Annotated in this window: 107 protein-coding genes, 3 tRNA genes and 1 pseudogene (1 of these 111 cut by a window edge); 59 read left to right on the top strand and 52 right to left on the bottom strand. The window is 72.3% G+C overall.

Annotated elements, in window-relative coordinates; translation table 11 throughout:
- From AWH51_RS04695 to AWH51_RS04675, 5 genes are all read right to left on the bottom strand, one after another.
- Positions 1–365, bottom strand: the 5' end (the start) of a protein-coding gene (locus AWH51_RS04695) for a metal ABC transporter solute-binding protein, Zn/Mn family (RefSeq protein ID WP_063070948.1). Its footprint begins 586 nt before the window's first position; 365 of the gene's 951 nt are visible here — the first part of the coding sequence; the start codon lies at positions 363–365; its stop codon lies beyond the left edge, outside the window.
- 82 nt (positions 366–447) lie between these two features.
- Positions 448–1,839 carry a dihydrolipoamide acetyltransferase family protein gene (locus AWH51_RS04690; RefSeq protein ID WP_063070947.1) on the bottom strand — a complete coding sequence of 464 codons (1,392 nt, stop codon included), beginning with the start codon at positions 1,837–1,839 and terminating at the stop codon, positions 448–450.
- A 42-nt stretch (positions 1,840–1,881) separates the two neighbouring features.
- On the bottom strand, positions 1,882–2,847 hold the full coding sequence (locus AWH51_RS04685) for an alpha-ketoacid dehydrogenase subunit beta (protein ID WP_063071037.1): 966 nt from the start codon (positions 2,845–2,847) through the stop codon (positions 1,882–1,884).
- A gap of 83 nt (positions 2,848–2,930) precedes the next feature.
- Positions 2,931–4,043 (bottom strand): thiamine pyrophosphate-dependent dehydrogenase E1 component subunit alpha, encoded by a 1,113-nt coding sequence (locus AWH51_RS04680; RefSeq protein ID WP_063070946.1) that lies wholly within the window; start codon positions 4,041–4,043, stop codon positions 2,931–2,933.
- A gap of 9 nt (positions 4,044–4,052) precedes the next feature.
- Positions 4,053–5,180: a pyridoxal phosphate-dependent aminotransferase gene (locus tag AWH51_RS04675; RefSeq protein WP_081234861.1), complete on the bottom strand. Its 1,128-nt coding sequence runs from the start codon at positions 5,178–5,180 to the stop codon at positions 4,053–4,055.
- Positions 5,181–5,250: 70 nt separating this feature from the next.
- Between AWH51_RS04675 and AWH51_RS04670 the strand changes: the two genes are divergently transcribed.
- Positions 5,251–5,643 (top strand): phage holin family protein, encoded by a 393-nt coding sequence (locus tag AWH51_RS04670; protein WP_063071035.1) that lies wholly within the window; start codon positions 5,251–5,253, stop codon positions 5,641–5,643.
- Between the two features lie 8 nt (positions 5,644–5,651).
- Here the strand turns inward: AWH51_RS04670 and AWH51_RS04665 are convergent, their stop codons facing one another.
- Both AWH51_RS04665 and AWH51_RS04660 read right to left on the bottom strand, forming a co-directional pair.
- Positions 5,652–7,025: a hypothetical protein gene (locus AWH51_RS04665; RefSeq protein ID WP_063070945.1), complete on the bottom strand. Its 1,374-nt coding sequence runs from the start codon at positions 7,023–7,025 to the stop codon at positions 5,652–5,654.
- The gene (locus AWH51_RS04660) at positions 7,022–7,354 is read right to left on the bottom strand and encodes a hypothetical protein (protein ID WP_063070944.1); all 333 of its coding nucleotides are present in this window, start codon (positions 7,352–7,354) and stop codon (positions 7,022–7,024) included. The genes AWH51_RS04665 and AWH51_RS04660 overlap by 4 nt, the downstream gene beginning before the upstream one ends.
- A gap of 130 nt (positions 7,355–7,484) precedes the next feature.
- On the opposite strand from AWH51_RS04660, the gene AWH51_RS04655 reads away from it, so the two are divergent.
- Both AWH51_RS04655 and purB read left to right on the top strand, forming a co-directional pair.
- Positions 7,485–8,012, top strand: coding sequence for a low molecular weight protein-tyrosine-phosphatase (locus AWH51_RS04655; RefSeq protein WP_063070943.1), 528 nt, complete (start codon positions 7,485–7,487; stop codon positions 8,010–8,012).
- 12 nt (positions 8,013–8,024) lie between these two features.
- The gene (purB, locus tag AWH51_RS04650) at positions 8,025–9,407 is read left to right on the top strand and encodes an adenylosuccinate lyase (protein ID WP_063070942.1); all 1,383 of its coding nucleotides are present in this window, start codon (positions 8,025–8,027) and stop codon (positions 9,405–9,407) included.
- 157 nt (positions 9,408–9,564) lie between these two features.
- Here the strand turns inward: purB and AWH51_RS04645 are convergent, their stop codons facing one another.
- On the bottom strand, positions 9,565–9,834 hold the full coding sequence (locus AWH51_RS04645) for a hypothetical protein (RefSeq protein ID WP_063070941.1): 270 nt from the start codon (positions 9,832–9,834) through the stop codon (positions 9,565–9,567).
- 2 nt (positions 9,835–9,836) lie between these two features.
- The gene (locus AWH51_RS04640; protein WP_254654474.1) at positions 9,837–10,511 is read right to left on the bottom strand and encodes a DUF308 domain-containing protein; all 675 of its coding nucleotides are present in this window, start codon (positions 10,509–10,511) and stop codon (positions 9,837–9,839) included.
- A 380-nt stretch (positions 10,512–10,891) separates the two neighbouring features.
- Here AWH51_RS04640 and ppgK point away from each other — a divergent pair, with 380 nt between their 5' ends.
- Positions 10,892–11,776, top strand: a complete 885-nt coding sequence (gene ppgK / locus AWH51_RS04635) for a polyphosphate--glucose phosphotransferase (protein WP_081234859.1) — start codon at positions 10,892–10,894, stop codon at positions 11,774–11,776.
- Positions 11,777–11,881: 105 nt separating this feature from the next.
- Positions 11,882–13,012, top strand: a complete 1,131-nt coding sequence (locus tag AWH51_RS04630; RefSeq protein ID WP_063070939.1) for a glycerate kinase — start codon at positions 11,882–11,884, stop codon at positions 13,010–13,012.
- Between the two features lie 49 nt (positions 13,013–13,061).
- On the opposite strand, the gene AWH51_RS04625 is transcribed toward AWH51_RS04630, so the two are convergent.
- Complete coding sequence (locus tag AWH51_RS04625) at positions 13,062–14,255, bottom strand: glycosyltransferase (protein ID WP_063070938.1); 1,194 nt, start codon at positions 14,253–14,255, stop codon at positions 13,062–13,064.
- A gap of 229 nt (positions 14,256–14,484) precedes the next feature.
- Here AWH51_RS04625 and AWH51_RS04620 point away from each other — a divergent pair, with 229 nt between their 5' ends.
- The 3 genes from AWH51_RS04620 to AWH51_RS04610 all read left to right on the top strand — a co-directional run bounded on the left by AWH51_RS04620 (position 14,485) and on the right by AWH51_RS04610 (position 17,030).
- Positions 14,485–14,874 (top strand): MerR family transcriptional regulator, encoded by a 390-nt coding sequence (locus AWH51_RS04620; RefSeq protein ID WP_063070937.1) that lies wholly within the window; start codon positions 14,485–14,487, stop codon positions 14,872–14,874.
- Between the two features lie 61 nt (positions 14,875–14,935).
- Complete coding sequence (locus AWH51_RS04615) at positions 14,936–16,561, top strand: peptide chain release factor 3 (RefSeq protein ID WP_063070936.1); 1,626 nt, start codon at positions 14,936–14,938, stop codon at positions 16,559–16,561.
- A 118-nt stretch (positions 16,562–16,679) separates the two neighbouring features.
- Positions 16,680–17,030 (top strand): CHY zinc finger protein, encoded by a 351-nt coding sequence (locus AWH51_RS04610; RefSeq protein WP_254654473.1) that lies wholly within the window; start codon positions 16,680–16,682, stop codon positions 17,028–17,030.
- Positions 17,031–17,117: 87 nt separating this feature from the next.
- Here AWH51_RS04610 and dnaB read toward each other — a convergent pair whose 3' ends face one another.
- From dnaB to AWH51_RS04580, 6 genes and pseudogenes are all read right to left on the bottom strand, one after another.
- Entirely contained in the window at positions 17,118–18,497 is a 1,380-nt protein-coding gene (gene dnaB / locus AWH51_RS04605; RefSeq protein WP_012039646.1) for a replicative DNA helicase, read from the bottom strand.
- Positions 18,498–18,951: 454 nt separating this feature from the next.
- On the bottom strand, positions 18,952–19,404 hold the full coding sequence (gene rplI, locus AWH51_RS04600) for a 50S ribosomal protein L9 (protein WP_063070935.1): 453 nt from the start codon (positions 19,402–19,404) through the stop codon (positions 18,952–18,954).
- An 11-nt stretch (positions 19,405–19,415) separates the two neighbouring features.
- Positions 19,416–19,679: a 30S ribosomal protein S18 gene (gene rpsR / locus AWH51_RS04595; RefSeq protein WP_012039648.1), complete on the bottom strand. Its 264-nt coding sequence runs from the start codon at positions 19,677–19,679 to the stop codon at positions 19,416–19,418.
- 36 nt (positions 19,680–19,715) lie between these two features.
- Positions 19,716–20,264 (bottom strand): single-stranded DNA-binding protein, encoded by a 549-nt coding sequence (locus tag AWH51_RS04590; protein ID WP_063070934.1) that lies wholly within the window; start codon positions 20,262–20,264, stop codon positions 19,716–19,718.
- 102 nt (positions 20,265–20,366) lie between these two features.
- Positions 20,367–20,711: pseudogene (rpsF, locus tag AWH51_RS04585) on the bottom strand (30S ribosomal protein S6); the annotation flags it as partial.
- A gap of 193 nt (positions 20,712–20,904) precedes the next feature.
- Positions 20,905–22,335 carry a CCA tRNA nucleotidyltransferase gene (locus tag AWH51_RS04580; RefSeq protein WP_063070932.1) on the bottom strand — a complete coding sequence of 477 codons (1,431 nt, stop codon included), beginning with the start codon at positions 22,333–22,335 and terminating at the stop codon, positions 20,905–20,907.
- 91 nt (positions 22,336–22,426) lie between these two features.
- Between AWH51_RS04580 and AWH51_RS04575 the strand changes: the two genes are divergently transcribed.
- From AWH51_RS04575 to AWH51_RS04550, 6 genes are all read left to right on the top strand, one after another.
- Positions 22,427–24,712: a DUF6049 family protein gene (locus tag AWH51_RS04575; protein ID WP_063070931.1), complete on the top strand. Its 2,286-nt coding sequence runs from the start codon at positions 22,427–22,429 to the stop codon at positions 24,710–24,712.
- A 33-nt stretch (positions 24,713–24,745) separates the two neighbouring features.
- On the top strand, positions 24,746–26,374 hold the full coding sequence (gene murJ, locus AWH51_RS04570) for a murein biosynthesis integral membrane protein MurJ (protein ID WP_063070930.1): 1,629 nt from the start codon (positions 24,746–24,748) through the stop codon (positions 26,372–26,374).
- A 156-nt stretch (positions 26,375–26,530) separates the two neighbouring features.
- A complete protein-coding gene (gene trxB, locus AWH51_RS04565; protein WP_063070929.1) occupies positions 26,531–27,568 on the top strand; it encodes a thioredoxin-disulfide reductase in 1,038 nt (345 codons plus the stop codon).
- Positions 27,569–27,647: 79 nt separating this feature from the next.
- Positions 27,648–27,971, top strand: a complete 324-nt coding sequence (gene trxA, locus AWH51_RS04560; RefSeq protein ID WP_063070928.1) for a thioredoxin — start codon at positions 27,648–27,650, stop codon at positions 27,969–27,971.
- A 171-nt stretch (positions 27,972–28,142) separates the two neighbouring features.
- Entirely contained in the window at positions 28,143–29,465 is a 1,323-nt protein-coding gene (locus tag AWH51_RS04555) for a PLP-dependent aminotransferase family protein (RefSeq protein WP_063070927.1), read from the top strand.
- 50 nt (positions 29,466–29,515) lie between these two features.
- Positions 29,516–30,469 (top strand): D-alanine--D-alanine ligase family protein, encoded by a 954-nt coding sequence (locus AWH51_RS04550; RefSeq protein ID WP_063070926.1) that lies wholly within the window; start codon positions 29,516–29,518, stop codon positions 30,467–30,469.
- 92 nt (positions 30,470–30,561) lie between these two features.
- Here the strand turns inward: AWH51_RS04550 and AWH51_RS04545 are convergent, their stop codons facing one another.
- From AWH51_RS04545 to rpmH, 8 genes are all read right to left on the bottom strand, one after another.
- Positions 30,562–31,563 carry a ParB/RepB/Spo0J family partition protein gene (locus AWH51_RS04545; RefSeq protein WP_063070925.1) on the bottom strand — a complete coding sequence of 334 codons (1,002 nt, stop codon included), beginning with the start codon at positions 31,561–31,563 and terminating at the stop codon, positions 30,562–30,564.
- Positions 31,563–32,444, bottom strand: coding sequence for a ParA family protein (locus tag AWH51_RS04540; protein ID WP_063070924.1), 882 nt, complete (start codon positions 32,442–32,444; stop codon positions 31,563–31,565). The genes AWH51_RS04545 and AWH51_RS04540 overlap by 1 nt, the downstream gene beginning before the upstream one ends.
- Before the next feature lie 124 nt (positions 32,445–32,568).
- On the bottom strand, positions 32,569–33,204 hold the full coding sequence (rsmG, locus tag AWH51_RS04535; protein WP_063070923.1) for a 16S rRNA (guanine(527)-N(7))-methyltransferase RsmG: 636 nt from the start codon (positions 33,202–33,204) through the stop codon (positions 32,569–32,571).
- A 536-nt stretch (positions 33,205–33,740) separates the two neighbouring features.
- On the bottom strand, positions 33,741–34,202 hold the full coding sequence (locus AWH51_RS04530; RefSeq protein WP_254654482.1) for a protein jag: 462 nt from the start codon (positions 34,200–34,202) through the stop codon (positions 33,741–33,743).
- A gap of 89 nt (positions 34,203–34,291) precedes the next feature.
- Positions 34,292–35,254 carry a membrane protein insertase YidC gene (gene yidC, locus AWH51_RS04525; RefSeq protein ID WP_063070922.1) on the bottom strand — a complete coding sequence of 321 codons (963 nt, stop codon included), beginning with the start codon at positions 35,252–35,254 and terminating at the stop codon, positions 34,292–34,294.
- A gap of 9 nt (positions 35,255–35,263) precedes the next feature.
- Positions 35,264–35,575 (bottom strand): membrane protein insertion efficiency factor YidD, encoded by a 312-nt coding sequence (yidD, locus tag AWH51_RS04520; RefSeq protein ID WP_063070921.1) that lies wholly within the window; start codon positions 35,573–35,575, stop codon positions 35,264–35,266.
- Positions 35,572–35,913 carry a ribonuclease P protein component gene (gene rnpA / locus AWH51_RS04515; protein WP_063070920.1) on the bottom strand — a complete coding sequence of 114 codons (342 nt, stop codon included), beginning with the start codon at positions 35,911–35,913 and terminating at the stop codon, positions 35,572–35,574. Before rnpA ends, yidD begins: the two co-directional genes overlap by 4 nt.
- A 3-nt stretch (positions 35,914–35,916) precedes the next feature.
- A complete protein-coding gene (gene rpmH, locus AWH51_RS04510) occupies positions 35,917–36,054 on the bottom strand; it encodes a 50S ribosomal protein L34 (RefSeq protein ID WP_012039665.1) in 138 nt (45 codons plus the stop codon).
- Positions 36,055–36,530: 476 nt separating this feature from the next.
- On the opposite strand from rpmH, the gene dnaA reads away from it, so the two are divergent.
- From dnaA to AWH51_RS04460, 10 genes are all read left to right on the top strand, one after another.
- A complete protein-coding gene (gene dnaA, locus AWH51_RS04505) occupies positions 36,531–37,964 on the top strand; it encodes a chromosomal replication initiator protein DnaA (RefSeq protein ID WP_063070919.1) in 1,434 nt (477 codons plus the stop codon).
- A 568-nt stretch (positions 37,965–38,532) separates the two neighbouring features.
- Positions 38,533–39,684, top strand: coding sequence for a DNA polymerase III subunit beta (gene dnaN / locus AWH51_RS04500; RefSeq protein WP_063070918.1), 1,152 nt, complete (start codon positions 38,533–38,535; stop codon positions 39,682–39,684).
- 20 nt (positions 39,685–39,704) lie between these two features.
- Positions 39,705–40,592 carry a phosphogluconate dehydrogenase (NAD(+)-dependent, decarboxylating) gene (gnd, locus tag AWH51_RS04495; protein ID WP_063070917.1) on the top strand — a complete coding sequence of 296 codons (888 nt, stop codon included), beginning with the start codon at positions 39,705–39,707 and terminating at the stop codon, positions 40,590–40,592.
- 7 nt (positions 40,593–40,599) lie between these two features.
- Complete coding sequence (recF, locus tag AWH51_RS04490; protein ID WP_063070916.1) at positions 40,600–41,814, top strand: DNA replication/repair protein RecF; 1,215 nt, start codon at positions 40,600–40,602, stop codon at positions 41,812–41,814.
- Positions 41,811–42,323 carry a DUF721 domain-containing protein gene (locus tag AWH51_RS04485; protein ID WP_063070915.1) on the top strand — a complete coding sequence of 171 codons (513 nt, stop codon included), beginning with the start codon at positions 41,811–41,813 and terminating at the stop codon, positions 42,321–42,323. The genes recF and AWH51_RS04485 overlap by 4 nt, the downstream gene beginning before the upstream one ends.
- A gap of 188 nt (positions 42,324–42,511) precedes the next feature.
- Complete coding sequence (gene gyrB / locus AWH51_RS04480) at positions 42,512–44,557, top strand: DNA topoisomerase (ATP-hydrolyzing) subunit B (protein WP_254654472.1); 2,046 nt, start codon at positions 42,512–42,514, stop codon at positions 44,555–44,557.
- 82 nt (positions 44,558–44,639) lie between these two features.
- Positions 44,640–47,327 carry a DNA gyrase subunit A gene (gene gyrA / locus AWH51_RS04475; protein ID WP_254654471.1) on the top strand — a complete coding sequence of 896 codons (2,688 nt, stop codon included), beginning with the start codon at positions 44,640–44,642 and terminating at the stop codon, positions 47,325–47,327.
- A complete protein-coding gene (locus tag AWH51_RS04470; protein ID WP_063070914.1) occupies positions 47,320–47,727 on the top strand; it encodes a DUF3566 domain-containing protein in 408 nt (135 codons plus the stop codon). The genes gyrA and AWH51_RS04470 overlap by 8 nt, the downstream gene beginning before the upstream one ends.
- Positions 47,728–47,775: 48 nt before the next feature.
- Positions 47,776–47,852: transfer RNA gene (locus tag AWH51_RS04465), tRNA-Ile, on the top strand.
- 80 nt (positions 47,853–47,932) lie between these two features.
- Positions 47,933–48,005, top strand: a tRNA-Ala gene (locus AWH51_RS04460).
- 162 nt (positions 48,006–48,167) lie between these two features.
- On the opposite strand, the gene AWH51_RS04455 is transcribed toward AWH51_RS04460, so the two are convergent.
- Positions 48,168–48,794, bottom strand: coding sequence for a hypothetical protein (locus AWH51_RS04455; protein ID WP_254654470.1), 627 nt, complete (start codon positions 48,792–48,794; stop codon positions 48,168–48,170).
- 122 nt (positions 48,795–48,916) lie between these two features.
- On the opposite strand from AWH51_RS04455, the gene AWH51_RS04450 reads away from it, so the two are divergent.
- Both AWH51_RS04450 and AWH51_RS04445 read left to right on the top strand, forming a co-directional pair.
- On the top strand, positions 48,917–49,456 hold the full coding sequence (locus AWH51_RS04450) for a peptidylprolyl isomerase (RefSeq protein WP_063070912.1): 540 nt from the start codon (positions 48,917–48,919) through the stop codon (positions 49,454–49,456).
- Positions 49,456–50,319, top strand: a complete 864-nt coding sequence (locus AWH51_RS04445; protein WP_063070911.1) for a rhomboid family intramembrane serine protease — start codon at positions 49,456–49,458, stop codon at positions 50,317–50,319. The genes AWH51_RS04450 and AWH51_RS04445 overlap by 1 nt, the downstream gene beginning before the upstream one ends.
- 407 nt (positions 50,320–50,726) lie before the next feature.
- On the opposite strand, the gene AWH51_RS04440 is transcribed toward AWH51_RS04445, so the two are convergent.
- Positions 50,727–50,966 (bottom strand): cell division protein CrgA, encoded by a 240-nt coding sequence (locus AWH51_RS04440; RefSeq protein ID WP_015488825.1) that lies wholly within the window; start codon positions 50,964–50,966, stop codon positions 50,727–50,729.
- Positions 50,967–51,072: 106 nt separating this feature from the next.
- On the opposite strand from AWH51_RS04440, the gene AWH51_RS04435 reads away from it, so the two are divergent.
- From AWH51_RS04435 to AWH51_RS04430, 3 genes are read left to right on the top strand one after another with little or no spacing between them, the layout of a single operon-like run.
- Positions 51,073–51,873 (top strand): class E sortase, encoded by an 801-nt coding sequence (locus AWH51_RS04435; protein WP_063070910.1) that lies wholly within the window; start codon positions 51,073–51,075, stop codon positions 51,871–51,873.
- A 38-nt stretch (positions 51,874–51,911) separates the two neighbouring features.
- Positions 51,912–52,034, top strand: coding sequence for a hypothetical protein (locus tag AWH51_RS16555; RefSeq protein WP_302621240.1), 123 nt, complete (start codon positions 51,912–51,914; stop codon positions 52,032–52,034).
- A complete protein-coding gene (locus tag AWH51_RS04430; protein ID WP_063070909.1) occupies positions 52,031–52,669 on the top strand; it encodes an anthranilate synthase component II in 639 nt (212 codons plus the stop codon). Before AWH51_RS16555 ends, AWH51_RS04430 begins: the two co-directional genes overlap by 4 nt.
- 42 nt (positions 52,670–52,711) lie before the next feature.
- Here the strand turns inward: AWH51_RS04430 and pknB are convergent, their stop codons facing one another.
- The 7 genes from pknB to AWH51_RS04395 all read right to left on the bottom strand — a co-directional run bounded on the left by pknB (position 52,712) and on the right by AWH51_RS04395 (position 61,898).
- The gene (gene pknB / locus AWH51_RS04425) at positions 52,712–54,466 is read right to left on the bottom strand and encodes a Stk1 family PASTA domain-containing Ser/Thr kinase (RefSeq protein WP_063070908.1); all 1,755 of its coding nucleotides are present in this window, start codon (positions 54,464–54,466) and stop codon (positions 52,712–52,714) included.
- Positions 54,467–54,579: 113 nt separating this feature from the next.
- Positions 54,580–56,493 carry a serine/threonine-protein kinase gene (locus AWH51_RS04420; protein WP_063070907.1) on the bottom strand — a complete coding sequence of 638 codons (1,914 nt, stop codon included), beginning with the start codon at positions 56,491–56,493 and terminating at the stop codon, positions 54,580–54,582.
- Positions 56,490–57,941 carry a peptidoglycan D,D-transpeptidase FtsI family protein gene (locus AWH51_RS04415; RefSeq protein ID WP_063070906.1) on the bottom strand — a complete coding sequence of 484 codons (1,452 nt, stop codon included), beginning with the start codon at positions 57,939–57,941 and terminating at the stop codon, positions 56,490–56,492. The genes AWH51_RS04420 and AWH51_RS04415 overlap by 4 nt, the downstream gene beginning before the upstream one ends.
- Positions 57,938–59,335 carry an FtsW/RodA/SpoVE family cell cycle protein gene (locus AWH51_RS04410; RefSeq protein ID WP_063070905.1) on the bottom strand — a complete coding sequence of 466 codons (1,398 nt, stop codon included), beginning with the start codon at positions 59,333–59,335 and terminating at the stop codon, positions 57,938–57,940. Before AWH51_RS04410 ends, AWH51_RS04415 begins: the two co-directional genes overlap by 4 nt.
- Positions 59,328–60,590: a PP2C family protein-serine/threonine phosphatase gene (locus AWH51_RS04405; protein WP_063070904.1), complete on the bottom strand. Its 1,263-nt coding sequence runs from the start codon at positions 60,588–60,590 to the stop codon at positions 59,328–59,330. Before AWH51_RS04405 ends, AWH51_RS04410 begins: the two co-directional genes overlap by 8 nt.
- Before the next feature lie 4 nt (positions 60,591–60,594).
- Positions 60,595–61,170 (bottom strand): FHA domain-containing protein FhaB/FipA, encoded by a 576-nt coding sequence (locus AWH51_RS04400; RefSeq protein WP_063070903.1) that lies wholly within the window; start codon positions 61,168–61,170, stop codon positions 60,595–60,597.
- Entirely contained in the window at positions 61,167–61,898 is a 732-nt protein-coding gene (locus AWH51_RS04395; protein ID WP_063070902.1) for an FhaA domain-containing protein, read from the bottom strand. Before AWH51_RS04395 ends, AWH51_RS04400 begins: the two co-directional genes overlap by 4 nt.
- 209 nt (positions 61,899–62,107) lie before the next feature.
- Between AWH51_RS04395 and AWH51_RS04390 the strand changes: the two genes are divergently transcribed.
- The 4 genes from AWH51_RS04390 (at position 62,108) to AWH51_RS04375 (ending at position 66,530) form a co-directional block, all read left to right on the top strand.
- Positions 62,108–62,194 (top strand) — tRNA-Leu (locus tag AWH51_RS04390).
- Positions 62,195–62,390: 196 nt separating this feature from the next.
- A complete protein-coding gene (locus AWH51_RS04385; protein WP_063070901.1) occupies positions 62,391–64,649 on the top strand; it encodes a bifunctional lysylphosphatidylglycerol flippase/synthetase MprF in 2,259 nt (752 codons plus the stop codon).
- The gene (locus AWH51_RS04380) at positions 64,646–65,344 is read left to right on the top strand and encodes a response regulator (RefSeq protein WP_063070900.1); all 699 of its coding nucleotides are present in this window, start codon (positions 64,646–64,648) and stop codon (positions 65,342–65,344) included. Before AWH51_RS04385 ends, AWH51_RS04380 begins: the two co-directional genes overlap by 4 nt.
- A gap of 7 nt (positions 65,345–65,351) precedes the next feature.
- Entirely contained in the window at positions 65,352–66,530 is a 1,179-nt protein-coding gene (locus tag AWH51_RS04375; protein WP_063070899.1) for a sensor histidine kinase, read from the top strand.
- Between the two features lie 31 nt (positions 66,531–66,561).
- On the opposite strand, the gene AWH51_RS04370 is transcribed toward AWH51_RS04375, so the two are convergent.
- Both AWH51_RS04370 and ykgO read right to left on the bottom strand, forming a co-directional pair.
- Entirely contained in the window at positions 66,562–67,143 is a 582-nt protein-coding gene (locus AWH51_RS04370; protein WP_063070898.1) for a hypothetical protein, read from the bottom strand.
- Between the two features lie 91 nt (positions 67,144–67,234).
- On the bottom strand, positions 67,235–67,357 hold the full coding sequence (ykgO, locus tag AWH51_RS04365) for a type B 50S ribosomal protein L36 (protein ID WP_063070897.1): 123 nt from the start codon (positions 67,355–67,357) through the stop codon (positions 67,235–67,237).
- A 41-nt stretch (positions 67,358–67,398) separates the two neighbouring features.
- On the opposite strand from ykgO, the gene AWH51_RS04360 reads away from it, so the two are divergent.
- The 3 genes from AWH51_RS04360 (at position 67,399) to glsA (ending at position 71,739) form a co-directional block, all read left to right on the top strand.
- The gene (locus AWH51_RS04360) at positions 67,399–68,475 is read left to right on the top strand and encodes a GTP-binding protein (RefSeq protein ID WP_063070896.1); all 1,077 of its coding nucleotides are present in this window, start codon (positions 67,399–67,401) and stop codon (positions 68,473–68,475) included.
- Positions 68,476–68,603: 128 nt separating this feature from the next.
- On the top strand, positions 68,604–70,412 hold the full coding sequence (locus tag AWH51_RS04355; RefSeq protein ID WP_063070895.1) for a RecQ family ATP-dependent DNA helicase: 1,809 nt from the start codon (positions 68,604–68,606) through the stop codon (positions 70,410–70,412).
- 310 nt (positions 70,413–70,722) lie between these two features.
- Complete coding sequence (gene glsA / locus AWH51_RS04350; protein ID WP_063070894.1) at positions 70,723–71,739, top strand: glutaminase A; 1,017 nt, start codon at positions 70,723–70,725, stop codon at positions 71,737–71,739.
- Here glsA and AWH51_RS04345 read toward each other — a convergent pair.
- Positions 71,736–72,788: an alpha/beta fold hydrolase gene (locus AWH51_RS04345; RefSeq protein WP_063070893.1), complete on the bottom strand. Its 1,053-nt coding sequence runs from the start codon at positions 72,786–72,788 to the stop codon at positions 71,736–71,738. The two genes, glsA and AWH51_RS04345, sit on opposite strands and share 4 nt — an antisense overlap.
- A gap of 122 nt (positions 72,789–72,910) precedes the next feature.
- Here AWH51_RS04345 and AWH51_RS04340 point away from each other — a divergent pair, with 122 nt between their 5' ends.
- The 9 genes from AWH51_RS04340 (at position 72,911) to AWH51_RS04300 (ending at position 82,342) form a co-directional block, all read left to right on the top strand.
- Entirely contained in the window at positions 72,911–73,279 is a 369-nt protein-coding gene (locus AWH51_RS04340; RefSeq protein WP_063070892.1) for a PadR family transcriptional regulator, read from the top strand.
- 68 nt (positions 73,280–73,347) lie between these two features.
- Complete coding sequence (locus AWH51_RS04335; RefSeq protein ID WP_063070891.1) at positions 73,348–74,781, top strand: hypothetical protein; 1,434 nt, start codon at positions 73,348–73,350, stop codon at positions 74,779–74,781.
- 526 nt (positions 74,782–75,307) lie between these two features.
- Entirely contained in the window at positions 75,308–76,207 is a 900-nt protein-coding gene (locus AWH51_RS04330; protein WP_063070890.1) for a diiron oxygenase, read from the top strand.
- Positions 76,204–77,445, top strand: a complete 1,242-nt coding sequence (locus AWH51_RS04325) for an ATP-grasp domain-containing protein (protein ID WP_063070889.1) — start codon at positions 76,204–76,206, stop codon at positions 77,443–77,445. The genes AWH51_RS04330 and AWH51_RS04325 overlap by 4 nt, the downstream gene beginning before the upstream one ends.
- Positions 77,442–78,665: an ATP-grasp domain-containing protein gene (locus AWH51_RS04320; RefSeq protein ID WP_063070888.1), complete on the top strand. Its 1,224-nt coding sequence runs from the start codon at positions 77,442–77,444 to the stop codon at positions 78,663–78,665. Before AWH51_RS04325 ends, AWH51_RS04320 begins: the two co-directional genes overlap by 4 nt.
- Complete coding sequence (locus tag AWH51_RS04315; RefSeq protein ID WP_063070887.1) at positions 78,662–79,852, top strand: MFS transporter; 1,191 nt, start codon at positions 78,662–78,664, stop codon at positions 79,850–79,852. Before AWH51_RS04320 ends, AWH51_RS04315 begins: the two co-directional genes overlap by 4 nt.
- Entirely contained in the window at positions 79,849–80,643 is a 795-nt protein-coding gene (locus tag AWH51_RS04310) for a methyltransferase domain-containing protein (RefSeq protein ID WP_063070886.1), read from the top strand. Before AWH51_RS04315 ends, AWH51_RS04310 begins: the two co-directional genes overlap by 4 nt.
- Positions 80,643–81,602: an FkbM family methyltransferase gene (locus AWH51_RS04305; RefSeq protein WP_063070885.1), complete on the top strand. Its 960-nt coding sequence runs from the start codon at positions 80,643–80,645 to the stop codon at positions 81,600–81,602. The genes AWH51_RS04310 and AWH51_RS04305 overlap by 1 nt, the downstream gene beginning before the upstream one ends.
- Complete coding sequence (locus AWH51_RS04300) at positions 81,599–82,342, top strand: gamma-glutamyl-gamma-aminobutyrate hydrolase family protein (protein WP_063070884.1); 744 nt, start codon at positions 81,599–81,601, stop codon at positions 82,340–82,342. The genes AWH51_RS04305 and AWH51_RS04300 overlap by 4 nt, the downstream gene beginning before the upstream one ends.
- Here AWH51_RS04300 and AWH51_RS04295 read toward each other — a convergent pair.
- Entirely contained in the window at positions 82,339–82,728 is a 390-nt protein-coding gene (locus AWH51_RS04295) for a VOC family protein (protein ID WP_063070883.1), read from the bottom strand. The genes AWH51_RS04300 and AWH51_RS04295 overlap by 4 nt on opposite strands.
- Before the next feature lie 237 nt (positions 82,729–82,965).
- Here AWH51_RS04295 and AWH51_RS04290 point away from each other — a divergent pair, with 237 nt between their 5' ends.
- From AWH51_RS04290 to AWH51_RS16430, 7 genes are all read left to right on the top strand, one after another.
- Positions 82,966–83,772, top strand: coding sequence for a sugar phosphate isomerase/epimerase family protein (locus tag AWH51_RS04290; protein WP_063070882.1), 807 nt, complete (start codon positions 82,966–82,968; stop codon positions 83,770–83,772).
- A complete protein-coding gene (locus AWH51_RS04285) occupies positions 83,769–84,878 on the top strand; it encodes a Gfo/Idh/MocA family protein (protein WP_063070881.1) in 1,110 nt (369 codons plus the stop codon). Before AWH51_RS04290 ends, AWH51_RS04285 begins: the two co-directional genes overlap by 4 nt.
- Before the next feature lie 932 nt (positions 84,879–85,810).
- Positions 85,811–86,536, top strand: a complete 726-nt coding sequence (locus AWH51_RS04280; protein WP_063070880.1) for an alpha/beta fold hydrolase — start codon at positions 85,811–85,813, stop codon at positions 86,534–86,536.
- Positions 86,533–87,252, top strand: coding sequence for a HEAT repeat domain-containing protein (locus AWH51_RS04275; RefSeq protein WP_254654469.1), 720 nt, complete (start codon positions 86,533–86,535; stop codon positions 87,250–87,252). The genes AWH51_RS04280 and AWH51_RS04275 overlap by 4 nt, the downstream gene beginning before the upstream one ends.
- 89 nt (positions 87,253–87,341) lie before the next feature.
- Positions 87,342–88,445: a helix-turn-helix domain-containing protein gene (locus AWH51_RS04270; protein WP_063071028.1), complete on the top strand. Its 1,104-nt coding sequence runs from the start codon at positions 87,342–87,344 to the stop codon at positions 88,443–88,445.
- Positions 88,442–88,762, top strand: a complete 321-nt coding sequence (locus tag AWH51_RS16435) for a hypothetical protein (protein WP_254654468.1) — start codon at positions 88,442–88,444, stop codon at positions 88,760–88,762. The genes AWH51_RS04270 and AWH51_RS16435 overlap by 4 nt, the downstream gene beginning before the upstream one ends.
- Positions 88,763–88,819: 57 nt before the next feature.
- Complete coding sequence (locus tag AWH51_RS16430) at positions 88,820–88,987, top strand: hypothetical protein (RefSeq protein WP_254654467.1); 168 nt, start codon at positions 88,820–88,822, stop codon at positions 88,985–88,987.
- Positions 88,988–89,119: 132 nt separating this feature from the next.
- Here AWH51_RS16430 and AWH51_RS04260 read toward each other — a convergent pair whose 3' ends face one another.
- The 7 genes from AWH51_RS04260 to AWH51_RS04230 form a co-directional block, all read right to left on the bottom strand.
- Entirely contained in the window at positions 89,120–89,809 is a 690-nt protein-coding gene (locus AWH51_RS04260) for a TetR/AcrR family transcriptional regulator (protein WP_063070879.1), read from the bottom strand.
- A gap of 83 nt (positions 89,810–89,892) precedes the next feature.
- The gene (uca, locus tag AWH51_RS04255) at positions 89,893–93,558 is read right to left on the bottom strand and encodes an urea carboxylase (protein WP_063070878.1); all 3,666 of its coding nucleotides are present in this window, start codon (positions 93,556–93,558) and stop codon (positions 89,893–89,895) included.
- Entirely contained in the window at positions 93,555–94,247 is a 693-nt protein-coding gene (locus tag AWH51_RS04250; RefSeq protein ID WP_063070877.1) for an urea amidolyase associated protein UAAP2, read from the bottom strand. Before AWH51_RS04250 ends, uca begins: the two co-directional genes overlap by 4 nt.
- Positions 94,244–95,086, bottom strand: a complete 843-nt coding sequence (locus tag AWH51_RS04245; protein ID WP_063070876.1) for an urea amidolyase associated protein UAAP1 — start codon at positions 95,084–95,086, stop codon at positions 94,244–94,246. Before AWH51_RS04245 ends, AWH51_RS04250 begins: the two co-directional genes overlap by 4 nt.
- The gene (locus AWH51_RS04240) at positions 95,083–96,681 is read right to left on the bottom strand and encodes an APC family permease (protein ID WP_063070875.1); all 1,599 of its coding nucleotides are present in this window, start codon (positions 96,679–96,681) and stop codon (positions 95,083–95,085) included. Before AWH51_RS04240 ends, AWH51_RS04245 begins: the two co-directional genes overlap by 4 nt.
- Before the next feature lie 326 nt (positions 96,682–97,007).
- Positions 97,008–100,388: a carboxylic acid reductase gene (car, locus tag AWH51_RS04235; protein ID WP_063070874.1), complete on the bottom strand. Its 3,381-nt coding sequence runs from the start codon at positions 100,386–100,388 to the stop codon at positions 97,008–97,010.
- Between the two features lie 49 nt (positions 100,389–100,437).
- Complete coding sequence (locus AWH51_RS04230; RefSeq protein ID WP_254654466.1) at positions 100,438–101,097, bottom strand: 4'-phosphopantetheinyl transferase family protein; 660 nt, start codon at positions 101,095–101,097, stop codon at positions 100,438–100,440.
- Between the two features lie 256 nt (positions 101,098–101,353).
- Here AWH51_RS04230 and AWH51_RS04225 point away from each other — a divergent pair, with 256 nt between their 5' ends.
- Entirely contained in the window at positions 101,354–102,121 is a 768-nt protein-coding gene (locus tag AWH51_RS04225; RefSeq protein WP_063070872.1) for an SDR family NAD(P)-dependent oxidoreductase, read from the top strand.
- 17 nt (positions 102,122–102,138) lie between these two features.
- On the opposite strand, the gene AWH51_RS04220 is transcribed toward AWH51_RS04225, so the two are convergent.
- Complete coding sequence (locus tag AWH51_RS04220; RefSeq protein ID WP_063071027.1) at positions 102,139–102,378, bottom strand: hypothetical protein; 240 nt, start codon at positions 102,376–102,378, stop codon at positions 102,139–102,141.
- A gap of 23 nt (positions 102,379–102,401) precedes the next feature.
- Positions 102,402–102,674, bottom strand: coding sequence for a hypothetical protein (locus AWH51_RS04215; protein WP_175345463.1), 273 nt, complete (start codon positions 102,672–102,674; stop codon positions 102,402–102,404).
- A 109-nt stretch (positions 102,675–102,783) separates the two neighbouring features.
- On the opposite strand from AWH51_RS04215, the gene pcp reads away from it, so the two are divergent.
- Complete coding sequence (pcp, locus tag AWH51_RS04210; RefSeq protein WP_063070871.1) at positions 102,784–103,425, top strand: pyroglutamyl-peptidase I; 642 nt, start codon at positions 102,784–102,786, stop codon at positions 103,423–103,425.
- Positions 103,426–104,103: 678 nt separating this feature from the next.
- A complete protein-coding gene (locus AWH51_RS04205) occupies positions 104,104–104,655 on the top strand; it encodes a hypothetical protein (protein ID WP_063070870.1) in 552 nt (183 codons plus the stop codon).
- On the opposite strand, the gene AWH51_RS16010 is transcribed toward AWH51_RS04205, so the two are convergent.
- Positions 104,652–105,098, bottom strand: a complete 447-nt coding sequence (locus AWH51_RS16010; protein WP_131798099.1) for a hypothetical protein — start codon at positions 105,096–105,098, stop codon at positions 104,652–104,654. The genes AWH51_RS04205 and AWH51_RS16010 overlap by 4 nt on opposite strands.
- Before the next feature lie 280 nt (positions 105,099–105,378).
- Positions 105,379–106,773 (bottom strand): MFS transporter, encoded by a 1,395-nt coding sequence (locus tag AWH51_RS04200; protein ID WP_063070869.1) that lies wholly within the window; start codon positions 106,771–106,773, stop codon positions 105,379–105,381.
- Between the two features lie 71 nt (positions 106,774–106,844).
- Between AWH51_RS04200 and AWH51_RS04195 the strand changes: the two genes are divergently transcribed.
- The gene (locus tag AWH51_RS04195; protein ID WP_063070868.1) at positions 106,845–107,591 is read left to right on the top strand and encodes a phosphotransferase; all 747 of its coding nucleotides are present in this window, start codon (positions 106,845–106,847) and stop codon (positions 107,589–107,591) included.
- A gap of 26 nt (positions 107,592–107,617) precedes the next feature.
- Here the strand turns inward: AWH51_RS04195 and AWH51_RS04190 are convergent, their stop codons facing one another.
- Both AWH51_RS04190 and AWH51_RS04185 read right to left on the bottom strand, forming a co-directional pair.
- Positions 107,618–108,067 (bottom strand): NUDIX hydrolase, encoded by a 450-nt coding sequence (locus AWH51_RS04190; RefSeq protein ID WP_081234851.1) that lies wholly within the window; start codon positions 108,065–108,067, stop codon positions 107,618–107,620.
- On the bottom strand, positions 108,064–108,558 hold the full coding sequence (locus AWH51_RS04185) for a MarR family winged helix-turn-helix transcriptional regulator (RefSeq protein WP_063070867.1): 495 nt from the start codon (positions 108,556–108,558) through the stop codon (positions 108,064–108,066). Before AWH51_RS04185 ends, AWH51_RS04190 begins: the two co-directional genes overlap by 4 nt.
- A 225-nt stretch (positions 108,559–108,783) precedes the next feature.
- Here AWH51_RS04185 and AWH51_RS04180 point away from each other — a divergent pair, with 225 nt between their 5' ends.
- The 3 genes from AWH51_RS04180 to AWH51_RS04170 all read left to right on the top strand — a co-directional run bounded on the left by AWH51_RS04180 (position 108,784) and on the right by AWH51_RS04170 (position 111,553).
- Positions 108,784–109,452: a hypothetical protein gene (locus tag AWH51_RS04180; RefSeq protein ID WP_063070866.1), complete on the top strand. Its 669-nt coding sequence runs from the start codon at positions 108,784–108,786 to the stop codon at positions 109,450–109,452.
- 98 nt (positions 109,453–109,550) lie between these two features.
- Positions 109,551–110,651 carry a S26 family signal peptidase gene (locus tag AWH51_RS04175; RefSeq protein WP_063070865.1) on the top strand — a complete coding sequence of 367 codons (1,101 nt, stop codon included), beginning with the start codon at positions 109,551–109,553 and terminating at the stop codon, positions 110,649–110,651.
- On the top strand, positions 110,648–111,553 hold the full coding sequence (locus AWH51_RS04170; protein WP_081234849.1) for a LamG domain-containing protein: 906 nt from the start codon (positions 110,648–110,650) through the stop codon (positions 111,551–111,553). The genes AWH51_RS04175 and AWH51_RS04170 overlap by 4 nt, the downstream gene beginning before the upstream one ends.
- 62 nt (positions 111,554–111,615) lie before the next feature.
- On the opposite strand, the gene AWH51_RS04165 is transcribed toward AWH51_RS04170, so the two are convergent.
- Both AWH51_RS04165 and AWH51_RS04160 read right to left on the bottom strand, forming a co-directional pair.
- Positions 111,616–112,584 carry a nuclear transport factor 2 family protein gene (locus AWH51_RS04165; protein ID WP_063070864.1) on the bottom strand — a complete coding sequence of 323 codons (969 nt, stop codon included), beginning with the start codon at positions 112,582–112,584 and terminating at the stop codon, positions 111,616–111,618.
- 334 nt (positions 112,585–112,918) lie between these two features.
- The coding region (locus AWH51_RS04160) for a hypothetical protein (protein WP_063070863.1) at positions 112,919–113,509 on the bottom strand (591 nt) is incomplete at its 5' end.

The following is a 113,509-nucleotide window of genomic DNA, read 5'->3' as shown; positions in this document are numbered from 1 at the left end:
AGGAGGACGGGGCTCTTGCCGCCGGGGAGGGCCTTGATCATCGTGTCGACGAAGTCGTCGTAGCCGCCGCCGTTCTGGATCACGACGTCGGCGGTGGAGAGCGCGAGCTGGTCGCGCGAGGTGGCCTGGTACTCGTGCGGGTCCTTGTCCGGGCTGTCGATGATGGACGTCACCTTCACGGCGTCGCCGCCGATCTGCTTCGCGATGTCGCCGTAGACGTCGGTCGAGGCCACGACCTCGAGCGAGCCGCCGGACGCGGACGCCGTCGCGTCTCCGGACGGGGAGGCGGATCCGGATGCGCAGCCCGCGAGCGGGACGGCGAGCAGCGAGGCGGCGAGCAGGGCGGTGATGGGGCGTCGGTTCATGGATCCGAGATTACGGTATTGATAACCGGTATCACGACCACGGCGCCCCCGCTGTGGAGTCGCGGGAGGCGCCTCGCCCGCCTCACTCCAGGAGCAGCGCCGGCTCCTCGATGATGCTCGCGACGTCCGCCAGGAAGCGGCTCGCCACGTCGCCGTCGACCACGCGGTGGTCGAAGCTCGCGCCGATGGTGGTGACGAAGCGGGGACGCACCTCGCCGTCGACCACCCACGGCTTCTGCTTGATGGTGCCGAGCGCGACGATCGCGACCTCGCCCGGGTTGAGGATCGGCGTGCCCGTGTCCATCCCGAAGACGCCGATGTTCGTCAGCGTGATGGTCCCCTGGCTCATGTCCGCCGGGCTGGTCTTCCCGTCGCGGGCCGTGAGCGTGAGCTGCTCGAGCGCGCGGGCGAGCTCCAGCAGCGACATCGACTGCGCCTCCTTGACGTTCGGCACCACGAGCCCGCGCGGCGTCGCGGCGGCGACCCCGAGGTTCACGTAGTGGCGGACGATGATCTCCTGGTCGGTCCACGAGGAGTTGACGGTGGGGTTCCGGCGGACGGCCCAGATCATCGCCTTCGCCATGATGAGCAGCGGCGAGACCTTGACGCCGGCGAAGTCGGTGGACGCCTTGAGGCGCTTGACGAACTCCATGGTGCGGGTGGCGTCGACGTCGACGAAGAGGCTCACGTGCGGCGCCTGGAACGCGCTCTGCACCATGGCCGCGGCGATGACCTTGCGGACGCCCTTGACCGGGATGCGGTCCTCGCGCGCATCCGGCCACTCGGGCGTCTCGATGTTCTTGAAGACGCTGGCCTGCTGCGCGGTGCGGATGACGTCCTCGCGCGTGATCTCGCCGACGAGGCCGGTGGCCTCGACCTCGGCCAGGTCGACCTCGAGGTCCTTGGCGAGCTTGCGGATGGGGGGCTTCGCGATGATCGGCACGGCCGACGCGGCGGGGACGGACGCCGGGCGCGGGGCTCGCGCCGCGGGGGCGGCGATCGAGGAGGCGGCGGGGCGCGCGGGGGCGTCGCCCGGCTCGGCCCGGCGACGCCGGCTCGCGACCTTGCCGACCGTGCCGTAGCCCACGAGCACGGCGCCCGAGGTCTCCTCGGCGGCGGGTGCGGGAGGCGCGACGGGCTCGCGGTCCTCGATGGCGGTGTCGTCCTCGATCACCGTCTCGCCCGGGAGCGCCATCTGCGCGGGCGTCTCGGCCGGGCCGGAGACGCCGGGCGAGCCCTGCGCGATCGCGATGATGGGCGTGCCCACCTCGACCGTCTGCCCCTCCTGCACGAGGAGCCCTGAGACCGTGCCCTCGAACGGGCTCGGCAGCTCCACGAGCGACTTCGCGGTCTCGATCTCGACGATCACCTGGTTGAGAGCCACCCGGTCGCCCGGCTGCACGCGCCACGAGACGATCTCGGCGTCGATGAGGCCCTCGCCCACGTCGGGCAGGGTGAACTGGGAATCAGCCATCGTGCGGGTCCTCTTCTCCGTGCCGCGGGGCGGCGGGGCGTCTTAGTAGGCGAGCGAGCGGTCGACGGCCTCGAGGATGCGATCGGCATCCGGGAGGTACAGCGTCTCGAGCTTCGCGGGCGGGAACGGGGCGTCGAAGCCGGAGACGCGGATCACGGGCGCCTCCAGCGAGTAGAACGCCCGCTCGGTGACCGTGGCCGCGATCTCCGAGCCGACCGACACGTGGCCGGGCGCCTCCTGCGCGACGACGAGGCGGCCCGTGCGCTGCACGGACTCGAGGATGGGGCCGTAGTCGACGGGCGACAGCGAGCGCAGGTCGACGACCTCGACGCTCGTGCCCTCCTCGGCGGCGAGCTCGGCCGCCTGCAGCAGCATCGAGACCATGGCGCCGTGGCCGACGAGCGTGACGTCGGTGCCGGAGCGGACCACGCGGCTCTCGTGCAGGCCGATGCCGGGAGCGGAGAAGTCGACCTCGCCCTTCGGCCGGTAGCGCGCCTTCGGCTCGAAGAACATGACCGGGTCGTCGCTCCGGATGGCCTCCTGGATCATCCAGTAGGCGTCGTGCGGCGTGCTCGGGCTCACGACGCGGAGGCCGGGGGTGTGCGCGAAGTACGCCTCCGGGCTCTCCTGGTGGTGCTCGATGGCGCCGATGTGGCCGCCGTAGGGAACGCGGATCACGACGGGCATGCGCATGGCGCCCTCGTGCCGGTTGGTGATCTTGGCGAGCTGGCTCGTGATCTGGTCGAAGGCCGGGTAGATGAAGCCGTCGAACTGGATCTCGCACACCGGCCGGTAGCCGCGCATCGCGAGGCCGATGGCCGTGCCGACGATGCCGGACTCCGCGAGCGGGGTGTCGATGACGCGGCGGGCGCCGAAGTCGCGCTGCAGGTGCTCGGTGATGCGGAAGACGCCGCCGAGCGGACCGATGTCCTCGCCCATGAGCAGGACCTTGTCGTCCTCCTCGAGCGCGCGGCGGAGGCCGGCGTTCAGGGCCTTGGCCATCGGCATGCTCTCGATGCCGGCGGGGGCGCCGTCGGGGCCGGCAGCTCCCGCGGCCCCCGCGGTCGCCTCGGCGCGGTCGATGGTGTCTGTCATCGGGTCCCTCCCAGCGAGGCCTCGTAGCGCTCGAGCCACTCGCGCTGCTCCGCGGTGACGGGGTGCGGATCCGAGTAGACGTGGTCGAAGATGCCCGCGAGCGGCGGGCCGGTGAGCTCGATGGTGCGGCGGCGGACGTCGGCGGCGAGGTCCTTGGCCTCCTCGTCGATCCCGTCGAACAGCGACTGCGGCGCGCCCTGGTTCCGCAGGTAGGCCTCGAGGCGCGCGATCGGGTCCTTGGCGACCCAGCCCTGCAGCTCCTCGTCGGTGCGGTACTTCGTGGGGTCGTCGCTGGAGGTGTGCGCGCCCACGCGGTAGGTGAGCGCCTCGATGAAGGAGGGGCCGCCGCCGGTGCGCGCGTCGTCGAGGTGCTTGGCCGTGACGGCGTAGCTCGCGAAGACGTCGTTGCCGTCGACCTGCGTGCTCGGCACGCCGAAGCCGCGCGAGCGGAGGTAGAGGGGCGTGCGCGACTGCGTGGTGACCGGCACCGAGATCGCCCAGTGGTTGTTCTGCAGGAAGAAGACCTGCGGGGTCTGGAAGCTGGCGGCGAAGACGAACGCCTCGCTCACGTCGCCCTGGCTGGTGGCGCCGTCGCCGTAGTAGGCGATGACGGCCGTGTCGCGATCCGGGTCGCCGGTCGCCACGTCGCCGTCGAACGCGACGCCCATCGCGTAGCCCGTGGCGTGCAGCGCCTGCGAGCCGATGACCAGCGTGTAGAGGTGGAAGTTGCCCGCAGCCGGGTCCCATCCGCCGTGCGTGACCCCGCGCATGAGGCGGACGATGTCGACCGGGTCGATGCCGCGGATGAGGGCCACGCCGTGCTCGCGGTAGGCGGGGAACACGTGGTCCTGCGGGCGGGTGGCGCGGCCGGATCCGACCTGCGCCGCCTCCTGGCCCGTGCTCGGCGCCCAGAGGCCGAGGTGGCCCTGGCGCTGCAGGTTGGTGGCCTCGAGGTCGAACGCCCGCGTGAGGCGCATGTCGCGGAGGAAGCCGCGATGGTCGTCCTCCGTGAGTCGCTCGAAGTACGGGAGGAACTCCTCGGCGGAGTCGCTCGGTGCGAGCTCGCCCGCGGGGGTCAGGAGCTGGACCGTCACATCGCTTTCCGGCATCGTCCCAACCTACCGGCGCGCCGGGTGGCCCTCCGGCAGCCCCCGGACAATTCCCGCCGACGCGTTCAGTAGCTTCCGGACAGAGGCGGGCTCGCCGATCGTGACGCGGATGCCCTCGTCGGCGAAGGCGCGCACCACGAGCCCCGCGGCGGCGAGCTGCGCCTCGACCTCCGCGGTCTCGGCGCCGGTCGCCAGCCAGACGAAGTTGCCGTGCGGCCGCGGGACCTCCCAGCCCTGCTCGACGAGCGCGCGCCAGGCCTCGTCGCGGTCGCGGGCGAGCACGGCGACGCGCTCCAGGAGCTCGTCCTCGTGCTCGAGCGACGCGAGCGCCGCGTGCTGCGCGTGGCCCGTGACCGACAGCGGGATGGCGGCCGAGCGCGCCGCGTCGAGGATCCGCGGGTGCCCCACCGCGTAGCCGATGCGCAGGCCCGCGAGGCCGTACGCCTTGGAGAAGGTGCGGAGGACGACGAGGTTCGGGTGCTCGGCGAGGAGGGACATGCCGTCGAGGGCATGCTCCGCCGCGACGAACTCCCCGTAGGCCTCGTCGAGGAGCACGAGCACGTCGCGCGGGACGGCGGCCAGCAGGCGCTCCAGGTCCGCGCGCGTCACCAGCGTGCCCGTGGGATTGTTCGGCGTGCAGACGATGACGACGCGCGTGCGGTCGGTGAGGGCGGCGATCATGCCGTCGACGTCGTGCGAGTGGTCGGGCAGGTTCGGCACCGGCACGCCCGTGGCGCCGGCGACCGTGATGAGCGTGGGGTACGCCTCGAAGGAGCGCCAGGCGTGCACGACCTCGTCGCCCGGGCCCGCGGCCGCCGTGATGAGCTGCGAGAGGATGGCCACCGAGCCCGCGCCCGCGTGCACGTGGTCGACCGTGACGCCGAAGCGCTCGGCGAGCGCCGTGCGCAGCAGGGTCGCGCCCGCATCCGGGTAGCGGTTCACGTCCCGGACCCCGTCGATGCGCGCGAGCACCGAGGGCAGCGGGTCGAACGGGTTCTCGTTGCTCGAGAGCTTGAAGTCGTCCTCGCCGGCGGGCTTGCCCTGGCGGTAGGCGACCATGGCGGCGATGGCCGGACGGAGCCGGACGGGCGCCGCCTCGCCGTCGGGCGGGGCGGGGGCTGCGGGGTCGGAGGTCACCGGACGATCCTACGGTCGCCTCGTGCGCCCGATCATGGCCCGTCCCGCGGCCGTCTGCGAGGATCGGGGCATGTCCCGATTCCTCGTGCGCGTGGTCGTCAACGCGGTCGCGCTCTGGCTCACCACGCTCCTCGTCTCCGGCACGACCGTGACGGCCTACGAGCCGGGCGACGCGACGGCCACCGTGCTGACGTACCTGCTGCTCGGCGCGATCTTCGGCGTCGTGAACGGCGTGATCGGCACGGCCATCCGGATCGTCGCGTTCCCGCTGTACATCCTGACGCTCGGGCTCATCGCGCTCGTCGTGAACGGCCTGCTCTTCCTCCTCGTGGGGGCGATCTCGGGCGGGCTCGGCTTCGGCCTGACCGTCGACGGCTTCTGGTGGGGCGTGCTCGGAGCGCTGCTGATGGCGTTCTTCAGCTGGCTGGTGGGCCTCGTGCTGCGTCCCGTGACCCGGGTCTGACCCGCGGCTCATCGCGCCCGCTCCGGGCGGACGGCTCCCGCGGCCGACGACGACGCCTCCGGAACCCGCTCGGCGCGGTAGAGGTGGGCGGAGATCGGCGTGGCGCCGTCGAGGAAGCGCCGGAGCTCGCCACGCTCCCGGACGAGCTGCGGCGAGCGCGAGGCGTCCATCTCCGCGGCCGTGGCGCGGTACGTCGGCAGCTGATGCGCCGAGAGCGGATCCGCCCGCTCGGCACCGAGCGCCGCCGGGGCCCGCACCACGACGTCGTCGCCGCCCGCGCCCGCGGACAAGCGCGCGCCGCCGAGCGGCGGCACGGGATCGTCGGTGTGCTCGACCGCCACGCCGCCGATGCCCTGCCGGAGCGGCAGCTGGCCCACCGGGGAGCCGAGGGTGAGCTCGTGCGTGACGTGGAACGCGGGGTCGTCGCCGACCGACCGGGCGAGGATCCCACCCTGCGAGTAGCCGACGACGTAGACCTCGTCGGTCGCGGACGCGCCTGCGTCGCGGAGCGCCTCCTCCGCCGCGCGGACCGCGGAGCCGCGCTCGGTGGCGAGCGCCGCGACGGCGGAGGACGGACCGAAGTCGTCCGGCACGGACCCGGGGAGGAGCGTCTGCATGCCGCCCAGGTACGCGACGAAGCGGCGGCCCCCGTCGGGTGCGCGATACGCCTCGATGCGCATCTGCGCGGCACCGGGCACGGGATCCGGGATGCGGTCGGTCAGCTCCTGGAAGGTCGTCGGGGCGGGCCGCGGCGCGACGGGCCGGGCGCGGACGACCGCCGGACCGTCGTGCAGGATGCCCACGGCGCCGAGCAGCAGCATCAGTGCCGACGTCGCCTCCCGCGTGCCGTCGTCGCCGGGAGGTCGGTCGGGCAGGGACCGGGCGGCCGCGGCCGCCACGTCCGACACCGCCCCGCGGAGGATGGAGGGGAGGAGCAGACGGCCGGGCCCGTCGGGGTGCGAGACGAGCGGGGCGACGATGCCCACCAGCCGGAGGAGGTCGCCCCACGACCGGCCCGTCTCGGCGGCCAGCTCCCCGAGCCCGCCCCCGTCGTCCGCGGCTCCCCCGGTGCTCTCGGGCGACGCGGATCGCACGCAGCGGTCGGCGTCCCGCTCCCCGTCCGCGTACTCGGCTGCCGCGCGGCGCAGGTCGCCGGCCAGCCCGTGCGCATCCTGCGCCGCCGAGGACAGGAGCCGGCGCGGGAGGTCGAGCGCCGCGTCGTGGACGCCCGTGACGTCGGAGACGAGCGGAGGGAGCGCGAGGGCCTGCGTGTGCTCCTGCAGGCGACGCGCGGCGCCGGCGAGGAGGGCCGCCATGTGCAGGAGGTCGTCGGTGGCGACGACCGTGGTGGTGCCGCCGGTCGTGACGGTGAGGTCCGTCATCGCGGGGTCACCGGGCAGCCGGGGGCGGATCCCGGCGCGGGGTGCGCATCGTGCAGGAGCCCGGCCGCCAGGCGGACCTCGCCGGCGAGCCGGTCGAGGGAGACGACGAACGCGTCGTGCGCCATCCCGGACCAGGAGGGGTCGTCCCGGCAGACGGCGATGTCGCGGCTCGTGCGCTCCACCTCCTCCGCCAGCGCCCGCAGGGCGTGCGCACGCCCGAGCGCCTCGGCGCGCAGCTGACCCGGCGTGCCGCCAGCCGGCCCGCTCGGGCTCCCGCCGAGCGCAGCCGGCTGCTCGTGCGCACCCCCTCCGACCGCGTCCTGTCGCACCTCGTCTCCTCTCTCCGTGAGGCGCGCATCCTCCCGCGATCGGCGCGCGGGACCGCACGCGTGCCTGCCACCCGGGGACGAACGGGCCCCGGGGGATGTGGGGAGGGGGCGCAGCCGACAGAATGGCCGCATGGGAGCCCCCGCCTCTCCGGATCCGACGGCTCCACCCGTCTTCCGGATCGCCTTCGTCTGCACCGGCAACATCTGCCGCTCCCCGATGGCGGAGGTCGTGTTCCGCGACCTCGCCCAGCGGGCCGGGTACGCCGACCTCGTCTCCGTCACCAGCGCGGGCACGGGCGACTGGCACGTGGGCGAGCAGGCGGACGCCCGCACCCTCGCCGCGCTGGAGCGGAAGGGGCTGTCGGGATCGGCCCACCGGGCCAAGCAGTTCGACCCCGGGTCGCTGCCGGAGCTCGACCTCGTGGTGGTGTTCGATCGCGGCCAGGAGCGGATCCTGCGCCAGTGGGCCCGCACGGAGGCGGACCGCGCGAAGGTGCACCTGCTGCTGTCGTTCGATCCTCCACAGGCCCACCTGCGGGACGTCCCCGACCCGTACTACTCCGACGCCGCGAGGTTCGACCAGGTCCTTGACATGATAGGTCGTGCCTCCCGGGCCCTCCTCGCGCAGGTGGAGCCCGGCATCCGTCCCCCCAGCTAGGAGATCGTCCGCATGAGCCCGTTGCCCCCGCAGGTGCTGAGCCCCCTCGACGGCCGCTACGCCCCCGTCGTCACCGAGCTCGGCGAGCACCTCTCGGAGGCGGGCCTCAACCGGGCGCGCATCCACGTCGAGATCGAGTGGCTCATCCACCTCACCGACCGGTCGCTCCTCTCCTCCTCCCCGTTCTCGGACGAGCAGAAGGCAGCGCTGCGCCGGGTCGTCGCGGAGTTCGGCCAGGAGCAGATCGACGCGCTCGCCCGCGTCGAGGCGGTCACCCGTCACGATGTGAAGGCCGTCGAGTACTTCGTGCGCGACCGCCTCGCGGAGCTCGGCCTCGGCCACGTGGCGGAGCTCACCCACTTCGCGTGCACGAGCGAGGACATCAACAACCTCTCCTACGCGCTCGTCATCGACCGCGCCGTGCGCGAGGTGTGGCTGCCGAAGCTCGTCGCCGTCATCGGCGCGCTGCGCGAGCGGGCCCTCCTCTTCCGCGACGACGCGATGCTCTCCCGCACGCACGGCCAGCCCGCCACGCCCACCACGCTCGGCAAGGAGCTCGCGGTGTTCGTGCACCGGCTCGAGCGCCTCCGGGCCGACGTGGAGGACGTCGAGGTGCTGGGCAAGTTCAGCGGCGCCACCGGCACGTTCGCGGCGCACCTCGCCGCCGACGCCCACGTCGACTGGCCCGCCGAGTCGCGGGCCTTCGTCACGGGTCTGGGCCTCGTGTGGAACCCGCTCACCACGCAGATCGAGTCGCACGACTGGCAGGCGGAGCTCTACACGCGCATCGCCCACGTGAACCGGGTGCTGCACAACCTCTGCACCGACGTGTGGACCTACATCTCCATGGGCTACTTCCGGCAGATCCCGCAGGCGGGGGCCACCGGCTCGTCCACCATGCCGCACAAGATCAACCCCATCCGGTTCGAGAACGCCGAGGCCAACCTCGAGCTGTCGGACGCGCTGCTCGACTCGCTCGCGTCGACCCTCGTCACCTCGCGGCTGCAGCGCGACCTCACCGACTCCACGACGCAGCGCAACGTGGGCGTGGCGCTCGGGCACTCGCTGCTCGCGCTCGACAACATCGGGCGCGGGCTCCTCGAGATCGACGTCGACCGGGCGCTGCTCGCGGCCGACCTCGACGCGAACTGGGAGATCCTCGGCGAGGCGATCCAGACGGTCATCCGGGCGGAGATCGTCGCCGGCCGCAGCTCCATCAGCGACCCGTACGCGGTGCTCAAGGAGCTCACGCGCGGCAAGCGGGTCGGGCGCGACGAGATGCGGGCGTTCGTGTCCGGCCTCGACATCGGCGACGCCGCCAAGGCGCGTCTGCTCGAGCTGACCCCGGGCGGCTACGCGGGGCTGGCGTCGCAGCTGGTCGACCACATCCTCTGATTAGGGACGCCGGGACCCGCGTCGCGGCACGGGTCCCGATGCACGTCGGCGGAGCGGATCGAGCCGGCGCGGAGCGCTCCAGAGCGGAGCGCTCCAGAGCGGAGCGTGCCGGAGCGGAGCGTGCCGGAGCGGATCGACCGGGATGCGATCCGGGCGATCAGTGGCGCGTCGGCCGGTCCGGGTGGTCCTGGTCGTCCATGTCCTGCAGCTCGTCGCGGTTGGGCTTGAACGACAGGGCGAGCATGGCGAGCATCACGAGGGCGCCGATGAACGCGACGCCGGTGAAGACGACCACGACCGTCCACGACTGCGCGTCGCCCGGCCGGGTGCTCAGCGCGACGATGAGCCCGACGAACGCGGCGAGCGCCGCCGCGATGCCCAGCAGCTCGGCGGGGCGCATGCGGTCCTTGCGGATGTTGGAAGTCACGGTCAGCTCGCGCTCTCGATGGTCCGGGGGGCGTCCGCCGCGGAGGTCGCGGCGGGCGTGGAGGTGCCCCATTTCATGCTCAGGGCGGCGATGACCAGGAAGACCCCGACGATCGCCGCGTAGGCGCCCAGCAGGCCGACGGCCACGACCGGGGCGGTGAGCTGGCCCTCGCGCTGCTCCACGCCGCCGTACGGGACGACGAGGTCCGGCGGGACGAGCAGGAAGGCGACGGCGAGGACGACGGTGAGCGCGCCGATGGTGATGGCGTCGGTGGCGCCCGGTACGCGACCGCGCGAGCGCAGGCCGGCGACGAGCTCGAGGAAGCCTGTGACGACGGCCCAGACGCTCACGACGTAGAGGAGGACGAGCACGCCGCCGTCGCGCGCGAGCAGCGCGGCGACGCCGGCCACGACCGTGAGCGCGCCCTGGGCGATGGCGTTGGTGCGCAGGCGCGCGGCGGGACCGCGGAGGGCGCGGGCACCGAGGCCCGCGGTGATCAGGCCGGAGAGGATCGCGAAGATGCCGAACGCCACGAGGCCGAGGGCCGGCGAGTGGTCGCTGGAGAAGGTGATGAACGCGGCGAGCGCGAGGGCGGGCAGTGCTCGGAGGAGCAGCACGGGCCAGTACGCCGCCCGGAACGTCAGCTCGTCCTGGGACACGGCACCCTCTCTCTCCATCCGGGCCAGCCTACCCGGTGGCTTCCTGGGCGGATGCTCGGCCGCGGGCCAGCGGCGACGCTCCCGTCGGGCTGGCCTAGGCTCGGTGGGTGACGAGTCCCCTGCCCCGTCTGGCCGCCGTGGCGGTCGGCGCGGTCGTCGGGCTCGCGGTCGTGTGCGCCGTGGGCGTGGCCAGCGGGATCGTCTACGCGAACCGCGCGTTCTGAGCGTCGCCGGCCCGTCTGCCGGTGGCCCGGATCCGCGGAGCGGGTCCGCGGAGCGGGTCCGCACGGACACCGCTCCGGGACGGCGGATCCGCACCACGGGCCGGAACCGCGGCTCGACAGGCACCACGCACCACGCACCACGCAGAAAGCACCACGCAACCGAGAGGCCCCGCCGTGCCCCAGCCCGAGACCGCGCCGCGGCCCGCCTCCGACGGCGGCCGCCCGACCGCCGGCTTCATCCCCGTCGACCGCGCCCTCGTCGCCGCGCCCGAGGGGGCGGCCGCCGCGCTCGCTCGACGCGACCGGCTGGCGCTCGGCATCGACATCGGCGGGACCACGCTCAAGGCCGGCATCGTCGACGTCACCACGGGGATCCGCCTCACCGAGCGCATGACGGTCGGCAAGCCCGTGGGGGGCGAGCCGGAGGACATCGCGGACGTGATCGCCGAGATCGTGCTCGAGCTCACGCCCGACGAGGACCTGCCCGTGGGGGTCGGCGTGCCCGGCATCGTGCGGGACGGGATCGTCCGCTCCTCGGCCCACATCTCCGACCGCTGGCTCGGCATGGACGCGCGCACCGCGATCCGCGAGCGCAGCGGCATCGACGTCCTCACGGTGAACGACGCGGACGCGGCCGGCGTCGCCGAGCTCGAGTACGGCGTTCTGCAGGGGCGCGGCGGGCTCGTGATCCTCACGACGCTCGGCACCGGGATCGGCACCGCGCTTCTGCACGACGGGAAGCTGATCCCGAACAGCGAGCTCGGCCACGTGCACATCGACGGCGGCGACTACGAGATGCAGGCCGCGTTCTCCGCCGTTCGCCGCGAGGGCATCACGTTCGAGGCGTGGGCGGCGCGGCTCGAGCGGTACTACCGCCACATCGAGTCGATCATGTCGCCCGACCTCATCGTGGTGGGCGGGGCGGCCGCGCACGAGTTCGCGCGCTTCGAGGGGTTCCTGCATCTCGACACCGAGGTCATCGCCGCGAGCCGCGGCAACGACGCGGGTCTCGTGGGGGCCGCGCTGCTCGCGCACCGGGCGGGCGTCGCGCCGAGCTGATCCCCGCCCGGCGGCGGCCGCCCGGCAGTCGCCTCGCGCGAGGAGCCGAGCCGTCCCGCCACCCGGCGGCCGCCCGGGAGCCGCGCCGCCCGGCAGACTGGCCCCATGAGCACCGCCGCTCCCCGCCCGCTGCGCGTCGTCATGGCGCCCGACTCGCTCACCGGATCCGCCACCGCCGTCGAGGCCGCCGAGGCGCTCCGCCGCGGCTGGCTCCGCGCGCGGCCGGGCGACGACGTGGCCCTCGCGCCCATGGCCGACGGCGGACAGGGCACGCTCGACGTGCTCGCGGCCGCCGTGCCCGGCGCCCGCCGCGTGCCGGTGCGGGTCACGGGTCCCGACGACCGTCCCGTCGACGCGCACTGGCTGCGGCTGCCCGACGGCACGGGGGTGGTGGAGGTCGCGTCGACGAGCGGCATCACGCTGCTGGATCCGCGCCGCCCGCTGACCGCCCACACCCGCGGCTTCGGCCAGGCGATCCGCGCGGCCCTCGACGCGGGCGTCCCCCGCCTCCTCCTCGCGCTCGGCGGCAGCTCGTCGACCGACGGCGGGGTGGGCGCGCTCCGGGAGCTGGGAGCCCGGTTCCCGCGGGCCGACGGCTCGGCGGCGGGCGACGGCGGCGGAGCCCTCGCCGGGATCGCCGCGGCGGACCTCGCGGGGCTCCGGGCGCTCCCGTCCGGCGGGGCGCGGATCCTCGGCGACGTGCGCGCGCCGCTGACGGGGCCATCGGGCGCCGCCGCGGTCTACGGCCCGCAGAAGGGCGCGACCCCGGACAACGTGCGCCTCCTCGACGCCGGGCTCGCCCACCTCGCCCTGCTGCTCGGCGTGGATCCCGCGACGCCGGGATCCGGAGCGGCCGGGGGCACCGCGGCCGGCCTCCTGGCCTGGGGTGCGGACGCGGCGTCGGGATCCGCGGGCGTGGCCGACGCGATCGGGCTGGCCCCGCGCATCGCCGGAGCCGACGTGGTGGTCACGGGCGAGGGCCGCTTCGACGCGCAGTCCCGCACCGGCAAGGTGCCGTCCCGGGTGCTCGACCTCGCGGTCGCGCACGGCACGGCCGCGGTCCTCGTCGCCGGAGCGGTCGCCGCCCCGACCGACGGGTTCCGCGCCGTCCGGTCGCTCACCGACCTGGCCGGATCCGGCGCCGACGCCCGGGCGCATGTCGTCCGCTGGCTCGAGCGCGCCGCGGAGGACCTGGCGCGGGACGCGGAGGCCCTGCTCCCACGACCCGACCGCTGAGCACGTGGCGACGGGGCGGCAGCCTCCGCCTCAGCCCGCGCGCACCGCCTCAGCCCGCGCGCACCGCCCGACCCGCGACGAGCGCCCGGTACTCCCCCGCCACATCCGCCGCGGCGACATCCCAGGTGCGCCCGGCCGCGTGTGCGCGCGCCGAGGCCGAGAGCCGGGCGAGGCCCGCCCGGTCCGCCAGGAGGCCCTCGATGGCGCGGGCCCAGTCGGCCGGATCCCGCGTCTCCACGAACACGCCGCTCACGCCCTCGCGCACGGAGTCGACGAGCCCCTCGGTGCGCGATGCGACCACGGGCGTGCCGCAGGCGGCCGCCTCGAGCGCGACCAGCCCGAAGGTCTCGGCGGCCGACGGCATCAGCGCGAGATGCGCGCCCGCGAGCGTCCGGGCGGTCGCGGCGCGGTCGAGCGGCCCCGCGAACACCACGTCGCCGTCGAGCCCCAGCGAGCGCACGAGGGCGTGCAGGCTCGCCGCGTACGCGTCCCGTCCGGGCGAGACGCCGCCGGCGAGCACGAGGAGCGGACGCGTCGCCGGGTCCGTCAGCGCGAGCGCCCGCAGCGCCACGTCCTGCCCCTTGAGCGGCTGGATCCGCCCGAGCAGCACGATGCGCGCCCGCCCGTCGTCGTCGCGCCCCGACGGCTCGCGCAGGAACGCCTCCTCCACACCCGGCGCGACGACGTGCACGGCAGCGGGATCCGCGCCGTACGCCTCCACGAGCAGCCGCTTCTCCGACTCCGCCGACGCGACCACCAGGTCCGATGCGCGCACCAGCCGCGCCTCCGCCGCGAGTCGCGAGGCCGGCTCGGGGGTGTCGCCGGCCACCAGGCGCCGGTTCTTGCCGGCGGAGACCGAGTGCAGCGTGAGCGCGTGCGGGACGCCCCACGCCCGCGCGACCGGCAGCGCCGCGACGGCCGACAGCCAGTAGTGGGAGTGCACGACGTCGGCGCGCGGCAGCGCGGCCAGCTCGTCCGCGAAGGCCGCCGTGATCCCGGGCAGGTCCTCCTTCGCGAGCGGGCCCGCGGGTCCGGCCACGAGCGACAGCAGCTCGACGCCCGGCGCGACGGGGACGGGCGCGGAGGGTCCGGGGCCGGTCGCGCGCGTGATCAGCCGCACCTCGTGCCCCTGCCGCCCGAGGCTGCGCGCGAGCTCGAGGAGGTAGACGTTGAGCCCGCCCGCGTCGCCGGTGCTGGGGGTCTGGATCGGCGACGTGTGCAGCGAGACGAACGCGATCCTCATGCGCTCGATCCTACGAGCGGCGACCGGCGCCATCCCGCGCGCGGGCGCGCCGCCGGTGCGAGCGCGACGGGCGCTGCGCCGGCCGCCGACCCCGGACAGCAGCCGGACAGCAGCCCCGGACGGGGGCGTCTGCCCGCCCCCGCGATCGGGGAGAATGGAGCGATGCGGTCACCCGGCCGCACCACGTCCCATCCGTCCCGCCGAGGGCGGAGCCCGTCTGGAGGCCCGCATGGCGCGCACCGCAGGTCCCGCGACCATGCAGATCGGCGAGCTCGCCGAGCGCACCGGCCTGTCGCACCGCACGCTCCGCCACTACGACGAGACCGGGCTGCTGCGTCCGTCCGGCCGCTCCGACGGCGGCTTCCGCCTCTACACGGCCGACGACCTCGAGCGCCTCCTCCTCATCCGCCGGATGAAGCCGCTCGGCTTCTCGCTCGAGGAGATGATGCGCCTGCTCGAGGTCACCGATGCCCTCGACGCCGCCGGCCCCGACGACGACACCGCGACCCTCCGCGCCGACCTCGCGGCCTTCATCGCCGACGCCGAGGAGCGCCGACGCCGCCTCGCCGAGCACCTCGCGATGGCCGACGAGTTCCTCGACCGCCTCCGCGCGCGCTGATCACCGGGGCCCTGGCGCTCGGGGCGACGACCCTCACGCGACGGCCTCGTACCATGGGGAGGTGTCGACCATCACCCCTCCCCGCGCGCCCGCCTCGGCCTCCGCCTCCCCCGTGCTGCGCGAGGCGTCCCGCCGTCGCACCTTCGCCGTCATCTCCCACCCCGACGCGGGCAAGTCCACGCTCACCGAGGCGCTGCTGCTGCACGCGCACGCCATCGGATCCGCGGGCGCCGTGCACGGCAAGCAGGGCCGGAGGTCCACGGTCTCCGACTGGATGGACATGGAGAAGGAGCGCGGGATCTCGGTGAGCTCCGCGGCGATCCAGTTCACCCACCGCGACACCGTCATGAACGTCGTCGACACCCCCGGCCACGCCGACTTCTCCGAGGACACCTACCGCGTGCTCTCCGCTGTGGACGCCGCGATCATGCTCGTCGACGCCTCCCGCGGCCTCGAGACGCAGACCATGAAGCTCTTCGAGGTGTGCCGCCAGCGCCGTATCCCGATCATCACGGTCATCAACAAGTGGGACCGCCCGGGCCGCGAGCCGCTCGACCTCATGGACGAGATCAAGGAGCGCACCGGCCTCCTCCCCACCCCCCTCACCTGGCCGGTCGGCGAGTCCGGCGCGTTCTTCGGCGTCGTCGACCGTTCCACCGGCGAGTGCGTGCACTTCACCCGCACGGCCGGCGGCGCGAGCATCGCCCCCGAGACGCGCATGTCGCCGGAGGAGGCGCTGGCCGCGGCCGGATCCGCCTGGACCGACGCCGTCGAGGAGAGCGAGCTCCTGCACGAGGAGGGCCAGGACCACGACGAGGAGTCGTTCCTCGCCCGCCGCACCACGCCCGTGCTCTTCGCGGCCGCGGTGCTCAACTTCGGGGTGACCCACATCCTCGACGCGCTCGACGCCATCGCGCCCGCCGCCCAGCCGCGGCCCGACGAGAAGGACCGCACCCGTCCCGTCGAGGAGGACTTCTCCGGCTTCGTGTTCAAGGTGCAGTCGGGCATGAACACCGCGCACCGCGACCGCCTCGCCTTCATGCGGATCTGCTCGGGCGTCTTCCACCGCGGCATGACGGTGACGCACGCCCAGACCGGCCGCCCGTTCGTCACCAAGTACGCGCAGCAGCTGTTCGGCCGCGAGCGTTCCACGGTCGACGACGCGTACCCGGGCGATGTGGTCGGCCTCGTGAACGCCTCGAACATCCGCGTGGGCGACACGCTCTTCGACGGCGCCCCCGTCACGTTCCCGCGCCTGCCGCAGTTCGCCCCCGAGCTCTTCCGCGTGGTCCGCTCGAAGGACACCAGCACGCACAAGCAGTTCCGCAAGGGCATCGAGCAGCTCGACCACGAGGGCGTCATCCAGGTGATGCGCTCCGACCTCCGCGGCGACCAGGCCCCCGTCCTCGGCGCGGTCGGCCCCATGCAGTTCGAGGTCGTCGTCGAGCGCATGACGAACGAGTTCCGCGCGCCCCTGCGCATGGAGCCGCTCGAGTACCAGGTGGCCCGGATCACCGACGCCGCCTCCGCGCCGGCCCTCGCGAAGACGATCGGCGTCGAGGTGCTCGTGCGCTCCGACGGCACGCACATCGCCCTGATCACGACGCCGTGGCGCCTCAAGGCGATCGAGCGCGACAGCCCCGAGCTCACCCTCGTCGACGCCGCGACGGCGCTGCCGGACGCGTGACGCCGAGTCCGGCATGACCGGTTCCGATGCGGCTGGCGCCGCTCCCCTGCCCGTCGCCGGACGTGTGACCCCCTCGGCCGGTCACACCCCGATCCGGCCATCCGGCGGGGATGCGCACGTGACCGGCCCGACCGGTCACGCCCCCGCGCCGGCCGCCATCGTCGTGCGCGGCCCGGCGATCGACGCCGAGACCCGCTGCATCCACTACGGCTCGGAGCTCGACGTCGTCGCCCTCCGTGCCCCCTGCTGCGACGCCTGGTACTCGTGCCACCTCTGCCACGCGGCGGTCGCGGACCACCCGCTCGCGGTGATCCCCCGGGCCGAGCAGCATCTACCGGCGGCCCTCTGCGGCGTCTGCCGCGCGACCATGACCGTGCCCGAGTACCTCGCGGCGGACTCCTGCCCGACCTGCCGGGCCGCCTTCAACCCCGGCTGCGCCGCCCACGCGCACCTCTACTTCGCGCCCTGAGCCGCGGTCGCGACGCCGCGAGGCATGGCGGCGTCGATGCGGTCTCGGCGCAGCTGAGGGCCTCGGCGCGGGTGGCGGAGCCGCCCGCTACCCGCCCGCGGGCATGTCCGCGAAGCGCGAGAAGTGCCCGTGGAAGCCGACCGTGATGGTGCCCGTCGGCCCGTTGCGGTGCTTGGCCACGATGAAGTCGGCCTCGCCCGCGCGCGGGTTGTCCTTCTCGTAGGCGCTCTCGCGGTGCAGCAGGATGACCATGTCGGCGTCCTGCTCGAGCGAACCCGACTCGCGGAGGTCGGAGATGGCCGGCATCTTGTCGGCACGCTGCTCGGGACCGCGATTCAGCTGCGACAGCGCGATGACCGGCACCTGCAGCTCCTTCGCCATGAGCTTCAACGCGCGCGAGAACTCCGAGACCTCCTGCTGTCGCGATTCGACCTTCTTGCCGCTCGTCATGAGCTGCAGGTAGTCGATGACGACGAGCTTGAGCCCGACCTTCTGCTTGAGCCGCCGGCACTTGGCGCGGATCTCGACGAGCGTCATGTTGGGGCTGTCGTCGATGTAGAGCGGGGCGTCGTTGATGCGGCCGCGGGTCTGCGCGATGGTGGTCCAGTCGCGCGCGTCCACGGTGCCCTTGCGCATGCTCTGGAGCGGCACGGACGCCTCGGCGGACAGCAGGCGCATCGCGATCTCGCTGCGCCCCATCTCGAGGCTGAAGAAGATGGAGGGCATGTCGTACTTGATGCTCGCGGCGCGCGCGAAGTCGAGCGCGAGCGTGGACTTGCCGAGCGCGGGGCGCGCGGCGACGATGATGAGCTGGCCCGGGTGCAGGCCGTTGGTGAGCGCGTCCAGGTCGGCGAAGCCCGTGGGCACGCCGGTCATCTGGCCGTCCTTGCCCTTCGCGGCCTCGATCTCGTCGATGGCGACCGTGACCGCGTCCGTGAGCGGGACGTAGTCCTCCGCCTCGACGCCGCCCGTGACGCCGTAGATCTCCGCTTGCGCGTTGTTCACGAGGTCGACGACCTCGCCCTCGCTGGCGTAGCCCATCTGCACGATGCGGGTGCCCGCCTCGACCAGGCGCCGCAGCACCGCCTTCTCCGCGACGATGGACGCGTAGAAGCCCGCGTTGGCCGCCGTGGGCACGACGCTCGTGAGCGTGTGCAGGTAGTCGGCACCGCCGGCGCGGCTCAGCTCGCCGAGCTTCGTGAGCTCGTCGGTGACGGCGATGACGTCCGTCGGCTCGCCGTGGGAGTACAGCGACAGGATGGCGTCGAAGATGATCTCGTGCTTGGGGATGTAGAAGTCGATCGCCCGCACCTGCTCGACCGCGTCGGCCACGGCGTCCTTGCTGAGGAGCATGCCGCCGATGGCGCTCTGCTCGGCGAGGAGGTCGTGCGGCGGCGTGCGCTCGTGGCCGGCGCGCTTGTCGCGCTCGTCCCGTTCGCCGGCGAGACCCAGATGGGCGATGGACACGTGCGGCTCCCCTCGGTCGGCTGGGCGGATGCGCCCGCACGACCGTTCTAGCTCGGACCACCGACACGGCTCGAGAGGGTGTCGGCCGGGCTCCTGACGGGCCCGTGGCGGCCCGTTCGACGGGCGCTGCCCCACGATATGGATCGACGCACCGCGGCACCAAATGCGCCTGTGGATGGGGGTGTGGACAAAGTGGGCGAAACGCCGGGCATCGTGTGGACTACCTGGGGACAAGCCTGTGCACTTCGGACGAATATCCGGGCCGAATCTGCTTCTGACCAGGCTCTGCGAGTTCCACACCCGATGTGGGAAAAGTAGTCTGCACCAGGGCTTGAGAGTTCTTCTGCTACGGCTTGGCCTGTGGATGGGGCTGGGGATCGAGGGCCCTCTGACCGGCCGGTTAACCGCCGATGGCGGTGGGCATCATGCCCACCGCCATCGAACTCGTGCTGCGTTACTTCGCGGCGACGACCTGCAGGCTGATCGTGGCGACGATGTCGTCACGGAGCCGGATCGTGGCCTCGTGGTTCCCCGTGGCCTTGATGGCGTTGGGGATCTCGATCTTGCGCTTGTCGACCTGGCCGATGCCGGACTCCTCGACCGCCTTGGCGATGTCGGACGTCTTGACGGAGCCGAAGAGGCGCCCGCCCTGGCCGGCCTTGACGGTCAGCTTGACGACCTTGGCCTCGAGGCGGCTCTTGAGGTCCTGCGCCTCCTCGATGGTCGCGTGCTCGCGAGCGGCACGCGCGGCCTTGATCTGCTCGATCTGCTTCTCGCCGCCACGGCTCCAGATGACCGCGAAGCCCTGGGGGACGAGGTAGTTGCGGGAGAACCCGTTCTTGACCTCGACGACGTCGCCGGGGGAACCGAGGCCGGAGACCTCGGTCGTGAGGATCACTTTCGACATTCCATTACCCCTTAACGGCCGGAGCCGGCGTAGGGGAGAAGTGCCATCTCACGCGCGTTCTTGACTGCGCGCGCGATGAGGCGCTGCTCCTGCACCGAGACACCGGTGATGCGACGAGCGCGGATCTTTCCCCGCTCGGAGATGAACTTGCGGAGGGTGGCGACATCCTTGTAGTCGATGACGCCGACGCGGATGGACTTCGCCGGGGCGGCGTTCTTGCCGCCCTTGGCTCCGCGGAGAGGCTTGCGGCGGTCGCCGCTGCTCTTTCCAGCCATGATTCTTCCTGTCTTTCGTACGTAGTGCGACGAGCCCTAGAAGGGCGTCTCGTCGTTGAAGTTGCCGGGGTTGGACCAGCCGCCGTCGCCGCCGGAGTTGCCTCCGCCGGAGCTCGCGGGGGTGCCCCACGGCTCCTCGGCCACCTGCTGCTGGGGCTGCCCGCCGCCGAACTGGCCGCGACCGCCACCGCCGGAGTTGCCTCCGCCGTTGCCGCCGCCGCCCGATGCGCGGGTGACCTGCGCCGTGGCGTACCGGAGCGAGGGGCCGATCTCGTCGACCTCGAGCTCGATGGAGGTGCGCTTCTCGCCCTCCTTCGTCTCGTACGACCGCTGCTTGAGGCGGCCGGTCGCGACGACACGCGAGCCCTTGGTGAGCGAGGACGCCACGTGCTCGGCGAACTCGCGCCACACGCTCGCACGGAGGAAGAGGGCGTCGCCGTCCTTCCAGTCGTTGCTCGCGCGGTCGAAGGACCTCGGCGTGGAGGCGATGGTGAAGTTGGCTACCGCCAGCCCGTTCTGCGTGTACCGCAGCTCCGGATCACTGGTGAGGTTGCCCACGACCGTGATGATGGTTTCGCCGGCCATCGACTACTCCCCGGTCTTCTCGCTGGAAGCGGCCTGCGCCGCCGGCTTGCCGGGCGTCGCCGGAGCGGCGTCCGTGGCGGGCGCCTGGGGCGCGGCGTCTGCGGCCTTGGACGTGGCGGCGGCCTTGCGGGCGGCCTTCTCGTCGGCGAGCTTCGCAGCGGTGGCGACCATGGCCATGGCCTCCTCGGCACGCAGCACCTTGGTGCGCATGACGGCCTCGGACAGACCCAGCTGGCGGTCGAGCTCCTGCGTGGCCTCGCTCGTGGCGGTGAGCTGGACGACGGCGTAGATGCCCTCGTTCTTCTTGTTGATCTCGTACGCCAGTCGACGACGGCCCCAGACGTCGACGTTGTCGACGGTGCCACCGCTGGTGCGGATGACGTTGAGGAACTTGTCGAGACTGGGAGCGACGGTGCGCTCATCGATCTCGGGATCCAGGATCACCATGAGTTCGTACTGATGCGTCACTAACCCACCTCCTTCGGACTTGAACGGTCGCAGACGATCTGCGACAGGAGGGTATGTGCATCTGTCCGCGCGGAGGAGGGGAATCCCGCCGCCGGGCGGACAACCTCGCAAGACTACCGGATGGGGAGGAGGCGCACCAGCCGGATCCGCGTCGGCATGCGGGAGCGGCGGATCAGCCCTGCTGGGCCGCCCACCACGCGACGAGGCGGCGCGTGGCCTCGTCCTCGTCGAGCGGGCCCTCGTCGAGCCGCAGCTCCAGGAGGAAGCGGTACGCGCGGCCGACGACCGGGCCGGGCGGCACGTCGAGGATCCGCATGATGGCCTCGCCGTCGAGGTCCGGCCGCACGGCCGCCATCTCCTCCTGCTCGGCGAGCTCGGCGATGCGGGTCTCGAGGTCGTCGTACGCGAATCCGAGGCGGTCGGCCTTGCGGCGGTTCTGCGTGGTGACGTCGGCGCGGGTCAGGATGTGCAGGCGCTCGAGGTCGGGGCCGGCGTCGCGGACGTACCGGCGGACGGCGGAGTCGGTCCAGCCGCCCTCCGTGTAGCCGAAGAAGCGGAGGTGCAGCTCGACGAGGCGGGAGACCGACGCGATGGTGTCGTTGTCGAAGCGGAGCGCGCGCAGGCGGCGCTTCGCCATCTTCGCGCCGACCACGTCGTGGTGGTGGAAGGTGACGACCCCGCCCGGCTCCAGCCGCCGCGTCGACGGCTTGCCGATGTCGTGGAGGAGCGCCGCCAGACGGAGCACCAGGTCCGGCGCCTCGCCCGGGTGGCGGCTGCGCTCGTGGTCGATGGCCTGGTCGAGCACCTGGAGGGAGTGCTGGTAGACGTCCTTGTGACGGTGGTGCTCGTCGGCCTCGAGCTTCATCGCCGGCAGCTCCGGCAGCACGTGCTCCGCGAGGCCGCCCTCCACGAGGAGGTCGAGGCCGGCGCGCGGCTCGGGCGTGCGCAGCAGTTTGCTGAGCTCGTCGCTCACGCGCTCGACGGAGATGTCGAGGATCCGCGGGGCCATGTCGCGGATGGCGGCGAGCGCCGCGTCATCGAGCCGGAAGCCGAGCTGGGAGGCGAAGCGGACGGCGCGCATCATGCGGAGCGGGTCGTCGCCGAAGGAGACCTCGGGGGCCACGGGCGTGCGGAGCACCTGCGCGAGGAGGTCGTCGATGCCGCCGGACGGATCCACCAGCACGACCTGCGGCAGGCGCACGGCGAGCGCGTTCACCGTGAAGTCGCGGCGCACGAGGTCCTCCTCGAGCGAGGAGCCGAACTCGACCTCGGGCTTGCGGGACACGCCGTCGTACTGGTCGGTGCGGTAGGTCGTGATCTCGACCTGCTCCCCCTTCACGCGCGCGCCGATCGTGCCGAACGCGCGGCCGATGTCCCAGTGGGCGTCGGCGACGGGCTTCACGATCTCGAGGATGCGGTCGGGGCGGGCATCCGTGGTGAGGTCGAGGTCGGTGGCGGCACGGCCGAGGAACGCGTCGCGCACCGGTCCGCCGACGAGGGCGAGCTCGTGGCCCGCCTCGTGGAAGGCGCGCGCGAGCACGGCGACCGGGGGCGATGCGGCCAGCTCGCGGAGACGCTCGAGGGCCTGTGCGACGCTGTGCATGGTCGGACAGTCTACGGCGGCGGCGCGACGGGCTTCCGAGACCACGGCGAGCGCTCACGGGCGCCCGGGGCCAGCGCTTTAGAATCGCCAGATGCACGCCGCGCCTCGACACGACGCCGGCCCCACCCGCACGGACAGAGCCCTCCGGCTGATCCGGCGATCCGCCAGACGCACGATCTCCACCCTCGTGTGCGTCACGGTCGCCGCCGGGACCCTCGCCGCCGGGACGGTCGCCGGTCCGGCGACCCCGGCGCACGCCGCGACCGAGGGCGTCACCTTGTCGGTGACCCCGGCCGCTGCGGGCATCCTGCGCCCGGGCGAGGACCTGCAGGTCACGGTAACGGTCGTCAACGCGACAGACGTGGCGGTGCCGGCCGGGCAGATCGACCTCGACCTCAACCGCACCGTGCTCGACACGCGCACGAAGATCGACGGCTGGCTCGACGTATCGGGCACCGAGGCGAACGCGCGCACGGGTCCGCGCATCGGCCGGACCGGATCGCCGGAGGTCGCCGCGGGCGGCACCGTCGACGTGCCCGTCACCGTGCCGGCCGCCACCGTGGGCCTGCAGGGCACCCGCGGCGGGTTCGGCCCCCGGGGCCTCACGGCGGTGCTCGCGTCCGGTGGGACCACCGTCAGCACCGGCCGCGGAGCCGTCGTCTGGAGCCCCGGAACGGATCCCGCGGCCACGCCGGTCGCCGCGGTGATGCCGCTGACCGTGCCGCCCAGCGCATCCGACCTGATCGACGCCGAGGCGCTGGCCACCTACACGGGCACGACCGGCACGCTCACCCGCCAGCTGGATGCCGTCGTGGGCCGCCCGGTCGCGGTGGGCATCGATCCGCGCATCCTCGCCTCCATCCGCATACTCGGCACCGACGCGCCCGCGTCCGCCCTCGGGTGGCTGGAGCGCCTGAAGACCATCCCCAACGAGACCTTCGCCCTCGCGTGGGCCGACGCCGACGTCGCCGTGCAGGCGCAGGCCGGGGCCGCCACCCTCCTCGCCCCGACGGACGCCACCTACGCGCTGCGCCCGGGCCGCTTCGCCGCTCCCGGAGCGAGCCCGTCGCCCTCGCCCACCCGGACGCCCGAGGAGTCCCCGGCGCCCACCGCGAGCCCCGCCGCCGCCGGGGCCGGTCGTGGATCCGCGACCGCGGGTCTCGCGACGCCCTCCCCCGGGGAGAGCGGCAGCCCCCAGCCCACCCCCACGCCGGGCGCTCCCGCCGCGTCCCCCGTGCCGAGCCTCGCGGACCTCACGGCGTGGGACTACACCATGTCCGGCTTCGCCTGGCCGCTCGCCGGCACCGCCGTCACGTCCGACCTCGGGGTCTTCGCCGCGAGCGGCACGACGACCACGATCCTCTCGAGCGACGACGTCCGATCCGCGAGCTCGGCCCGCGTGGGCGCCGTCGGGAACGCGGGCGACACCACGGTGCTCGTCACGGACGCGGACGTCTCGGCCCTCGTCGACCAGGCGCTCTCCGCCGAGACCGACCAGGGCTTCGGCATCGCGCTCGCCCGGCTCTCGGCCACCCTCGCCGCCGATGCCCGCGAGGCCGACGGCCACGTCGTCGTCGCGGCCCTGGAGCGCGGCTGGGCCGCATCGAACGGGCGCCTCGGCCAGCTGCTCGACGCCATCGGCGCGCTGCCCTACAGCGACACGGCACCCCTCAGCGCGGCTCTCGGCAGCCCGGCCGTCGAGGTCCAGGTCGTCGACCACCCGGAGGACGCGGCCCGCGTCCGTCGCGTCGCCGACTCCCTGTCCCTGGAGGCGCAGGTCGCCGCGTTCGCCAAGGCCGTCGAGCGGCCGGAGCTGATCACCGGCCAGCAGCGCCTGCTCCTCCTCGCCACCCTCTCGACGCGCTGGCGCGAGACCGCGGATGGCGCCGCGACCACCCAGGACGGTTACGTGGCCCAGGCCGACGAGCTGCTGTCCTCGGTCGCCATCACCACGCGGCAGAACACCGTCATCAGCGACACGACGAGCCTGCTCATCAACGTCAGCAACGCCCTCGACCAGCCCGTCACCGTGCGCCTCTCCATCACCGCGGGCAGCGGCCGGATCCGCGTGGACGACTCCGCGGTCGTCACGGTCCCCGCGCACGGCAGCGCCTCCGCCCGGCCGCCCATCACCTCCATCTCCAACGGCGACGTCGTGGTCACCGCCCGCCTCACCACCGAGGACGGCAGCGTGCAGGTCGGCGACAGCGCACCCGTGGAGCTCTTCATCCGCGCCGGGTTCGAGGCCGTGGTGACGACGCTCTTCGTCGCCGCCGTGGCCCTCCTGTTCGGCTTCGGCCTCTATCGCAGCATCCGCAAGCGCCGCCGCGCCCGAGCCCGGCAGCTCGCCGGCCTGCCCGAGGAGACCGATGACTGACCGGACCGCGTCGACCGCCGCCGGGGCCACCCCGTGACCGCGCCCACCTCCCGGGGCGGCGGCATCGGCCGCGCGTCGGCCCTGCTCGCGTCGGGCACGTTCGTCTCCCGCATCCTCGGCTTCATCAAGGCGATCGTGCTGCTGCAGACCATCGGCGCGACCCTCGGCAGCTCCAACGCCTTCTCCAACGCGAACCAGCTGCCGAACAACATCTACGTGATCATCGCCGGCGGCGTCCTCAACGCCGTCCTCGTGCCGCAGGTCGTGCGCGCCGCCAAGCACGCGGACGGCGGCGCCGGCTACATCAACAAGCTGGTGACCATCGCGATCGTCGTGCTCGGCGGCGTCACGGTCCTCGCCACCGTGGGCGCCCCGGTCGTCTCCGGCATCTACGCGGCCACGCTGCCGCCCGACGTGTTCGCCCTCGTGGTCGCGTTCGCCTACTGGTGCCTCCCGCAGATCTTCTTCTACGGCCTCTACGCGGTGCTCGGGGAGGTCCTCAACGCCCGCGGGTCCTTCGGGCCCTTCACCTGGGCGCCGGTCCTCAACAACGTCGTCGCCATCGCCGGGCTGCTCCTCTTCCAGGCGATGTTCGGATCCGGCAGCCGCCCGGTGGACGACTGGAGCCTCGACAAGATCCTCGTGCTGGCCGGATCCGCGACCCTGGGCGTCGTCGCGCAGGCGCTCATCCTCTTCGTCTTCTGGCGCCGCGTGGGCCTCCGCTTCCGCTTCGACTTCGCCTGGCGCGGCGTGGGCCTCGGCACCGCCGGACGGCTCGCGGGCTGGACCTTCGGCATGCTCGTCGTGACGCAGCTCGCCGGCGTCGCGCAGTCGAACGTGGCCAACATCGCGGCCACCTCGGACAGCCCCTCGAGCACGATCCTGCTCAACGCGTGGCTGTTCTTCATGCTCCCGCACTCGATCTTCGCGGTCTCCATCGCCACCGCCTACTTCACGCGTATGAGCACCCACGCGGGCGAGGGGGACCACGACAGCATGCGTCTCGACCTCTCCTCCGCGATCCGCACCGTCGCGCTGATGACCGTCCTGTCGACCGCGCTCATCGCGGTCCTCGCCGGTCCGGTCGCACGCGTGATGGTCTCGGGCGACATCGGCGAGGTCCGCGGCTACGGGATGGTGCTCATCGCCTTCATCCTCGGGCTCCCGGCGTTCAGCACCCTCTTCGTGCTGCAGCGCGCCTTCTACGCCCTGTCGGACACGCGGACGCCGTTCGTGATCCAGAGCGTCCAGGTCGTCGTGTTCATCGCCGGCGCCCTCGTCATCGCGCAGCAGCCGGTGGAGCTGATCGGCGTGGGCCTCGCGGTGCTGCAGACCGTCACCGTCACCGGGCAGGCGGTGCTCGCGGCCGTGCTCCTCCGGCGCCGCATCGGGCGCATCGACGGGCGGCGGATCCTCCGCAGCACCGTCCGCTTCGTCGTCGCGGCCGTTCCGACCGCGCTCGTCGGTCTCGGCCTCCTCGTGCTCGTCTCCGGCGGCGCGTTCGCCGGCGTGGGCGTCGCGTCGAAGGGCCAGGCGCTCCTCGTGGGCATCCCGCTCGCCGCGGTCATGACGGCCGTCTACCTCGCGGCCCTGGCCGCCATGCGCTCGTCGGAGCTGCAGCAGCTCGCGGGGCCCGTGATGCGCCGCATCCGTCGCCGCTGACCCGTCGTCCGCCCCGCCCGCCGCATGCGCCACGGCTCCCCCACGGCCGGCCTGTCCGCCCGGGGGAGGCGGAGGAATAGCCGCTACCGTGGGTCTGTTGCAGAGGTGAGCGGGCGCCGGGACGGTGCCCCGCCGAGCAGTGGAGGAGAGGCCGTCGTGCGTCAGATCATCATCATCGGTTCGGGACCGGCCGGGTACACGGCCGCCATCTACGCCGCGCGCGCCAACCTCACCCCCCTCCTCATCGCGAGCTCGGTCGAGGCCGGCGGCGAGCTGATGAACACGACCGAGGTCGAGAACTACCCGGGCTTCCCCGAGGGCATCCAGGGCCCCGACCTCATGATGGCGATGCAGGCGCAGGCCGAGCGCTTCGGCACGGAGGTCGTCCTCGACGACGTCACCTCCGTGGAGCTGGAGGGGGACGTCAAGCGCGTCACGCTCGGCAACGGCGACGTGCACGAGGGCCTCGCGATCATCGCCGCCACCGGATCCGCGTACCGCAAGCTCGGCCTCCCCGCCGAGGACCGCCTGAGCGGCCACGGCGTCTCCTGGTGCGCCACCTGCGACGGCTTCTTCTTCCGCCAGAAGACCATCGCGGTCGTCGGCGGCGGAGACAGCGCCATGGAGGAGGCCACCTTCCTCACGCGCTTCGCGGAGAAGGTCTACGTCATCCACCGCAAGGACTCGCTCCGCGCCTCGAAGATCATGCAGGAGCGGGCGTTCGAGAACCCGAAGATCGAGTTCGTCTGGAACGCGCAGGTGGTCGACATCACGGGCGACGAGAAGGTCGACGGCGTGGTCCTCGAGGACACGATCACCGGCGAGCAGCGCCCTCTGGCGCTCGACGGCCTCTTCATCGCGATCGGCAACGACCCACGCACGCACCTCTTCCACCAGCAGCTCGAGCTCACCACCGAGGGCACCATCGCCGTCGACGGCCGCTCCTCCCGCACGAACCTGCCGGGCGTCTTCGCCGCCGGCGACGTCATCGACCCCACCTACCGCCAGGCCATCACGGCCGCCGCCTCCGGCACCATCGCCGCGCTCGACGCGGAGCACTTCCTCGCGTCCCTGCCCGACGCGCTGCTCGACGCGGCGTCCGACGGCCCGGACGGAGCCGCCGGCCACGGCGCCCCCGCAGCCGGCAGCGCGGTGGATCCCGACGGCGAGCTCGTCGGCGCCGAGCACGCGTAGTCCCGGGGCCGTAGGCCCCGTCCCCGCCTCGGGATCCGGGAGACGCCCGGATCCGCACGAACCGCACGAAGGAGCACACATGTCCCACGCACGCGACGTCACCGACGCCAGCTTCCAGGCCGACGTCCTCGATGCCGAGAAGACCGTCATCGTCGACTTCTGGGCCCCCTGGTGCGGCCCGTGCAAGGCCGTCTCCCCGATCCTCGACCAGATCGCCGCCGAGAACCCCGGCATCGAGCTCGTGAAGATCGACGTGGACGACAACCCCGAGGTCGCCATGAAGTACAAGATCACGTCGATCCCCGCCATGAAGGTCTTCCAGGCCGGCGAGGTCGTCAAGACGGTCATCGGCGCCAAGCCGAAGCCCGCCCTCGAGCAGGAGTTCGCCGACTTCCTCAAGTGATCCCGCGTCGCGTTCCCGCAGGATCGCGACTCCCCGCTCGGAGGGCCCGGCACCGGACAGGTGCCGGGCCCTCCGTCGTCCCGGCGTCGTGGACCGTGCCCGGCCAGGCCGAGCCTCCCCTCCGCGACCGCCCGTTAGGCTGATCGGCAATCGGACAGTGAGAGACGTGACGTGACTTCTGCAGGCAGCCCCCGCGATCCCGCGGGCACCAACCTCGACCCCTGGTTCCCCCACTACGCGGAGAGGACCTCGGGACTCAGCGCCTCCGAGGTGCGCGCCCTCTTCGCCGTGGCCTCCCGACCTGAGGTCGTCTCGCTCGCCGGTGGCATGCCGTTCGTCTCCGCCCTCCCGCAGGAGCTCATCGTCACGGCGATGGAGAAGGTCATGCGCGAGCGGGGCCCGGTCGCCCTCCAGTACGGCGGTGGCCAGGGCACGCCGGAGCTCCGCGAGGACATCCTCGAGATCATGGCGCTCGAGGGCATCCGCGGCAGCGTCGACGACATCGTCACCACCACGGGCTCGCAGCAGGCGCTCGACCTCGTCACCAAGCTCTTCATCGACCCGGGGGACGTGATCCTCGCCGAGGCCCCCAGCTACGTCGGCGCGATCGGCGTCTTCCGCAGCTACCAGGCGGTCGTCGAGCACGTGGTCATGGACGACGACGGGCTCGTCCCCGAGGCGCTCCGCGAGGCGATCACGCGGATCCGCGGCGAGGGCCGCACCATCAAGTTCCTCTACACGGTCCCCAACTTCCACAACCCCGCCGGCGTCACGATGTCGGCCGCACGCCGCCCGGAGATCCTCGAGATCTGCCGGTCGAACGACATCCTCGTGCTGGAGGACAACCCCTACGGCCTCCTCTGGTTCGACCGTCCGGCTCCCGACGCCCTGCGCAGCCTCGACGACGAGGGCGTCATCTACCTCGGCTCGTTCTCCAAGACGCTCGCCCCCGGGTTCCGCGTCGGCTGGGCGCTCGCGCCGCACGCCATCCGAGAGAAGCTGATCCTCGCGCAGGAGTCCGCCGTCCTCTCCCCCAGCTCCTTCAGCCAGCTCATCATCTCGGAGTACCTGCACGCGTCCGACTGGAAGGGCCAGATCGACACCTTCCGCGACGTGTACCGCGAGCGGCGCGACGCGACGCTGTCCGCGCTGCAGGAGCACCTCCCGAGCCTCAGCTGGACCGTCCCGAACGGCGGCTTCTACGTCTGGCTGAAGCTCCCGGAGCAGCTCGACTCGAAGCAGATGCTGCCCCGCGCCGTCACCGCGCTCGTCGCGTACACGCCCGGCACGGCCTTCTACGCCGACGGCCGCGGTCGCGACGCCATCCGGTTGTCGTTCTGCTACCCCACGCCGGAGCGGATCCGCGAGGGCATCCGGCGCATGGCGGGCGTGATCGACGATGAGCTCGACCTGCTCACGACCTTCTCGGGCACGGGCGCGCTGTCCTCGCGCACAACGACGAGCGTCTCAGCGCCGCCGCCGGACCTGGACTGACCCGCTCCCCTGCACCTCCTCGGACTCCGAACACGACTGGATCGAGCATCATGACCGCACACGAGCCCCTCTCCGTCGTCGTCCTGGCCGGCGGGATCTCCCACGAGCGAGACGTCTCCCTCCGCAGCGGCCGTCGCGTGGCGGATGCGCTGCGGAGCGCGGGCGTGCAGGCCACGCTGCGCGATCCGGACGCGACCCTGCTCGACTTCCTCCGCGACACTCCTCCCGCGGTCGTCTGGCCGGTCCTGCACGGTGCCAGCGGCGAGGACGGCGCCCTTCTCGGGCTCCTGGAGCTGGCCGGCGTGCCGTACGTCGGATCCTCCGCTCGGGCGGCGCGCCTCGCGTGGGACAAGCCGACCGCGAAGGCCATGGCGGAGGCCGCCGGGATCCGCACCCCGCGTTCGGTCACGCTCCCGAAGGACACCTTCCGCGAGCTGGGCGCCGCCGCGGTCCTGCGCCTGGTGGGCGAGTCGATGCCGGCACCGTACGCGGTGAAGCCGGCGCGGGGCGGATCCGCCCAGGGCGTCACGATCGTGCGCGACGCGGATGCCCTCCCCCGCGCAATGGTCGACGCGTACACGTACGGCGACGTCGCCGTGATCGAGCAGTTCGTGGACGGCACGGAGATCGCCATCGGCGTCCTCGACACCGGCGCCGGACCGGAGGCGCTCCCCGCCACCGAGATCGTGCCCACGTCCGGCGTGTACGGCTACGAGGCGCGGTACAACGCGGGCCTCACCCGCTTCTACACCCCGGCCCGGCTGGGCGACGCCGCGAGCGACGCGGTGGCCGACGCAGCGGTGCGCATCCACCGCGCCCTGGGCATCGGCCAGATGTCCCGGGTGGATCTCATCGTGGACGCGGCGGGCACTCCGTGGTTCCTCGAGGTCAACGTCATCCCCGGCCTCACGGAGACGTCGCTGCTGCCCCAGGGTCTCGCGGCTGCGGGCATCGAGGTCGGATCCCTCTACCGTCGACTCGCCGAGGTCGTCGCCGGCCGCTGACGCATCACAGGGGGCGAGAGCCCACGCTGGCTGCGTCGGCCCTCCTCTGGTCGCCCTCGGAGCGCACGCGCCTCACGCGGCCGGAGCCCGACTCACGCCTCCGTGGACTCGGCAGGGACACCCATCTCGTCCGCGATGCGGGCGAGATCACCGACGGTCGCGAAGTCGATGACGATCTGCCCCTTCTGGGCCGACATCGTGACCCGGACGCTCGTGTTGAGGTGATCGCCGATTCGCTGAGCCGTGTCGTCGAGGTGCGCCGTGCGCGCGGACGCCGTCGACCTGCGCGGCTTCGTCGTCTTCTGCCCACGCTGCGCCGCCGCCTCGGCGGCCCGTACGGAGAGGTCCTCGTTGACGATCTTGTCGGCCAGCAGTCGCATCGCGTCGTCATCGCCCGACGAGAGGATCGCACGGGCATGCCCGGCGGAGAGCACGCCCGCGGCGACGCGGTGCTGCACGTCTTCGGGCAGACGGAGCAGGCGGATGGTGTTGGTGATCTGCGGCCGCGATCGTCCCAGCCGCGTCGCGAGCTCGTCCTGGGTGATGGCGAAGTCCGCCAGCAGCTGCTGGTAGGCGCTGGCCTCTTCGAGGGGATTGAGCTCCGACCGGTGCAGGTTCTCGAGGAGCGCGTCGCGCAGCATCGACTCGTCGGCCGTGTCCTTGATGACCGCCGGGATCGTGTCGAGCCCGAGCTCCTTGGTGGCACGGAGACGCCGCTCCCCCATCACGAGCTCATAGCGCGCACGTCCTGTGCCGTCCACTCCGAGGGGACGGACCACGATCGGCTGCAAGACGCCGTACTCACGGATGGAGACCACCAGCTCCTGCAACTCGTCCGGACGGAAGTCCGTCCGCGGCTGCTGGGCATTCGGCGTGATGTCCGCGGGATCCAGATTCGCGAGTCGCGCGCCGGGGACGGCGACGAGCTCCGGCTCGCGGGATGCGTCTGCGTCGCGGCTGCCCTTGGCGACCCCGGACGGAGCCCCCGCTGCAGCCGAGTCGGGGAAGAACACATCGACCGGGCGGCTGCGCTCGTCGGACGTGGGGATGAGGGCGCCGATGCCGCGCCCTAGGCCGGTTCTCTTGGTTGCCATTATCTCGAAGCTCCTCGATGTGCGATCTCGGCTGCGGCCTCCAGGTAGGAGAGCGCGCCGGGCGAATTGGGGTCGTAGCTGATGACGCTCTGTCCATAGCTCGGGGCCTCGCTGATGCGCACCGAGCGCGGGATCAGCGTGGCCAGCGTCTGCTCGGGGAAGTGCTCACGGACCTCGGCGGCCACTTGCTGAGCCAGGTTCGTCCTGCCGTCGTACATCGTGAGCAGGATCGTGGACAGCGCGAGCTCCGGGTTGAGGTGCTGCGAGATGAGCTGGATGTTGGACAGCAGTTGGCTCAGCCCCTCCAACGCGTAGTACTCGCACTGGATGGGGATGAGCACCTCACGCGCCGCAGCGAACGCGTTGATGGTGAGCAGCCCCAGGGATGGTGGGCAGTCGATCAAGACGTAGTCGTAGCCCCTCCCCTCCGCCGATCCCAGGAAGGCATCCAAGGCGATCCGCAGGCGCCGCTCGCGATGGGGCAGAGCGACCAGTTCGATCTCGGCGCCCGCCAGGTGGATCGTCGCCGGGACACACGCGAGCATGTCGAACTCGGGGCTGCTCTGGATGGCATCGACGATGGGGGCCTCGTCCACGAGCACGTCATACACGCTCGTGATGTCCCCCTGCCGGTCGACTCCCAGCGCGGTGGATGCGTTGCCCTGCGGGTCGAGGTCGATGACCAGCGTGCGGGCTCCGGACTTGGCAAGAGCCGCGGCGAGGTTGACCGTCGAGGTCGTCTTGCCGACACCGCCCTTCTGATTCGCGATCGTGAACACCCGGGTCGACTGCGGCCGCGGGAGCACCTGGCCGGCGAGTGCCTTCCGCCGCCGATTGGTCTCCGAGAGCTCCCGCATGATGGGACTCAGGTCGTCGTCCATGGGGATCCTTCGCATCGGTGGTGGATGAGCGGTGACATGTGCGTCAGAGCGTGGTGCGTTTCACGTGAAACATCTGCCGCGCAACGGTGAATCTCGCGCTGGTCAGCATAAAAGACCGGGAAAGTCACTCCACGCGGGCGCGGATGACGCGGGTCGTCTCCGTCACCACACCTTCGCCCAGTGTGATGACCTCCACGTCCTCGAGATGGTACTTCCGGATCGCCTTGCTCGCCGCCTCCACTTCCCGCTCGGCATTGGTGCCCTTCATCAAGACCAATTCGCCGCCGGTTCGGACCATCGGCACAGTCAGCGGAATCAGCTTGGCGAAGGCGCTCACCGCCCGAGCGGTCACCTGATCGAGGACGTACTTCGTCGCCACCTCTTCCGCGCGGGCACGGTGCACGCGCACGTTGGTCAGTCCGAGGAGACCGACCTGTTCTTCGAGCCACGCCACACGGCGCTCCATGGGCTCGATCAGGACGAAGTCGACGTCGGGACGAGCGATGGCCAACACCAGACCAGGAAGCCCAGCGCCAGTGCCGACGTCCCCGACGAGCCCCGGTCGCAGCAGGGGTGCCACCAGTACCGAATTGAGGATGTGGCGACTCCACAAGCGAGCCGGTTCCAGCGGACCGATGAGCCCGAGCTCCTCGCCCCGTTTCCCCAGGTCGTCGGCGAAGAGACGGGCGGTACCTATCTGGTCGCCGAAGAGCTGAGCCGCGGCGGCGGGCTCCGCCTCTATGGTCAGTGCGTCATTCATCCTGACCTCGATTCTCGTCCTTCATGTGATTCACGGCATCGACGCTCCGATTGTTGCTGGAAACACGAACTCAGCGGCACTCGTCGTCGTGCGTCGAGTTTAGCTGATGGGTCTGGCGCATCAGCGCGGAGCACGTGTATCGGTGTTTCACGTGAAACGTCGGCCCACTGTGGGTGACTACAGCCGCCGAGTTCGGCGACAAGCAACACACGTGGCGACCACGCTGGGCAGTCGCGGTGCTGGTGGATGCCTCAGGCTGAGCCTGCGAAGGATGCCCACCGTTGGCGGTGGATTGGTGCACTACCTACGGGTCAGGGTCACACCGACTCGTAGAGTGCGACGGAGCTGGTCACGATGCGGTCCTCTACGGAACGTTTCACGTGAAACACGCGATTCCGCGGCTCGCGCTGCGGGGTACCTGCTGCCACACATTCGCGACCTTTTGGTGACACGTGCGTGTCAGCACGCAGACCCGGAGCGCGCAAGAGGGGCAGGATCCCGTGGATCCTGCCCCTCTCCGGCAGCGGCGATGACGATCACGCCTTGGTGATCACCGTGTGGCGATCGCGGCCTTCACCTTCGGACTCGGAGGTGTACCCACGCTCCGCCACGATGTCGTGGACCAGCTTGCGCTCGTAGGAGGACATGGGAGGAAGCGCAGCCGAAGAGGATCCCGCCGAGATGCGCTCGATGGCACGATCCACGAGCCGACCCAGCTCCGCCTGTCGCGCATCCCGCGATCCCCCGACATCCAGGATCAGGCGCGAGAACGCGCCGGTCTTGTTCTGCACGGCAAGCCGTGTGAGCTCCTGCAGGGCCGTCACGGTCTCCGGATCGGACAGCAGACGCAGGTCCTGCGAGTCCGCGGCGTCGACGGAGACGTACGCGCGACCGCCGCGCTGGTCGATGTCGATGTCGCCGTCGAGGTCGCAGATGTCGAGGAGCTCCTCGATGTAGTCCGCGGCGATGTCCCCCTCGTCGCCAGCGCTCGCCGGCATGCCGTCCGCGTCCGCACGAGGCTCATCGGCCGTCTCGGACGCCGGGGTCACGGCCACGAGGTCCGCGGGGGAGGCAGGGATCGGCTCGCTCATCGGTTCTTGGATCCCGCCTGCTTCTTGGCGCGGTTCTTGCCGACGGGCTGCTGCCGCTGGACGGGCTTGCGCTCCTCCACCACAACCGTGCCGGCGTCCGCGGAGGCCTCGGGAGCCACGAGCTTGCCCTTCCGAGCCAGTCGCGCCTCGCGAGCGCGGGCAGCCTCACTGCCGGGTGTCGGCATGTTGCGGATGACCAAGAACTGCTGCCCCATGGTCCAGAAGTTCGAGACGAGCCAGTAGAACATCACGCCGAGCGGGAAGGCGATGCCGGACACGGCGAAGACCAGCGGGAGGATGTACAGCAGGATGCGCTGCTGCTTGAACATCGGGCTGGCCTTGGTCTCCTCGGACATGTTCTTGGCCATGATCTGGAGCTGCGTGATGAACTGCGAGGCGCTCATCAGGACGACCATGGTCGTCGCGATGACGATGACGGGGATGCTGCCCTGGGACGTGGAGATGGCGGACTGCAGGGGAGCGCCGAGGAACGACGACTCGCCGAACGACCGGGAGAGCTGCGCGTTGAGCAGGCCGATGCCGGGGAGCTCCTCGACGGCGGCGCGGTGCAGCACGGAGTAGAGCGAGAAGAAGATCGGCATCTGGAGCAGCAGCGGCAGGCAGCTGCTGAGCGGGTTGGTGCCAGTGTCCTTGTAGAGCGCCATGGTCTCGCGGGACATCGCCTCGCGGGAGAACTGGTCGCGCTTGCCCTTGTACTTGTCCTGGATCTTCTTCAGCTGCGGCGCGACCTCCATCATGCGCCGCTGGTTCTTGATCTGGCGCACGAAGATCGGGATGAGCGCGGCGCGCACCACGAGCACGAGGCCCACGATGGACAGCACCCAGGTCGCACCGTTGTCCGGGTCGAGCCCGAGGCTCGTCCAGAGGGTGTGGAAGCCGACCAGGATGAGTTCGATGACCCACTTGATCGGCCACAGGATCGTTCCGAGGAAGTCCATGAGTGGTCGTTAGCCCTTTCCGTGGCTGGGTGCGACGACGAATCCGAGCAGCGTGCGTCGGTAGTGCTGATCCCGCCGGACGGGGACGTCGTCGATGCCGCCCTCCGCCCACGGGTGGCACCGGCACACGCGCCACGCCGCGAGAGCGCCGCCGCGGACGAGCCCGTGCTCCTGGACCGCCTCGAGCCCGTAGGCAGAGCAGGAGGGGTAGTAGCGACAGACGTCTCCGTACAGAGGGGAGACGACGCGTCGGTAGATGGTGAGGAACGCGATCGCCACGTTCCGAGGCGCTAGGACGATGGAGGTCAGTGCCCTCATCATCTCGTCCTCACGGCCCGCATCACGGCTGACGCGATCTCCTCCTGCAGGGTATCCCACGCCGTCTGCTCCATGCCTGGCAGGACGCGGATGACGACGGACGATCCTGAGGGGACCTCCGTCAGCAGCCCCGCGGTGACCGCCTTGAGCCGCCGACGGACGGTGTTGCGGGTGACGGCGTTGCCGACCTTCTTGGACACGATGAACCCGAAGCGGGTCGGCGCATCCGCGGACCCGGTGGTCGCGTAGACGACCGCGGTCCCGCTGGATGCCCGGCGTCCCCGGCGCACGATGGTGCGGTAATCCGCACCGCTCGTCACGCGGTTCCGCCGAGCGAGCACGCGCTACGCGGAGAGCTCGGTGCGTCCCTTGCCACGACGGGCGGCGAGGATGGCACGGCCGGCACGGGTGCGCATGCGGAGGCGGAAGCCGTGCTTCTTGGCCTTCTTGCGGTTGTTCGGCTGGAAGGTGCGCTTGCTCACGGTGAGTCTCCACTCAGGTTGGTCCACGGGGCCGACGAGTGCGGCTGGGAAGATGGGGCAGCCTCGACAGGCTGGGTCAACTGCCTAAATCTACGGGTCGAGGGGCCTCCGGTCAAACCCGGGAGCGGAAGCGCGATTATCCACACGACGAGCCCGATGGCCGGTATTGACATGCCGCCGTCGATAGGGTCAATTTGTCCTGGTCCCCGGCAGTGGCTAGCGTGTGGCGTGGCCGCGACGCGTCGGGGTCGCTCGCGCGGTGCAGACGGCCCGTTCGCACACAGGGTGGATAACCCTGTGAGTAACTATGCTGTCCGCGGTCGCGGTCCCGGATGGTCCGCACCCTCGGAGTCTCCGGGGACGGACGCCGCACTCACGACGCGACGCTCGTCCAGCGTCGACAGCAGGCCGCAGCATCGCGTGCACGCCCGGCGCGAGCCGTCGGATCCGAGCACCGTGACGGCAGATGGGGAAACATGTCCGACCGCTCCGACCCGACGCACGCGATCTGGCAGAACGTGCTGGCCGCGCTCACCGCGGACGACCGCATCACCCCGCAGCTGCACGGCTTCATCAGCCTGGTCGAGCCCAAGGGCGTGATGACCGGCACCCTCTACCTCGAGGTGCCCAACGACCTCACCCGCGGGATGCTCGAGCAGCGCATCCGCGTCCCCCTCCTCAACGCCATCGGCTCGCTCGACGAGACGGCTGGAGTGAGCAACTTCGCGATCGTGGTCAACCCGGAGATCGCGCAGGACGCCTTCGCCCAGCATCCCGAACCGGCCACGGAGCAGCCGTACATCGAGACGCCCACCATCACGGCGCCGGCGGACAACCCGGGTCTGCCCGCCTCTCCCTCTCGAGGCGACTCGCGGCTCAACCCGAAGTACGGCTTCGACACGTTCGTCATCGGCGGATCCAACCGGTTCGCCCACGCCGCCGCGGTCGCTGTCGCCGAGGCCCCGGCCAAGGCGTACAACCCGCTCTTCATCTACGGCGACTCGGGTCTCGGCAAGACGCACCTCCTCCACGCCATCGGCCACTACGCCATCAGCCTCTACCCGGGCATCCGCGTGCGGTACGTCAGCTCCGAGGAGTTCACCAACGACTTCATCAACTCGATCGCCAACAACCGCTCGTCGCTGTTCCAGTCGCGCTACCGCGACAACGACATCCTGCTGATCGACGACATCCAGTTCCTCCAGGGCAAGGACTCCACTCAGGAGGCCTTCTTCCACACCTTCAACACGCTGCACGACCACAACAAGCAGGTGGTCATCACCAGCGACCTGCCGCCGAAGCACCTGACCGGCTTCGAGGACCGGATGCGGTCGCGGTTCGAGTGGGGCCTGATCACCGACGTGCAGGCGCCGGACCTGGAGACCCGCATCGCCATCCTCCGCAAGAAGGCGCAGAGCGAGAAGCTGCAGGTCCCGGACGACATCCTCGAGTACATGGCCACCAAGGTCACCTCGAACATCCGGGAGCTCGAGGGGACGCTCATCCGGGTCACGGCGTTCGCGAGCCTCAACAAGACGCCCGTCGACCTGTCGCTGGTGCAGACGGTGCTCAAGGACCTGATCACGCTGGACGAGGACAACGTCATCGCGCCGGTCGACATCATCAACCACACCGCGGCCTACTTCAAGCTCACGGTCGACGACCTGTACGGATCGTCCCGCTCGCAGGCCGTGGCCACCGCCCGCCAGATCGCCATGTACCTGTGTCGCGAGCTCACGAACCTGTCGCTGCCCAAGATCGGCCAGCTGTTCGGCAACCGCGACCACACCACGGTCATGTACGCGAACAAGAAGATCACCGAGCTCATGAAGGAGCGGCGGTCCATCTACAACCAGGTCACCGAGCTGACGAGCCGCATCAAGCAGAACCACCGCTACGGCAAGATGTGACGCCGTGCCGCCGCCTCCGCGTCGAGGTGGCGGCTTGACGAGCGCGTACGAGGGGTCGGACCGTGAGGTCCGGCCCCTTCTTCGCGCGCTCTTCAGCGGACTGTCCAGCGCCTTCGTCCGTCTCCCGACGGCGTGAACGAGCTCCGTCGAGGGAAGCAGGGACGCCTTCCTCGGACCGATCGACGTGTTCCCGACCTCCCGATGCGGTCGAAGAGCCGTTCCCCACAGTGTGTACAGGGTGTGGATAACTGTGGAGAACCGCCGTCCGCGATGTGGGTTCGACCGACCGGCCTGTGGAACCGGCGATCGCGTCGCGGCGACGATCCGCCGAGTCCCCAGGCGGCTCCACACCCGTCCCACAACTTCCAGACGTGTAGTTCCCTCTCAACCGCGGGGTCTCCGGGAGTTGTCCACAGATTCCACAGCGGTTAAGACTATTGATCCTTAAACCCTTCATTGGATGTCGCCCAAGAACCTCAGGGTGTGGATGGACCTCGGGGCGCTGGCCCCCTCGTCGGCACGGCTAGCATTGACCGACAAATCTTCCGCTCATCGAGGGGTCCACAACGTGAAGTTCCAAGTCAACAGGGACGTGTTCAGCGAGGCGGTGTCCTTCGCCGTCAAGCTCCTGCCGCAGCGCACGACCCTCCCGATCCTGAGCGGTGTGCTGATCGAGGCGACCGAGGACGGGCTGACGCTGTCGTCGTTCGACTACGAGGTGTCGGCGCGCACGCAGATCCAGGCGGACATCGAGGAAGCCGGTCGTGTGCTCGTCTCCGGCCGACTGCTCGCCGACATCGCGAACCGCCTCCCGAACGCCCCTGTGCGCTTCACCACCGACGAGTCGAAGATCACCGTCTCGTGCGGATCCGCGCACTTCACGCTGCTGAGCATGCCCGTCGAGGAGTACCCGACGCTGCCGCAGATCTCCGAGCAGTCGGGGCTCCTGCCGGCGGAGCAGTTCGCGGCCGCCGTGTCCCAGGTCGCCGTCGCCGCCTCCCGCGACGACGTGACCCCGGTGATCACCGGCGTGCAGCTCGAGGTGGGGGAGACGAGCCTCGGCCTCATCGCCACCGACCGCTACCGCGTGGCGGTGCGCGAGATCGACTGGGACGGAGGCGACTCGACCACGGACGGCACCAGCCGCACCGCGCTCGTCCCGGCCCGGACGCTGCAGGAGATCGGCAAGACCTTCGGCCACAGCGGCACCATCTCCGTGGCCATCACGGACACGGACGACCGCCAGCTCATCGCGTTCAGCGCCGACAGGAAGACCGTCACGTCGCTGCTGATCCGCGGCAACTTCCCGCCGGTCAAGCGCCTGTTCCCCGAGACGGTCGACAACTACGCCGTCATCAACACCGCCGACCTCATCGAGGCGACGCGACGCGTCCAGCTCGTCCTCGAGCGCGAGGCGGCGCTCCGCTTCACCTTCACCATCGACGGCCTCACCCTGGAGGCCATCGGCTCCGAGCACGCGCAGGCATCGGAGAGCATCGACGCCCTCCTCACCGGCGTGGACACCGTGGTCTCGCTCAAGCCGCAGTTCCTGCTGGACGGCCTCGGCGCCGTCCACTCCGAGTTCGTCCGCCTCTCGTTCACGAAGACGGACAACCCGAACAAGCCCGGTCCCGTGCTGATCACGAGTCAGTCGTCCAAGGACCAGGCTGGGGCAGACAACTACCGGTACCTGCTGCAGCCCAACCTGCTGCTGCGCTAGACCGCGACCAAGGAGAGAACATGCACATCGGACTCGTCGGACTCGGCAAGATGGGCGCTCGCATGCGCGCGCGCCTCGAGAAGAACGGCATCGAGGTGACCGGGTACGACACCAACCCGGACGTCTCGGACGTGGCCACGCTCCAGGAGCTCGCGGACGCGCTTCCCGCTCCGCGCCTGGTCTGGGTCATGGTGCCGGCCGGCAAGGTCACGCAGAACGTGGTCGGCGACCTCGCCCGGATCCTCGAGCCCGGCGACCTGGTCATCGACGGCGGCAACTCCAAGTTCACCGACGACTTCGCCCACGCCGGCCTCCTCAAGGAGCAGGGCATCGACTTCGTCGACGCCGGCGTCTCCGGCGGCGTGTGGGGTCTCGAGAACGGCTACGGCCTGATGGTCGGAGGCCCGGCCGAGCAGGTCCAGCGCGCGATGCCCGTCTTCGACGCGCTGCGTCCCGAGGGCCCTCGCGAGGAGGGCTTCGTCCACGTGGGCGACTCCGGCGCGGGCCACTACGCGAAGATGGTCCACAACGGCATCGAGTACGCGATGATGCAGTCGTTCGCCGAGGGGTACGAGCTCCTCGCGGCGCGCAAGGACATCATCAAGGACGTCACGGGCACGTTCGAGGCATGGCAGCGCGGCACCGTCGTGCGCTCCTGGCTGCTCGAGCTCCTGGTCAAGGCGCTCAAGGAGGACCCGGGCTTCGAGGACATCGAGGGCTTCGTGCAGGACTCGGGCGAGGGCCGCTGGACCATCGAGGAGGCGCTCGACAACGCCGTCCCGATGCCCGCGATCAGCGCGTCGATCTTCGCGCGCTTCTCCTCCCGCCAGGAGGACTCCCCGGCCATGAAGGCCGTCGCGGCGCTGCGCAACCAGTTCGGCGGCCACTCGGTGCAGAAGAAGTCCTGACCACCGGATGATCGTCCGTCACCTCTCCCTGGGTGACTTCCGCAACTACACCCGCGCGGACGTCGAGCTCCAGCCCGGTGCGACCCTCTTCGTGGGGAGCAACGGGCAGGGCAAGACGAACCTGGTGGAGGCGCTGGGCTTCCTGAGCACGCTCGGGTCGCACCGCGTCTCCACCGATCAGGCGCTCATCCGGCAGGGTGCCGAGTCGGCGGTGATCCGGGCCCTCCTCCAGCACGCGGGACGCGAGCTGCGGGTGGAGGTGCAGATCAACCGATCGGGAGCGAACCGGGCGCAGGTCAACAGCACGCCGACGAAGCCGCGGGAGCTCCCGCGGTACTTCTCGAGCGTGCTGTTCGCGCCGGAGGACCTCGCGCTCGTGCGCGGCGATCCGTCCGGCCGTCGGCGCCTCCTCGACCAGCTGCTCGTGCTGCGCGCACCCCGGCTCGCCGGCGTGCTGTCGGACTACGACCGGGCGCTCAAGCAGCGCAACACGCTGCTGAAGTCCGCACGGGCGCGCGGCATGAAGGCCGACCAGCTCGGCACGCTCGACATCTGGGACGAGCGGCTCGTCGCCATCGGCTCGCAGATCATCGCGGCACGCGGCGCGCTGGTCGAGGCGCTCCAGCCCGAGCTGGCACGGGCATACCTGGCCGTGGCGGGATCCGACCACGGCCCGTCGGCGCGCCCGGAGCTGAGCATCCTGGCCGACGACCCGGGCGAGGACGACGTCGCCGACGAGACCGGGGCGCGCGACGGCGGCCGCTTCACGCGGACGGAGGACGTCGTGCCGGTGTTCACCTCGGCCATCGCCCGGATGCGCCCGCGGGAGCTCGAGCGGGGTCTCACGCTGGTGGGCCCGCATAGAGACGATGTCCTGTTCCGCCTCAACGGGTTACCCGCGAAGGGCTATGCCAGCCACGGGGAGTCGTGGTCGTTCGCGCTGGCGGTCAAGCTGGCGTCGGCGGAGCTGCTGCGGCGGGACTCGCAGACGGGCGACCCCGTCCTGATCCTCGACGACGTGTTCGCCGAGCTCGACCAGGCGCGGCGCGGCCGTCTGGCGGAGGCGGTCACCGGGTTCGAGCAGGTCCTCATCACCGCCGCGGTGTTCGAGGACGTGCCCGCGCACCTCGCCGCGAACGCCGTGCACATCCGCGCGGGGGAGATCGTCGACGCACCCGGATCCGCGCCCGCGGACACCGACGCGACCGGGGGACCGGCGTGATCCCCCGCGCGGCCGACGGCGGGCCGCTCCCGGAGTCGGAGGCCGTCGCGGTCTACCGCCGCTTCCGCCGCGTGTTCGGGGACGCCTCCGTCCGCTCGCCGTCCGCGCGGAAGCGCCGCGAGCAGAAGGCCGGCAGCTCCCCGTTCCAGCCCGGCCGGGATCCGGACTCGCTCGGGAACGTCATGGACTCGCTCACCTCGCGGATGGGCTGGACGTCGTCGCTCTCGCAGGCCGAGCTCATGGCGGCGTGGACGACCATCGCCGGCGAGGAGACCGCCGTGCACTCCTCTCCCGTCGGGATCGAGGACGGCCTCCTCACTGTCGAGTGCGAATCCACGGCGTGGGCGACGCAGCTCCGGCTGATGCGCGTGGAGATCACGACGCGCATCGCGGAGCGCTTCCCCGATGCGGGCATCCGGTCGATCCGCTTCCAGGGACCGAACGCCCCGTCCTGGAAAAAGGGTCCCAGGTCGATCCCAGGGCGGGGCCCGCGCGATACCTACGGCTAGGGAGGCGAATCAGGTCACCCCCGGCGCGAAAAGGCGTCAGACGGCCGGATAGGCGGTGCGAAGCGTACTCCTGCGATAGAATGAGGGGTCGCCCGCAGCCAAGGGACGACGGTCCCCGGATCACCTCGTGATCCGCGCGCGTCCGCCGTCGGGCAGGGGCGCGTCGACGCGGCAGGAGCCACCACTTCATGACATCGGATGCCTCACAGGACCTCCCCGACGACTCCACCCCGGACGAGGTGGAGGTCGAGGAGACGCACAACGACTCCGACCACATCACCCGCCAGCAGGTGAGCAACGACTACGGCGCCAACGAGATCCAGGTGCTCGAGGGCCTCGAGGCCGTGCGCAAGCGACCCGGCATGTACATCGGGTCGACCGGTCCGCGCGGTCTCCACCACCTGGTGAGCGAGATCGTCGACAACTCCGTCGACGAGGCCCTCGCCGGGTTCGCCAGCGACATCCAGATCACGATGCGCAAGGACGGCGGCATCCGCGTCGTCGACGATGGCCGCGGCATCCCCGTCGACATCCACCCGGTCGAGGGCATCTCCACCGTCGAGCTCGTGCTCACCAAGCTGCACGCCGGCGGCAAGTTCGGCGGCGGCGGATACGCGGTCTCCGGCGGTCTGCACGGCGTCGGCAGCTCCGTGGTGAACGCCCTGTCGGAGCGCCTCGACGTCGAGGTCCGCCGTCAGGGCGCCGTCTGGCGCCAGAGCTTCACCATCGGCGTGCCGGACGCGCCGCTGGAGAAGGGCGAGGGATCCACCGAGACCGGCACCACCATCACCTTCTGGCCGAGCCGCGAGATCTTCGAGACCGTCGAGTTCGACTTCGACACCCTCCGCGCGCGCTTCCAGCAGATGGCGTTCCTCAACAAGGGGCTCGCCCTCACGCTGCACGACGAGCGCGAGGTCGACGGCGCCGAGCACCGCACCGAGAAGTTCCTCTACGAGCGCGGCCTCGTCGACTACGTCGAGCACCTCGTGAAGGCGAAGAAGACCGAGGTCGTCAACGCCGACGTCATCGCGTTCGAGTCCGAGGACACAGTCAAGAAGATCAGCCTCGAGGTCGCGATGCAGTGGACCACCTCCTACACGGAGAGCGTCCACACCTACGCCAACACCATCAACACCCACGAGGGCGGCACGCACGAGGAGGGGTTCCGTGCGGCGCTCACCACCCTCGTCAACCGCTACGCGCGTGAGAACAAGCTGCTCCGCGAGAAGGACGAGAACCTCACGGGCGACGACGTCCGCGAGGGCCTCACCGCCGTCATCTCGGTGAAGCTCGGCGAGCCGCAGTTCGAGGGCCAGACGAAGACGAAGCTCGGCAACACGGAGGCGAAGGCCTACGTGCAGCGCATCGTGGGGCAGCAGCTCGGCGACTGGCTCGAGAAGAACCCGGCGCAGGCGAAGGACATCATCCGCAAGGGGATGCAGGCCTCGCAGGCGCGGCTGGCCGCCCGCAAGGCACGCGAGCAGACCCGGCGCAAGGGGCTGCTCGAGTCGGGCGGCATGCCCGGCAAGCTCAAGGACTGCCAGAGCAAGGACCCGGCGCTGTCGGAGGTCTTCCTCGTCGAGGGCGACTCGGCCGGCGGATCCGCGGTGCAGGGGCGCAACCCCACGACGCAGGCGATCCTGCCGCTGCGGGGCAAGATCCTCAACGTGGAGAAGGCCCGCCTCGACCGCGCGCTGCAGAACAACGAGGTGCAGTCGATGATCACCGCGTTCGGCGCGGGCATCGGCGAGGACTTCGACGCCGAGAAGGTCAGGTACCACAAGATCGTGCTGATGGCCGATGCCGACGTCGACGGCCAGCACATCACGACCCTCCTGCTCACCCTGCTCTTCCGGTACATGCGGCCGCTCATCGAGCTCGGCTACGTGTACCTCGCGCAGCCGCCGCTGTACCGGCTCAAGTGGTCGAACGCCGAGCACCAGTACGTCTACACGGACGCGGAGCGCGACGCGCTGCTCGCGCACGGGCAGGCGAACGGCAAGCGGATCCCGAAGGACAACGGCATCCAGCGCTACAAGGGCCTCGGCGAGATGGACTACAAGGAGCTGTGGGAGACCACCATGGACCCGGCCACCCGCACGCTCATGCAGGTCACGCTCGACGACGCCGCCGGCGCCGACGAGGTCTTCTCGACGCTGATGGGCGAGGACGTCGAGTCCCGCCGCAGCTTCATCCAGCGCAACGCCAAGGACGTCAGGTTCCTCGACATCTGATCGACGCGGCGGCGGCGGGGCTCAGCGCCCGCCGCCGCCCGGCACCGACTCCACGATCCATCGACATCTGAACGGGACCTCCATGGCCGACGACACCACTCCGGACGACGAGCAGGGCACGGGCGCGACCCCGGACGACGCGCAGGCGCCGTCGACCGACGATGCCCTGCCCCAGGAGGGCGTGACGCCGGCGTCCTCCGCCGCCGCGGCATCCGACTCGCTGCCCGGCGCCATCATCGACCCCGACGCCACGGTGGTCGTGACGCACGACCGCATCGAGCAGGTCGACCTCCAGCTCGAGATGCAGCGCTCGTTCCTCGACTACGCGATGAGCGTGATCGTGCAGCGCGCGCTCCCCGAGGTGCGCGACGGCCTGAAGCCCGTGCACCGCCGGGTGATCTACGCGATGTACGACGGCGGCTACCGGCCCGACCGCTCCTTCTTCAAGTCGGCCCGCGTCGTCGGCGAGGTGATGGGCCAGTTCCACCCGCACGGCGACTCCTCCATCTACGACGCGCTCGTCCGCCTCGTCCAGCCGTGGAGCCTGCGCTACCCGCTCGCGCTCGGCCAGGGCAACTTCGGCTCCGCCGGCAACGACGGCGCCGCGGCCCCCCGGTACACCGAGACCAAGATGGCGCCCCTCGCCATGGAGATGGTCCGGGACATCACCGAGGACACGGTCGACTTCCAGGACAACTACGACGGCCGCACGCTCGAGCCGAAGATCCTCCCGTCGCGCTTCCCGAACCTGCTGGTCAACGGATCCGTGGGCATCGCGGTCGGCATGGCCACGAACATCCCGCCGCACAACCTCCGTGAGGTCGCGTCGGGTGCCCAGTGGCTGCTCGCCAACCCGGACGCGAACCGGGAGGAGCTCCTCGAGGCGCTCCTCGAGCGGATCAAGGGCCCCGACTTCCCGACGGGCGCCCAGGTGCTCGGCACCAAGGGCATCATCGACGCGTACCGCACGGGCCGCGGCTCCATCACGATGCGCGCGGTCGTCGCCGTCGAGGAGATCCAGGGCCGCGTGTGCCTCGTGGTCACCGAGCTCCCGTACCAGGTCAACCCCGACAACCTCGCGATCAAGATCGCCGAGCTCGTGAAGGACGGCAAGCTCGGCGGCGTCGCCGACATCCGCGATGAGACGTCCGGCCGCACCGGCCAGCGCCTCGTCATCGTGCTGAAGCGCGACGCGGTCGCGAAGGTCGTGCTGAACAATCTCTACAAGCACACGCAGCTCCAGGAGAACTTCGGCGCGAACATGCTCGCGATCGTCGACGGCATCCCGCGCACGCTCGCGCTCGACGGCTTCATCTCCGCGTGGGTGGACCACCAGGTCGACGTCATCGTGCGCCGCACGCAGTTCCGCCTCAACGAGGCCGAGGCGCGCGCCCACATCCTGCGCGGCTACCTCAAGGCGCTCGACGCGCTCGACGACGTCATCGCCCTCATCCGCCGGTCTGAGACGGTCGAGGTCGCGCGCAGCGGGCTGATGAAGCTGCTCGACATCGACGAGCTGCAGGCCAACGCCATCCTCGAGATGCAGCTCCGCCGGTTGGCCGCGCTCGAGCGCCAGAAGATCCAGGACCAGGCGGCCGAGCTCGAGGAGCGCATCGCCGAGTACAAGCACATCCTGGCGACGCCGTCCGTGCAGCGGGAGATCATCAGCACCGAGCTGCAGGAGATCACCGACAAGTACGGTGACGACCGGCGCACGGAGATCATGCTCGGCTTCGACGGCGACATGAGCATGGAGGACCTCATCCCCGAGGAGGAGATGGTGGTCACCGTCACGCGCGGCGGGTACATCAAGCGCACGCGCATCGACAACTACCGCAGCCAGCACCGTGGCGGCAAGGGCGTGCGCGGCGCGCAGCTCCGCGCGGACGACGTGGTCGAGCACTTCTTCGTCACCACCACGCACCACTGGCTCCTCTTCCTCACGGACAAGGGCCGGGTCTACCGGGCGAAGGCGTACGAGCTGCAGGAGGCCGGCCGCGACGCCAAGGGCCAGCACGTCGCCAACCTGCTCGCCATGCAGCCGGACGAGGAGATCCAGCAGGTCCTCGACATCCGCGACTACCAGGTCGCGCAGTACCTCGTGCTCGCCACCCGCGACGGGCTGATGAAGAAGACCGCGCTCACCGAGTACGACACCAACCGCACGGGCGGCATCATCGCGATCAACCTCCGCGACGGCGACGCCCTCGTGTCCGCCCTCCTCGTGAACGAGGACGACGACCTGCTGCTGGTCTCCCGCAAGGGGATGTCGCTGCGGTTCTCCGCCGACAACTCCGCGCTGCGTCCCATGGGGCGGTCGACCTCCGGTGTGAAGGGGATGACCTTCCGCGGCGACGACACGCTGCTCAGCGCCTCGGTCGTCGGACACCAGGGCTTCGTGTTCGTGGTCACCGAGGGCGGCTTCGCGAAGCGCACCGCCGCCGACCAGTATCGCGTCCAGAACCGTGGCGGCATGGGCATCAAGGTGGCGAAGCTGCAGGATGCCCGCGGCGACCTCGCGGGAGCCCTGATCGTGGGCGAGGAGGACGAGATCCTCGTCGTGCTCGCCAGCGGCAAGGTGGTACGCTCTGCCGTGGCCGAGGTCCCGGCGAAGGGCAGAGACACCATGGGTGTCGTGTTCGCCCGTTTCGCGGACGACGACAGGATCATCTCACTGGCCAAGAACTCCGAACGCAACCTGGTGGTCCCCGAAGCTGCGCCCGACGCGTCCGAGGGTACCGCTGCTGGGAAGGAAACCCCCGATGAGTAGTGTCGCCGAGAAGCTCGCGAAGAAGTCCTCGCGAGCGACCACCACCAAGCAGGTGCGTCTGAAGCTCGTGTACGTCGACTTCTGGTCGGCGCTGAAGCTCGCGTTCCTCTTCTCGGTGGTGCTCGGCATCATCACCGTCGTGGCCACGTTCCTCATCTACGTCGTGCTGCAGACCACCAACGTCTTCGGCACGGTCGACCAGCTCTTCCAGGAGGTGTCCGGATCCGCGGACTTCTCCCTCCAGCAGGTGTTCGGCCTGGGCCAGGTCCTCGGATTCGCCATCGTGGTGGCCGTGCTCAACATCGTCGTCGGCACCGTCCTCGGTGCCGTCGCCGCGCTGCTCTACAACCTCAGCGTGCGCATCACCGGCGGTGTCCTCGTCGGCTTCACCAACGCGTAGCCGATTGGGAGAAACGGGCAGGCGTACGGTAACGTAGTCCTGCCCGATGGGGATATAGCTCAGTTGGTTAGAGCGCTTCACTGATAATGAAGAGGTCCCAGGTTCAAATCCTGGTATCCCCACCAACACCCCCGGATCAGCACGATCCGGGGGCCTGGCGGGAATCGAGTCGGCCGAGGGCATCGCGATGCGGGTCTCGCCGTTCGGGGTCATAGCTCAATTGGTAGAGCGCCTGCTTTGCAAGCAGGAGGTCCGGGGTTCGATTCCCCGTGACTCCACATTCCGCCCGGATCCGGGCCCTCGCCTCCTCGCAGTCACGGCTCCATCCGGCTCGTGACGCCGGCGAGCCGGCGGTCGACCGGTGTCGAGACGACGCCCGCATGACGAAGGCCCGGCCACCTCTCGGTGGCCGGGCCTTCGTCGTGCTGTCGCCGCGCGGATCAGCTCGAGGGCTGGTCCTTCGCGGTGGTGGAGACGGCCTCGGGCTCGTCGTCGGCGATCCACAGGTCGTCGTCGGCACGGAACGTCTGGTACAGGGCGTAGCCGACGCCACCGACCACGACGACGCCCAGTGCGATGAGGGCGACTCCGCCGAAGCCGAGGCCCTTCTTCGCCGGTGCGACCTGGGGCACGTAGCGACCGACGTAGGAGCGGCCGTTGTCGACGTAGTGCTTCCCGAACTCCTGCGCCTTGGAGGAGACCTTGCCGGCCTTCTTCATGGCGTCCTTGACCTGCTTGCTGTTGCGGATGCCCTCGGTCGCGGCGACCGCGGATCCGGCGGCACCGGCGACGGCCGGGAGGACCGTGTGGGTGAAGCCCTTGTACGCGGAGTCGGCGGCGGCGCGCGCGCGCTCGGCGCCCGCCTCGTAGCCGGGACGGATGTGGTCGTCGACGCCGCGCTTGACGGCGGGGACGACGTGCTGGTCGGAGAGCCTGCGAGCCGTGTGCGCGGCCTCGGCCACGACGACGTTGGCCCGGTCGAGGACCTCGCGCTGCTCCTTGAGGACGGCGGCCGCGTGGGTGCGGAGCTTCGCCAACTCCTTCTTGTTCTTGCGTGACAGACCCAAGGGGACCTCCATCGGTGTGATATCGCCAGGAATCCCCAGTCTGGCACGGGTGCCTCTGCGGGCAAACACGGCGGACCCTGTGCGTCCGCCGAGTCCCAGCTCCGCCGTGAGACCATTGCTCCATGTCTGCGCACACTCACGTCGCCACCATGACGACCAACCACGGCACCATCGTCCTCAACCTCTTCGGGTCGCACGCGCCCCAGACCGTCGAGAACTTCGTCGGCCTCGCCACCGGCGAGAAGGAGTGGACCCACCCCCAGACGGGCACGAAGTCGAACGACCCGCTGTACGACGGCGTCGTCTTCCACCGCATCATCAAGGACTTCATGCTCCAGGGCGGCGACCCGCTCGGCCAGGGCACCGGCGGTCCCGGCTACCAGTTCGACGACGAGATCAGCCGCGACCTCGACTTCTCCAAGCCGTACATCCTCGCCATGGCGAACGCCGGCACCCAGGGCGGCCGCGGCACCAACGGCTCGCAGTTCTTCATCACCACGGCGCCCACCACGTGGCTCCAGGGCAAGCACACCATCTTCGGCGAGGTCGCCGACGACGCGTCCAAGAAGGTCGTCGACGCGCTGAACGCCGTCGCGACCGACGGCCGCGACCGCCCCCGCGAGGACGTCGTGATCGAGAGCGTCACCGTCGAGAAGGTCTGATGACCGATTCACCCCGTACGGCGGCCGACCGCTGCTACCGGCACCCCGACCGGCAGAGCTTCGTGCTGTGCCAGCGATGCGGGCGGACCATCTGCCCGGAGTGCCAGACGCCGGCCGCCGTCGGGGTGATCTGCCCCGAGGACATGAAGGAGCAGCGTCGCACCGCTCCTCGTTCCCGGGCGCCGTTCGTCACGCGGATTACCCGGAGCTCGGGTCCCGTCGTGACCTACGCGATCATGGCCGTCTGCGCCGTGGTCTGGATCCTCCAGGTGCTGCCGATCCTCGGCGAGACCGTCACGCGGGCACTGTGGTTCGCGCCCGTCTACGGAAGCATGGCGTCGGGTGACTACGAACCCTGGCGCATGCTCACCAGCGCCTTCACGCACTCCTCGTCGAGCATCTTCCACATCCTGTTGAACATGCTGTCGGTGTTCGTCTTCGGCCGCGTCCTCGAGCCCATGCTCGGACGCGCCCGGTTCCTGGCCCTCTTCCTGATCTCCGCGCTCGGCGGATCCCTCGCCGTGGAGGTCATCGGCGCGACCATGGGGGAGCCCCTCCAGGCCGTGGTCGGGGCCTCGGGAGCGATCTTCGGGCTCATGGGCGGGTACTTCGTCCTCGCGCGCAAGCTCGGCGGCAACGTCGGCCCGCTCCTCGGCGTCATCGCGGTGAACCTCCTCCTCGGCTTCGTGATCCAGGGCGTCTCCTGGCAGGCCCACGTCGGCGGCCTCGTGACCGGCGCCGTGGTGGCTCTGGTGCTCCTCAGGACGCGCGACGCCCGTCGGCCGGGCATCCAGGCCGGATCGCTCGCCGGCCTGGCCGTGGCGATCCTGGCCGCCGCCGCGCTCTTCCCCGTCACGTTCTGAGGGCCGTCGTCCCGCCCTGGTCGAGCGGAGGGGTGCGGGCACCGCGCTGGCTCTGTCCGTCGGGCCTCGGCTCGACGCGTCGTGCTTCAGGGCCGCCGGAGGGTTATCCACAGGCTCCTCCACAGTGGGGATAGTTACACGCGTGTCATTTCCCGAGCGCGGTGCGGGATCCGCTCTCGGGGACAGAGGAGCTCGGCGGCTCCGATCGCCCGTCCCGTCGGGCGCGCGCGGTAACCGCCACGGCTGGTGGGCCCGCACGAGCGCTCCCGATGCGTTGTCCACATGTGGGGACGGTTGTGCACAGAGCAGCTGTGGACAACGACGTGGGAGGACGGCCGAGGCGGCAGCACGAGAAGAGCCCGCCGCCATCCGGAGATGGCGACGGGCTCGTCAGGGGGCGGGAGCGGTCAGCGCCACCTGGTGGTCATGAGGAAGCCGACCAGGATGAGGCCGAAGCCGATGAGGATGTTGCCGACGCCGAGGTCGGGGATGGGGAACGCGTTGAGGCTGACGTAGTACACGATGAGCCAGGCCAGGCCCACGAGCATGAAGCCGAACATGATGGGCTTGAACCACACCGGGTTCGGGGCGTCCTCATCCCGCACGCGTTCCTGGCGGGAGGGTCTCGTCGTCTTGTCGCGGGCCATGCGGAGATTCTAGCGGGATGCTCCTCCACCGGCCCCGGGAGCCTCCCGCATCCCACGGGGACCCGGCAGGGGGTGACCGCGCATCCCCGCCGCCTACAATCGGCACATGAGCGCACCGCACCCCGCCCCATCCCGTCGCGCCACGCGGCGGCGGGCGCGACGCGGGGACGCCATCCTCGGGACCGTCGGCGTCTTCGGCGAGCTGCTCCTCACCGCAGGCGTCCTCATCATGCTGTTCCTCGGATGGCAGCTGTGGTTCAACGACATCGTCGTGAGCAGCGGCCAGCGGGACCAGGCCCTGGAGAACAGCCGTTCGTGGGCGACGGCCGCACCCGCCCCCGAGGCCACGCCGGACCCGACCGCGTCGCCCGCGGCCCCGGGCGACCCGGTCATCACGGCCGCACCTGCGTCCAACGCCACCGACTTCGGCAACATCTACATCCCGCGCTTCGGGCCGGACTACGTGGTGCCCGTCGCTACGGGAGTGGGCCTGGCGGACGTCCTCAACCTCGGCAAGGTCGGCCACTACAGGGAGACGCAGATGCCCGGACAGGTGGGCAACTTCGCGGTCGCCGCGCACCGCACCACCTACGGCAAGCCGTTCAACCAGATCACGAACCTCCGCGTCGGCGACGCCATCGTGGTCGAGACGCAGGACGGCTGGTACACGTACCGCTTCCGTACACTCGAGTACGTGAAGCCCACCGGAGTCGACGTGCTCAACGAGGTGCCGCAGGCCCCCGACGCGCAAGCGGGGGACCGCATCCTCACGATGACGAGCTGCAATCCCCTCTTCTCCGCAGCGGAGCGGGTCGTGGCGTACAGCGTCTTCGAGTCGTGGCAGCCCCGGTCGGACGCCTCCACGCCCGCGGCTTTGGCCGGCACGTCGTTCGCGAAGGCGGGCTGAACGTGTACGCGGCGCTCTGGCGCGTCCTACCCGGGCCGGTGTGGGTCCGGCTCCTGATCCTGCTCATCGCGGTCGCCGCGATCCTCTACTGCCTCGTCACCTGGGTCTTCCCCTGGGTCGACTCGATCGTTAACACCCAGGAAGTGACGGTGCACCAGTGACGCGCGTGCTCGTGATCGACAACTACGACAGCTTCGTCTACACGCTCGACGGCTACCTGCAGCAGCTCGGCGCGGAGACCGTCGTCATGCGCAACGACGACCACGCGGACGCGGACATGGCGGGTGTCATCTCGGAGTACGACGCCGTGCTGGTCTCGCCGGGACCGGGCAAGCCCGCGGACGCCGGGGTGTCGATCCCCACGGTGCGTGCGGCACTCGCATCGGGCACGCCGCTCCTGGGCGTGTGCCTCGGACACCAGGCGATCGCGGAGGCGTTCGGCGCGACGGTGACCAACGCCGAGGAGCTCATGCACGGCAAGACCTCGCTCGTCACGCACGATGACGGCGACTTCTACCTCGGCGTGCCGCAGCCGTTCACGGCGACGAGGTACCACTCCCTCGCCGTGGTCGACGGCACCATCCCATCCGACCTCGTGGTCACGTCGCGCACCGAGGGCGGCGTCATCATGGGGTTGAGGCACGAGGCCGCGCCCATCGTGGGGGTGCAGTTCCACCCGGAGTCCGTGCTCACGGAGGGCGGCTACCGGATGCTCGGCAACTGGCTCGAGGGCGCGGGACTGGGCGGGGCGCGAGAGACGTCGTCCCGGCTGTCGCCGCTGGTCCGCATCGGCTGACACGGCTCCGCAGGCCGAGGTGCGTCGGGTCTCGACCGCCGCTCAGCCGCGCGGAGGGGCCTGCGTCGGCGCCGGAGCCGTGGGTGCCGGCGCGGGTGTTCCGCGGCCCGCGCCCGTGCAGTACGTGAGGGCCACGGTCGAGCGCTGGGCGACGTCGCCCGGGGGGACGGACTGCTGGCTCACGGGAGAGCCGTCCGCGCGGACGCAGGACGGGTCCCTCCGCGTGGTCACCGTGAGCTCGGAGGCCTCGAGCAGCGACTGCGCCTCGACCAGGGGCTGCCCGAGCACGTCGGGCATGGAGACTTTGCCGTTCGACAGCACGAGCTTGACGGTGGAGCCCTTGTCCACCTGCGCGGACGAGGCAGGATCCGTCTGCATGACGACGCCGTCGGAGACCGTCGGGGACGACTGCCTCACGACCTCACCGACCCTGAGGCCGGCGGACTGGAGGCCCGCGGTGGCCGTGGCCTCGTCCATGTTGGTGACGTTGGGGACCTGGACCTTGGGTGGTCCGGAGGAGACGAAGACATCGATCTCCGTCTTCGTCGCGACGTTCTCGCCAGCGTCGGGATTCGTGCGGAGGACCGTGCCCGCGGGGACCGTGGCGCTCGCCTCCTCGCGTTCGAGCGGCACGAGGCCCGCCTCCTGCAGGGCGCCCGCCGCGCTCGAGTACGTGGATCCCGCGACGTCGGGCACGGTGGGGCTGATGTCGGGCGGCGCGATGGAGCTGAGGCTGGTGACCCAGATGACGACGGCGATGAGGATGACGACCACGACGGTGACGCCGGCCCAGATCCACGGCACGGGCGGGCGGCTCTGGGTGCGGACGGTGCGGTCGTCGTCGACGCCCAGCTGGCGGAGCGCCTGCTGGGAGGAGGACGGGCCCGCGGGTGCGCCGAAGAGGGTGGCGCCCACGTCGGTGGTGGGTGCCTCGCGCTCGGGCAGGGTGCCCGCGGCGGCGCGGTCGAGGTCGGTGCGGAAGTCCGCGGCGGTCTGGAAGCGCGCGTAGCGGTCCTTCGCCATGGCGTGCAGGACCACCTGGTCGAGCTGCGGGGAGACGTGCTCCTGGACGGTGCTCGGTGCGACGGGCGTCTCGCTGACGTGCTGGTAGGCGACGGCCACGGCCGTGTCCGCGCGGAAGGGCGCCTGCCCGGTGAGCATCTCGAAGAGGACCACGCCGGCGGAGTAGAGGTCGGTGCGCGCGTCCACGGACTCGCCCTTGGCCTGCTCGGGCGAGAAGTAGCGTGCCGTGCCGAGGATGGCGGTGGTCTGCGCGATGGTGGCGGAGGTGTCGGAGACCGCGCGGGCGATGCCGAAGTCCATGACCTTCACCTGGCCGGTGGGCGTGACCATGATGTTGCCGGGCTTGATGTCGCGGTGGACGACGCCCGCGCGGTGCGAGTACTCGAGTGCGGTGAGGACACCGCCCATGATGCGGACGGCCTCCTCCTGCTCCAGCGGGCCGTCGGTGATCACGTCCTTGAGGAGGCGGCCCTCGACCCGCTCCATGACGATGAAGGGGACCGTGTGGGACGCGCCGTCCTGGTCGGTGACGACGTCCTCGCCGGCGTCGAAGACCCGGACGATGGTGGGGTGCGACATGCGCGCGGCCGCCTGGGCCTCCTGGCGGAAGCGGCTCCGGAAGGCGGGATCCTCCGCGAGGCCGCGACGCAGGATCTTGACGGCGACGCGTCGACCGAGTCGCGCGTCGACGCCCTCGTACACGTCGGCCATGCCGCCCCGGCCCAGGAGCGTCCCGATCTCGTAGCGTCCGCCGAGGACACGCGTGTCGGTCACGGTCTGCCTCTCGTCGGGTTCGGGATCAGGACGGGGATGAGCTTACCCGGGCTCCGCTGGGGATCCGGGGCGGAGCGCGGAGGGCGGGGGAGTGCTCGCGCGGCGCATGCCGATCAGGGCATGCGGTGCGTGCTGGAGATCAGCGAATGCCGATCCTCCTTGCCCGGAGGGGGCGTCGGCGCCATGCCGGTGGTGCCGCCTCCGGTGCCGCCTCCGGTGCCTCCGGTGCCATTTCCGGTGCCGCCTCCGGTGCCGCCGCCCGGCGTGGTGCCGCCTGGTGCCGCCTCGACCGCCACGGTGACGGTGCTGCTGTAGGGGGACTCGTTCGTGCCGCAGATGGCGAGGTACTTGACCGTGAACGATCCCGTGTTGTTGCCGGCCTTGATCTCCCCGGAGGTGGTCTGCGCGTTGGTCGGGTTGGTGCTCCCGCCCCACGTGCCCGTGGCGCCGCCGGAGACCGAGTCGGCCTGGATCTGGTAGCCGTTCAGCGTCTGGCCCGCCGGGCAGGAGTACGCGGGCCACGAGATGTCGACCGCCTGTCCGGCGCGCACGGTGGTGGGGTTCACCGTGGGGGTGACCGGCGCCGCGGTCGGCAGGGTCTGCGCGCCGTAGGCCGTGATCTGGATGGTGGCGCCCTTCGCGACGCTGCCGGTGGGGGTGATCGCGGTGACGCGACCCTCCTCCTCACCGGACGGTGCCGCGCTGCCCGTGATGACGGTGACCTTGAGGCCGAGGGCTGTCAGCTCGTTCGAGACCGTCTTCTGGTCGCGCCCGATGTAGTCCTCGCGCTTGATCTCGACGGTGGTCGGGGTGGGCGTCGGGGTGGGGGTGGGCGACGCGCTCGGCGTGGGGCTCGGCTCGGCGCTGGTCTCCGTGGGGACGGGGGCCGTCTGGTCGGACTGCCTGCCCGCGGTGGCGGCGATGAGCCCGGCGATGATCGCGGCGACCACCAGGACGGCGACGACCACGAAGATCCAGATCGCGCGCTTGCTGGCGCGCGGCTGCTCGGGCTCCTCGTCTTCCGCGTCGACCTCGTCGAAGTCGAAGGGCGACGCCGCTCCGGCGCGGGGCGCGGAGGACAGGACGGTGGTGGCGCTCGTGTCGGCTCGGCGGTCGGACGGCATGAGCTGGGTGGCCTGGGTGGGCGTGCCCGGATCCGCGGCGGCAGCACCGGCGACGGCGGCGACGGCCATGGTGGCGGTCGCGACGTCGCCGCGGCGCAGCGCCTGCGCGGCGCGCGCCAGATGCGCGGCGCTCTGCGGGCGGTCCGCCGGCTTCTTGGAGATGCAGGACATGACGAGGTTGCGGACGGGCTCCGCCACCGTGACGGGGAGCTCGGGCGGCTGCTCGTTGATCTGCGCCATGGCGATGGCGACCTGCGACTCGCCCGTGAAGGGACGGCGGCCGGCCAGGCACTCGTACGCGACGATGCCCATCGAGTACACGTCGGTGGACGGCGACGCGGGGTGCCCGCTCGCCTGCTCGGGCGAGAGGTACTGCACCGTGCCCATGACCTGGCCGGTGGCCGTGAGCGGCACCTGGTCGGCGATGCGGGCGATGCCGAAGTCGGTGATCTTGACGCGTCCGTCGGGCGTGATCAGCAGGTTGCCCGGCTTGATGTCGCGGTGCACGAGACCGGCCTGATGCGCGGCGTGGAGCGCGAGGGCGGTCTGGGAGATGATGTCGAGCACCTTGTCGCTCGAGAGCACGCGCTCCCGCTCGAGGATGGTCGACAGGGCCTCGCCGGGGACGAGCTCCATCACGAGGAAGGCGCTGCCGTCCTCCTCGCCGTAGTCGAAGACGTTGGCGATGCCCTCGTGGTTGACGAGCGCCGCATGGCGCGCCTCGGCTCGGAATCGCTCGAGGAACCCGGGGTCGCCCAGGTACTCGTCCTTGAGGATCTTGATGGCGACCTTGCGTCCGATGACGAGGTCGGTCGCCTCCCACACCTCGCCCATGCCGCCGATGGCGATGCGATCGCCCAGCTGGTAACGCCCTCCGAAGGTCAGTCCGCTCGTGGGTCTCATCTGTCCAGCACCGCCTCAATCACTTTCTTCGCCACGGGGGCGGCGAGGGTGTTCCCCGAGCCCGATCGTCCTCGTCCGCCGCCGTCCTCGACCAGGACCGCGACCGCCACCTTCGGGGACTCAGCCGGCGCGAAGCCGGTGAACCAGAGGGTGTACGGGTCGTCGGCGCCGTTCTGCGCGGTGCCGGTCTTGCCCGCCACGTCGACACCGGAGATTCTCGCATTTGTGGCGACGCCGCTCTGGACGTTGTCGATCATCATCCGCGTCATGGTGGCGGCGGTCTCCTTCGAGATGGGGTCGGCGAATCGGCTGGGGGAGAATCCGGACAGCTCGCTGAGGTCCGGGTTGAGGACGCTGTCGACGACGCTGGGCTTCATCACCTCACCGCCGTTCGCGATCCCGGCCGTGACCATGGCGGTCTGCAGCGGGGTGGCGCGGACGTCGAGCTGACCGAAGGCGGACTGCGCGGTCTGGGCGTCGTCGAGGTCGGGGGAGAAGGCGCTCTTCGCGCTCGCCATGGGGACGGCGATCGACTTCCCGTAGCCGAACGCCTCCGCCATCTTCGCTATCCGCTCGGAGCCGAGCGCGATTCCGAGCTGGGCGAAGGGGATGTTGCAGCTGAGGCGGAGCGCCGTGGCGATCGACACCTCGGGCTCGTTGCCGCACGCGCCCTCGCCGGCGTTCGTGATGACCGTGCCGGTGCCCGGGAGCGTGAAGGTGGACGGGTTCGGCAGGAGCGAGTCCGGCGTGTACCGACCGGACTCGAGAGCCGCGGCCGTGGTGATGAGCTTGAAGGTGGATCCGGGCGGGTTGAGGCTGTTGACGGCCCGGTCGATGAGCGGGTTCGCGGGGTCGGCGAGGAGCGAGGCGTAGCTCTGCTTCACGGCGGCCCGGTCGTGCGAGGCCAGGACGTTGGGGTCGTAGCCGGGCTTGGACACCATCGCGAGGATCTTGCCCGTGGACGGCTCGATGGCGACGACGGATCCCCGCAGCCGACCGAGCGCGTCGTACGCCGCCTGCTGGACCTTCGGGTCGATGGTGGTCTCGACCGACGCGCCCTTCGGCTCCTGGCCCGTGAAGGTGCGCGTGAGGCTGTCGAAGAACTGCGTGCCGCTCGTGCCGGTGAGGACGTCGTTCATGGCGGACTCGAGGCCCGTGGATCCCTGGCCGAGCGTGTAGTAGCCGGTGACCGCGCTGTACAGGTCGGGCTGGGCGTACGTGCGGAGGAACTTGTAGCGGTCGTCGACCGGGACCGAGGAGGCGATGGGGGTGCCGTCGACCAGGATCGCCCCGCGCTCGGCCGAGTAGCTGGCGATGATGGTGCGGGAGTTCCGCGGATCCGCCTGCAGGGTCGGCGCCGCGACCACCTGGATGATCGACGCCGCGACGAAGAGGGCCACGAACATGGCCAGGACGAACACGGAGACGCGCTTCAGCTCGCGGTTCACGACTCGACCACCAATCGGGGCTGGTTGCGGACGGTGTCGGACAGGCGCAGCAGCAGGGCCGCGATGATCCAGTTGGCGAGCAGCGAGGACCCGCCCGCCGCCATGAACGGCGTGGTGAGGCCGGTGAGCGGGATGACGCGCGTGACGCCGCCGATGACGATGAACACCTGCAGGGCGATGACGAACGACAGCCCGATGCCGAGCAGCTTGCCGAAGTCGTCCTGGCCTGCGAAGCCGATGCGGAAGCCGCGGGACACGAGCAGGAGGTAGAGGGCGAGGATCGCGAAGACGCCCGTGAGGCCGAGCTCCTCGCCGAGGCTGGCGAGGATGAAGTCGCTGTTGGCGAGCGGCGTGAGGTTGGGCATGCCGCTGCCGAGCCCGCGCCCGAACAGTCCGCCGTCGGCCATGCCGAACAGGCCCGTGACGAGCTGGAAGCTGCCGCCGTTCGCGTCGTAGACCGCGGGGTCGAACGGCTTCAGCCACGCGTCGACGCGCCCGCCGACGTAGCCGAGGGTGCTCGCGCCAAACGCGCCGCCGAGGAACAGGACGGCGCCGAGGACGACCCAGCCGATGCGGCCGGTGCTGACGTAGGTCATGACGATGAAGAGGCCGAAGTACAGCAACGACGTGCCGAGATCGCGCTGGAAAACGAGGACGCTCATCGAGACGGCCCACACCAGGAGGATCGGTCCGAGGTCGCGGACGCGCGGGAAGCGCAGCCCGAGGACCTTGACGCCCACCATCGAGAGGCTGTCCCGCGCCGTGACGAGGTAGCCGGCGAAGAAGACCGCGAGGCAGATCTTCGCGATCTCGCCCGGTTGGAACGAGAAGCCGCCGATGTGGATCCAGACGCGCGCGCCGTTGATGTTCTGACCCAGGACCGGGAGCATCGGCAGCAGCAGCAGGATGAGGCCCACGAACATGGCGATGTAGCGGTAGCGCTGCAGCACGCGGTGGTTCTTCAGCAGCACGATGACCGCGAGCGCGCACACGATGGCGAGGCCCGACCACACGATCTGTCGCACGGCCACGCTGTCCCAGCCGGAGTACCCGCCGGCGAGGTCGAGGCGGTAGATGGCCGCGATCCCCAGGCCGTTGAGCACGGTGGCGATGGGGAGGATGAACGGATCCGCGTCGGGCGCCAGCCAGCGCAGCGCCACGTGCATGCCGAGCACGAGGACGGCGAGGCCGGTGGCCGGGAGGAAGAAGCTCCGGTCGAATGCGCCGAGCGCGCCGAGCTGCACGAGGTAGAGGGCGCCGCCGTTGATGACGGACGCCAGCACGACCAGCGCGAGCTCGAGGTTCCGGAGGCGGCGGGGCACGCGGATCCGCGGGACCCTGGGCGCCTTCTCGCGCCCGCGCGCGGAGGCGACCGCCGCGCCGGCGCTAGCCACCCGCGGCCTCCTGGAGCCGGTCGACGATCTCCTCGGCGCCCGAGAGCGAGTCCGCGTTGATGGTCTGCTCGACCTGCTGGCGGTAGAAGGGCTGGAGGTCGGCGACCTGCACCTCGGTGCGGGCGTAGACGTGGGACAGCTGGATCGGGCCGATGGTCTGCTGCACGCCGTTGTAGACCGCCACCGAGCCCTCGGACTCGCCCACGTAGTAGCGCGACTGGGTCCAGCGGTAGCCGAGCACGCACGCGAGCACGAGGCCGGCGAGGATGAGGGCGACGCCGACCAGCCAGGTGATGCGGCGGCGGAGCGCGCGCCGCCGGTCCTCGGCGATGAGCGCCTCGAGGTACTCGTCCGACTCCGGCTCGAACTGGGCGTCGCGCGCCGCCGTGCTCGCGCGCAGCGGGTGGAGCAGGAGCGACGGGATCCGGACGGCGCGCTTGGAGGGCTCGTCGCCGAAGGCGAGCGGCTGCGACGCGGATCCGACGAGCACGGGCTCCGGGTCGGGGCGGGCGGCGGCGGCCTCGTCGTCCTCGTCGAGCACGTCGACGACCACCACGGTGACGTTGTCCGGAGCGCCGTGGTCGAGCGACTCCTTCACAAGCGCGTCGGCGATGGTCTCCGGGGTGCCCGCGGTCGCGAGGATCTCGGTGATGCGCTCCTCGGAGACGTAGCTGCTGAGCCCGTCCGAGCAGAGGAGCCAGCGGTCGCCCGTGTGGGTGTCGAGCACCTGGGTGTCGACCTCGGGGGCCGCGTCGACGTCGCCGAGCACGCGCATCAGCACGGAGCGGCGGGGGTGCACGAGCGCCTCCTCCGGCGTGATGCGGCCGCTGTCGACGAGGCGCTGCACGAACGTGTGGTCGGCGGAGATCTGGCTGAGCTCGCCGCGGCGGAACAGGTAGATGCGCGAGTCGCCGATGTGGGCGATGGCGACATGCCGGTCGACGCGGGCCAGCGCGCTGACGGTCGTGCCCATCCCCGTGAGCTCGGAGTGCTCGAACACGGTCTCGGCGAGCAGCTGGTTGGCCGCGACGAGGCCGGCCTGGAGCGCGAACTCGGCGTCGTGCGCGGAGGCATAGGGCTTGTCGGTCTCGATGATGCGCTTGGTGGCCACCGCGGACGCGACGTCGCCGCCCGCGTGCCCGCCCATGCCGTCGGCGACGACGAAGAGGTGCCGCCCCGCGTAGCCGGAGTCCTGGTTGTTCGACCGGACCTTGCCCACGTGGGAGACGGCAGCGGCCTGCGTCACTGTCGCCATGCCGCTACCGCCTGAGCTCGAAGCTGGTCGCGCCGATGCGGATCGGCGTGTCGAGCGGCACCTGCGTCGGCACGCTCACGCGCTTGCCGTCGAGGAAGGTGCCGTTGGTGGAGTCGAGGTCCTGGATCATCCACTCGTCGTTCCAGAGCAGCAGGCGCGCGTGGTGCGTGGACGTGTAGTCGTCGCGGATGACGAGCCCCGACTCGCTCGAGCGGCCGATGGTGAGCGGCTCGGTGCCGAGCGGGATCTCGGTGCCGGCCTTGGCGCCCGACGTGATGACGAGGTGGCGGGCCGTGGACGTCGTGGCCTTGGCGCGCGACGGGACGGCGCCGGAGTTGGCGCCGGACGGCATCGACGAGATGGGCGGCGGCTGCACGGCCGCGGCGCGCGGCGCGGAGGCGGATGCGGCGTACGGGGAGGAGGGGAACGGGGATGCGCCGCCGGCGCCCGTCTCCTCGCGCAGCTTGCGGACCCGTTGGCCGAACAGGTCGGAGCGGAGCGCGTAGACGATGCCGAAGACGAAGAGCCAGAGCACCGCGAGGAACGCGAGGCGGAGGACGAGGAGGGTCAGCTCGGTCATGACGCTCCCCAGAACCCGTCGTCGCTGCGCTGGCGCTGCGGCTCGCGGCCGCCTCGCTCCTCGGTGGCGTGCGGGACGACGCGGAAGGTGATGGCGGTGCGGCCGATGCGGATGACGGACTCGGGCGGCAGCGGCGCCTTGGTGACCGGCGCGCCGTTGAGCTCGGAGCCGTTGGTGGAGCCGAGGTCGCGGACCTGGGCGCGGGATCCGTCCCACGCGATCTCGACGTGGCGGCGGGAGGTGCCCGGGTCGTCGACCGTGATGTCGGCGTCGCTGCCGCGGCCGATGACCGTGCGGCCGACCGCGAGCGGGTGGCGGGTGCCGGCGACGTCGACGACGGGCATCCACGTGACGCTGCCCTCGACCGTGCGGCTGTCGATGCCGAGGACGCCCTCCGACAGCTGGTCGTCGCGGCGGAAGGAGACCTGCACGACTCCCGCGAACTGGTAGCCCTGCGTGGACGCGTGCCGCTCGACCGCCTGGCGCAGCTCGTCGACGAGCGTGGAGCCGATGGACTCGATGCGCTCGTGGTCGGCGCGGGAGACGCGGAGGGTGAAGGAGTTGGGGACGAGGATGAGGTCGCGGTCGACGATGGCGGCGTGCGTGTCGAGCTCGCGTCGCAGCTGCGCGACGATCTCCACGGGCTGCAGGCCGGACTTGAAGGTCTTCACGAAGGCGCCGTTGACGGCGCGCTCGAGGCCCTTCTCGAAGTTGTCCAGGATTCCCACGTGTGATCCGTCCTCGCGCGGTCCTTCCGCGGATGAATAGTGCGATGTTAGCCAACTCGAGGGGCGACGCCCTGGACACGGGCCGCCGGGTGGGTGCGGATGGCCCCTGGGGAGGGCGGGAGGCGGGCCGCCCGGGCGCGGTGGCGGGGCGGTGGCGGGGCGGTCGCGGCGCGGGATCGGCTCCCCGACGTGATAATGTCGTCCGGTTGGCGCGAGTGGCGGAATTGGTAGACGCGCACGGTTCAGGTCCGTGTGTCCGTGAGGACGTGGGGGTTCAAGTCCCCCCTCGCGCACCAGCACAGCAGAAGGCCCCCGGGGAACCGGGGGCCTTCTCGCGTCCCGGGAGTCCCTCGGCCCCGCGGGGGTGCCGCGGGTCGTGCGGCGGACTCCCCGCCGACGTCAGCCGATCGGCGGCCCGGGTCAGCCGATGGGCGGAGGGATCGGATCCCGCGGCCGACGCGGTGGAGGGCCGAGGCTCCGCACACTGGGGACGTGACGCATTCGACGCTCGCCCCCGCCGCCCGCCCGATCCTCGCCGACAGCGCGGACCTGCCGCCCACGGTGCCCGCCGTCGCGCCCCCGGCCGGCGCCGCGCGGGTCGTCCTCCGGACCCTCGCCCGCCACCCGCTCGCCGCGATCGCCGTCCCCGCGGGCAGCGCGTGGATGGGCGTCATGGCCGGGCTCGGCGAGCTCGCGCACCCCGCCGCGACGGCCATCGCGCTCGCCGTCGTCGTGGCCGTGCTGGCCTGGTCGGAGAGCCGCATCGGCATCGTGCGCACCGCGGTCGTCGCCGCGATCGGCTCGCTCGCGCCGGTCGCCGTCGCCTCCCTCCTCCTCGCCGTGGGCCTCGCGCTCGGCGACCTCTACTCCCAGCTCGACGCGGCCGACCGGCTCTGGGCGCCGTCCGTCGTGATCGTGGCGGTCGCCGCCGCCGCCAGCCGCGGCCTCGCGCCGGCCCACCGCGACGGCCTCCGCGCCGCGGTCCTCGCTGCGGTGCTCGCGGGCCTGCTGGCCGGCGGCCACGGGGTCGACCTCACGCGCGGCGTCGCCCTCCTCATCGGACTGGGCCTCGGCCGCATCCTCGTGCCGCTCTCCACCCGCCCCGCCTGGCACGACGCCGCCACCTCCCATGCGCGGGTCGTCGCCGCGACCATGCTCGGCACGGTCACCCTCAGCTGGTGGATCGCCGCGGTGTCCGGCGACGCGATCGGGGTGCTCAGCACCATGGGCTCGCTGCTCGACCCCGGCAGCACCGTGGCCGTGCTGTGCGCGCTCATCCTCGCGGTCGCCCTGCTGCTCCGCGGCCGGCGCCTCGGGCTCGTGATGGGGATCACGGCCCTCCTCCTCGTGACCGGCCTCCTCGGCTGGTACTACACGGTCATCCCGCTCGCCGAGGACTGGTTCACCTTCACCGTCGCGTCGTGGACCGACCTCGAGCTCCCCGTGCTGATGCTCAGCACCTGGCTCGTGCCGGCGACCGCGCTCGTCGTGCTCGTCGTCCGCCGCCGATCGTTCACGATGCGCGCCGCCGCCGAGGAGCGCTCCGCCGGGCGCGAACGCGTGCTCGCGCAGCTGGCGCGAGCGGATGCCGGATCCCTCGGCTTCATGGGCACCTGGGCCGGCAGCAGCCACTGGTTCGCCGACGACGACGACGCCGCCTCCTCCTCCTCGGAAGGCGAGGCCGCGCACGGGGCCGTCGCGTACCGCGCCGCGCACGGCGTCGCCCTCACGGTGTCGGATCCGATCGCGACCGCGGCCGACGCGCCCGCCACGATCCGCGCCTTCGCCCGGCACTGCTCGGCGCGCGGTCTCGTGCCCGCGTTCTACAGCATCCACTCGTCCCACCTGCCGGTCTTCGCGGAGCTCGGCTGGAGCGTCACGCCGGTGGCCGAGGAGGCCGTGATCGACCTCGCGGGCTTCTCCACCTCGGGCAAGCGCCGCCAGGACCTCCGCACGGCGACGAACCGCGCGGCGCGCGACGGCGTCGACGCGCTGTGGGGCACCTACCGCGGGCTGCCCGAGCCCCTCCGCCGGGCGGTCGACGCGCTCAGCGGCGACTGGGTCGACGCGAAGGCGCTGCCCGAGATGGGCTTCACGCTCGGCGGGCTGCCCGAGCTCGACGACCCCGAGGTGCGGATGCTGCTCGCCGTCGACGCCACCGGCCGCGTGCACGGCGTCACGAGCTGGCTGCCCGTCTTCCGCGACGGCCGGCTCGTGGGACGCACGCTCGACGTCATGCGGCGCGGCGCGGATCCGATGCCGGGCGTGATGGAGTTCCTCATCGCGACCGCGGCGCGCGCCTTCCAGGAGGAGGGACTCGAGACGCTGAGCCTGTCGGGCACGCCGCTCGCGGGCGTCGGCCGGGGCCTCACCGGCGGGCCCGTCGACCGGGTGGTCGCACGTCTGCTGGCTGCGACCGGCCGGGTGCTCGAGCCGTCCTACGGATTCACGTCGCTGCTGCGCTTCAAGGCCAAGTTCGACCCGCGCTACGAGACGCTCTGGCTCGCCTGCCCGACGGCGGCCGACCTCGCGCCGATCGGGCGCGCGCTCACCTCCGCCTACGTGCCGACGCTTCGGATCCGGCAGCTCGTGGGCGCGCTGCGCGCGGCGGGCACCGCCCGGCGGGACGCCCGGCGCGCGACCCGGGCGGCCCGGCGCGCGGCCCGGGGCGCTAGCCTCGGCCTCGCGGGGGACCGCGGCGGCGCGACCGGCGTCGGCGTCGGATCCGCCATGGGGAGGCGGGACGCGTGAGCCACGCATCCGAGGCGCGCGACGACGCGGCCGTCCCCTCCACGCCGCCCGGCGCCGTCGTCACCGTGGTCGTGGTCGACGACGAGTCGCTCGTGCGCTCGGGCATCGCGATGGTGCTCGGCGCCTCGCCGCGGATCGCCGTGCGGGCCGCCGTCTCGAGCGACACCGCGGTGGCCGCCGTCCGCGAGCACGCGCCCGACGTGGTGCTCCTCGACATCCGGATGCCCGCGCCCGACGGCCTCACGATCCTCGCCGAGCTGATGGCGGAGCCCCGCCCGCCCGTCGTCGCGATGCTCACCACGTTCGACACCGACGACCAGGTGCTGGAGGCGCTGCACCGCGGCGCGTCGGGCTTCCTGCTCAAGGACACGGACCCGGAGCAGCTCGCCCGGCACGTGCTCACGCTCGCGTCCGGCGGCATCGTGCTCGCGCCCGGGCTCCGGCCCGGCCGGCTCTTCCGCTCGCTCGAGGACGACGCCGAGCGCGCCCGCGTCGCGCGGCTCGGCGACCGCGAGACCACCGTGCTGAAGGCGCTCGCCCGCGGGCTCTCCAACGCGGAGATCGTGGCCGAGTGCGGATTGACGCTCGGGACGGTCAAGGAGACGGTGAGCTCCATCGTGCAGGCGCTCGGCGTCGGCTCGCGCGTGGAGGCGGCCGTCGTCGCCGACCGCGCGGGGCTCGTGCCGCGGCGGTGATCCGGCCATGCGGCTGACGAGGCGGGCGCTCGCCGCGGGCACGACGACCGACGCCGCCACCGACGCGGATGCCGCCGCCGCCGATCCCAGGAGCCGCCCGACCGCCGCCGACCGCGTGCGCGCCGTGCTCGTCGACCTGCTCGTGGCCGGGGTCGCCGTGGCCCTCTCCTACGGGTTCCTGTCCGCCGCGCAGGCGTCCGGGGACGTCGCCGCGGGGATCGTCGCCTGCCTCGGCCTCGTGTTCCGCCGCCGCTGGCCGTGGCTGAGCGTGCTGGCCGCGCTGCCCGCCTTCTACGTCAGCGTCGCGTACGTCCCGCTCATGATCGCCCTCTTCGACCTCGGCCTCTCGCGCGCGCCGCGGTGGCAGGTCGCGGTGGCGACGGGCGCCTCCGTGGTCGCCTACATGGCGCCGCTCTGGCCGCCGGAGGACCTCCAGTTCCTGCTCGAGCCGCTGGTCGACGCGACCATCTACACCGTCGGTCCGCCGCTCCTCGGCGCCTTCCTGCGCGAGCGGCGCACGGCGGCCGCGCAGCTCCTGGAGCTGCGCGAGGCGCAGACGCTCGGCCAGCGGCAGGCGGCGCAGGTCGCGCTCGCGCGGGAGCGGGCGGTGCTCGCGCGCGAGATGCACGACGTGGTCTCGCACCAGGTCAGCCTCATCGCCGTGCAGGCCGGGGCGATGCAGGTGGGCGCGGCCGACGAGCGCTCCCGGGAGGCTGCGCGCACGATCCGCGGACTCAGCACGGTCACGCTCGAGGAGCTGCGCGGCATGGTGGAGCTGCTCCGCGCGGCGGGCGGGGAGCGGCGGGAGCTCGCGCCGCAGCCGACGCTGGAGGACGTGGCGGCCCTCGTGGCGGCCAGCGGGATCCGCGTGGAGACCGCCATCGACCTCCCCGGCGACCTGCCCGCGGCCGCCCAGCGCGCCGTCTACCGCACGGTGCAGGAGGGCCTGACGAACGCGCGGAAGCACGCGACCGGCGCGGCCGTGCGGATCACCGGCCGGCTCGACGCGGGACACGTGGTGCTCGAGGTGGATGCCGGCGCGCCGACGCTCCCGCTGCTCGACCTGCCGAGCGGACGCCACGGTCTGACCGGGCTCCGCGAGCGGGCCCAGCTGCTCGGCGGCACCCTGACGGCCGAGACGCGCGCCGACGGATCCCACCTGCTGCAGCTGCGCTTCCCGCTCTGAGGCGGGTCGGCGCCGGGCAGGTCGGCGCAGCTCAGCGGCCGGCCGTCGAGGCGGGGACCGCGGCCGGCTCGACGTCGGTCGCCGGCTCCGGGCCGGGCCAGATGGTCCAGCCGACGGGCCAGATGGTGCAGATGCCGAGGAGCACCGTGAGGCGCGCGATCCAGTCCTCGAGCGCCCGGGTGCGCGCGGCGTCGCCGACGAACGCGATGGCGGCGAGCAGCAGGGCGCAGGCGATCGCGTAGGCGACCACCGTGAGGATCCACATCCGCCACTCGTAGCGCACCTTGGCGCGGCCGGACCGGGCGGGGCGTGCAGGCGTCGGTCCGCCGGCGAAGCGGTGGGCGAAGCGCGCGTCGAGCCAGCGCACCATCGCGTGGCCGAACGCGACGGATCCGCCGAGGTACGCGGCGGCGAGGCCGTGGGTCCAGTCGGCGGTGGCTCCGCCGCGGAGGTCGATGGCGGCGGCGACGAGCAGCACGAGGTCCACGACGGGCACGCACGCGAGGAGCACGGCGCCGAGGCGCGGGCGACGGAGGGCATAGCGGACGGCGAGCCCGGCAGCCAGCACGACCCAGAAGCCGATCTCGCAGGCGATGATGACGACGACGATCATGCGCGGACCCCCGTTGCTCGACTGGTCCCACCGTATCGACGCGGGGCCCGGCGGCGACGCCCCAGATCAGGGGCGCCCGCCCGGCGGCGGATCAGCCCTGGCGGGCCTTGTTCCGCGGGTTCTTCTTGTTGATGACGAAGACGCGGCCGCGTCGGCGCACGACCTGCGCGCCGGGCAGCTTCTTCAGGGCCTTGATCGAGTTGCGCACCTTCATGGTGGTCCTTTCATGAGAACTATTCTCAATAGACTAGCGGCATGCCCGCTCGCGACCGATCCACCCCCGTGCACCCGCAGCCCCAGCCGCCGTCCGGCGTCGTGCTCGTCGTCGGCGAGGGATCCGCGCTCCGCTCCGTCCTGCGCGACGCCGTCGACGGCTCCGCGGCCTCGCTCCTCGTCCTGCCGCCCGAGGAGGCGGATCCGGTCGAGCCCATCGCGCGCTTCCTCGACGACCTCGCCGAGCGGGGGCCGGGCACCGAGGCCGTCGTCGGGATCCCCGCCACCTCCGACGCCCGCGCGACCGGCATGGGCCTCGACCTCCTCCTCCGCCAGGAGCGGCGGCTGCAGCGCGCGCTCGGCGGGATCGGATCCGGCTTCGGGCTGCGCCACGTGGTCTCGGTCGTGCCCGCCGACCGCCTGCACGTCATCGGGTTCGGCCGCGTGGAAGACGCGTTCGCGGAGGCGGAGACCCTCGTCGATCTCGTGGAGTACGCGACCGTCGTGGTGCTCACGGGCATGGCGCGCGTGCCGCAGGAGGCGCGCGGCCTCGTCGTCGCGCTCGTGCGGCGGCTCGCGCCGCGGGCGACCGTGCTCGACGCGCGCCGCCCGCTGGCCCTCGACCGGTTGCCGCGCTGGGGCGACGTCGCCGGCCTCGCCGCCTCGGCCGGGTGGATGCGCGAGCTGACCGCCGCGGGCGTCGCCGAGCGTCCCGCGGACCTCGAGCGGCTGACGGGACCCGTGGGATCCGTCGTCGTGGGGGACCCGCGGCCCCTGCACCCGCAGCGCCTCGCCGACGCGGTGGAGGAGGAGCTGCGGCCCGACCGCGCCGGGCTCGTGCTGCGCTCCAAGGGCTTCGTGTCGCTCGCGTCGCGGCCGGGGGAGGTGGGCGGCTGGTCGAGCGTCGGGTCGATGCTCACGCTGCAGCCGACCGGGATCGACCCGTGGACCGAGGGGGCGCCCGTCGGGACGGAGATCGCGTTCTTCGGGATCGGGCTACGGCCGGCCGTGCTGCGGCGCGCGATCGGGCGGGCCGTGCTGACGCCGGCGGAGCTCGCGGCCGGGCCCGACGCGTGGGCGCGGTACGCGGATCCGTTCCCGCGGGTCGACGCGGGCTGAGCTCCGCGACCGGCTCCGGGGGTCGCCGGGCCGCGGCGGCGCGCCCGGAAGCCGGGCGATGGTGACGGCCAGCCGAGAGCGGATCCGCGCACCTGGGCACTGCTCGACCTCCGGCGTTCAGTGGGGAGGTGAAGCAGAACCGCGCCGCAGAGGGCAGCACCCGCACGACCGACGACCGCACCGACCACCGGACCGATGCCGCCGAGGACCGGCCCGCCGACGTGCCGCCCGCCGCCGAGGACCCCGCCATGGTCCCGGAGCCCGCGCCCGGCCCGGAGCCCGAGGACGCGCTGCGCGTCGCCCGCGAGTCGTTCGGCTGGGACGAGCTGCACGACGGCCAGGTGCGCACCATCGGCCCGCTCGTGCGCGGCCGCGACGCGCTCGTCGTGATGCCCACGGGCTACGGCAAGTCCGCCATCTACCAGGTCGCCACCGTGCTGATGGAGGGCCTGACCGTCGTCGTCTCGCCGCTCATCGCGCTGCAGGCCGACCAGGTGCAGAACCTCGAGGACGCGCCGGCCGCGCCGCCCGCGCGCGTGATCAACAGCACGATCCGCGGGACGGCGCTCGACGAGGCGTGGGCCACGGTGGAGGAGCCCGGCGCGCGGATCGTGTTCCTCACGCCCGAGCAGCTGGCGCGCGACGAGGTCGTCGCGCGGCTCGTGGCCCGCGGGGTGTCGCTCGTGGTGATCGACGAGGCGCACTGCGTCGCGTCGTGGGGCCACGACTTCCGGCCCGACTACCTGGGGCTCGGCGGCGTGGTCGACGCGCTCGGGCATCCGCCCACCGTGGCGATGACGGCGACGGGCTCCACGCCGATCCGCGTCGAGATCGAGGAGCGCCTGGGGCTCCGCGACCCGTTCGTGCTCTCCTCGGGCTTCGATCGGCCGAACATCCGGCTCGAGGTGCGACGGCACACCGAGGAGGCGGAGAAGCGGCGCGCGATCGCGGCCCACGTCGTGGAGCAGACGCAGCCGGGCCTCGTCTACGTGGCGACGCGGAAGGACGCGGAGCAGTACGCCGAGGAGATCCAGGCGGCGGGGCTGCGCACCGCGGCGTACCACGCGGGCCTCCCGGCGGCCGAGCGCGAGCGCGTGCAGCAGGCGTTCCACGAGGACGACGTGGACGTGGTGGTCGCCACGAGCGCGTTCGGCATGGGCATCGACAAGCCGACCGTGCGATACGTGATCCACGCGGCGCCGCCCGAGTCGGTCGACGCGTACTACCAGGAGGTCGGGCGGGCGGGGCGCGATGGGGAGCCGGCCGTCGGGATCCTGCACTACCGGGCCGAGGACCTCGGGCTCCGCCGGTTCTTCGCGGCGCGCACGCCGAAGCCCGCGAGCCTCCGCGACGTGTACGCGGCGGTCGCGGTGGCGGGCGTCGACGGGCCCGTGCGGCCCGCGGCGGTCGCCGAGCGCGCCGGCATGTCGCCGCGCACGGTCGGCGGCGTGCTCAACCTGCTCGTGGACGCGGGCGTGCTCGGATCCGCCCACGACGGCGCGTTCGTGCGCGAGGAGCTGGATCCGCGCGAGGCCGCGTCGCGGGCGAAGGAGGTGGCCGCGGAGCGCGAGCGGATCGAGGTCTCGCGGCTCGAGATGATGCGCGGCTACGCCGAGGCGCCGCACTGCCGCCGCCAGTTCCTCCTCGGCTACTTCGGCGAGGAGTCGCCGGAGCGCTGCGGCAACTGCGACGCGTGCGACCGGCTCGCGGAGGACGACGCGCACGAGGAGGCGATGGGGGCGGCGGTCGCCGACGGCGTGGACGCTCCCGCGGACGACCCGTTCTCGCCGCAGTCCGCCGTGACCCACGCGGAGTGGGGGCCGGGCACGGTCATGAGCGCCGAGGACGACCGGATCACCGTCTTCTTCGAGAAGGAGGGGTACCGCGTGCTGTCGCGGAAGCTCGTGGCGGAGGGGGCGCTGCTGCAGCCGGTGTGAGGGGCGGGTCTCGGGCGCGCATCGGGGCGACGTCGGCTGACCGGTCGGAGTAGCCGCATAGCGTCGATGCAGATGCATGGATATCGGCGTTGGCCTACGTTGTCATCAGCGGGATGGGCCCTTCGGGTGGGACATCTCGCGGGGGTCGACGTCTCCGGGGGGAGACGAGCTCGACCGCCCGGCCCTCCGTGCACGGAGGCCGGGCCACACCCTTCCCGCGGTGCCGTTCCCGAGCGGCACCGCGGCCCCGGCCGGACGCGCGGCGCTGGCCCGCCCGGTCGCGCGAGGCGGCCGCTGGCAGGCTCGGAGGATGACGCCTCCCGGATCCGCCGCCCACGATGCCCGGCACGACGCCCCGCGCGATGCCCGGCACGACGCCGCCCACGCGCTCGACGTCGACCGGCTGCTCGCGGGCGTCGCGGAGGACGACGGCGGCGTGGTCGACGACAGCATCCCGCAGCTGGCCGACGCGGATCCGTCGCTCGCGGGCATCGCGGTCGTCACACCCGACGGCCGCACGCACGCGGCCGGCGACAGCGCGCACCCCTTCTCCATCCAGTCGGCGGTGAAGCCCTTCCTCTTCGCGCTGGCGCTCGCCGACACCTCAGGCGACGCGCTCGACGCCGTGGGCATCGAGCCGACGGGCGAGTCGTTCGACGCGATCAAGCTGGAGAGCGGCACCGGCCGGCCGCCGAACCCGATGGTGAACGCGGGGGCGATCCTCACGGCGAGCCTCGTGCGCGGATCCACCCTCGAGGAGCGCACGCAGCGGATCCTCCAGGGACTCAGCGCCTTCGCCGGACGCGACCTCGAGGTCGACGAGGAGGTCGCGGAGAGCGAGCGGCTCCTCGGCGACCGCAACCACGCGCTCGCCCACCTCATGCGCTCGGAGGGCACGCTGCACGTCTCGGCCGACGACGCGGTGGCCGCCTACGTCCGGGCGTGCGCCGTGCTCGTGACCGCGGAGTCGCTCGCCGCGATGGGCGCGACGCTCGCCTGCGGAGGTCGTGACCCGTCGACGGGGTCACGCGTGGTCTCCCGGGCAGTGGCGCGCGACGTCGTCTCGGTGATGGCGACCTGCGGCGTCTACGACGGCTCCGGCCGGTGGATGCGGCGGGTCGGCGTGCCCGCGAAGTCGAGCGTCTCCGGCGCCATCGTCCTCTCCGCGCCCGACCGCCTCGGCGCCGCCGTGTTCAGCCCGCCGCTCGACGACCAGGGCACGAGCGTGCGCGGCGCGCGCCTCGCGCAGGGGCTCGCGGACGGGCTGGGGCTGCACGCGTTCGGGTTCGCCGGCGGCGCGCGTGACTCGGACGCCGGATCGCTCTAGCGGCGCGACCCGGCCCGACCGCCGGCGCCCGCAGCGCGCCGCGCCCGCCGCCGGGCCCGCTCCGCCGCATCCGCCATCGCCTCCGCGTGCGCGGTCTTGGCGCGGCCGATCGCGGCGTCGTCGTCGCGGCGGATCGCGAGGCCCTCGGCCACCTGCGCGCGGATCCCGCGGATCGAGTCGCGGAGCGTCGGCGCGAAGTCCGCGTGCTCCTCGTCCGGCTGCTCCTCGCCCTCCGGGTAGCGGCGGAGCTCGGCCGACGCGTCCTCGGTGGAGGAGCCGTCGCCCGGCCGCCGCTCGAGGTGGGCGAGGCAGAGGCGGGCCACCTCGTCGGCGTGCGCGTGCATCACCGAGTGGGCGGCGCCCGGGATCTCCCACAGCCGCGCGCGCGGCAGCAGCCGGCCCATCTCCTCGACCCAGGCGCGCGGGGCGACGGCGTCGTGCTCGCCGCGGATCACGAGCGTGCTCGCGCGGATCTCGGGCAGCCGGGCCTCGATCGGGAACGACATCATCCGCGGCAGCACGCGGAGGAACCAGCGCACGCCGCAGACGAGGTACGCGCGGACGGCGAGCACCTTGATCCGGCTCGGCTCGCGCACCGAGGAGCGCAGGAAGCGGAGGGCGGCGCGCGGCACCGAGCGCGCGGCCGGGTCCACCACCGGGCTGATGAGCACGACCGTGCTGATCCCGGGCCGCCGGGCCGCGAGGTCCGCCACCACCTGCGTGCCCATCGAGTGGCCGACGAGCACGGGGTCGTCGAGACCGAGCGCGTCGATCGCGGCGCCCACGAGGTCGGCGTAGTCGCGGATCGCGAGCGCGCGGCCCGGGTGAGCGACGCCCGCGAAGCCCGGCAGGTCGAGCGCGTGCACGGTGCCGCGCTCGTCGAGGTGCGGGGCGAGGCGCTCGAAGTAGTCGGAGCTCACGCCGATGCCGGGGACGAGCACGAAGGCGCGGTCGTCCGGCGTGCCGAGCGTGCTGATCCGCACGGTGAGGCCGCGGTGCACGATGCGGGTGACGCGGACGGTGGTGCCGGGGCGGCCGCGCTGCGTCATCCGGTGCCTCCTGCGGCGGGTCCGTCCGCCGCCCCCACGCTAGGGCACGCGCGCCGCGCATCCCCGCGTGCCTCGGCTGTCGATCCGGTACGCATGTTTCCGTAGTGGGTATAGTCCCGCCCATGACCGCCACCGCCTTCTGGATCCTCACCGCGCTCGCCGCCGGACGCCGCCACGGGTACGCCGTGCTCGCCGACGTCGCGCGCCTCAGCGACGGGGAGGTGACGCTGCGGGTGACCACGCTCTACGCGTCGCTCGACCGGCTCGTGCGGGAGGGGCGGATCCGCGCGGCGGGCGAGGAGGTCGTCGACGGCCGCGCCCGGCGCTACTACGAGATCACCGACGCCGGCCGGGGCGAGCTGCAGGAGGAGGCCGACCGCCTCCAGGCCCGGGCCGCGGCCGCCCGCGCGAGCATCGCCGCCGCCTCCGCGCCCGCCCGGCCGCGCCGGGTCGCGACCCCGCGCGCCACCGCGACGGCGGCGCCCGCGTGAGCCGCGATCCGCGCGTAGGCCGCGATCCGCGCGCAGGCCGCGACCCGCGCGCAGGCCGGGATCCGCACGTGAGCCGCGGCCCGCGCGACGACGACGGCCGCGCCGATGACCGCCGCGCCGCGGACCGCCCCGCCGCCTCCGACCGCCGCGCCGCCTACGCACGGCTCCTCCGCTGGTACCCCGCGGCCTGGCGCCGGGCCGACGGGGACGTGATGCTCGACACCCTCGAGGAGCACGCCGACGCCGAGGGACGCCGCATCCCCTCCCGCGGCGAGGCGTGGTCCCTCCGCGCCCACGGGCTGCTCGAGCGGATGACTCCGCGGGCGATCCTCGTGCTCGCGACGGTCGCGCTCCTGTTCGCCGTGGCGCTGCCGGCGGCCGCGTTCTCGTCCGTGCTCCCCGGATCGCCCGTGCTCCTGGCGATGCCGTGGGCCGGCGCCCTCCTCGCGACGGTCGCGCTGCTCGGGCTCATGGGCCGGTCCGGGGGGCTCCGGGCCGAGTCGGCGCTCGCGGCGGCGGCGCTCGCCGTGCCCTCCTGGATCCTCGGCGGTCTCGCCGCCGCATCGTGGTCGGTCGGGTTCGACGAAGCCGACGCGGGCGTGCGGCTCAGCCCGTTCGCCTCCGCGTTCGCCGAGCTGACGCTCGCCTCCTGGCTGCTCGGGGCGGCGTCACTGGCGGTCGTGCTCGCGGGGTTGCTCCGGATCCGCTCGGCCGTCGCCCGCTGGATCGTCGCGGTGGCCGTCGCCCTGCCCGGGGCGCTGCTCGTGGGCCTCGTCGCCCTGTCCTCCGGCGCGTGGGCGCTCGCCATCGCCGCGCTGATCGCGTCGGCGCGGTCGCGGTCGCGGTCGCGGTCGCGGTCGCGGTCGCGGTCCCGGTCCCGGTCGCGCTCGGGCGGGCGCGGTGGCGCCCGCACGGCAGCCGGACCCGGGTCTGCGCCCGCCGCCCGTGCGCCGCTGTCGGCCTCCGGTCGCCGGGCCGTCGTGATCACGTCGCTCGTCGGATCCGCCCTCGGGCTCGCCTGCGCCGCCTTCGCGCTCACGGGGAGCGCCTGGCTGCCCGCGGTCGGCGACGCGACGGACGCCATGCGTATGGGCCTCGCGGCGGGGTCGAACGTCGCGCTCCTGCCGATCGTCGCGGGAGCGGCGGCGCTCCGGCCGCGGCTGGGCGGCGTGGTCATCCCCGCGACCGTCGCCCTGGGCGCGGCGCTCGCGACCGTCGTCGTCGGTCACGTGGCATCGGGGGCGGACGCCGGATCCGGTCGGCTCCTGCCGCTCGCCGCTGGGTTCGTGGGCGTGGCGGGAGCCGCCCTCCTGATCCCGGTGCTGCCCCGCGGGCGCCTGCTCCGCGCGGTGATGGCGGTCGGCATCGCGATCGGCGTCGCCGCTGTCCTCGGCATGACGATCGCCGTCACGGCCCCCTTCCTCGCGCCGGTGCTCGGCGTCGTCACGGCCGTCCTCGTGTCACGGGGCGCGCGGGCACCCCGGCGGCCGCAGCCCGCCTAGCCCGTCGCGGTCCGCCTCAGGCCGCAGCATCCCCGCTCGACAGGCACAGGCAGGACGGGTGCCCCGCCGGATCCGCGGACACGTCGAAGCGGAGAGCCGGTCGTCGGCTGCGTGCACCTCATCCCCGAGGAGCCCACCCCGATGGTCCAGCGGGCGACCCGTCGCTCGTGCGGTCGACGCCGCATACTCCTCGAGATCGGATGTGTCAATCGATCTCGACGCCCGCGCGAGCCGCCGATCCGGCTCGTATCGTCGCCTCCACTCGCCGGTGCCCCAGCGGTCGGAGCGAGGTCACCACGAGGGCGGGAGCGTGCGGATCATGTGCGGGATAGCGGGATTGAGCGTGGGGTGCGCCGTCGGAGCCGTGTGCCCGCGACGGGCCGTCGGCGGGGGCGGTCGGGACGGCCACGGGCAGGGTGGGGAAGAGGTCGGCGAGGCCGGCGGCGGCGCATCGGCACGGCTGCTGGACGAGGGGGACGCGTTCGGCTCGGGACGGCTGTTCGATTCGTGGGATGAGCGTTCCTCCGTGCGGTCCGCCCCGCGGCGCCTGCTCGAGCTCGACGACGTGTTCCCTCCGTCGATGGTCCCGGTCCTCGCGGCGGGAGGCCCGGCCGACTCATGGTCCCCGGCGGTCCGCCGTCACATCGCGGTCCAGCATCTGTACCGGTACCTGAACTTCACGACGCACCTCGAGACCCATGTGGTCAACCCCGTGCTGCTCGGCATGTTCACGGGATCCATCGGCCTCCCCCTGACCGCTGCCGCCCGTCGCGACGCGCTGCGCATGTACACCGACGAGGGCCACCACTCGCTGGTCGCGTTCGACGTGAAGCTGCAGGTCGAGGAGCTGACGGGGCTCGAGGACCGGACGATCGGCATGCCGCGCTCGACCCTCGTCCGTGGACTGCACGCGATCCTGGACGCGTCCGAGCGTCATGACCTCGTCTCCCTCTTCCGGCTGATGTTCGTCATCGTCTCGGAGACGCTGATCTCGACGAACCTCCGCGACGTCGCCAGCACCCCCGGGTTGAACGGCGGCGTGGCTGATGCGCTCGGGGACCACGCCCGCGACGAGGGCCGCCACCACGCCTTCTTCGCCACGTACCTGAAGGAGCTGTGGGGGTGCCTCGACGCCGATCAGCGGCGGCAGGTCGGCCGACAGGTGCCCGCGATGATCGACACGTTCTTCGGACCGGAGATCGACGATGTGCGGGATGAGCTCCAGCGCCTCGGCGTGCCCGGGTCGGAGGCGGCCGAGGCGCTCGACCGGGCGTACGCGACCGACGTCGTGCACGCCGACCGCGTCGCGGCGACCAGTCTGCTCGTGCGCTACCTCGCCGACCTCGACGTGTTCGAGGACGCGGGCACCCACGACGCGTTCCTCGCGTCGGGTCTCGCCGTGCGGAGGGGGGAGGCCGCCCGATGAGCACGGTCCTGTTCGTCAACACGCGGCCGACGCGGTCGGAGGCGGAGCCGCCGTTCTGGGCCGCGCGACGGCTGGGGCTCGATGTCGTCGTCCTGGCCGACGTCACGCCGCCCGTGCCGGCCGGCCTGGTCGCCGAGCTCGTCATGGTGGACACGTTCGACCTCCCGGCCTTGCGTGCGGCGGCCCGCGCCGTCGCCGAGCGCCACGAGGTCGTCGGCGTCGTCTGCTGGGGCGACCGCGACGTCGAGGGCGTCGCCCACGTCGCCGAGGAGCTCGGCCTGCCGGGCAACGCCCCGGAGGCCGCGGCCCGCGCCCGGGACAAGCACGCGGCGCGGCAGGCGATCGCCGCGGTGGACGCGTCCCTGGTCCCGCCGTTCGCCGCCATCCGCTCGGTGGCGGACGTGGACGCCGCCGCCCGCGCGGTGCCGTTCCCCGCCGTCGTGAAGCCCGTCGGCGCCTCCGCGAGCAAGGGCATCCTCACCGTGCGCGACCGCGTCGAGCTCGACGCGGCCGTCGCGCTGCTGCTGCGCTACTCCACGCCGGAGAACGACCCGGTCTTCCGGCGGCGTGCGGGCGAGCTCGTCCTCGAGGGCTTCCTGCGGGGCACGGAGCACAGCGTCGACGGCATCGTCGTCGACGGGCGCCTGGAGCTCTGGACGGTGACCGACAAGCTCGTCGACCCCGGATACCACCTCGAGTTGCAGCAGGTGCAGCCGTCGGCCCTCCCGCCCGAGGTGCTCGAGAGGTGCCGATCGGCCGCCCAGACCGTCGCCGACGCCCTCGGCCTGGGCACTACGGCCATCCACCTGGAGGTCATGGTCGACGGCGTCGACGTGCGCGTCATCGAGCTGAACTCGCGCACGGCCGGGGGGTACATCACCACCCACCTCATCCCCCTCAGCCGCGGATCCGACTTCGTGACGGAGGTCCTGGCCGCCGCGTGCCGGCTCCGTGCGGTGGAGCCGGCGCGGGAGGCGACGCTGCACGTCGGATCCCGACAGCACCTCACGACGCGCACCGGCCACCTGCACGGCGTGGGCGGCCTCGATGCGGTCCTCGGAGTGCCGGGCGTGGTCGGCGCGTTCATGGACGGCCCGCTCGGCCGTCCCGTCGGCCAGCCGCCGGAGGACTTCACCGGCTCCGTCATCTGCTCCGTCCTCGCCGCCGCCGGGAGCCGCGATGAGCTCGAACGGATCCTCCGGGAGGCGGACGCCCTGATCCGCGTGGACGTCCGATGAGCACCATCCTCGCCCTGGGCGCGGGCGGCGCAGGCGGGCACGTCGCCGACTGGTCGCGCCGTCTCGCGATGGAGGCCGAGGCGCGGGGGCACCGGCTGCTCGTCGTCGACCGCGCCGAGAACCTGGTGGGCGCAGAGATCGTCCGGAACCCGCGGCACGAGGTCGTCGCCGCGGACTTCGCGGACGTCTCCGCCGTGCGCACCGCGCTCGTCGGCCGTCCGACGCCGGATGCCGTCGTCGGCTTCCGCGAGCACTCGCTGATCACGACCGCGCTGCTGGCGGAGGAGGCGGGCGCGCCCTGGAACGGATCCGCCCAGGTCGCCGCCTGCCGGCAGAAGGACACGACCCGGGAGATCCTCCGCGCCGCCGGGCTGCCGCAGCCGCGGGTGGAGGCGTTCGCGTCCGTCGAGGAGGCCGTCGAGCACCTCCGGCACGCGGAGCTGCCGCGGATCGTGAAGCCGCGGGACGCCTTCGGGTCGCAGGGCGTGCGCCTCGTGCGGGCGCCGGGGGAGATCGCGGAGGCCGTCCTCGCGGCGGCCGCCTTCAGCGACCGGATCCTGGTGGAGGAGTACGTGCTCGGCCGGGAGGTCAGCGTCGAGGGCGTCATGCTCGGCGGGGAGCCGCGGATCCTCGAGGTGACGGGCAAGAGCGTGACCGCGCCGCCCGTCTTCGTCGAGCTTGGTCACCGGCAGCCGAGCGGCCTGACCGAGCAGGAGGAGGACAAGGTCCGGTCGACGGCGGCACGAGCCGTGACCGCGGTCGGCCTCACGCACAGCCTGTTCCACGTGGAGGCGTGGGTCACCGCCGACGGCGCGGTCGTGTGCGGTGAGGTGCACGCGCGGCTCGGCGGCGACTGGATCCACGCCCTGATCGCGCACCGGCGTCCCGGCATCGAGCTCTTCGGCATGGTCCTCGACGACGTCCTCGGAGGACCGTCCCCCGCCCCCGTCCCCGCCCCGGACCCCGGGCGCGCTGCCGCGGTCGTCGGCGTCGTGGCACCGCACGCCGGGACCGTCACGGCGATCCACCGGGGGGCGGGACTCGTCGGCGGCACGATCCTCCATGAGGACTGGGCGGTGCGGGTGGGCGATCGTGTCGCGGGTCCGCGCGACTCGTTCGGCCGGGCCGGGCTCGTCGTCGTGGGCACGGACGACCCTGAGCACCTCGATCGGCTCGTCCGGCAGGTCCGGGCGGACGTGCGGATCGAGGTGGCCGGGTGACCACCGCGACGACGCATCGACCGCCGGCACGCGAGCTCGGCCTCTACTTCGCGACCAACGTCATCACCCGCGGCGTCCTGGCGGTGCTCGGCCTCATCGCGGCGGACGGGCTGGGCCTCGGACCCACGGCGACCGCCGCGCTCGTCGGGACGGGCGTGCTCTCCATGCGCTTCGGACGCCTGTTCGTCGCACCGCTGTCCCGATGCGGATCCCGCGCGACCGTCGTGGTCGGCCACGCGCTCAGCGGGGTCGGGCTCCTCCTCCTCGCCGCGGGTGAGCGGGTGGCGGCGTCCGCGTGGGTCGGCGTCGTCATCCTCGGCGTGGGGTACGGGGCCGTGGTCCTCGCCATCAAGGTGGACCTCGTGGGCCGGGCCGAGGGCACGGACGACCGCCTGCGCATCCTGACCTGGCTCTCGATGGCCCTCAACCTCGCCGCGGCGCTCGGGCCCTCTGCCGCCGGCCTGCTGCTCGCGGGGCCCGGGACGGGCACGGCCCTGCTCGTCGCGGCGGCCGCCGCGTTCGCGTGCGCCGCGGTCGCATGCTGGCTGCCCGTCGCCCCGATCGGCCCGACCGAGCGCTTCCGATGGTCCGCGCTGCGCCGCGCCGCCGAGCCCGACGTCGCCGTCGCCCTGGTCTCGCTGGTCGTCGCCTTCGCGATGTACGCCCAGCTCGCCAGCGTGCTCCCCCTCGTCGTCGGCTCGACGATCGGCGTGGCGTGGGTCGGCGCGGTGTTCGCGGGCAACGCCGTCATCGTCCTGGCCGCGCAGATGCCCGTCGCCCGGCTCTCCCGCCGGTTCCCGTCGCTCGCCCGCCAGTCCGGGCCGCTCGGCACGCTGCTCTTCGCCACCGGCTTCGGCGTGCTCGCGGTGTCGACGCACGTCGCGGCGATCGCCGCCTGCGTCGTCCTGGTGAGCCTGGCCGAGTGCCTCGTCCTCCCGTTCGTGGAACGCGACCTCGCGGAGCGTCTGAGCTCCACCGGCCTCGCCGCGGTCTTCACGCTCACGGCCGCCGCGATGGGCGTCGGCGAGACGGCGGGATCCGTACTCGGCGTCCACGCCGCCCTGGGGACGGCCGGGTCGCTCCCCCGCTTCATGGCGGGGCTGGCCGTGGTGGGCGTCGTGGCCGCCCTCGTGCTCGCATCCGTCATCCGCCATCGCACCACCCCACGGGAAGGAAGCTCGTCATGATCGCATCGCACCCCGGAGAGCAGCTCTTGGACGACGGGGACGTCGCCGTCGCGGACGTCCCCGCCGCGCACGACGCCGCCGACATCGCCGTCGGGGACGGGATCGTCGCCACCGACACCCGATGGAGCTTCGGCGGGAAGACGCACGAGCAGTTCGACGCGCACGTCAACCGCTCGGTGCCGCTCTACGGGGAGGGGCACCTCCTCATCGACCATGCCGTCGAGTTCTTCTCGCGTCCCGGCGTCCGCATCATCGACGTGGGGTGCTCCACGGGCACGCTGCTGCACCGGCTCGCGGACAAGCCGACCAGCCGCGGCCTGCAGCTGATCGGCTACGACATCGAGGCCGACATGGTGCGCGCGGCCCGGCACCGCTGCGCGGACCTCGACAACGTGCACATCACGCAGGGCGACGCCGAGACCATCGACTACTCGGGCGCCGGCGCGGTCATCATGTACTACACGCTGCAGTTCGCCGCCCCGGGTCGGCGGCTGGCCGTGCTGCGTCGGATCCGCGAGGGGCTCGAGGCCGGCGGCGCGCTGCTGCTGTTCGAGAAGGTCCTGGCGCCCGACGCGCGGACGCAGGACATCATCGGCCAGCTGTACCAGGAGCACAAGATCCTCAACGGCTTCGACACCGACGACATCTACAACAAGGCTCGCAGCCTCCGGTCGGTCATGGCTCCGGTTCCGTCCGAGCGCAACCTGTCCGACCTGCGCGAGGCGGGCTTCAGCAGCGTCGTGACGATCCAGAAGTACCTGTGCTTCGAGGGCTACCTGGCGATCGCCTGATGACCTCCACGACACCGGGCCGCACGATCACCCACTACACCGTCCGCGGGACGACGTTCCCGTTCGAGGACCCGACCGGGAGCATCGCGCGCGATGCCATCCCGGGCCAGCCCTACGAGCCCCTGGTCGCGGCGCTGATCGACGAGGCGCTGCGGGCGGGGAGCGCGTCCTTCGCCGACGTCGGCGCCCTCTACGGCTTCTTCTCCTGCTGGGCGGCCCGGCACAGCCCCGCCACCCGGGTCGTCGCGTTCGAACCCGAGCCCGTGCACGTCGAGGTCCTGGAACGCAACCGGCGGCGGACGGGATCCTCGTTCGAGATCGCGCAGGTGGCCCTGAGCGACCGGATCGGCACGCTCGACTTCCACGGGCGCACGGTCGAGCCGGAGGACGGCTTCACGCCGTGGCGCCGCGACTACGTCGGGGCGGTGCGGGGCTCGCTCGTCCGCCGCGCCAGCGGCCGTGCGTCGGCGGAGGACCACGTCCTCCTGTCGAGCGAGGGCGACGGCCCGCGCCACTCCGCCCGGTCGATCCTGGGCGAGACGCTGCGCGAGCGACGCCGACCCCCGGCCGTCGCGGACGCCAGCCACCGCGTGCCCGCCACGACGTTCGACGCGTGGGCGGAGGAGCACGGGTTCTGGCCCTCCGTCATCAAGATGGACGTGCACGGGGGAGAGGGGCCGGCGCTGCGCGGCATGCCGGAGGTGCTGCGGAGGGCCGACCACCTGCTCCTCGAGCTGCACACGCCCGACTACCTCGTGGACTGCACGCTGGAGGAGGTCCTCGACGGCGTCGTCTCGTCGGGGATGGCGGTGTACGAGCTCCGGGGCTTCCGACGCACCCGGGGACGACTCGTCCCGCTCACGCCCGCCCGCCTCCGCGACCTCGCGGACACCGCGACGTGGAGCGCCGAGGACCTGTACGCCATGAAGTGCCTCTACGCGACGCGCACGCCCCTGTGACGTCCGGGACGGCCGGCCGCCCGCCGCTCGTGGGCGTGGTGGTCGGCCGGCAGCGGGCCGCCTTCGGAGCGTGGGACCTGGTCGCCGACGTCGCCGACGCGCGGTATGCCGACGGCGTCGCGCGGCACGGCGGCCTGCCGGTCCTGGTGCCGCTCGCGCCGGGGGAGGGATCCGCCGACGACCTCGTGCGTCGGCTCGACGGGCTCCTCCTCACGGGCGGGCCCGACATCGACCCCGCACGATACGGGGCCGCAGCGGATCCCCGGACCGGCGAGCCGGAGCGGCGACGGGACGACGCCGAGCTGCACCTCGTCGCGGCTGCCCTCCGGCGACGGCTCCCGGTCCTCGCCGTCTGCCGCGGAGCCCAGCTGCTCGCCGTCGCGGGCGGGGGCACGCTGCACCAGCACATCGAGCGGGACGCCGGGGGCGACGAGCACCTGGTGGCACCCGGCGTGCTCGGCAGCACGCGCATCTCCCTCGCACCGGGATCGCGCGTCCACGAGGCTCTCGGGCCGGAGGCGCGGGTGCGCTGCCACCACCACCAGTCGATCGCGACCACCGGCCCCGGGCTCCGGGTCACCGCGACCACGGCCGATGGCCTGGTCGAGGCCGTCGAGAGACCGCGGGAAGACGGATTCGTGGTCGGGGTGCAGTGGCATCCGGAGGCGGACGCATCGTCGTCGGGGCTCCTCGCGGCGTTCGTCGACGCTGCGCGCGGAGCCCCGCGGCGGCGGCCCTAGTCTCCGGCGTCCCCGCCCGACGCGCACAGGCAGAACGGGTGCCCGGCCGGATCCGCGTACACGTCGAAGCGGTCGGGCGCCGTCGGGTCCGCGGCCGGCTGGAGCAGGCGGCCGCCGAGGGCGAGCACGCGCTCGCGGCCCGCGTCGAGGTCGTCGACGTAGAAGTCGAGGTGGATCTGCTGCTGCTGGCGGGGACCCTCGCCCGGCCACTCGGGCGGCACGAAGTCGGGCGCGGGCTGGATCCCGATCTGCCAGCCGGCGTCGAAGGACACGTAGTGCCAGTCCCCGCCCACGTGCACCTCGCCGTCGAGGAGCCCGGCCCAGAAGGCGCTCTCCACGGCCAGGTCCGGTGCGTCGAGCACCACGATCGTCTGCCGGATCCTCATGGGCTGCTCCTTCTCTCGTCGTCGAGCGGGTGCGTCCACCCTGGCACCGGGGCGTCACAGCGACCGGGATCCACCGCCCGCCCCTCTGGGCTTCAGACCCCGACCACCGGTAGGTTTGACGGCACGGCGCGTCTCCCGCGCCGGACACCCAGCGGGCATCGTGGCTCAGCCGTCCAGACGACGGCAGGAGCGTGCGAGGCCGTCGGGCCACCAGTCACCCTCCTGAAAGGAGCGACCATGTCCGCCCCCTCCGTCCAGCTCTACACGGTCCGCGACGCCGTCTCCGCCGACCTGCAGGGCGCCGTCGCCCGCGTCGCCGAGATCGGCTACACGCAGGTCGAGCCGTACGCGTTCGTCGAGCGCGCCGACGAGTTCGCCGCCGCCTTCGCCGCGTCCGGTGTCACCGCCCCCTCCGGCCACGCGCCCGTCATCGACGGCGACGACGACCAGGCCGCCCGCACCTTCGACGCCGCCGCGACCCTCGGGATCCAGACGGTCATCGACCCGTTCATCCCCAGCGAGCGCTGGCAGACCGCCGACGACGCGCACAAGATCGCCGACCGCGTCAACGAGCTGCAGGTGCAGGCCGCCGCGCGCGGCCTCGCCTTCGGGTACCACAACCACCAGTGGGAGTTCGCGAACAAGGTCGACGGGCGCCCCATCTACGAGCTCTTCGTGGAGCGCCTGAACGCGGACGTCGTGCTCGAGCTCGACGCGTTCTGGTCGACCGTCGGCGGCATGGACACGCCCGCCCTGCTGAAGCAGCTCGGCGACCGCGTGCGGTTCCTGCACGTGAAGGACGGCAAGATCTCCGACGCCATCGCGAAGGTGCTGCCGAGCGCCGAGTCCGCGCTCGTCGTGCCGCCGGAGCTCGCGCAGGCCTTCAAGATGCAGGAGCCCGCCGGCCGGGGCGACGTCGACGTCGCCGCCGTGCTCGCGGCCGCCCCGCACGCGCTGCGCGTCGTCGAGTTCGACGACTACGCCGGCGACGTGTTCGACGGCATCGCGGCATCGCTCGCCTGGCTGCAGGAGAACGACAAGTGACCGGCGGCACCGGCCGCGTCGGCGTCGGCGTCATCGGCGCGGGCGTCATCTCGGGCACCTACCTGGAGAACATGACGGCGATGCCGGACCTCGAGGTCCTGTTCGTCGCCGACATCGACCTCGACCGCGCCCGTTCGCGCGCCGAGGAGCACGGCGTGCCGCACCACGGCACGGTCGACGAGCTCCTGGCCATGGACGAGATCGAGATCGTCGTGAACCTCACGCTGCCCGCCACGCACGCCGAGGTCGGCCGGTGGATCGTCGCCGCCGGCAAGCACGTGTGGAGCGAGAAGCCGCTGGCGCTGGATCACGCATCCGGCCAGGACCTGCTGGAGGCGGCCCGCGCGGCCGGCGTGCAGGTCGCGTGCGCGCCCGACACCGTGCTCGGCGCGGGGATCCAGTCGGCCATGCGCGCCATCGCCCGCGGCGACATCGGCGAGCCGCTCACCGCGACGACGCTGTTCCACGTGCCCGGCCCCGACGCCTGGCACCCGAACCCCGAGTTCCTGTTCGCGCACGGCGCCGGGCCCCTGTTCGACATGGGCCCGTACTACGTCACCACGCTCGTGCACGCGTTCGGCGCGGCGGAGACGGTGAGCGCGGTCTCCTCGACCTCGCGCACCACGCGCACCATCGGCAGCGGACCCCGCGCCGGCACCGACTTCCCGGTGGAGGTGCCCACGCACCACGCGGCGCTCATCTCGTTCGCGGGCGGGCAGTCGGCGCAGTCCACGTTCAGCTTCCAGAACGCGCTGCCGCGCATGGGCTTCGTCGAGATCTCCGGCAGCGAGGGCACCATCGTGCTCCCCGACCCGAACACGTTCGAGGGCGACAGCCAGCTGTGGCGCTTCGGGCAGGAGGAGCCGGAGACGCTGACGGCTTCCGGATCCACGTACGGCCGGGGCTCCGGCGTGCTGGACCTCGCGCGCAGCATCCGCGGCGGCGACCCGGTGCGCGCATCCGGCGAGGTCGCGGCCCACGTGCTCGACGTGCTGCTCGCGATCCGCGACGCGGCCGAGAGCCGCGAGGTCGTGCAGGTCGCGTCGAGCGTCACGAAGCCGACGCCGCTCGCCGAGGACTGGGACCCGGCGGCGGCGACGCTGTAGCGCCGCGTCCGCTCGCGACGGCCCCGCATCCGGATTCGGACGCGGGGCCGTCCCGCATAGCGTGCTCGAGTCCCCGAGTGACAGAAGTCAGCCAGGATCTCGCTCCACCGGAGGTTCGTCAGAGTTACGTCGCATCGTTCTGGTGAGTACCTTGAGTACTTTCATGGCGTTCTCGTGCCGTTCGCCGCGGGCAAAAGTCGCCACGAAAACGGGAACAGCGAGAATTACCACGAGGACCGTGAGAGCGATCGATCCAGACGAAATCGACGCAGAGAGAAGAGCGAAGCCGAACACCATGTCTCCAACAACTGGCGAGGACTCCCTACTGACCTTCGCCGGTTCTGATGACTGGTCTGGCGACGTAGTCGGCTGCGGATCCGCGAGTCCTGAGGGCAACCACGAACGTTGCTCTCAAGTCGTAGGGGACTCGAGTGTTCGCAGCTGTGTCTCACGACGCCGAAGTGTGAACCCGCGGTCTTTCCGCGAGCTGCCTGGTGACGGAATCCGTACCTGGGCACTAATACGCACTTCACAGCAAAGCTGGTCCTGGGGTTATCTGACCTCTATGGCCTATTTACCGGACTCCCGCTTACTTCAAGAGGTGTTGGCAAAAGCATACACGACGATGCGAGTACATGTAGGAGTCGCAGTCTGAAAGGTCGGATCCGCCAGAGCTAGGGGCGCGATCCGCTGCGTGAGCGACAACCACTCCTTGTCGTAGCTCTTCACGCTCCTCCGACGCGCAAAAGAAAATCAGCCCGAGCCGTGAGGCGAGCGGGCTGATCGTGATGACCCGACGGTATCCAACAACAGCACCGTGTGGGAAGCCACTCCAGAGGCAAGGGTCGCTTCCGACGACCGCAGACCGTGTCGGCGGGACCACACTTCCGGGTCGCCCGCCGCCCCACGCCCACCGGGAGGAGACTGGACCCATGCAGCTGCACCGCGTCACCACCGGCGCGCGCCACGTCGGGCTCGTGCACGGCCTCGGGGCTGACGGCGCGACCTGGCGACCCGTCGTCGACCGGCTCGTGGCCACCGGCCGGTTCACCGTCACGACCGTCGACGTCCGCGGGCACGGGGCGAGCGACCGGGCCGGGTCTTACGGCATCGAGGAGATGGCCGACGACGTCGCCGAGTCGCTGCCGCGCGGGCTCGACGCGGTCATCGGGCACTCGCTCGGCGGATCCGTGCTGGTGCGCGCCGTCGCCCGCCTCGAGCCCGCGCGCGCCGTGTACCTCGACCCCGGGTTCCGGCTCGCGCTGCCGACCTCGGGGATCCGCGGCCGCCTGTTCTGGGCCGCCCCGCTCGTGGGCCTCGCCGTCGCGCAGCTGCCGCGCGCCCGGGCCGCCGCCCGGATCCGCGCCGCCTACGCCCCCGCCGTGCGGGCGTCACTCGACGCCGCCCAGGCGCGCTTCGACCGCGGCATGGCGATCGGCGTCTTCCGCGACGTGGCCTTCCATCCGCTCGCGGTGAGCGCGCCGACCGTGCCGTCCACCGTGGTGCTCTCCGACGACGCGCCCTCGGTGCTGCCCGACGCGTACGCGGCCGAGCTCGAGGGCGCCGGCTGGGATGTGCGGCGGCTGCCGGGGATCCACCACGACATGCAGCTCGAGGACCCGGTTCGCGTGCTCGCGGCGATCGGGGACGTGCTGTGAGCGATGCCGCGCGGGATGAGCCCGGACCCTCGGATCGCCTCGACGACGACGCCATCGCCGCCCGCCTCGCCGCCGCCCTCCGCGCCCCCGACCCGTCCGCACGCCTCCGGGCCGCGCTCAGCGCGGGCACCCGGCCGCATCCGGCGCTCGTCGAGGGGCTGATCCACCGCTGCCGCGTCGAGCCCGACCTCAACGTGCGCGAGATGCTCACGTGGGCGCTCATCCGCCACGACCGCGAGCTCACGATCCCGCCGCTGGTCGCCGAGCTCGCGTCGCCCGTGCCGCAGGCGCGCAGCCAGGCGCTGCACACGCTCTCCAAGATCGGCGACCGGCGCGCGCTGCCGGCGATCGGGCGGGAGCTGCTGCGGGACCCGGACGAGCACGTCGCCCGCACCGCGTGGCGCACGGCGTCCGGCCTGATCGACGCCGACCGCGACCCCACCGGCGCCGGGCTCCTCCTCCGCGAGCTGGCGTCGCAGCTGGGCCGCGGATCCGCGGAGATGCAGCACAGCCTCACGCGCGCGTTCGTCGCGGTCGGCCGTCTGGCGCTCCCGGTGGTCGAGCGGTCGCGGAAGGCGGCGGACGCCCGGGTGCGGATCCACGCGCTCGCCACCCTCGCGATGCTCCGCGACCCGTCCCTCCGCTTCGAGGACGCGGTGGACGACGCGCGCCGCCGGTCGTTCGGCGGGCACCTCGGAGGATCCGCGCGCCCGTAGCCTCCGCGCATCGCGACGCTTCGGTTGCGACTGGATGCGATCTGGAATGAGAAGCGCGGTGAGATCTGAGGTGTGCGAAAGTGGCACACATGGATGCAGTGGGGTTGGGACGACGAATCCACGACGAGCGGGAACGCGCCGGGCTGAGCCAGGGGCAGGTCGCGAGTGCCATCGGTCTCGACAGGACAGCCGTCAACAAGATCGAGGCGGGGATCCGCAAGGTCACTGCGCTCGAGTTGGCCGCGGTGGCCGACGTCCTGGGCATGAGGATGGCTCGTCTGCTGGAGGAGCCGCTGCCCGCGATCGTGTCCCACCGTTCCCACCAGGGACTTGAGGTAGTCGATTCCCGGATTGACAGGGCCCTGGCGGACATCGCCGACGAAGTGGACTTCATCCGGACACTGGGCCCGTCTGACTCGACAGAGCGCGACCCGAGGGAACGTGTGTGGCCGCTCCCACAGTCGGACCACGAGGCCGAGGCCTTGGCGGGAAAGGCTCGGGAGCTGATCGGATATGCGCCGGATGATCCGGCTACACGGCTCGTCGAGAGGGTCAGCGGCATCGGATTGTGGGCCTTCTCTCGCGAACTCGGCGTGGATACCGCGGACGCCGGGATGATCCGGCTCTCGAGCGGAGGCGTGTGTCTGGTGAACAGCAGCAACAAGGTCGGTCGACGGCGGCTGGCCCTTGCGCACGAGCTCGGCCACTACCTCGTGCAGGACGACTACACGGTGGATTGGCGCGTGAGCGACGGCGGCGGCACGGAGGCGCGGCTGGACCGTTTTGCGCGAGCGATGCTCCTGCCGAATTCAACCTTTCCGGAGTTCTGGCGGGGCCAGCTGGAACTCCGTTCGCTCCGCGAGGCGTCGGTCATCACGGCGTCCACCTTCTACGTCGACATGGCGACGCTCGCCCGGCGAGTCAGCGAATTGAGCCTTCCCGGAGAGGTCGATGAGATCCGGCGGGTGCGGACGACCAAGTCGGACATCGTGGAGTGGGGTTTGAACGACACCTCGGAGATGGAGGGGACGAGTTTCCCCACGGCCTACGAGAAGGGTGTGTTGCGGCTGTACCGGGATGAGCAGATCAGTCTCGACCGTGCCCTCGAGCTCCTTCAGGGCACCTACGTCGAATCGGACCTCCCTGAGAGGAGGATCCGGAGCGAGGGCGAGCTCTGGAAGTTCGTCTCGTGAGCGCGGTGAGCGATCCTCTGGTCTTCGACACCGGACCGCTGAGGCACTTCGCGATGCAGGGCTGGCTCGGGCCGCTGCGATTTCTCACCAGCGAGAGAGGCGTCGTAATTCCGGAATCCGTCGACAGGGAGTTGCGTGCCCAGGCTGATGATCATCACGAACTGCGCATGGTGATCGACGTGGACTGGATCGATGTCCATCGTGCCGATGACATGGAACATCTGGCCGCCTTCGCTCGCTACGAGCGACGACTCGTAGTCGACGGGAGGAACCGCGGTGAGTGCGGAGTCCTCGCCTTAGGTGCCACGAAGGGCTGACAGATGGTGCTCGACGACGCCGCTCCTCGCGCAATCGCCGAGTCGGAACGGCGTCGCGTGACCGCGACCGTCCCTCTGCTCTGCCAGGCGATCCGGGCCGGCCAGCTCACGGTCTCGATGACGGAGCAGCTGGCAGATGAGCTCATCATGGGCAAGTACTTCCTGCCCTTCCCGATCGGCAGCTTCCGGGCGTACGCGCTGGAGCAGGGCCTCATCGACTACTGATCCGCGCCCGGCGCCGACGACGAGAGGCGCGCCATGGCCGAGATCACGCAGACCCGCCCGGGTGCCCGCGGCGCGCTCTTCTACGAGTCGTTCGTGTCGCTCTCCGCCGCGCGACCGGGCCGCGCCGACGCCTCAGGCCGTGACGGCCAGCAGCCGCTCGGCCTCGCGCCGCGCCTCCACGATCTCGGCCGTCCCCAGCCCGCATGCGCGCAGGCACGTAGCGGCGATGGCGTCGCGGTCGGCGTCTCCGGGCTCGCCGCGGCGGCGGAGCTGGATCACGAGCTCGGCCAGCTGGATCAGCACGGCCCCCAGCGCCTCCGGCCCGATGGTGCGGCGCACGTCGGCGCTCGCCGCGGCCGTGCCGATCCGCCCGTACGCGTCCTGCAGCTCGCGCCGCTGCGTGCGGAAGCCGTCGTACCGCTCGCCCTGCACCTCCGGCAGCAGGTAGAGCGTGCCGATGTTGTGCGGCGTGTCGGCGAGCGTGCGGAAGTCCGCCATCACGAGCGCGTGCAGGGCGCCGGCCGCCGACGCGCGGTCGGGGACGGCCTCCTCGATGCCGCGGACGACGTCGAGGCTGGGGCGCACGGAGCGCGTCAGCAGCTCGACGAGCAGGTCGTCCTTGCCGGCGAAGTGGTAGTAGAGGGAGGCCTGGCGGATGCCCACCCGCTCGGCGATGAGGCGCGTGGACGTGCCGCTCAGCCCGTACTCCGCGAAGAGCGCCGCCGCCGCGTCGAGGATCTGCTCGCGCGGGCTCAGCGTCGAGCCGGCGTCGGGCATCGCGCGGGGGCGGCCGACGCGGGCCGGCTTGTCGTCCTTGGCCATCCCGCCATCCTCGCAGGTGGGGATCACGCGGCGGCCGGGGTCACGCGCGGCGCGCACCCGGCCGCCTCCCGCGGCGACGGCGATCAGGACGCCGCGCCGATCACCGCGAGCACCTGCCCGGGCGCGACCTGCTCGCCGGGCGCGATGCGGATCTCCAGCACGCGGCCCGCGACCGGCGCGCCCACCACGGACTCCATCTTCATCGCCTCGACCGCGAGCACGGCGTCGCCGGCCGTGACGTCGTCGCCGGGGCGCACGTCCACCCGCCACACGGTCGAGGTGAACGGCGCCGTGACCGCGGTCGCGCCCGGTGGCACGGGCACCTCGTCCGGCGTCGCCACGACCGGCTCGTCGCGCACGTCGAACTCGCCGGAGAGGCGCCAGCGGGCCTTCTCCTCCTCGAACGCGCGCGTCTGCGTCTCGCGGAAGGAGCGGATCGACGCGTCGTTGGCGGCGAGGAACGCGTGGTGGTCGGCGATGGAGAACTCGCCGTCCTCCGTGGCGAAGTCGCCGCGGCCCGCGTCCGTCTCGGCCCGGAGCTCGAGCAGCTCCTCGGCGCCGACGGGGTACCACTCGATCCGGTCGAAGAACCGGAGCGCCCACGGGTGCTCCTGGAAGAGCCCGCCGCGGCGGAAGCGGTTCCAGATCTGCACGGTGCGGCCGACGAACTGGTACCCGCCCGGCCCCTCCATCCCGTAGACGCAGAGGTACGCGCCGCCGATGCCGACCGAGTTCTCGGCGGTCCAGGTGCGCGCGGGGTTGTACTTCGTGGTCACGAGGCGGTGGCGCGGATCCAGCGGCGTGGCCACGGGCGCGCCGAGGTACACGTCGCCGAGGCCGAGCACGAGGTAGCTGGCGTCGAAGACCGTGCGGTAGACGTCGTCGACCGAGTCGAGGCCGTTGATCCGGCGGATGAACTCGATGTTCCACGGCGTCCAGGGCGCGTCGTCGCGGACGCCCGCCATGTAGCGCTCGATGGCGAGGCGCGTCGCCGGGTCATCCCAGGAGAGGGGGAGCCGGACGGTGCGCGACGGCACGACGAGCTGGTCCGTCGGCGGGATCTCGTCCTCCAGCTCCCGGAGCAGGCCCGCGACGGCCGTGGCCTTCAGCACGCGCGGATCCGTGCGCACCTGCAGCGAGCGGATCCCCGGCGTGAGCTCCAGCAGACCCGCGGGCCGCTCCTCCTGCAGCCGGGTCATGAGCGCGTGCACGCGCATCCGGAGCGCGATGTCGAGGGTCATGTCGCCGTACTCCACCAGCACGTCGTCGTCGCCGTCGCGCCGGTACGCCACGGAGGGCCGCGCGTCGGTGGCCTCGAGCCGGCCGATCACGCCGTCGTCGCCGTCGCCGCCCGTGCGGATCACCGTGAGGGAGGCGCGCGCGTCGACGAGGGATGCGGCATCCGCCTCCTTCACGGGCACGAAGCGCACGGTGTCGCCGGGCCGCAGCTGCCCGAGCTTCCACAGCTCGCCGCTCGCGACCACCGCCGGGCACACGAAGCCGCCGAGGGAGGGGCCGTCGGGGCCGAGGATGATCGGGGTGTCGCCCGTGAAGTCGATCGCGCCCACGGCGTACGGGGTGTCGTGGATGTTCGACGGGTGCAGCCCCGCCTCGCCGCCGTCCTCGCGCGCCCAGCCGGGCCGCGGGCCGATGAGGCGGATCCCGGTGCGCGCCGAGTTGTGGTGCACGCCGTAGTCGGTGGCGTACAGCACGTCGATGTCGTCACGGGTGAAGAAGTCGGGCGCCGCGTGCGGGCCCTCGGTGACGGCGATCTCCCACGTGGAGGTGAGCGCCGGCCGCCGGTGCGCGGGCGTCGGGCCGCCGATCAGCCCGAGGCGCGCGCCCGCGGGGAACGCGGGGTGGTCGGCGTCGGAGTCGGGGGATCCGGGCCGCAGCACGTCGCCCGCGAGGAGCGCCCGGCCCGCGTGCCCGCCGAAGCGGCCGAGCGTGAAGGTGGAGGCGGATCCCAGGTACGCGGGCACGTCGATCCCGCCGCGCACGGCGAGGAGCAGGCGGAGCCCGGGCCCGTCGGCGCGCCCGATCGCGAGGGTCTGCCCGGCGGCGACCTCGATCGGCTCCCACATCGCGGCAGGCGTCCCGTCGACCGTGACCGGCGCGGGCGCGCCCGTCACCGCCACCACCGAGGCGGTCGAGAAGCGCAGCACCGGGCCGTCGGCCGTGATCTCGAGCCCCGGCGCGCCCTCCGGGTTGCCGACCGCGAGGTTCGCCTCCGCGAGCGAGACGGGGTCGAACGGGCCGCTCGGCGGCACGCCGACCTGCCAGTACCCCAGCCGGCCCGGCAGGTCCTGCACGGTGGTCAGGGTGCCGGGGGAGACGACGTCGATGCGCGGCGCCGGGTCGTCCGTCACGTCGAGGGTCGACGTGGAGTGCGTGGCCGTGCGCAGCTCGAGGTCGTCGGTGAGCGCCCGCAGCAGGCCGGTGTTCGTGACGATGCCGTCGATCCGCGTGCCGTCGAGCGCCTCGCCGAGGAGGTCGAGCGCGTCGTCGCGCGTCTCGCCCATGGCGATGACCTTGGCGAGCAGCGGGTCGTAGGAGGCGGAGACCTCGAGGCCGGTCTCGATCCAGCCGTCGACGCGGATCCCGGGCCCCGCCGGCAGCACGGCCTGCGTCACGAGGCCGCTCGACGGCAGGGATCCCTTGGCCGGGTCCTCCGCGTAGAGGCGGGCCTCGACGGCGTGGCCCTGCGGGATCCACTCGCGCGTGAAGAGGTCGTCGGGCAGCCCCGCGGCGCCGTCGCGGGCGAGCCGCAGCATCAGCTCCACGAGGTCGACGCCGTGCACCTCCTCGGTGACGGGGTGCTCGACCTGGAGGCGCGTGTTCACCTCGAGGAACGCGGCCTCCTCGCGCACCGGGTCGTAGACGAACTCGACCGTGCCGGCGCTGCGGTAGGAGACCGACTCCGCGAGCGCGCGGGCCGAGGCGTGCAGCTGGGCGCGCACGCGGTCGGGCAGGGCGGGGGCGGGCGCCTCCTCGATGACCTTCTGGTTGCGGCGCTGGAGCGAGCAGTCGCGGTCGCCGATCACGGCCACGCGGCCGGTGCCGTCGCCCACGAGCTGCACCTCCACGTGGCGGGCCGGGCGCACGAGGCGCTCGAGGAAGATCCCGGTGGATCCGAACGCCGACTCCGCGAGCCGCGTCACCCGGCCGTACGCCTCGCGCACCTCCTCGGGCGTCGCGCAGGCCTGCATCCCGATGCCGCCTCCGCCGCCCGTGGCCTTGAGCATCACGGGCAGCCCCACGCGCGCCGCCTCGCGCACGGCCTCGTCGGCGTCGGCGAGGAGGCCGGTGCCGGCGAGCATCGGCACCCCTGCGGCCTCGGCGAGCTCGCGCGCGGTGTGCTTGGCGCCGAACGCGAGGATCTGGTCGGCGGTCGGCCCGACGAAGCGGATCCCCGCCTCCTCGCAGGCCGACGCGAACTCCAGGTTCTCGCTGAGGAACCCGTAGCCGGGGTGGATGAGGCCGGCGCCCGTCGCGCGCGCCGCCTCGATGATCGCGTCGATGCGCAGGTACGACTCGCGCGGCGCCGCCGGGCCGAGGCGCACGGCCTCGTCGGCCTCGCGCACGTGGGGAGCCGCCCGGTCGGCGCCGGAGAAGACCGCGACCGTGCGCATGCCCATGGCCTTCGCGGTGCGGATCACGCGGCACGCGATCTCGCCGCGGTTCGCGACGAGCACGGTGTCGAGGTCGAGCGCCCGGCTCTCGGCGGCGCCGCGCTCGGCGGCGCTCACGGCTCCACCACGATCATCCGCAGCGGCGTGCAGCTGAAGTCGTTGCACGGGTTGTTCATCTGCGGGCAGTTGGAGACGATCACCAGCACGTCCCGCTCCGCCCGCACGGCCACCCGCTTCCCGGGCGCGCTCATCCCGTCGACGATCCCGAGGGCGCCGTCGGCCTCCACCGGCACGTTCATGAACCAGTTCACGTTCGAGACGATGTCGCGCGCGCCCAGCCCGTGGCGCGCGCCCTCCGTGAGGAAGTTCTCCCGGCAGGCGTGCTGGTGCGCGGTGTGGTGCCCGTAGCGGAGCGTGTTCGACTCCTTCGAGCAGGCGCCGCCGAGGGTGTCCTGGCGGTCGATCTCGTTGCCGACCACGGTCATCAGCGGCCGGCCCTCGCTCGACATGAGCACGGATCCGGTGCCGAGGTACGCGTTGCCCTGCGCCACGATCGTGTCGGGCACGCTGTACCGCTCCTCGGGATCGTCGGCGTCGTAGACGAGGAAGTCGGCGGACTGGTTGCCGCCCACGTCGACGATCGTGAGCACCTGTCCGGCGCGCACGACGGCCGACCAGGGCGCGAGCGGCGCCACGCGGTCGTCGCGCACCACGCGGCCCGGCACGAGCGACGCGCCCCAGTCGAGCACGGCGTCGGGCGCGTGCACGGCGCCGGTGGGGACGGTGGAGGTGACGGTCGGGGTCATCGGTTCCCTCTCGCTTCGCAGCGGTCGATGGAGTTGAGGTAGGCGCGGGTGAGCTCGGGCGTCGCGTGGAAGCGCGCGTCGTCGGGCCCGGTGGGGGAGCCGCGCCAGGCGTGGATCCGCAGGGGCCCCACCACGTGGTCGGGCCGCGGGTCGAGCGGGTGCGGCACGTTCGCGACGAGCACCAGCAGCGGCATCTCGGCCACCAGGGTCACGTGGGTGCCGGGCCCGGCGGATCCGGTGGGCCGCAGCCCGCCGTCCTCCTCCACGCGCACGCCCTGGAAGAAGGAGACGCCGGGCGGCAGGTCGCGCCGCGTGAGCCCGTGCTTCGCGGCGGCCTTCACGAGGAGCGAGCGGCCGCTCGGCGTCGAGCCCTCGGGCGCGCCGGATCCGTAGCGCCGCTCGTTGAGCGCGTCGGTCGAGGTGCCGCAGAGCGCGTCGTGGTGGCCGGAGGTGTCCTCGACGACGCTCGCGAGGATCCGCCCGTCACCGCTCAGCAGCGGCGAGCCCTGGCCGAGGTACGCCTGCCATGGGATCTTCACGGTGTCGGCCACGTTCAGCCGCTCGCCGGGCGCCTCCGCGTCGTAGAGCAGCAGGTGCGCGCAGGCGTCGCCCGTGGGGTCGTTGAACCGGAGGCGGGATCCGCGCGCCAGCACCCGGTGCCCGTACCCGCCGGGCGCGACGGTCTCGGCCCAAGTGAGGTCGGCCGGATCCACGCCCGCGGGCGCGAACGGCGACGAGGAGGCGGGGACGTACGGCATCCAGTCGCTCCGGAGGGCGGCCTGCGCGCGGGCGTCGTCGCGGGAGGCGGTGACGCTGTCGGTCGTGTGCAGGTCCCTCATCGGATCGTCGCCCCCGCCGCCTCGACGACCGGGATGGCGGCCGTGGTCGGCACGTCCCGCAGCTCGAGGGGCCCGTGCGAGCGGTGCCGCCACGCGTGGTACCCCGCGCCGACCAGCAGCGTCGCGCCGATGAAGAGGAGCGCGCTGTGCTGCAGCCACCACGACCCGCCCGTGAGGTCGTAGATCTCGGCGCGCGGCCAGATCAGGTTCACGGCCATGCCGGCCTGGAACAGCACGGCGACCACGTTCACCGGGATGCCCCAGCGGCCGAGCGTGAACAGCGGCTTCCCGTCCTCGTCGACGCCGCCCTGCGGGAAGCGCCCGCGGATCCGGGCGACCAGCAGCGGCCCGGTGACGCCGAGGTACGCGAGGTAGAGCATCGCGATGCAGAGGCTCGAGAGGGCCGTGAAGATGGCGGACTGCCCGGCGTTGACCACCAGCGCGAGGACCGCGCCCGCTCCGACGACCACCGAGGTGAGCACGGGCGTGCCGGTGCGCGGGGACACGCGGGCGAGCTGGCGGTGGAACGGCAGGGCCTTCTCGCGCGCCATCGAGTACATCATCCGCGTGCCCGACGTCTGCACCGCGAGCGTGCACGCGAACACCGCGACCGCTACCGCGCACAGCAGCAGGCGTCCGCCCACCTCGCCCGCGGCCGAGGTGATGACCCAGGCGAGGCCCTTCGTGGCGAGCTGCCCGTCGGTGACGCTCGGCGCCGCGACCAGCGCGCCCACGATGAGGAGCGCCCCGCCGAGCCCGGAGACCACCAGCGCCCGCACGATGGTGCGCGGCGTCGTCTTCCGCGGGCTGTGCGTCTCCTCGGCGAGCTCGCCCGCGGAGTCGAAGCCGACCATCACGTACGCGGCCATGAGGGAGGACGCGAGCCACGCGAAGACGTACGGCTCGTCGCCCGTGCGGCCGGCGGTCGTGAGCACGACCTCGGGCCCGCGCTGCGGGAGGAGGAACAGCACCGCGACGAGCACGACCACGCCGACGATCTCGATCAGCACTCCCGCCGTGGTCACGCGCGCCATGAGCCGCACGCTCAGGATGTTGACGACCGTGGTGACGGCGAGCAGGAGGATCCCGAGCAGCACGGCGTTCGCCGCGCCCGTGGGGGAGGCGACCGACGGATCCGCGTCCGGGCCGCCGACGATCTGGAACCCGGCCCAGATGGCGGGCAGCACGGCCTGCACCGCGATGGCCGCGACGGCGACCGTGAGGATCTGGCCGACGATCATGGTCCAGCCGGTGAACCACCCGAACGTCGTGCCCGCGAGCCGGCTCGACCACTGGAAGATCGCGCCCGAGATCGGCCACGACGCCGCGAGCTGCGCGAAGTTGAGGGCCACGAGCAGCTGCCCGACGAAGACCACCGGCCACGCCCAGAAGAACGCGGCGCCGCCGAGGCCGAAGCCGAGCCCGAACAGCTGGAACACGGTCGTGAGGATCGACACGAAGGAGAACCCGGCCGCGAACGAGGAGAACGGGCCGACGCCCCGATGGAGCTCCTGCGCGTAGCCCGACGGGACGTGATCAGCGCGGGCCGCGGTGTCCCGGGCGTGGCCGGACGGGACGACGGGGGCGGGGGCCACGGCGGGTGCCGCCGCCGGCGAGGGGGTGTGCGGGGTGCTCAATCTTCTGGCCTCTCACGAGGGCGCGGTGCTGCGGATGCGCCGGAGATCCGGTTGCCCGGTCGGAGTATCTATCGAGCGATAGGTATTTCGATCCAGTGTGGTTCTGCCCCGTATCGCGGCCGTTTCCCTCGTGTTACCGGCGTGTATCTTCTCTCGGGGCGGCGGATCCGGTGGCCGTCGCCGCCCGCCGTCACCGGCCCCGACACGCACGGAGGGGCCCGCAGCGCATCGCTGCCGGCCCCTCCGTGTGCGTCCCGCCTCGGGATCGGGTCACGTCGCGAGCGTCACCGCGCGGCCACCCGCGCCGGCGCGAGCAGCCCCAGGAACGCGAGATCGTCCGCCACCTTGGCGATGAGCGCGCGGTCGAGCGACGGGATCTCCGGCTCCCCGAGCGGGCGCACCTCGCGGACGGCCGCGGCGAAGGCCTCGGCGGGGATCGCGGAGCCGGCGTGCGGCTCCTCGGGGGCGGCGAACGCGTGCATCAGCGGCAGGACCGACCGGGCGCGGTCCGCGTCGGGCAGCGCGGCCAGCGCCGCGCGGAACCGGGCGACCCACTCCGCGTGGTCGTCCACGCGCTCGATGTCGTGGCCGTCCTCGCGGAGCCAGTCGACGAAGGTGTCGAGCGAGACGCCGTCGTCGTGGGGGTTCACGACGTTGAACGTGCGGTGCCCCTCGGTGAGCGCGGCGCCGATCGCGTCGATCGCCGCGGCCGTGAAGTCGGCGGGCAGGCCGTCGTAGTGGGACGGCTGCCGCTCGCCGTCGGGGCCGCGCCGCACGAACGAGGCCGGGGCGAGCCCGGTGGTGAGCACGCTCCACATCAGCCGGGTGAAGACGTCGGGGAGGTTCACCTGGCCGCGCCAGCGGGGGTGCGCCAGGATCATGTCGGAGCGGAACACGGCCACGGGGACGCCGTGGTGCTCGTGCGCCTCGCGGAGCAGCACCTCGCTCGCCCACTTGCTCGCCCCGTACCCGTTGGCGTACTCGTCGCCGACGGCCCACTCGGGGATCATCACGCGGATGTCGGCGTGCTCGTCGAGCGCGGCGGGCGCGGACGGCTCCGCGTCCGCGGTCGTGCCCGGCTGCGCGCCGCCCGCGACGGCGACGCTCGACACGAACGTCACGGGCACGCTGCCGGCGGCGATCGCCAGGCGGATCGCCTCGGCGGTGCCGACGACGTTCGGGCCGAACAGCGCCGGGTACGGGAGCACGTGGTTCACGAGGGCCGCCGCGTGCGCGACGAGGTCGACGCGGGCGGCCAGGGCCGTCCACCGCTCCTCGTCGAGGCCGAGGCGGTGCTCGCTGACGTCGCCGGCCCGCACCTCGAGCGAGCCCGCCAGCTCGGCGAAGCGCCGGGCGAACGCGGGATCGGCGGCGAACGCGGTGTCGAGGCGGCGCCGGGCGTCGGCGTCGTCGGCGCCGCGCACGATGCACACGAGCGTGCCGCCCGTCGGGGCGAGGCGCTCGAGCCAGTCGATGGCCAGGAACCGGCCGAGGTAGCCGTTCGCGCCGGTGAGCAGGACGGTCCGGGATCCCGGCGTGGTGGCCGACGCCCGGGGGACCGGGATCGGGATGCCGCCGAGCATCCGGTCGAGACGGAGGTCGCTCGCGCGGAGGGTGGAGGCGCCGGCGCCGTGCACGCGGGTCACGGTCGGCCGGTCGTCGGAGGCGGAGCGCTCCACGAACGCGGCGACGGCGGCGAGGTCGTTGGTCGGGTCGGTGATGACGCCGACGGGCACCTCGGTCTCGAACACGTCCTCGAGGATCCCGGAGAACGTCAGCGCGGACAGCGAGTCCCCGCCGAGGTCGGAGAACCGGGCCGCGGCGGCGGTCGCGGGGGACGCCTCGGCCCCGAGGAGCTGCAGGGCGGCGCGCACCACCGTGTCGACCGTCGGCTCGTCGTCGGGGCGCTCGCGGAGGGCGGCCACCAGCGTGCCGGTCTGCTGCTCCGCCAGCGCGTCGTAGAGGGCGGCGAAGCGCTCGCCGTACCGCTGCGTGAGGCGCAGGCGCAGGAGCTTGCCGGCGTCGGAGAGCATGCCGTCCTCGACCGTGAACGGCCGCGGCTCGACGATCACGCCGCGGGGCACCTCGTAGGGGGCGAGGTCGTGCTCGCGGGCTGTGCGCTGGAGCGCGGCGAGGATGTCGCGCTCCGACGCCCCCTCGGTCGCCGGCACGACGACCGCGACGAGGAACGCGTGCCGGCTGTCGCCGTGCAGCGCGATCTGGTGCACCTCGGGCGTCCCGCCGTACGTCGCCTCGAGGGAGGCCACCGCGACGAACTCGCCCTGCGACAGCTTGAGCACGTTGTTCCGGCGGTCGACGTACTCGTAGGTGTCGGGGGCGGTCCGGGCCATGACGTCGCCGGTCCGGTAGAAGCCGTCCTCGTCGAACACCGCCGCGGTGACGTCCGGCCGGCGGAAGTACCCGGCCATCGCGGCGGCGCTCTTGACGAGCAGCTCGCCCCGCGGGTACGGGAGGTCGGTGGTGCGGTACCCGAGCTCGGGGACGTCGACGAGCTTGTGCTCGGTGACGGGAGGCTGCTGGACGACCCCGTCGCGGAGGATGCCGCCGGCCTCGGTCGACCCGTACATGTCGTGCAGCGTGATCCCGAGGCACTCCTCGGCGTAGGTGCGGAGCGCGGGCGTCAGCGGGGCGCTGGTGCAGATGGCGTCGCCGATGCGGCCGCCGAACGCGCGGACGCGCAGGTCGGCCTGCACGGCGGCGCGGACCGCATCCGGGTCCGCGTCGCCCGCGGCGAGCCGTCGCTGCTCCTCGCGCTCGCCCTCCTGCCGGACCATCTCCGCGACGCGCGGCACGAAGACGAACTCGGTCGGCGTGAAGGCGCGGAGGTCGTCGAAGAGCGTCGACAGGTCGGTCGAGGTCGCGAGCGCGACCGTGCCGCCGCGGCCGAGCGTGGCGAGCAGGGCGAGGCGGCCGGTGAGGTGGCTCAGGGGGAGGTACGCGTACCCGACGATGCCGTCGGCGTCGTCAGCGGTCGCGGATGCGTCGGCGGCGGGGGCGGACGGGATGGCGTGCCACAGCCGCTCGACCATGGAGCGCGTGTACATCGCGCCCTTCGGCGTGCCGGTGCTGCCGGACGTGTAGAGCAGGAGCGCGAGCGGGTCCTCGCCGGGCGCGGGGTGCCACGGGCTGACGCGCGGCAGGGCGGCGCCCCGGGCGACGAGGCCGTCGAGCGTCACGTCGGCGTCGGCGTCGGCGTCGGTGCCGGCGCCGGTGTCGGCGCCCGTGTCGAGCAGCATCGTCCGTACGCCGTCGCCCGATGCCCCGGCGACCGCCCGGGCCATCGCGCCCTGCTCGACGGTGGCCGCGATCCAGGCCGGCTCCGTCTCCTCGACGATGGCGCGCAGGGCCCCGGCGGGCGCGCTCGCCTGCAGGGGCACGCTCACCGCGCCGAGGATCCACGTGGCCAGGTCGAGGGTGATGGCGTCCGCGGTCGCGCTGCCGAGCACCGCGATGCGGTCGCCGGCGGACACGGTCTCCCCGAGCGCCGCGGCCAGCGCGCTCGCCCGGTCCCACAGCTCCCGGAAGCTCGTGTCGGTGATGTCCGGCCCGGAGCGCTCCCGCAGTGCCGTCCGCTCGGCGTGCTGCTGGAATATCGCCTCGACCGACGTGTCGTCGTGCTCGTTCTCCAGTTGCTCAGTCCCCATGGTGTTCGTCCTCTCCTCGTTCGTCCCGGAGCGCTCCTGCGCTCCGGCTTCAGTTCTCGTCGAGCGTGATGCCCGCCAGCGCCATGCCGTCGGCCACCGTCCACCGCCCGGTCCCGGTGAACGCCGGTCCGCGGCGTGCGCGGACCGCGAAGGAGCCGTCCGGGTGGAGCACGACGTGCGCGCCGTCGATGCCGTACCAGCCGCCGTGCGCCGACGTCCGCGCCTTCGCGACGGCCTCGGCGGCGGCGAACAGCACGCTGTCCGGGCTCCCGACACCGGCCGCGCGGAGCGCCTCCAGGCCCGCGGCGACGCGTGCGCCGCCGAGATCCGCCACGCGCGCCAGCACGCCGCCGGGCAGGGGCCGGGCGGGTGTCGCGTCGATGCCGATCCCGGCGTGCTCGTCGCGTCGCCCCACGGCGCACGCGCGGAGCCCGACGCAGTGCGTGATGCTGCCGACGACCCCGGACGGCCACACCGGCGCTCCGCTCCGCGCGACGGGGATCGATGCGCCCCGGATGCCCAGTGCCGCGAGCGCCTGGCGCGCGAGCACGCGACCGGTCACGAACTCCGCGCGACGGCCCGGGAGCGCCGTCGCGACGGCCTCCCGCTCGTCGTCGGCGAGGGCCCCGTCGAGGTCGTCCCTCGACGTCACCACGACCACGGAGTCGGGGAGGAGGGCCCCCTCGAGGATCCGCGATAGTAGTTGCACTGACACAACTAAACGCCCGCTTCCTCCGAGGTTCCCGGGTCGCGGGGACCGTACTACACTACGCCGCCGGACGCGCGGGGGCGACGAGCGGGGGCGTCGAGCGGTCGGTCCGCCCCTGCCGCCCGGCGCCTCGGAATCGCCTCCACGGTCCTTGACGGAAGCGCCCGCGGGGAGTCGGCTGGATGCTCCCGACGGCGGTGCGCGCGCCTCACGGCGACGGCGCCCGTCGTCCCCGCGAACCCTCAGGAGGATCACCATGGCTGGACGCTTCGACGGCAAGGTCGTCATCATCACGGGCGCAGGTTCGGGCATCGGCGAGGCCACGGCCCGCCGCTTCGTCGCCGAGGGCGCCAAGGTCGTGATCACCGACAGCGTCGAGGACAAGATCCGCGCGGTCGCCGACTCACTGCCCGACGGCAGCGCCACCGCGCTGGTCGCGGACGCCGCCGTCTCGGCCGACGCCGACCGCGCGGTCGCCGCCGCGCTCGAGGCGCACGGCCGCCTCGACGTGCTCGTCAACAACGCCGGCACGTTCCAGGCCGGCCCGATCGCCGACATCACCGACGAGGAGTGGCACCGCGTCATCGACACGGATCTCTCGGGCGTCTTCTACGGCACCCGCGCGGCGCTCCCGCACCTGGTGGCGACGCGCGGATCCATCGTCAACGTCTCCTCGGTGTCGGGCATGGCGGCGGACCACCACATGAGCGCGTACAACGCCGCGAAGGGCGGCGTGAGCAACTTCACGCGCGCCGCCGCGCTCGACCACGGCGTCGACGGCGTGCGCGTGAACGCGGTCGCGCCGGGCCTCATCTGGACCGAGCTGGTCGCCGGCAAGGAGGACGACGAGGAGCTGAAGGCCGAGTTCGCCAAGCGCATCTCCCTCGGCCGCGGCGGCGAGGCCGACGAGGTGGCGGCGGCGATCGCGTTCCTCGCGAGCGACGACGCCTCGTTCATCACGGGCGCGATCCTGCCCGTCGACGGCGGCACCACGGCGAGCAACGGGCAGCCCTCGCAGGCGTAGGCCGGTCGCGGCGCCGGTCAGGCCGCGGGATCGCCGCCCCCGGCACCCGGCGCGTCCGGCAGCCCCGCGCGCAGCCGCGCCGTCCGCTCGCGCGCCAGCTCGAGGCGCGCCTCGCCGAGCGCGGCGGTCGCGGCGAGCGTGCGCCGGCCGGCGAGCGCGACCCGGATGATCACGATGAGCGCCACCGCCACGAGCACGAGCAGCGCGACGAACACGAGCAGCACGCCCGACCCGAAGACGTCGTACGCGGTCGGCATCAGGATGCTGTCGCCGCCCACGCTCAGACCGCCGGGCCCACGGGACCGGACCCGGGCGCGTACGGCCCGCCGTTCCCGTCGGCGTCGCCGTCGTCGTCGGCCTGGAGCCGCGCGGTCTGCTCGCGGATGAGCTCGAGCCGCGCCTCCTGCAGCGAGGTCGTGACGAGGAGCGTCCGCCGCGCCACGAGCGCGAGCCGGATGAGCACGACGGTCGCGACGATCGACAGCACCACGAGGGCGAGGAGGACGAGGACGTACAGGACGATGCCGATGCCGGCGCCCGGAGTGGAGATCATCTCCCGAAGCTAGCGGCCGGGATCGGTCCCACGGTGGATCGGCCTCCGGTCGGCGCGGGGCGTAGCGTGGATCCCGCCCTTCCTCCGCCGATCCGTCAGGAGCCCCCGCATGCCCACCGTCCTCCTCACCGGATTCGAGCCCTTCGACGGCGACACCAGCAACCCGTCGTGGACGGCCGTGCAGGAGGTGCGCGACCGCTGGGACGGCGACGCCGAGATCCAGGTGCGCCAGCTGCCGGTCGACTTCGCGAAGGTGGACGACGCGCTGCGGGCGGCGCTCGCCGAGGTGGATCCGGACGTCGTGATCTCCGTGGGCCTCGCCGGCGGCATCGAGACGCTCGAGGTGGAGCGCATCGCGATCAACGTCGACGACGCCCGCATCCCCGACAACACGGGCTTCCAGCCCATCGACGAGCCGGTCGTCGACGGCGGCCCGGCTGCGTACTTCAGCACCCTGCCGATCAAGGCGGCGGTCGCGGCCGTGCGCACGAAGGGGATCCCCGCGGTCGTCTCGCAGACCGCCGGCACCTACACGTGCAACCACGTCTTCTACCTGCTGATGCACGAGCTGCGCGACCGGCCCGGTACCCGCGGCGGCTTCGTCCACATCCCGTACTCCACGGAGGAGGCGATCGGCACCGACCGCCCCTACATGCGCATGGACCGGATCGCGACGGCGCTCACCGCGGTCGTCCGCGCGACGCTCGCGAACGCGACCGACGTGAAGGTGGGCGGCGGGTCGCTCGACTGAGCTGCGGCTGAAGAACGACGCGCTACGAAGTCCCTCGGGCAAGACCGCAGGCGGTTTGGCGGCGCGCGGGGACGGCGTCGCAGTGGGATCGAGTCCAGGCGGAGGTCGACCGAAGCTGGAACCCCGTCCGATAGGGGTTCAGGCGGATTGCCTCACGCCGGAGCGTCCTGCTTGTCGTGCCGCGCACGGGTGAGGAAGGACTGAGCGCACACGCGTAAGTGGGTTCGTGTCTTGTCAGGTGCTGCCCCCGCGTGGACGGCAGGTGCGTGCGGGTGCACCTCTAGAGAGTGATGTGCCTCTCGTGCCTGTCCGAGTCGGAGGCGCGCTCGTCCGCTATCAGGGCCTCGGTATCGCACCACTCGCCTCTCCGGAAGCAGCGATGGACCTGTCCACATAAGTGCTGACTTGCACATCACGCAAGTTCTACAGCCAGGTGAACTTGCTGGACGCTTGGGCTGTCTGCACTCAGTGGGGGGGGGCTACGCCAGTCATGAGGTAAAGCGTCTGACAATACACCTGATGGGGCGCAATCACAGGCCGGTAGCGCCCTTCGTCTCGGTTAGGCAGATTCGTGTGCGTCCAGGGCTGGGTGTGAGAGTTAATCGACAGATGAACCACGACGCGCTCGCCCCTGCGCGGATGAATCGAATAACCGATGTCGATCAAGGAGTGTGAAAGATGAAAAAGGCGATCATCGCGACAATGTTCGCGATATCTTCAGTCATGGGCCTAGCGGCGCCTGCCATACCGGCGGAGCGAACTCCGGCGGACGCGAGGCCGCTTGAATTCTCACAAGAGGTCTTGCGGCATGCATCGACCGCGACCGAGTTCGCATCCGACTCCAGAGACGTATCCATCGCTGCAGCCGAGCGGGCTAACATCACAGCGGCCGGGTTCGAGGCGACGAGCATTCAGCCGGGGACAAGGATGCCGCAGGTCATCTCGTCCTGCCGGAATCCCGGAGCGACTTGCACGCTGGATCGATCCGTCACAGCGACAGCTACCATCAGCGGGGGAGCGGGGATCAGCTTCGAGGTGCTCAACGCCAACCTCGGCGGCTCGTACTCGGAGTCGGTCACCTTGGGCGTGTCCTGCACATCGCCCACGCTCGGACAGGGGCAGCTGTACAACGCGTACCTACAGGGCACTTTCGTGATCTTCACCTATAACGGCACTAGTGGGACTGCGTTCCTGCCCACTGGCATCGATTGCCGGGTCCAGGCCGGCTAGTCGAGATTGGGTGCGCCGGCTGCGATCGCCCACGTCGAACCAGTCGGCGCACCTTCCACAGCCACGGTGAGGCGCACTCCCTTCAGCGGCACATTATCGGCTAGGACCTGCACGCCGGAGCTTGAGTCACATTTCATTTTCACGGCGGACTCGTCGGCTATCTTCACCGTTGCCTCGCCTGCAGCGCCGATACACATGGCATAGACGGCGAGTCCGCTTCGGTCCCCCGCTATTTCGACAGAGGACGACTGCGGTCCCCCTCCGCTTCCGGCAAGGCCGCCATAGGACTCCCCGCTCTTTTCCTTGAGGGATCCGTCGAGGGTGCGCATGAGACTTTGTGGCGAGGGCACAGTGTCCACGGGTCCGGGATCGGTGGTCGTGCATGATGACATGGCCATGACTGACGCAGTGATGACGGCGGACGCGACGATGTAGCGCTTCATATGAGCTCCTCCCGATGCGCTTTGTCCGTGCGACGATACTGCACGCGGCCAACGGTGCTGGATCTGAAGGAACCTTCAACGATCATGGTGTATCGCGCCGAAGCCCACGAGGCCATCTCGACTCATTGATCGTCATGTTCGTCGAGCTGAAGTACGGCCCGATGCTGAAGCAGGGCCGGCACTCCTCCGTTACGTCCTAAGGACGAGTCAGATGAATTCCCAGAGGTCGGCAGCGGACGTGAAGGCGGCCGGCAGGGGGCTCGCCTGATCCGTGGCGGCATCAGCCCACCCGCGCATCCGCCCCGCGCACCCGCAGCATCAGCAGCAGCCCCGCGAGCAGCACGATCACGATGCCGATGATGCCGAAGCGGGTGTCGCCCGTGATCGCCACCGCGATGCCGAACAGGCCGGGCGCGAGGAACGAGACCGCGCGGCCGGTGGTCGTGTAGAGGCCGAACATCTCGCCCTCGCGGCCGGCGGGGGAGATGCGCGCGAGGAACGTGCGGCTCGACGACTGCACCGGCCCCACGAACAGGCAGAGGAACAGGCCCGTCGCCCAGAAGCCGGCCTTGGCGTCGCCGACGGCGAGCACCGCGGATCCGCCGACGATGAGGCAGACGAGCGAGACCACGATGACGGGCTTCGCGCCGAACCGGTCGTCGAACCAGCCGGCCGCGAAGGTCCCGATGCCGGCCACGACGTTGGCCGCGACGCCGAACAGCAGCACCTCGGTGGTCGTGAACCCGAAGACCTGGGCCGCGATGATCGCCCCGAACGTGAACACCGCCGCGAGCCCGTCGCGGAACACCGCGCTCGCGAGCAGGAACACGAGCACGCGCGGCGACTCCCGGTACAGCTCGGCGATCCGGCGGAACAGCGTGCCGTACGACGCGAGGATGCCCTGCCGCTTGCGCCCCGGCGCCGCCGGGATCTCGGGCACGCCCACGAGCACCGGGATCGAGAACACGGCGCACCAGATCGCCGCCACGAGGATGGCGACGCGCACGTCGAGCGCGCCGCCCGCCTCGCCCGACGGCAGGCCGAGGAGGCCGGATGCGCCGGGCGTCCCGAAGTCGAAGAGGAAGAGGCCGAGCAGGAGCGCGAGCAGCACGATGCCGCCCACGTAGCCCATGCCCCAGCCGAGGCCGGACACGCGGCCGACGGTGCGCGGCGTGCTCACCTGCACGAGCATCGCGTTGTAGTTCACGCTCGCGAACTCGAAGAACACGTTCCCGGTGGCGAGCAGCACGGCGCCGAGCCACAGGTACGACGGCACCGGCTCCACGAACACCATGCCGAGCATCGCGAGCACGACGATGCCCGTGTTGATCCCGAGCCAGAGGCGTCGGCGCCCGGATCCGTCGGAGCGCTGCCCGAGCACGGGCGCGAGCACCGCGATGAGGAGGCCCGCCAGGGTCAGCGCCAGCGAGATCACGCCGGACGTGTCGGCCTTCGCCGCGACGAGCGCCGGGTTCCGGTCGTCGTCGCCCGCGGCGGCCACGATCGCGGGATCCACGAACAGGCTGCTGGCGAGGTACGTGCTGAAGACGAAGGTGGTGACGACCGCGTTGAAGGCCGCGGATCCCCAGTCCCAGAGCGCCCACGCGGCGACGCGTCGGCGGGGAGGGGCGGCGGGGTCGGGTCCGGCGACGGCGGCGGGCGCGGTGGTGCTCATGCTCGCAACCTAGCCCGTGCGCGTGTCCCGCCGGGGTCGTGCCGCCGCCCGGCCCGCCCTACGCTGGCCCGATGGACGGACCCCTCGAAGGCGGCAACATGAACCGCGTCGAGCGCGAGGGCGACACCGTGCTCCGCGACGCCGGCCCGTGGACCCCGACCGTGCACCGCTACCTGCGGCACCTCGCGCTCGCGGGCGTCGACGGGATCCCCGAGCCGCTCGGCGTCGAGGGCGGCCGCGAGCGGCTCACCTTCCTCGACGGCGTCGTACCCGTCTACCCGCTGCCCGACTGGATCTGGTCCGACGACGTGCTCGTCCAGGCCGGCCGCCGCCTCCGCGAGCTGCACGACGCGAGCGTCGGCTTCTTCCTCGGCGGTGCCGTCTGGCAGTCGGAGGCCAAGGTGCCGAGCGAGGTCATCTGCCACAACGACTTCGCGCCGCACAACCTGGTCTTCGCCGACGGCCGACTCATCGGCGTGATCGACGTCGACATGTGCTCGCCCGGCCCGCGCATCTGGGACATCGCGTACCTCGCGACGCGCGCGGTGCCGCTCACCGGGTCCACCCCGGCGGGCGCGCCCGGCATGGACGACGCGCGCCGCCGGGTGGCCCTGCTCCTCGACGCGTACGGATCCGACGCGACCTGGACCGACGTGATCCGCGTCGCCATGCTGCGCCTCCACGACCTCGCCGAGATGTCCGACGCGAAGGCCGACGAGCTCGGCAAGCCGCACCTCCGCGACGAGGCCGTGCTCTACCGGGCCGACGCCGCGCACCTCCGCGGGATCCTCGACGCGGACCGGGCCGCCGACGCCTGACCGGCGACCCGCCGCACCCGCCGCCCTCACCCGCGCGGCAGCAGCCCCGCGACCTCCCGCAGCACGTCCGCGTCCTCGTAGGCGAGCCCCAGCCCGATCGCCTCGTCGACGGGGAACCACGCCACGCGCTGCCCCTCGGTGAGCGCGATGTCCTCCGCCGGCACGTGGAGCCTGGCCGTGAACGTGTGCTCGACGCCGTAGGACCGCGTCCGCGTCATGAGGTGCGTGACCTCCGCGGCCGGGATCCGCGCGCCCAGCTCCTCCTCGACCTCCCGCACGATGCACGCGAGCGGCGTCTCGGGCGGCTCGAGCATCCCGCCGGGCAGCGCCCACATGCCGGGGAAGGGGATGGTCGGGATGTCGTCGCGCAGCTGCAGGAGGATGCGCCCGCTGCCGTCCACGAGCACGACCTGGCAGCCCTCGCCCGCGGCCGCGCTCGCCGCAACGCCCGCGCCCGCTCCCGCCGCAGCGCTCACGCGGTCCCCGCCGCGTCCGGCCCGTCCATCGTGTGCGCCGTCATCGCGATCGCCGCGCGCGCGATGTCCTCCGCCGTCTCCTCGGATCCGAGCCCCGGCGACGCCCGCAGGGCCACCTCGGCCGCCGCGCGGTAGTCCGCGGCCACGCGCGCGAGCTTGGCGCGGCCGGTGTCGGTGAGCTCGAGGAAGACGCTGCGCCGGTCCCGCGGATTGGGCACGCGGCCGAGGAGCCCCGCCACCACCAGCCGGTCGATCACGGCGGTCACCGCGCCCGTGCCCATGGAGATCTCGGCGGCGAGCAGCTTCGGCGTGATGCGGCCGAGGTCGCCGACCAGGCTGATCACGGTCAGGTCGGTGGTGTTCATGCCCACGTCCTGGGCGATGCGCGTGCGCAGCTGCCGCTGCGCCGTCTCGACCATGTGCAGCGCGTTCGCGAGCGCGTCCACGGCCGCGGCGTCGCGGCGGCGCGGAGCGGTTCTCTCCGGGGTCATGGGCGGTGTCCCTGAGTCGGGGATCCGGGCGGATCCGAGCGGTCCAGCGACTGTAACGCGGCGGAGGGGGGTCATCCGCTCCGCGAAGGGGATGTCCCCCGCAGTGGGGGGATTGCACGGAATCCAAGTAGCTGTACATTCGAGTTACTTGTAAAGCGAGTCAACGATCTTCAGACCGGGGGCTCACCCAGCCCCTCACCCCTTCCGAACCCAGGAGCCACGAACATGTCGAACCACATCGCCCCCGCCGCCAAGATCAAGCGCGTCCGCTTCGCCCCCCTCGCCATCGCGACCGGCGTCGCCGCCGCCGTCCTCCTCTCCGTCTCGATGTCCGGCACGCTGTCGGGCTTCGTCGCCTCCATCACCAACGACACCAACACGGCGGCCTCCGGCTCGCTCGTCATGCAGGAGTCGCAGGCCGGCGCCAACGGCGCCCCCACCGTCACCTGCCTCAGCACGAGCGCGGCGACCGGCGTCGACTCCAACGCCGCCACCTGCTCCACCATCAACAAGTTCGGCGGCTCGACCACGATGGTCCCCGGCCAGACGGTCACGAGCGTCGTGAGCATCAAGAACGTCGGCACCTCGAAGGCCTCCACCTTCACGCTGACCCCGGGCGCCGCGTGCACCCAGACCAAGAACGGCACCGTCAACGGCTCCGCCACCGACTTCTGCTCCAAGCTCAACGTCGTGATCACGGCCGCCGGCACCTCCGCGCCAGTCTTCTCCGGCACCGCCGCGACCCTCGCCGGCTCCTCCGCCAAGACGCTGACCGCCCTCGCCGCGAACGGCAGCACCGACTTCACGTTCGCCGTCACGCTCGACTCCTCCGCCGGCAACACGCACCAGGGCCTCGGCGCCTCGCTTCCCCTCACCTGGACCTTCGCCAGCTAGCACCGGCTCGACCCGGCGGGGCCGCCACGGCGGCCCCGCCCTTCCGCGCATCCCCAGCGCGCCCCATCCCCATGAGCCCCTGACCCGGGAGGTGCCCCATGACCGACATCCAGGACCGCGCGACCGCCCCCGCGACCGCTCCCCTTGCCACGACCGTCTCCGCGCTCGACGCCCTCGAGCTCGACCTTCTCGAGCTGGACCTCCTCGAGCTGGCGCCCGTCGAACTCGACCTCCTCGAGCCGGCGCCCGTCCAGCCAGCCCGCCTCGAGCCCGCCGCCACCGAGCCGGCCCTCGTCGAGCGGGACCCCATCGTGGAGGAGGCGGACCTCGACCCCGCCTCCTCCGCCCTCCCCGCGCGCGGCGCCGCCCGCCGGGCCGCGCGCACCCGCCGCCGCACCGTCGTGATGTGGACGGTAACCGTCCTCCTCACCCTGCTGGTCGCCGCGACGCTCCTCTTCCAGGCCTCCGGCGGCCGCTGGTTCGTCGTGCAGACGCCCTCCATGGGCACCACGGCCCCCGTCGGCACGCTGCTGCTCACCACCCCGGTCCTCCTCGAGGACGTGGAGCCCGGCGACGTCGTGAGCTTCCACCCCTCCACCGCGCCCGACGAGACCTACACGCACCGCGTCATCGCGGTCGGCGCCGACGGCCTCACCACCCAGGGCGACATCAACGGCGCCGTGGACCCGTGGAAGACCGACCAGGAGCACCTCATCGGCGAGGCCACGACGATCCTCCCCGGCTTCGGCTGGCTCGCGAAGGGCCTGCCGCTGATGCTCGCCGGCCTCGTGATCGTGATGATCCTCACCCGCCTCATCTCCTCGCCCACGCACCGCGCCTCGATGCGCATGCTCGGTGGATCCCTCGTGGCCGCCTTCACCGTCTTCCTGCTGAAGCCGTTCGTCGGCCTCGTCGTGCTCGACGCCGCGACCGCCGGCTCCGACGTCCGCGCCACCATCGTCAACACCGGCCTGCTGCCCATCCGGGTCGCGGCCGAGGGCGGCTCCGCCACCTCCGTCGTCTCCGGCGCGGTCAGCACGATCACCGCCCCGGCGGCCGAGGCGGGCCACTTCCACGACATCTCGTCCACGCTCGACCTGCCGCTCTGGGGCTGGGTCGTCTTCTTCGCCCTCTGCGCCGTCCCCCTCCTCTGGACGCTGGTCGTCGGCCTCCCGACGGAGGAGGAGCGCCGCGCATGAGCCTCGTCGCCCGCCTCCTCGGCCGTGCCGCCTCCGCCGCGGACGCCCGCCTCCGGCCCCGTCGCGCCCCGCGCCTCGCCGGGATCACCGCGTCGCTCGCCGCCGCCGCCCTCGGTGCGGTGCTGCTGCTCGCACCCGGCACCAACGGCGCCTACACCGCCGCGATCGCCAACACGAACAACACCGCCGCGTCGTCCGCCGCGTTCTTCACCTGCTCGAGCGCGTTCGCGGCCGACCGGGCCAACGCCGTCTTCGCGTACCCGTTGAACGAGGCGAGCGGATCCACGCGCGCCGTCGACGCGGCGGCCGGCACCTACCCGGGCACCTACCGCGGCAGCATGGTCAGCACGTCGGGCTCCCCGATCGCCTGCTCACGGGACACGGGCGGCGCCTACACGCTGAACGGATCCACGAGCCAGCTCACCAACTCCCTCATGCAGCAGGGCCCCGCGACCTTCAGCACCGAGGTCTGGTTCACGACGTCGGTGAAGGCCGGCAAGCTCATCGGCTTCGGCAACTCCCCGTCGGGATCCTCGTCGGCGTACGACCGCCACACCTACGTCTCCACGACCGGCCAGCTCGTCTTCGGCACCTACAACAACGGCTACCAGACGCTCACGAGCCCGGGCAACGTCGCCGACGGCACCTGGCACCACGTGGTGTCGACCATGTCGCCGAGCACGGGCATGACGCTCTACCTCGACGGCCAGCGCGTCGCCGGCAACACGGCGTTCACCGCCCCGGAGAGCAACACCGGCTACTGGCGGATCGGCTACGACAACACGTCGGGCTGGCCGAACCCGGGCAGCGGCTACTTCACGGGCAGCATGCGCTTCGCCGCGCTCTACAAGACGGCGCTCACGGCCACGCAGGTCAAGGCCCACTACGACGCCGGGCGCTGACCCCCCGGGACGCGAGAGGAGGGGCGGCCGTCGGGCCGCCCCTCCTCGTGTCGTGCGTCGGATCAGCTCGCGGGCACGACGTCCCAGTGCTCGCGGATGAGGCCGTCGTCCACCCGGAAGACATCCGCCGCCAGGTAGGGGTCGTCCGCCTTCGCGCCGACCGTCTGCGAGAAGGTCCAGACCAGGTCGCCGTCGGAGATCGAGACCACCGACTGCTGCGCCGGGAACTGCGCGCCGCCGGAGAAGAACGCCTTCAGCGCCGCCGTGCCGTTCGCCGCGACGGTGTTGTGCTGGAGGTACGCCGGGTCGAACGAGCGGTCGAGCACGCTCGGGTCGTGGTCCTTGAAGAGGGTGTCGTAGGCGCCCACGGCCAGCTGCCGGTTCGCCTCCTCCTGCTGCTCGGTGGGCTCGGCGCTGCCGCCCTTGCCCTTGTAGAGGTCGCTGAACATGGTGTTCGTGTTGCCGCTCGCGGGCTTGCCCTGCGGGACCGGCTGGTCGAACGCCCAGTGCTCGGTGACCTTGCCGCCGGCGAGGCGGAACAGGTCGATGGCGGCCTCGCCGGTGCGCTCGTCGTCCGGGTTCGCGGTGATCTGCCAGTGCACGGCCACGAGGTCGCCGTCGGCGCCGATGTGCTTGACGACGGCCTTCGCGCCGGGCACCCGGGCGTGCGCCTGCACGAACTCGTCGAGCAGGCCGCCGGGGCCCGCCTTCGAGCCGTGCGAGGTGGCGTCGGGGGCCACGGCCGCGACGACCGCGGACTGAGCGGCCTCGCTGGTCGGATCGGGGAACGCGGCCGCGATCAGCTTCGAGACGGCGTCCGCGTTGGCGTCCTCCGTGTCGGAGTCGGCGCGATCGGCCGTGGTGCCGCCGGATCCCGCGGGAGCGGTGGCGACGACGGGGGTGGCATCGGTGGGGGTGTCGGCGGAGGCCGCGGTGGATCCGGCAGCCTGGCAGCCGGCGAGGACGACGACGCCAGCGAGCGCGGCGGTGCCGCGCGCGAGCAGGGACACGGGAGTTCGTTGAATGCTCATGTATCCACGATGGGGGTGGTGGCTGGGAAGCTCCGATGTGCATGGATGGCACGCTGATCGGGCTCTCCTGTTATGCGCACGCGTCCTCCGGCGAGGGGACGGGCCGCGGGCGGACAGCCGCCCCGCCGGATCCCCGCTCCGTTCCGAAGTCCGTGCACCGGGACCCGAGTCGCCCGGCAGGGGCCCCCTCGCCGCGCATGCGAGGGGGCTTCCCTGCGCGCGGCGGCCGGGCGGCGGGGCGCCGCGCGCAGGGCGCCGGGCGCACGACGAACGGCCCGGCGTCGTGGGCCGGGCCGTTCCTGGTGGTGCTCCCGGGGTCGAGCCCGGGTGGGTGCTACTTGGTGTTGACGGTGATCTTGGCGATGCCGACGACGAGCTTGTCGGTGACGGCGTCGGTCTTGAAGGTGCTGTTCAGCAGCGATGCGGCGTCGGGGCTGATCTTGACCGTGGTGCCCTCGAGGACGGCCTTGTCGCCCTCCATCGCGAGGGGCTTCAGGGTCGTGCCGTCGAGGTTGAAGATGTAGACGTCCTTCATGACCTCGCCGTCGCCGACCTGGACCGAGCCGGTGAGGCGGCTGGTGCCGGGGTCGATGACGAAGTCGGTGAGCTTCACGACGGTCGAGCCGGCGGTGAGGCTGATGCCGGAGCCGGAGTGGTCGATCTCGCCCTGGACGTAGGGGCGGTAGGACTGCTGCGGGTCGAAGTACTTCACGTTGCCGCCGGTGATGGGGAACGCGAGGGTGCCGGTGGCGCCGTCGAGGGTCGCGGTGCCGATGACGCCGGGGGTCAGGCCCAGGGTCGTGAGGGCGCCGGTGAAGCCGGAGTCGAGCGTGACCTTGGTGTCGACGCCGGTGAGCTTCGGGATCGTGGCGAGAGCGGTCGGGTTCGCCTCGGTCGTCGCGGTCGCGGCGGGCTTCGACGAGGA

The organism is Clavibacter tessellarius, assembly GCF_001618005.1.
Lineage (GTDB): Bacteria > Actinomycetota > Actinomycetes > Actinomycetales > Microbacteriaceae > Clavibacter > Clavibacter tessellarius_A.
Note: the sequence above shows the minus strand (reverse complement) of the source record. Positions and strands in the feature narration are given on the sequence as shown.

Excerpts from the sequence above, each read along its gene's own strand:
- AWH51_RS04690 (WP_063070947.1), bottom strand. The coding sequence starts at position 1,839 with ATGGCTGATTCCCAGTTCACCCTGCCCGACGTGGGCGAGGGCCTCATC.
- AWH51_RS04685 (WP_063071037.1), bottom strand. The coding sequence starts at position 2,847 with ATGCCGATGGCCAAGGCCCTGAACGCCGGCCTCCGCCGCGCGCTCGAG.
- AWH51_RS04680 (WP_063070946.1), bottom strand. The coding sequence starts at position 4,043 with ATGCCGGAAAGCGATGTGACGGTCCAGCTCCTGACCCCCGCGGGCGAG.
- AWH51_RS04670 (WP_063071035.1), top strand. The coding sequence starts at position 5,251 with ATGTCCCGATTCCTCGTGCGCGTGGTCGTCAACGCGGTCGCGCTCTGG.
- AWH51_RS04665 (WP_063070945.1), bottom strand. The coding sequence starts at position 7,025 with ATGACGGACCTCACCGTCACGACCGGCGGCACCACCACGGTCGTCGCC.
- AWH51_RS04655 (WP_063070943.1), top strand. The coding sequence starts at position 7,485 with ATGGGAGCCCCCGCCTCTCCGGATCCGACGGCTCCACCCGTCTTCCGG.
- purB (WP_063070942.1), top strand. The coding sequence starts at position 8,025 with ATGAGCCCGTTGCCCCCGCAGGTGCTGAGCCCCCTCGACGGCCGCTAC.
- AWH51_RS04640 (WP_254654474.1), bottom strand. The coding sequence starts at position 10,511 with ATGGAGAGAGAGGGTGCCGTGTCCCAGGACGAGCTGACGTTCCGGGCG.
- AWH51_RS04630 (WP_063070939.1), top strand. The coding sequence starts at position 11,882 with ATGAGCACCGCCGCTCCCCGCCCGCTGCGCGTCGTCATGGCGCCCGAC.
- AWH51_RS04625 (WP_063070938.1), bottom strand. The coding sequence starts at position 14,255 with ATGAGGATCGCGTTCGTCTCGCTGCACACGTCGCCGATCCAGACCCCC.
- AWH51_RS04620 (WP_063070937.1), top strand. The coding sequence starts at position 14,485 with ATGGCGCGCACCGCAGGTCCCGCGACCATGCAGATCGGCGAGCTCGCC.
- rplI (WP_063070935.1), bottom strand. The coding sequence starts at position 19,404 with ATGTCGAAAGTGATCCTCACGACCGAGGTCTCCGGCCTCGGTTCCCCC.
- rpsR (WP_012039648.1), bottom strand. The coding sequence starts at position 19,679 with ATGGCTGGAAAGAGCAGCGGCGACCGCCGCAAGCCTCTCCGCGGAGCC.
- AWH51_RS04590 (WP_063070934.1), bottom strand. The coding sequence starts at position 20,264 with ATGGCCGGCGAAACCATCATCACGGTCGTGGGCAACCTCACCAGTGAT.
- AWH51_RS04580 (WP_063070932.1), bottom strand. The coding sequence starts at position 22,335 with ATGCACAGCGTCGCACAGGCCCTCGAGCGTCTCCGCGAGCTGGCCGCA.
- AWH51_RS04575 (WP_063070931.1), top strand. The coding sequence starts at position 22,427 with ATGCACGCCGCGCCTCGACACGACGCCGGCCCCACCCGCACGGACAGA.
- trxA (WP_063070928.1), top strand. The coding sequence starts at position 27,648 with ATGTCCCACGCACGCGACGTCACCGACGCCAGCTTCCAGGCCGACGTC.
- AWH51_RS04550 (WP_063070926.1), top strand. The coding sequence starts at position 29,516 with ATGACCGCACACGAGCCCCTCTCCGTCGTCGTCCTGGCCGGCGGGATC.
- AWH51_RS04545 (WP_063070925.1), bottom strand. The coding sequence starts at position 31,563 with ATGGCAACCAAGAGAACCGGCCTAGGGCGCGGCATCGGCGCCCTCATC.
- AWH51_RS04540 (WP_063070924.1), bottom strand. The coding sequence starts at position 32,444 with ATGGACGACGACCTGAGTCCCATCATGCGGGAGCTCTCGGAGACCAAT.
- rsmG (WP_063070923.1), bottom strand. The coding sequence starts at position 33,204 with ATGAATGACGCACTGACCATAGAGGCGGAGCCCGCCGCCGCGGCTCAG.
- AWH51_RS04530 (WP_254654482.1), bottom strand. The coding sequence starts at position 34,202 with ATGCCGGCGAGCGCTGGCGACGAGGGGGACATCGCCGCGGACTACATC.
- yidC (WP_063070922.1), bottom strand. The coding sequence starts at position 35,254 with ATGGACTTCCTCGGAACGATCCTGTGGCCGATCAAGTGGGTCATCGAA.
- yidD (WP_063070921.1), bottom strand. The coding sequence starts at position 35,575 with ATGATGAGGGCACTGACCTCCATCGTCCTAGCGCCTCGGAACGTGGCG.
- dnaA (WP_063070919.1), top strand. The coding sequence starts at position 36,531 with ATGTCCGACCGCTCCGACCCGACGCACGCGATCTGGCAGAACGTGCTG.
- gnd (WP_063070917.1), top strand. The coding sequence starts at position 39,705 with ATGCACATCGGACTCGTCGGACTCGGCAAGATGGGCGCTCGCATGCGC.
- recF (WP_063070916.1), top strand. The coding sequence starts at position 40,600 with ATGATCGTCCGTCACCTCTCCCTGGGTGACTTCCGCAACTACACCCGC.
- gyrB (WP_254654472.1), top strand. The coding sequence starts at position 42,512 with ATGACATCGGATGCCTCACAGGACCTCCCCGACGACTCCACCCCGGAC.
- gyrA (WP_254654471.1), top strand. The coding sequence starts at position 44,640 with ATGGCCGACGACACCACTCCGGACGACGAGCAGGGCACGGGCGCGACC.
- AWH51_RS04470 (WP_063070914.1), top strand. The coding sequence starts at position 47,320 with ATGAGTAGTGTCGCCGAGAAGCTCGCGAAGAAGTCCTCGCGAGCGACC.
- AWH51_RS04450 (WP_063070912.1), top strand. The coding sequence starts at position 48,917 with ATGTCTGCGCACACTCACGTCGCCACCATGACGACCAACCACGGCACC.
- AWH51_RS04445 (WP_063070911.1), top strand. The coding sequence starts at position 49,456 with ATGACCGATTCACCCCGTACGGCGGCCGACCGCTGCTACCGGCACCCC.
- AWH51_RS04440 (WP_015488825.1), bottom strand. The coding sequence starts at position 50,966 with ATGGCCCGCGACAAGACGACGAGACCCTCCCGCCAGGAACGCGTGCGG.
- AWH51_RS04435 (WP_063070910.1), top strand. The coding sequence starts at position 51,073 with ATGAGCGCACCGCACCCCGCCCCATCCCGTCGCGCCACGCGGCGGCGG.
- AWH51_RS04420 (WP_063070907.1), bottom strand. The coding sequence starts at position 56,493 with ATGAGACCCACGAGCGGACTGACCTTCGGAGGGCGTTACCAGCTGGGC.
- AWH51_RS04405 (WP_063070904.1), bottom strand. The coding sequence starts at position 60,590 with ATGGCGACAGTGACGCAGGCCGCTGCCGTCTCCCACGTGGGCAAGGTC.
- AWH51_RS04400 (WP_063070903.1), bottom strand. The coding sequence starts at position 61,170 with ATGACCGAGCTGACCCTCCTCGTCCTCCGCCTCGCGTTCCTCGCGGTG.
- AWH51_RS04375 (WP_063070899.1), top strand. The coding sequence starts at position 65,352 with ATGCGGCTGACGAGGCGGGCGCTCGCCGCGGGCACGACGACCGACGCC.
- AWH51_RS04370 (WP_063070898.1), bottom strand. The coding sequence starts at position 67,143 with ATGATCGTCGTCGTCATCATCGCCTGCGAGATCGGCTTCTGGGTCGTG.
- ykgO (WP_063070897.1), bottom strand. The coding sequence starts at position 67,357 with ATGAAGGTGCGCAACTCGATCAAGGCCCTGAAGAAGCTGCCCGGCGCG.
- AWH51_RS04360 (WP_063070896.1), top strand. The coding sequence starts at position 67,399 with ATGCCCGCTCGCGACCGATCCACCCCCGTGCACCCGCAGCCCCAGCCG.
- glsA (WP_063070894.1), top strand. The coding sequence starts at position 70,723 with ATGACGCCTCCCGGATCCGCCGCCCACGATGCCCGGCACGACGCCCCG.
- AWH51_RS04345 (WP_063070893.1), bottom strand. The coding sequence starts at position 72,788 with ATGACGCAGCGCGGCCGCCCCGGCACCACCGTCCGCGTCACCCGCATC.
- AWH51_RS04340 (WP_063070892.1), top strand. The coding sequence starts at position 72,911 with ATGACCGCCACCGCCTTCTGGATCCTCACCGCGCTCGCCGCCGGACGC.
- AWH51_RS04325 (WP_063070889.1), top strand. The coding sequence starts at position 76,204 with ATGAGCACGGTCCTGTTCGTCAACACGCGGCCGACGCGGTCGGAGGCG.
- AWH51_RS04320 (WP_063070888.1), top strand. The coding sequence starts at position 77,442 with ATGAGCACCATCCTCGCCCTGGGCGCGGGCGGCGCAGGCGGGCACGTC.
- AWH51_RS04310 (WP_063070886.1), top strand. The coding sequence starts at position 79,849 with ATGATCGCATCGCACCCCGGAGAGCAGCTCTTGGACGACGGGGACGTC.
- AWH51_RS04305 (WP_063070885.1), top strand. The coding sequence starts at position 80,643 with ATGACCTCCACGACACCGGGCCGCACGATCACCCACTACACCGTCCGC.
- AWH51_RS04295 (WP_063070883.1), bottom strand. The coding sequence starts at position 82,728 with ATGAGGATCCGGCAGACGATCGTGGTGCTCGACGCACCGGACCTGGCC.
- AWH51_RS04290 (WP_063070882.1), top strand. The coding sequence starts at position 82,966 with ATGTCCGCCCCCTCCGTCCAGCTCTACACGGTCCGCGACGCCGTCTCC.
- AWH51_RS04280 (WP_063070880.1), top strand. The coding sequence starts at position 85,811 with ATGCAGCTGCACCGCGTCACCACCGGCGCGCGCCACGTCGGGCTCGTG.
- AWH51_RS04270 (WP_063071028.1), top strand. The coding sequence starts at position 87,342 with ATGGATGCAGTGGGGTTGGGACGACGAATCCACGACGAGCGGGAACGC.
- AWH51_RS04260 (WP_063070879.1), bottom strand. The coding sequence starts at position 89,809 with ATGGCCAAGGACGACAAGCCGGCCCGCGTCGGCCGCCCCCGCGCGATG.
- AWH51_RS04250 (WP_063070877.1), bottom strand. The coding sequence starts at position 94,247 with ATGACCCCGACCGTCACCTCCACCGTCCCCACCGGCGCCGTGCACGCG.
- AWH51_RS04245 (WP_063070876.1), bottom strand. The coding sequence starts at position 95,086 with ATGAGGGACCTGCACACGACCGACAGCGTCACCGCCTCCCGCGACGAC.
- car (WP_063070874.1), bottom strand. The coding sequence starts at position 100,388 with ATGGGGACTGAGCAACTGGAGAACGAGCACGACGACACGTCGGTCGAG.
- AWH51_RS04225 (WP_063070872.1), top strand. The coding sequence starts at position 101,354 with ATGGCTGGACGCTTCGACGGCAAGGTCGTCATCATCACGGGCGCAGGT.
- AWH51_RS04220 (WP_063071027.1), bottom strand. The coding sequence starts at position 102,378 with ATGCCGACCGCGTACGACGTCTTCGGGTCGGGCGTGCTGCTCGTGTTC.
- AWH51_RS04215 (WP_175345463.1), bottom strand. The coding sequence starts at position 102,674 with ATGATCTCCACTCCGGGCGCCGGCATCGGCATCGTCCTGTACGTCCTC.
- pcp (WP_063070871.1), top strand. The coding sequence starts at position 102,784 with ATGCCCACCGTCCTCCTCACCGGATTCGAGCCCTTCGACGGCGACACC.
- AWH51_RS04205 (WP_063070870.1), top strand. The coding sequence starts at position 104,104 with ATGAAAAAGGCGATCATCGCGACAATGTTCGCGATATCTTCAGTCATG.
- AWH51_RS16010 (WP_131798099.1), bottom strand. The coding sequence starts at position 105,098 with ATGAAGCGCTACATCGTCGCGTCCGCCGTCATCACTGCGTCAGTCATG.
- AWH51_RS04200 (WP_063070869.1), bottom strand. The coding sequence starts at position 106,773 with ATGAGCACCACCGCGCCCGCCGCCGTCGCCGGACCCGACCCCGCCGCC.
- AWH51_RS04195 (WP_063070868.1), top strand. The coding sequence starts at position 106,845 with ATGGACGGACCCCTCGAAGGCGGCAACATGAACCGCGTCGAGCGCGAG.
- AWH51_RS04185 (WP_063070867.1), bottom strand. The coding sequence starts at position 108,558 with ATGACCCCGGAGAGAACCGCTCCGCGCCGCCGCGACGCCGCGGCCGTG.
- AWH51_RS04180 (WP_063070866.1), top strand. The coding sequence starts at position 108,784 with ATGTCGAACCACATCGCCCCCGCCGCCAAGATCAAGCGCGTCCGCTTC.
- AWH51_RS04175 (WP_063070865.1), top strand. The coding sequence starts at position 109,551 with ATGACCGACATCCAGGACCGCGCGACCGCCCCCGCGACCGCTCCCCTT.
- AWH51_RS04170 (WP_081234849.1), top strand. The coding sequence starts at position 110,648 with ATGAGCCTCGTCGCCCGCCTCCTCGGCCGTGCCGCCTCCGCCGCGGAC.
- AWH51_RS04165 (WP_063070864.1), bottom strand. The coding sequence starts at position 112,584 with ATGAGCATTCAACGAACTCCCGTGTCCCTGCTCGCGCGCGGCACCGCC.